The 112,483-nt window shown below is 71.2% G+C and carries 105 protein-coding genes and 1 tRNA gene (2 of these 106 cut by a window edge); 43 read left to right on the plus strand and 63 right to left on the minus strand.

Annotation, left to right across the window (positions count from 1 at the left end; genetic code table 11):
• From OG912_RS17220 to OG912_RS17240, 5 genes are all read right to left on the minus strand, one after another.
• On the minus strand, positions 1-79 hold the start of the coding sequence (locus OG912_RS17220) for a peptidoglycan D,D-transpeptidase FtsI family protein (RefSeq protein ID WP_327710115.1). The gene continues 1,385 nt to the left of window position 1, outside the view; the window shows 79 of its 1,464 coding nt (coding positions 1-79); it begins with the start codon at positions 77-79; the stop codon falls past the left edge of the window.
• On the minus strand, positions 76-1,494 hold the full coding sequence (locus tag OG912_RS17225; protein WP_327710116.1) for an FtsW/RodA/SpoVE family cell cycle protein: 1,419 nt from the start codon (positions 1,492-1,494) through the stop codon (positions 76-78). The genes OG912_RS17220 and OG912_RS17225 overlap by 4 nt, the downstream gene beginning before the upstream one ends.
• A 23-nt stretch (positions 1,495-1,517) precedes the next feature.
• Entirely contained in the window at positions 1,518-3,017 is a 1,500-nt protein-coding gene (locus tag OG912_RS17230) for a Stp1/IreP family PP2C-type Ser/Thr phosphatase (protein ID WP_327710117.1), read from the minus strand.
• A gap of 129 nt (positions 3,018-3,146) precedes the next feature.
• The gene (locus OG912_RS17235; protein WP_148019768.1) at positions 3,147-3,662 is read right to left on the minus strand and encodes an FHA domain-containing protein FhaB/FipA; all 516 of its coding nucleotides are present in this window, start codon (positions 3,660-3,662) and stop codon (positions 3,147-3,149) included.
• A 10-nt stretch (positions 3,663-3,672) separates the two neighbouring features.
• On the minus strand, positions 3,673-4,596 hold the full coding sequence (locus tag OG912_RS17240) for a DUF3662 and FHA domain-containing protein (protein ID WP_327710118.1): 924 nt from the start codon (positions 4,594-4,596) through the stop codon (positions 3,673-3,675).
• Between the two features lie 314 nt (positions 4,597-4,910).
• Here OG912_RS17240 and OG912_RS17245 point away from each other — a divergent pair.
• Positions 4,911-4,993, plus strand: a tRNA-Leu gene (locus OG912_RS17245).
• A gap of 198 nt (positions 4,994-5,191) precedes the next feature.
• On the opposite strand, the gene OG912_RS17250 is transcribed toward OG912_RS17245, so the two are convergent.
• Positions 5,192-5,803, minus strand: coding sequence for an FMN-dependent NADH-azoreductase (locus OG912_RS17250; protein ID WP_326737382.1), 612 nt, complete (start codon positions 5,801-5,803; stop codon positions 5,192-5,194).
• 123 nt (positions 5,804-5,926) lie between these two features.
• Between OG912_RS17250 and OG912_RS17255 the strand changes: the two genes are divergently transcribed.
• The 4 genes from OG912_RS17255 (at position 5,927) to OG912_RS17270 (ending at position 9,306) form a co-directional block, all read left to right on the plus strand.
• On the plus strand, positions 5,927-6,274 hold the full coding sequence (locus tag OG912_RS17255; RefSeq protein ID WP_326737381.1) for a winged helix-turn-helix transcriptional regulator: 348 nt from the start codon (positions 5,927-5,929) through the stop codon (positions 6,272-6,274).
• Between the two features lie 114 nt (positions 6,275-6,388).
• A complete protein-coding gene (locus OG912_RS17260; RefSeq protein ID WP_327710119.1) occupies positions 6,389-7,840 on the plus strand; it encodes a DUF2252 domain-containing protein in 1,452 nt (483 codons plus the stop codon).
• Between the two features lie 115 nt (positions 7,841-7,955).
• A complete protein-coding gene (locus OG912_RS17265) occupies positions 7,956-8,915 on the plus strand; it encodes a J domain-containing protein (RefSeq protein ID WP_327710120.1) in 960 nt (319 codons plus the stop codon).
• Positions 8,916-8,961: 46 nt separating this feature from the next.
• Positions 8,962-9,306, plus strand: coding sequence for a rhodanese-like domain-containing protein (locus OG912_RS17270; RefSeq protein WP_326737378.1), 345 nt, complete (start codon positions 8,962-8,964; stop codon positions 9,304-9,306).
• A 203-nt stretch (positions 9,307-9,509) separates the two neighbouring features.
• On the opposite strand, the gene OG912_RS17275 is transcribed toward OG912_RS17270, so the two are convergent.
• From OG912_RS17275 to paaA, 6 genes are all read right to left on the minus strand, one after another.
• Positions 9,510-10,664, minus strand: coding sequence for an acyl-CoA dehydrogenase family protein (locus OG912_RS17275; RefSeq protein WP_327710121.1), 1,155 nt, complete (start codon positions 10,662-10,664; stop codon positions 9,510-9,512).
• A gap of 127 nt (positions 10,665-10,791) precedes the next feature.
• Positions 10,792-11,850, minus strand: coding sequence for a 2Fe-2S iron-sulfur cluster-binding protein (locus OG912_RS17280; protein ID WP_327710122.1), 1,059 nt, complete (start codon positions 11,848-11,850; stop codon positions 10,792-10,794).
• The gene (gene paaD, locus OG912_RS17285; RefSeq protein ID WP_327710123.1) at positions 11,851-12,357 is read right to left on the minus strand and encodes a 1,2-phenylacetyl-CoA epoxidase subunit PaaD; all 507 of its coding nucleotides are present in this window, start codon (positions 12,355-12,357) and stop codon (positions 11,851-11,853) included.
• Positions 12,351-13,052, minus strand: a complete 702-nt coding sequence (paaC, locus tag OG912_RS17290; protein ID WP_327710124.1) for a 1,2-phenylacetyl-CoA epoxidase subunit PaaC — start codon at positions 13,050-13,052, stop codon at positions 12,351-12,353. Before paaC ends, paaD begins: the two co-directional genes overlap by 7 nt.
• Entirely contained in the window at positions 13,049-13,339 is a 291-nt protein-coding gene (gene paaB, locus OG912_RS17295; protein WP_219572877.1) for a 1,2-phenylacetyl-CoA epoxidase subunit PaaB, read from the minus strand. The genes paaC and paaB overlap by 4 nt, the downstream gene beginning before the upstream one ends.
• Entirely contained in the window at positions 13,336-14,340 is a 1,005-nt protein-coding gene (paaA, locus tag OG912_RS17300) for a 1,2-phenylacetyl-CoA epoxidase subunit PaaA (RefSeq protein ID WP_327710125.1), read from the minus strand. The genes paaB and paaA overlap by 4 nt, the downstream gene beginning before the upstream one ends.
• 114 nt (positions 14,341-14,454) lie before the next feature.
• Here paaA and OG912_RS17305 point away from each other — a divergent pair, with 114 nt between their 5' ends.
• The 3 genes from OG912_RS17305 to OG912_RS17315 are packed head-to-tail and all read left to right on the plus strand — an operon-like array spanning position 14,455 to position 17,353.
• On the plus strand, positions 14,455-15,354 hold the full coding sequence (locus OG912_RS17305) for a DUF5819 family protein (protein ID WP_327710126.1): 900 nt from the start codon (positions 14,455-14,457) through the stop codon (positions 15,352-15,354).
• Positions 15,351-16,610 (plus strand): HTTM domain-containing protein, encoded by a 1,260-nt coding sequence (locus tag OG912_RS17310; RefSeq protein ID WP_327710128.1) that lies wholly within the window; start codon positions 15,351-15,353, stop codon positions 16,608-16,610. Before OG912_RS17305 ends, OG912_RS17310 begins: the two co-directional genes overlap by 4 nt.
• Positions 16,607-17,353 (plus strand): TrmH family RNA methyltransferase, encoded by a 747-nt coding sequence (locus OG912_RS17315; RefSeq protein ID WP_443060986.1) that lies wholly within the window; start codon positions 16,607-16,609, stop codon positions 17,351-17,353. The genes OG912_RS17310 and OG912_RS17315 overlap by 4 nt, the downstream gene beginning before the upstream one ends.
• A 261-nt stretch (positions 17,354-17,614) precedes the next feature.
• Here the strand turns inward: OG912_RS17315 and paaN are convergent, their stop codons facing one another.
• Positions 17,615-19,315, minus strand: coding sequence for a phenylacetic acid degradation protein PaaN (gene paaN / locus OG912_RS17320; protein WP_327710129.1), 1,701 nt, complete (start codon positions 19,313-19,315; stop codon positions 17,615-17,617).
• 152 nt (positions 19,316-19,467) lie between these two features.
• On the opposite strand from paaN, the gene OG912_RS17325 reads away from it, so the two are divergent.
• Positions 19,468-20,061, plus strand: a complete 594-nt coding sequence (locus OG912_RS17325) for a TetR/AcrR family transcriptional regulator (RefSeq protein ID WP_326737367.1) — start codon at positions 19,468-19,470, stop codon at positions 20,059-20,061.
• 30 nt (positions 20,062-20,091) lie between these two features.
• Here the strand turns inward: OG912_RS17325 and OG912_RS17330 are convergent, their stop codons facing one another.
• Entirely contained in the window at positions 20,092-20,598 is a 507-nt protein-coding gene (locus OG912_RS17330) for an Lrp/AsnC family transcriptional regulator (protein ID WP_398965521.1), read from the minus strand.
• A 263-nt stretch (positions 20,599-20,861) separates the two neighbouring features.
• Between OG912_RS17330 and pdhA (OG912_RS17335) the strand changes: the two genes are divergently transcribed.
• The 7 genes from pdhA (OG912_RS17335) (at position 20,862) to OG912_RS17365 (ending at position 29,513) form a co-directional block, all read left to right on the plus strand.
• The gene (gene pdhA, locus OG912_RS17335; protein WP_327710130.1) at positions 20,862-22,034 is read left to right on the plus strand and encodes a pyruvate dehydrogenase (acetyl-transferring) E1 component subunit alpha; all 1,173 of its coding nucleotides are present in this window, start codon (positions 20,862-20,864) and stop codon (positions 22,032-22,034) included.
• Positions 22,031-23,062, plus strand: coding sequence for an alpha-ketoacid dehydrogenase subunit beta (locus tag OG912_RS17340; protein ID WP_327710131.1), 1,032 nt, complete (start codon positions 22,031-22,033; stop codon positions 23,060-23,062). Before pdhA (OG912_RS17335) ends, OG912_RS17340 begins: the two co-directional genes overlap by 4 nt.
• Positions 23,062-24,516, plus strand: a complete 1,455-nt coding sequence (locus tag OG912_RS17345) for a dihydrolipoamide acetyltransferase family protein (protein WP_327710132.1) — start codon at positions 23,062-23,064, stop codon at positions 24,514-24,516. Before OG912_RS17340 ends, OG912_RS17345 begins: the two co-directional genes overlap by 1 nt.
• A 145-nt stretch (positions 24,517-24,661) precedes the next feature.
• Complete coding sequence (locus OG912_RS17350) at positions 24,662-25,510, plus strand: NTP transferase domain-containing protein (protein ID WP_327710133.1); 849 nt, start codon at positions 24,662-24,664, stop codon at positions 25,508-25,510.
• Positions 25,507-27,303 (plus strand): molybdopterin molybdotransferase MoeA, encoded by a 1,797-nt coding sequence (locus OG912_RS17355; RefSeq protein WP_327710134.1) that lies wholly within the window; start codon positions 25,507-25,509, stop codon positions 27,301-27,303. The genes OG912_RS17350 and OG912_RS17355 overlap by 4 nt, the downstream gene beginning before the upstream one ends.
• Positions 27,304-27,323: 20 nt before the next feature.
• On the plus strand, positions 27,324-28,397 hold the full coding sequence (locus OG912_RS17360) for a potassium channel family protein (RefSeq protein ID WP_327713457.1): 1,074 nt from the start codon (positions 27,324-27,326) through the stop codon (positions 28,395-28,397).
• A gap of 126 nt (positions 28,398-28,523) precedes the next feature.
• Entirely contained in the window at positions 28,524-29,513 is a 990-nt protein-coding gene (locus tag OG912_RS17365; RefSeq protein WP_327710135.1) for an NAD(P)H-quinone oxidoreductase, read from the plus strand.
• 89 nt (positions 29,514-29,602) lie between these two features.
• Here the strand turns inward: OG912_RS17365 and OG912_RS17370 are convergent, their stop codons facing one another.
• The 6 genes from OG912_RS17370 to OG912_RS17395 form a co-directional block, all read right to left on the minus strand.
• Positions 29,603-30,151: a bacterial proteasome activator family protein gene (locus OG912_RS17370; protein ID WP_326737359.1), complete on the minus strand. Its 549-nt coding sequence runs from the start codon at positions 30,149-30,151 to the stop codon at positions 29,603-29,605.
• Between the two features lie 131 nt (positions 30,152-30,282).
• Positions 30,283-33,126 (minus strand): ABC transporter permease, encoded by a 2,844-nt coding sequence (locus tag OG912_RS17375; protein ID WP_327710136.1) that lies wholly within the window; start codon positions 33,124-33,126, stop codon positions 30,283-30,285.
• On the minus strand, positions 33,123-33,890 hold the full coding sequence (locus OG912_RS17380) for an ABC transporter ATP-binding protein (RefSeq protein WP_327710138.1): 768 nt from the start codon (positions 33,888-33,890) through the stop codon (positions 33,123-33,125). The genes OG912_RS17375 and OG912_RS17380 overlap by 4 nt, the downstream gene beginning before the upstream one ends.
• A gap of 84 nt (positions 33,891-33,974) precedes the next feature.
• Complete coding sequence (locus OG912_RS17385) at positions 33,975-34,586, minus strand: PadR family transcriptional regulator (protein ID WP_326737356.1); 612 nt, start codon at positions 34,584-34,586, stop codon at positions 33,975-33,977.
• Between the two features lie 85 nt (positions 34,587-34,671).
• Positions 34,672-34,935, minus strand: coding sequence for a hypothetical protein (locus OG912_RS17390; RefSeq protein ID WP_326737355.1), 264 nt, complete (start codon positions 34,933-34,935; stop codon positions 34,672-34,674).
• A 609-nt stretch (positions 34,936-35,544) separates the two neighbouring features.
• A complete protein-coding gene (locus OG912_RS17395; protein WP_327710139.1) occupies positions 35,545-37,197 on the minus strand; it encodes a protein kinase domain-containing protein in 1,653 nt (550 codons plus the stop codon).
• Between the two features lie 295 nt (positions 37,198-37,492).
• Between OG912_RS17395 and OG912_RS17400 the strand changes: the two genes are divergently transcribed.
• Complete coding sequence (locus OG912_RS17400) at positions 37,493-39,097, plus strand: protein kinase domain-containing protein (protein ID WP_327710140.1); 1,605 nt, start codon at positions 37,493-37,495, stop codon at positions 39,095-39,097.
• A gap of 7 nt (positions 39,098-39,104) precedes the next feature.
• Here OG912_RS17400 and OG912_RS17405 read toward each other — a convergent pair whose 3' ends face one another.
• From OG912_RS17405 to OG912_RS17415, 3 genes are all read right to left on the minus strand, one after another.
• On the minus strand, positions 39,105-40,094 hold the full coding sequence (locus OG912_RS17405; protein WP_327713458.1) for a phosphotransferase: 990 nt from the start codon (positions 40,092-40,094) through the stop codon (positions 39,105-39,107).
• A 63-nt stretch (positions 40,095-40,157) separates the two neighbouring features.
• Positions 40,158-40,586: a pyridoxamine 5'-phosphate oxidase family protein gene (locus tag OG912_RS17410; protein WP_327710141.1), complete on the minus strand. Its 429-nt coding sequence runs from the start codon at positions 40,584-40,586 to the stop codon at positions 40,158-40,160.
• Positions 40,587-40,715: 129 nt separating this feature from the next.
• The gene (locus OG912_RS17415; RefSeq protein ID WP_326737351.1) at positions 40,716-41,375 is read right to left on the minus strand and encodes a response regulator transcription factor; all 660 of its coding nucleotides are present in this window, start codon (positions 41,373-41,375) and stop codon (positions 40,716-40,718) included.
• 340 nt (positions 41,376-41,715) lie between these two features.
• Between OG912_RS17415 and pdhA (OG912_RS17420) the strand changes: the two genes are divergently transcribed.
• The 4 genes from pdhA (OG912_RS17420) to OG912_RS17435 all read left to right on the plus strand — a co-directional run bounded on the left by pdhA (OG912_RS17420) (position 41,716) and on the right by OG912_RS17435 (position 46,075).
• On the plus strand, positions 41,716-42,879 hold the full coding sequence (pdhA, locus tag OG912_RS17420; RefSeq protein WP_326737350.1) for a pyruvate dehydrogenase (acetyl-transferring) E1 component subunit alpha: 1,164 nt from the start codon (positions 41,716-41,718) through the stop codon (positions 42,877-42,879).
• Positions 42,880-42,881: 2 nt separating this feature from the next.
• The gene (locus OG912_RS17425) at positions 42,882-43,862 is read left to right on the plus strand and encodes an alpha-ketoacid dehydrogenase subunit beta (protein ID WP_327710142.1); all 981 of its coding nucleotides are present in this window, start codon (positions 42,882-42,884) and stop codon (positions 43,860-43,862) included.
• A gap of 10 nt (positions 43,863-43,872) precedes the next feature.
• Positions 43,873-45,300, plus strand: coding sequence for a dihydrolipoamide acetyltransferase family protein (locus OG912_RS17430; RefSeq protein WP_327710144.1), 1,428 nt, complete (start codon positions 43,873-43,875; stop codon positions 45,298-45,300).
• Between the two features lie 238 nt (positions 45,301-45,538).
• Positions 45,539-46,075 (plus strand): hypothetical protein, encoded by a 537-nt coding sequence (locus tag OG912_RS17435; protein ID WP_327713459.1) that lies wholly within the window; start codon positions 45,539-45,541, stop codon positions 46,073-46,075.
• A gap of 38 nt (positions 46,076-46,113) precedes the next feature.
• Here the strand turns inward: OG912_RS17435 and OG912_RS17440 are convergent, their stop codons facing one another.
• Positions 46,114-46,596: a DUF5959 family protein gene (locus OG912_RS17440; protein WP_327710145.1), complete on the minus strand. Its 483-nt coding sequence runs from the start codon at positions 46,594-46,596 to the stop codon at positions 46,114-46,116.
• A gap of 151 nt (positions 46,597-46,747) precedes the next feature.
• A complete protein-coding gene (locus OG912_RS17445; protein WP_327710146.1) occupies positions 46,748-47,236 on the minus strand; it encodes an ATP-binding protein in 489 nt (162 codons plus the stop codon).
• 208 nt (positions 47,237-47,444) lie between these two features.
• Between OG912_RS17445 and OG912_RS17450 the strand changes: the two genes are divergently transcribed.
• From OG912_RS17450 to OG912_RS17460, 3 genes are read left to right on the plus strand one after another with little or no spacing between them, the layout of a single operon-like run.
• Positions 47,445-48,323 carry a helix-turn-helix domain-containing protein gene (locus OG912_RS17450; RefSeq protein ID WP_327710147.1) on the plus strand — a complete coding sequence of 293 codons (879 nt, stop codon included), beginning with the start codon at positions 47,445-47,447 and terminating at the stop codon, positions 48,321-48,323.
• 2 nt (positions 48,324-48,325) lie between these two features.
• Entirely contained in the window at positions 48,326-48,526 is a 201-nt protein-coding gene (locus OG912_RS17455) for a DUF397 domain-containing protein (protein WP_327710148.1), read from the plus strand.
• Between the two features lie 11 nt (positions 48,527-48,537).
• Complete coding sequence (locus tag OG912_RS17460) at positions 48,538-48,717, plus strand: DUF397 domain-containing protein (protein WP_327710149.1); 180 nt, start codon at positions 48,538-48,540, stop codon at positions 48,715-48,717.
• Between the two features lie 70 nt (positions 48,718-48,787).
• Here the strand turns inward: OG912_RS17460 and OG912_RS17465 are convergent, their stop codons facing one another.
• Both OG912_RS17465 and OG912_RS17470 read right to left on the minus strand, forming a co-directional pair.
• On the minus strand, positions 48,788-49,522 hold the full coding sequence (locus OG912_RS17465; RefSeq protein ID WP_327710150.1) for an SMI1/KNR4 family protein: 735 nt from the start codon (positions 49,520-49,522) through the stop codon (positions 48,788-48,790).
• Between the two features lie 43 nt (positions 49,523-49,565).
• Complete coding sequence (locus tag OG912_RS17470) at positions 49,566-50,528, minus strand: zinc-dependent alcohol dehydrogenase family protein (protein WP_327713460.1); 963 nt, start codon at positions 50,526-50,528, stop codon at positions 49,566-49,568.
• 94 nt (positions 50,529-50,622) lie between these two features.
• Between OG912_RS17470 and OG912_RS17475 the strand changes: the two genes are divergently transcribed.
• The 4 genes from OG912_RS17475 to OG912_RS17490 all read left to right on the plus strand — a co-directional run bounded on the left by OG912_RS17475 (position 50,623) and on the right by OG912_RS17490 (position 55,173).
• Positions 50,623-51,255 carry a TetR/AcrR family transcriptional regulator gene (locus OG912_RS17475; RefSeq protein ID WP_327713461.1) on the plus strand — a complete coding sequence of 211 codons (633 nt, stop codon included), beginning with the start codon at positions 50,623-50,625 and terminating at the stop codon, positions 51,253-51,255.
• Positions 51,256-51,451: 196 nt separating this feature from the next.
• On the plus strand, positions 51,452-52,804 hold the full coding sequence (locus OG912_RS17480; protein WP_327710151.1) for a S41 family peptidase: 1,353 nt from the start codon (positions 51,452-51,454) through the stop codon (positions 52,802-52,804).
• A gap of 299 nt (positions 52,805-53,103) precedes the next feature.
• On the plus strand, positions 53,104-53,787 hold the full coding sequence (locus OG912_RS17485) for a DUF4232 domain-containing protein (RefSeq protein WP_327713462.1): 684 nt from the start codon (positions 53,104-53,106) through the stop codon (positions 53,785-53,787).
• Positions 53,788-53,985: 198 nt separating this feature from the next.
• Positions 53,986-55,173, plus strand: a complete 1,188-nt coding sequence (locus OG912_RS17490) for a serine hydrolase domain-containing protein (protein WP_327710153.1) — start codon at positions 53,986-53,988, stop codon at positions 55,171-55,173.
• A gap of 4 nt (positions 55,174-55,177) precedes the next feature.
• Here OG912_RS17490 and OG912_RS17495 read toward each other — a convergent pair whose 3' ends face one another.
• A complete protein-coding gene (locus OG912_RS17495) occupies positions 55,178-55,753 on the minus strand; it encodes a TetR/AcrR family transcriptional regulator (RefSeq protein ID WP_327710154.1) in 576 nt (191 codons plus the stop codon).
• Positions 55,754-55,823: 70 nt separating this feature from the next.
• Between OG912_RS17495 and OG912_RS17500 the strand changes: the two genes are divergently transcribed.
• The gene (locus OG912_RS17500; RefSeq protein WP_327710155.1) at positions 55,824-56,717 is read left to right on the plus strand and encodes an NADP-dependent oxidoreductase; all 894 of its coding nucleotides are present in this window, start codon (positions 55,824-55,826) and stop codon (positions 56,715-56,717) included.
• Between the two features lie 154 nt (positions 56,718-56,871).
• On the opposite strand, the gene OG912_RS17505 is transcribed toward OG912_RS17500, so the two are convergent.
• Together OG912_RS17505 and OG912_RS17510 are read right to left on the minus strand one after the other, a co-directional pair.
• Positions 56,872-57,810, minus strand: coding sequence for a DMT family transporter (locus tag OG912_RS17505; RefSeq protein WP_327710156.1), 939 nt, complete (start codon positions 57,808-57,810; stop codon positions 56,872-56,874).
• Positions 57,807-58,685, minus strand: a complete 879-nt coding sequence (locus OG912_RS17510) for an SDR family NAD(P)-dependent oxidoreductase (protein ID WP_327710157.1) — start codon at positions 58,683-58,685, stop codon at positions 57,807-57,809. The genes OG912_RS17505 and OG912_RS17510 overlap by 4 nt, the downstream gene beginning before the upstream one ends.
• 150 nt (positions 58,686-58,835) lie before the next feature.
• Between OG912_RS17510 and OG912_RS17515 the strand changes: the two genes are divergently transcribed.
• Positions 58,836-59,417, plus strand: coding sequence for a TetR/AcrR family transcriptional regulator (locus tag OG912_RS17515; protein WP_327710158.1), 582 nt, complete (start codon positions 58,836-58,838; stop codon positions 59,415-59,417).
• Between the two features lie 144 nt (positions 59,418-59,561).
• Here the strand turns inward: OG912_RS17515 and OG912_RS17520 are convergent, their stop codons facing one another.
• Positions 59,562-60,461 carry a D-alanyl-D-alanine carboxypeptidase family protein gene (locus OG912_RS17520; RefSeq protein WP_327710159.1) on the minus strand — a complete coding sequence of 300 codons (900 nt, stop codon included), beginning with the start codon at positions 60,459-60,461 and terminating at the stop codon, positions 59,562-59,564.
• A gap of 220 nt (positions 60,462-60,681) precedes the next feature.
• On the opposite strand from OG912_RS17520, the gene OG912_RS17525 reads away from it, so the two are divergent.
• Both OG912_RS17525 and OG912_RS17530 read left to right on the plus strand, forming a co-directional pair.
• Positions 60,682-61,356, plus strand: coding sequence for a GntR family transcriptional regulator (locus tag OG912_RS17525; RefSeq protein WP_326737332.1), 675 nt, complete (start codon positions 60,682-60,684; stop codon positions 61,354-61,356).
• Positions 61,353-62,660, plus strand: coding sequence for an MFS transporter (locus tag OG912_RS17530; protein WP_327710160.1), 1,308 nt, complete (start codon positions 61,353-61,355; stop codon positions 62,658-62,660). The genes OG912_RS17525 and OG912_RS17530 overlap by 4 nt, the downstream gene beginning before the upstream one ends.
• 80 nt (positions 62,661-62,740) lie before the next feature.
• Here the strand turns inward: OG912_RS17530 and OG912_RS17535 are convergent, their stop codons facing one another.
• Positions 62,741-63,565, minus strand: coding sequence for a maleylpyruvate isomerase family mycothiol-dependent enzyme (locus OG912_RS17535; protein WP_327710161.1), 825 nt, complete (start codon positions 63,563-63,565; stop codon positions 62,741-62,743).
• A gap of 189 nt (positions 63,566-63,754) precedes the next feature.
• Here OG912_RS17535 and OG912_RS17540 point away from each other — a divergent pair, with 189 nt between their 5' ends.
• Positions 63,755-64,555: a carbon-nitrogen family hydrolase gene (locus OG912_RS17540; protein WP_327710162.1), complete on the plus strand. Its 801-nt coding sequence runs from the start codon at positions 63,755-63,757 to the stop codon at positions 64,553-64,555.
• A 65-nt stretch (positions 64,556-64,620) separates the two neighbouring features.
• Here the strand turns inward: OG912_RS17540 and OG912_RS17545 are convergent, their stop codons facing one another.
• Complete coding sequence (locus OG912_RS17545) at positions 64,621-65,112, minus strand: LURP-one-related/scramblase family protein (protein WP_326737328.1); 492 nt, start codon at positions 65,110-65,112, stop codon at positions 64,621-64,623.
• A gap of 64 nt (positions 65,113-65,176) precedes the next feature.
• On the opposite strand from OG912_RS17545, the gene OG912_RS17550 reads away from it, so the two are divergent.
• Positions 65,177-66,988, plus strand: a complete 1,812-nt coding sequence (locus OG912_RS17550; protein ID WP_327710163.1) for an NHL domain-containing thioredoxin family protein — start codon at positions 65,177-65,179, stop codon at positions 66,986-66,988.
• Between the two features lie 50 nt (positions 66,989-67,038).
• Here the strand turns inward: OG912_RS17550 and OG912_RS17555 are convergent, their stop codons facing one another.
• The 3 genes from OG912_RS17555 to OG912_RS17565 form a co-directional block, all read right to left on the minus strand.
• Positions 67,039-69,909 (minus strand): AfsR/SARP family transcriptional regulator, encoded by a 2,871-nt coding sequence (locus OG912_RS17555; protein WP_327710164.1) that lies wholly within the window; start codon positions 69,907-69,909, stop codon positions 67,039-67,041.
• 123 nt (positions 69,910-70,032) lie between these two features.
• Positions 70,033-70,248 carry a DUF6458 family protein gene (locus OG912_RS17560; protein ID WP_326737325.1) on the minus strand — a complete coding sequence of 72 codons (216 nt, stop codon included), beginning with the start codon at positions 70,246-70,248 and terminating at the stop codon, positions 70,033-70,035.
• A 90-nt stretch (positions 70,249-70,338) separates the two neighbouring features.
• Entirely contained in the window at positions 70,339-70,929 is a 591-nt protein-coding gene (locus tag OG912_RS17565; RefSeq protein ID WP_327710165.1) for a cysteine hydrolase family protein, read from the minus strand.
• Positions 70,930-71,086: 157 nt separating this feature from the next.
• Between OG912_RS17565 and OG912_RS17570 the strand changes: the two genes are divergently transcribed.
• Entirely contained in the window at positions 71,087-72,085 is a 999-nt protein-coding gene (locus OG912_RS17570; protein ID WP_327710166.1) for a GlxA family transcriptional regulator, read from the plus strand.
• A gap of 55 nt (positions 72,086-72,140) precedes the next feature.
• On the opposite strand, the gene OG912_RS17575 is transcribed toward OG912_RS17570, so the two are convergent.
• From OG912_RS17575 to OG912_RS17590, 4 genes are all read right to left on the minus strand, one after another.
• Positions 72,141-73,439: a M18 family aminopeptidase gene (locus tag OG912_RS17575; protein WP_327710167.1), complete on the minus strand. Its 1,299-nt coding sequence runs from the start codon at positions 73,437-73,439 to the stop codon at positions 72,141-72,143.
• Positions 73,440-73,501: 62 nt separating this feature from the next.
• Positions 73,502-74,176: a hypothetical protein gene (locus OG912_RS17580; RefSeq protein WP_327710168.1), complete on the minus strand. Its 675-nt coding sequence runs from the start codon at positions 74,174-74,176 to the stop codon at positions 73,502-73,504.
• Between the two features lie 58 nt (positions 74,177-74,234).
• On the minus strand, positions 74,235-74,846 hold the full coding sequence (locus OG912_RS17585) for a Uma2 family endonuclease (protein WP_326737320.1): 612 nt from the start codon (positions 74,844-74,846) through the stop codon (positions 74,235-74,237).
• Between the two features lie 123 nt (positions 74,847-74,969).
• The gene (locus OG912_RS17590) at positions 74,970-76,796 is read right to left on the minus strand and encodes an acyl-CoA dehydrogenase (protein WP_326737319.1); all 1,827 of its coding nucleotides are present in this window, start codon (positions 76,794-76,796) and stop codon (positions 74,970-74,972) included.
• Between the two features lie 148 nt (positions 76,797-76,944).
• Between OG912_RS17590 and OG912_RS17595 the strand changes: the two genes are divergently transcribed.
• Positions 76,945-77,385 carry an SseB family protein gene (locus OG912_RS17595; protein ID WP_136207169.1) on the plus strand — a complete coding sequence of 147 codons (441 nt, stop codon included), beginning with the start codon at positions 76,945-76,947 and terminating at the stop codon, positions 77,383-77,385.
• A gap of 10 nt (positions 77,386-77,395) precedes the next feature.
• Here OG912_RS17595 and OG912_RS17600 read toward each other — a convergent pair whose 3' ends face one another.
• From OG912_RS17600 to OG912_RS17695, 20 genes are all read right to left on the minus strand, one after another.
• The gene (locus OG912_RS17600; protein ID WP_327710169.1) at positions 77,396-78,301 is read right to left on the minus strand and encodes an ABC transporter permease; all 906 of its coding nucleotides are present in this window, start codon (positions 78,299-78,301) and stop codon (positions 77,396-77,398) included.
• A complete protein-coding gene (locus OG912_RS17605) occupies positions 78,288-79,046 on the minus strand; it encodes an ABC transporter ATP-binding protein (protein ID WP_327710170.1) in 759 nt (252 codons plus the stop codon). Before OG912_RS17605 ends, OG912_RS17600 begins: the two co-directional genes overlap by 14 nt.
• Position 79,047: 1 nt before the next feature.
• Positions 79,048-80,421 (minus strand): sulfate adenylyltransferase subunit 1, encoded by a 1,374-nt coding sequence (locus OG912_RS17610; RefSeq protein ID WP_327710171.1) that lies wholly within the window; start codon positions 80,419-80,421, stop codon positions 79,048-79,050.
• A gap of 2 nt (positions 80,422-80,423) precedes the next feature.
• A complete protein-coding gene (gene cysD / locus OG912_RS17615) occupies positions 80,424-81,362 on the minus strand; it encodes a sulfate adenylyltransferase subunit CysD (protein ID WP_327710172.1) in 939 nt (312 codons plus the stop codon).
• On the minus strand, positions 81,359-81,922 hold the full coding sequence (gene cysC, locus OG912_RS17620) for an adenylyl-sulfate kinase (RefSeq protein WP_327710174.1): 564 nt from the start codon (positions 81,920-81,922) through the stop codon (positions 81,359-81,361). Before cysC ends, cysD begins: the two co-directional genes overlap by 4 nt.
• A gap of 3 nt (positions 81,923-81,925) precedes the next feature.
• Complete coding sequence (locus tag OG912_RS17625) at positions 81,926-82,747, minus strand: glycosyltransferase family 2 protein (RefSeq protein ID WP_327710175.1); 822 nt, start codon at positions 82,745-82,747, stop codon at positions 81,926-81,928.
• A gap of 88 nt (positions 82,748-82,835) precedes the next feature.
• The gene (locus OG912_RS17630; protein ID WP_327710176.1) at positions 82,836-84,107 is read right to left on the minus strand and encodes an ATP-grasp domain-containing protein; all 1,272 of its coding nucleotides are present in this window, start codon (positions 84,105-84,107) and stop codon (positions 82,836-82,838) included.
• Between the two features lie 30 nt (positions 84,108-84,137).
• On the minus strand, positions 84,138-84,935 hold the full coding sequence (locus OG912_RS17635) for a sulfotransferase (RefSeq protein ID WP_327710177.1): 798 nt from the start codon (positions 84,933-84,935) through the stop codon (positions 84,138-84,140).
• Positions 84,932-85,831, minus strand: coding sequence for a sugar phosphate isomerase/epimerase family protein (locus OG912_RS17640; RefSeq protein ID WP_327710178.1), 900 nt, complete (start codon positions 85,829-85,831; stop codon positions 84,932-84,934). The genes OG912_RS17635 and OG912_RS17640 overlap by 4 nt, the downstream gene beginning before the upstream one ends.
• Complete coding sequence (locus tag OG912_RS17645; protein ID WP_327710179.1) at positions 85,828-86,580, minus strand: hypothetical protein; 753 nt, start codon at positions 86,578-86,580, stop codon at positions 85,828-85,830. Before OG912_RS17645 ends, OG912_RS17640 begins: the two co-directional genes overlap by 4 nt.
• Positions 86,577-87,521 carry a Gfo/Idh/MocA family protein gene (locus OG912_RS17650; protein WP_327710180.1) on the minus strand — a complete coding sequence of 315 codons (945 nt, stop codon included), beginning with the start codon at positions 87,519-87,521 and terminating at the stop codon, positions 86,577-86,579. The genes OG912_RS17645 and OG912_RS17650 overlap by 4 nt, the downstream gene beginning before the upstream one ends.
• Positions 87,518-89,065: an Ldh family oxidoreductase gene (locus OG912_RS17655; protein ID WP_327710181.1), complete on the minus strand. Its 1,548-nt coding sequence runs from the start codon at positions 89,063-89,065 to the stop codon at positions 87,518-87,520. Before OG912_RS17655 ends, OG912_RS17650 begins: the two co-directional genes overlap by 4 nt.
• A 124-nt stretch (positions 89,066-89,189) precedes the next feature.
• A complete protein-coding gene (locus OG912_RS17660; protein WP_326737306.1) occupies positions 89,190-89,597 on the minus strand; it encodes a glyoxalase in 408 nt (135 codons plus the stop codon).
• An 85-nt stretch (positions 89,598-89,682) separates the two neighbouring features.
• A complete protein-coding gene (locus OG912_RS17665) occupies positions 89,683-90,975 on the minus strand; it encodes an ATP-grasp domain-containing protein (protein WP_327710182.1) in 1,293 nt (430 codons plus the stop codon).
• Positions 90,976-91,032: 57 nt separating this feature from the next.
• Positions 91,033-92,328: an MFS transporter gene (locus OG912_RS17670; protein ID WP_327710183.1), complete on the minus strand. Its 1,296-nt coding sequence runs from the start codon at positions 92,326-92,328 to the stop codon at positions 91,033-91,035.
• A complete protein-coding gene (locus tag OG912_RS17675; protein WP_327710184.1) occupies positions 92,325-93,128 on the minus strand; it encodes a polysaccharide deacetylase family protein in 804 nt (267 codons plus the stop codon). The genes OG912_RS17670 and OG912_RS17675 overlap by 4 nt, the downstream gene beginning before the upstream one ends.
• Positions 93,125-96,232, minus strand: coding sequence for an amino acid adenylation domain-containing protein (locus OG912_RS17680; protein WP_327710185.1), 3,108 nt, complete (start codon positions 96,230-96,232; stop codon positions 93,125-93,127). The genes OG912_RS17675 and OG912_RS17680 overlap by 4 nt, the downstream gene beginning before the upstream one ends.
• Complete coding sequence (locus OG912_RS17685) at positions 96,229-97,560, minus strand: nucleotide sugar dehydrogenase (RefSeq protein ID WP_327710186.1); 1,332 nt, start codon at positions 97,558-97,560, stop codon at positions 96,229-96,231. The genes OG912_RS17680 and OG912_RS17685 overlap by 4 nt, the downstream gene beginning before the upstream one ends.
• Before the next feature lie 56 nt (positions 97,561-97,616).
• Positions 97,617-97,784 carry a hypothetical protein gene (locus OG912_RS17690; protein WP_327710188.1) on the minus strand — a complete coding sequence of 56 codons (168 nt, stop codon included), beginning with the start codon at positions 97,782-97,784 and terminating at the stop codon, positions 97,617-97,619.
• A 286-nt stretch (positions 97,785-98,070) separates the two neighbouring features.
• Positions 98,071-99,060: a helix-turn-helix transcriptional regulator gene (locus tag OG912_RS17695; protein ID WP_327710189.1), complete on the minus strand. Its 990-nt coding sequence runs from the start codon at positions 99,058-99,060 to the stop codon at positions 98,071-98,073.
• Positions 99,061-99,279: 219 nt separating this feature from the next.
• Between OG912_RS17695 and OG912_RS17700 the strand changes: the two genes are divergently transcribed.
• Positions 99,280-100,236, plus strand: a complete 957-nt coding sequence (locus OG912_RS17700) for a pirin family protein (protein WP_327710191.1) — start codon at positions 99,280-99,282, stop codon at positions 100,234-100,236.
• 84 nt (positions 100,237-100,320) lie between these two features.
• Complete coding sequence (locus tag OG912_RS17705; RefSeq protein WP_327710192.1) at positions 100,321-101,406, plus strand: AI-2E family transporter; 1,086 nt, start codon at positions 100,321-100,323, stop codon at positions 101,404-101,406.
• A 17-nt stretch (positions 101,407-101,423) separates the two neighbouring features.
• Here OG912_RS17705 and OG912_RS17710 read toward each other — a convergent pair whose 3' ends face one another.
• Entirely contained in the window at positions 101,424-103,511 is a 2,088-nt protein-coding gene (locus OG912_RS17710) for an ATP-binding SpoIIE family protein phosphatase (protein WP_327710193.1), read from the minus strand.
• A 152-nt stretch (positions 103,512-103,663) separates the two neighbouring features.
• Here OG912_RS17710 and aspS point away from each other — a divergent pair, with 152 nt between their 5' ends.
• The 3 genes from aspS to OG912_RS17725 all read left to right on the plus strand — a co-directional run bounded on the left by aspS (position 103,664) and on the right by OG912_RS17725 (position 107,679).
• A complete protein-coding gene (aspS, locus tag OG912_RS17715; protein ID WP_327710194.1) occupies positions 103,664-105,463 on the plus strand; it encodes an aspartate--tRNA ligase in 1,800 nt (599 codons plus the stop codon).
• A 158-nt stretch (positions 105,464-105,621) separates the two neighbouring features.
• A complete protein-coding gene (locus tag OG912_RS17720) occupies positions 105,622-106,551 on the plus strand; it encodes an intradiol ring-cleavage dioxygenase (protein WP_327710195.1) in 930 nt (309 codons plus the stop codon).
• Between the two features lie 330 nt (positions 106,552-106,881).
• On the plus strand, positions 106,882-107,679 hold the full coding sequence (locus tag OG912_RS17725; RefSeq protein WP_327710196.1) for a L,D-transpeptidase family protein: 798 nt from the start codon (positions 106,882-106,884) through the stop codon (positions 107,677-107,679).
• A 412-nt stretch (positions 107,680-108,091) separates the two neighbouring features.
• Here the strand turns inward: OG912_RS17725 and metG are convergent, their stop codons facing one another.
• Positions 108,092-109,702 (minus strand): methionine--tRNA ligase, encoded by a 1,611-nt coding sequence (gene metG, locus OG912_RS17730; protein WP_327710197.1) that lies wholly within the window; start codon positions 109,700-109,702, stop codon positions 108,092-108,094.
• 148 nt (positions 109,703-109,850) lie between these two features.
• On the opposite strand from metG, the gene OG912_RS17735 reads away from it, so the two are divergent.
• On the plus strand, positions 109,851-110,504 hold the full coding sequence (locus OG912_RS17735) for a response regulator transcription factor (RefSeq protein WP_326740676.1): 654 nt from the start codon (positions 109,851-109,853) through the stop codon (positions 110,502-110,504).
• Positions 110,501-111,697 (plus strand): sensor histidine kinase, encoded by a 1,197-nt coding sequence (locus OG912_RS17740; protein WP_327710198.1) that lies wholly within the window; start codon positions 110,501-110,503, stop codon positions 111,695-111,697. The genes OG912_RS17735 and OG912_RS17740 overlap by 4 nt, the downstream gene beginning before the upstream one ends.
• On the opposite strand, the gene OG912_RS17745 is transcribed toward OG912_RS17740, so the two are convergent.
• Positions 111,646-112,483, minus strand: partial view of a VWA domain-containing protein gene (locus tag OG912_RS17745; RefSeq protein WP_327710199.1) — the 3' portion only. It continues 575 nt past the right edge of the window; the window shows 838 of its 1,413 coding nt (coding positions 576-1,413); its start codon lies beyond the right edge, outside the window — the gene reads right to left on this strand; its stop codon occupies positions 111,646-111,648. The two genes, OG912_RS17740 and OG912_RS17745, sit on opposite strands and share 52 nt — an antisense overlap.

A 112,483-nucleotide genomic window follows, 5' to 3' on the forward strand; every position in this document is an offset into this window, starting at 1 on the left:
GGAGGTAGTTGGTGCGGACGAGCAGGGCGAGGACGAGGATGCCGCAGAAGATCGCGATCCGGCGCAGGGGCTTGTTCACGGGCGGACCACCTGGGTCATCTCGGCATCGGAGGAAGGAGCGGGGGTGGGCGCCGGGCGGCGTGCCGTGTCGCTGATCCGGATCAGGATCCCGATCAGCGCCCAGTTGGCGATCACGGACGAACCACCGGCCGCGAGGAACGGCATCGTCATACCGGTCAGCGGGATGAGGCCCATGACGCCACCGGCGACGACGAAGACCTGGATGGCGAAGGCGCCGGAGAGGCCGATCGCCAGCAGCTTGCCGAAGGGGTCGCGGGCGGCGAGGGCCGTGCGGACACCGCGTTCGACGATGAGGCCGTAGATCAGCAGGACGGCCATCATCCCGGCCAGACCGAGTTCTTCACCGACGGTGGAGAGGATGAAGTCGGCGTTGGCGGCGAAGCCGATCAGGTCGGAGTGGCCCTGGCCCCAGCCGGTGCCCAGGGTGCCGCCGGACCCGAACGACATGATGGCGTTGGAGATCTGCTCGCAGGCGCCGCTCACGTCGGTGGAGTAGCAGGCGAACGGGTCCTGCCAGGCGGTCACTCGTGACTGCACGTGCGGTTCGAAGGTGGCCACACCCACGGCCCCGGCCGCCGACATCAGCAGACCGAAGACGATCCAGCTGGTCCGCTCCGTCGCGACGTACAGCATGATCACGAAGAGGCCGAAGAACAGGAGTGACGTTCCGAGGTCGGTCTCGAAGACCAGGATCAGGATCGACAGCGCCCAGATGACGAGGATAGGCCCCAGGTCGCGGCCGCGGGGCAGATACAGGCCCATGAAGCGACGGCTGGCCAGGGCCAGGGCATCACGTTTCACCATGAGATAGCCGGAGAAGAAGATCGCGATGATGATCTTCGCGAACTCGCCGGGCTGGATGGAGAAGGGGCCGAGACTGACCCAGATCTTGGCGCCGTTCACGGCCGGGAAGAACATCGGCAGGACCAGCAGGACCAGCGCCGCCACCATGGAGATGTAGGTGTACCGCTGCAGGATGCGATGGTCCTTGAGGATTATCAACACCGCGACCAGGAGGGCGACGCCGACTGCGGAGTACATCAGTTGCTTCGGGGCGTCGGGGGTGAATTTGCCCCATGCGCCCTCGGCACGGTCGATCAGCCGCTGCGACTGGTCCAGACGCCAGATCAGCACCAGGCCCAGCCCGTTGAGCAGCGTGGCCAGGGGCAGCAGCAGCGGGTCCGCGTACGGGGCGAACTTGCGCACCACAAGGTGGGCCACGCCGCCGAGCAGGACCAGGCCGAGTCCGTAGCCGAACATGCCGGAGGGCAGCGAGCCGTCGATGGCAAGCCCCACGTTGGCGTAGGCGAACACCGAGATGGCGATGGCGAAGACCATCATCATCAGTTCGGTGTTGCGCCGGCTCGGTGCGTCGATCGCGCCGATCGTGGTCGTGTTGGTGACAACGCTCATGGTGCTGAAGGCCCCCTACGGCTTTACTGCTTACCGCACTGCGGGACCAGCTTCTTCTCTTCCTCCGAGAGGCTGGGACCAGGAGTGGGAGTCGCTGAAGTCTGCTTGGTCTTGGTGGTGGTGCCGGACGTCGAGGACGTCTTGGTGGCGTCCGTGTCCGTGCCGCTGGCCTGGCCCGCGTCGCTGGGGGCGTTCTTCTCGGCTGCGCGGCGCTGTGCGTCCTTCTTGCAGGCGGTGGCCTGGGCTGCGAGCTCGGTGACCTTCTCGCGGGCGTCGGCCAGGTTGCCCTCGGCGATCGTCGCCTCGACCTGCTTGCGCTGGTACGGCGGGAGGTACTTGAGTTCGATCTCGGGGTGGTCCTTCTCGACCTTCGAGAGCGAGACCCACGCGAGGTCCTGGCTGATGCCCCGGTACAGCGCGACGTTGTCGTTCTTCGCGCCGACGAAGTACTGGGTCTGGGTCCAGCGGTAGCCGCCGTAAACACCGCCGCCGATGACCGCCAGGGCGAGCACGATGTACAGGGAGCGCTTGAGCCACTTGCGGCCGCCGGGCTTGACGAAGTCTTCGTCGGAGTAGGACCCGAAGGCCCCGTCCGGCATTCCGTCGTAGCCGACGTCGTCACCGCTGCCGGGAGGGCCGAAGCCGCCCGCGGGCGGCGGGACGGGGCGGCCGAGACCGGCCGCGCGTCCGGCGGGGGTCTCCATGGCGCCGCCGTCGTTCAGCTGGGCGGCCTGGTTCTCCGCGACGGCTCCGACGATGACCGGGGTGTCGTTGAGCTGACCGGCCAGGGTGTCGTTGCTGTCGACGTCGAGGACGTCGGCGACGATGCAGGTGATGTTGTCCGGACCGCCGCCGCGCAGGGCGAGCTGGATGAGGTCCTGGATGGTCTCCTGCGGGCCCTGGTAGCTGGCGAGCGTCTCCTCCATCGTCTGGTGGGAGACGACGCCGGAGAGCCCGTCGGAGCAGATCAGATAGCGGTCGCCGGCCCGGACCTCACGGATGGAGAGATCGGGTTCGACGTGGTCGCCACTGCCCAGCGCGCGCATCAGCAGGGAGCGCTGCGGGTGGGTGGTGGCCTCCTCCTCGGTGATCCGGCCCTCGTCGACCAGCCGCTGGACCCAGGTGTGGTCCTGCGTGATCTGCGTCAGGACGCCGTCCCGCAGCAGATAGGCGCGCGAGTCACCGACGTGTACGAGGCCGAGGCGCTGGCCCGTCCAGAGGAGCGCGGTGAGCGTGGTGCCCATGCCCTCCAGCTGGGGGTCCTCCTCGACCATCATGCGCAACTGGTCGTTGGCCCGCTGGACCGCCGTACCGAGCGACGTGAGGATGTCGGAGCCGGGCACGTCGTCGTCGAGCTGGACGAGCGTGGAGATCACCTCGGAGCTGGCGACCTCACCGGCTGCCTGCCCGCCCATGCCGTCGGCGATGGCGAGCAGGCGCGGTCCGGCATAGCCGGAGTCCTCGTTGCCCTCGCGGATCATGCCCTTGTGCGATCCGGCGGCGAAGCGCAGGGAAAGACTCATGCGCACCTCGCCCGTCGGTTCGGGGTACAACCGGTCTCGAGCCACACTGCCCACCCTCCGGTCGGGAGCCTGGCCGGGTCCGATGCCCGGGCCGCCGCGGCTCGCTCGCTCCGCTCGCTCATTGTCGTACTACTTCCGCAGCTCGATGACGGTCTTGCCGATCCGGATCGGCGCGCCCAGCGGAACAGGCGTCGGGGTGGTGAGACGGGTCCGGTCCAGATACGTGCCGTTGGTGGACCCGAGATCCTCGACGATCCACTGGCCGTCACGGTCGGGGTAGATCCTGGCATGCCTGCTGGACGCGTAGTCGTCGTCCAGCACGATCGTTGAATCATGGGCCCGGCCCAGCGTGATGGTCTGGCCCTGGAGCGCCACCGTGGTGCCGGTGAGCGTCCCCTCGGACACGACCAGTTTGGTCGGTGCTCCCCGGCGCTGGCGGCCGGGCTGCTGGCGTTGCTGCGGCGGTGCCGCAGCGGTCTGGCGTGCCTGTGGAGGCCGCGCGTCGGTAGCAGTGCGGCGTGAGCCGCGCTGCGTGACGCGCGTTCCGAACAGGTCACTTCGAATGACCTGGACGGCCACGATCACGAATAGCCACAGAACAGCCAGGAATCCTAGCCGCATGACCGTAAGGGTCAGCTCTGACATTGCCCCCGCTTCACCCTTCGGCTTGCCGGTAAACGATGGTGGTGCTGCCCACGACGATCCGCGAGCCGTCGCGGAGCGTAGCGCGGGTTGTGTGCTGCCCGTCTACCACGATGCCGTTGGTAGACCCGAGATCCTGGATCGTCGAGGGCGTTCCGGTCCTGATCTCACAGTGCCTGCGGGATACGCCGGGGTCGTCGATTCGCACGTCGGCGTCGGTACTGCGTCCCATCACCAGCGTCGGCCGGGAGATCTGATGGCGTGTGCCATTGATCTCGATCCAGCGTCGCACCTGCGTGTTCGGCAGGGGGCTGGGGGTGGCCGGCGGGCGACGGTCGGGTCCTGGGGCTCCGCCGTGCCTGGCGCCCGGCGGCGGGGCCGCGGGCATGGGCGGGGGGGAGCTGGGCGGGTAGCCGTAGCCGCCGGGGGCCTGGGGACGCCCGTGTCCGGGGCGGGCGGGCGGTGCGGCCTGCTGTCCCGGGTGGTTCTGGTATCCCTGCTGGCCCTGCTGGCCCTGCTGACCGAGTTGGCCGGGCTGGCCGGGCTGTTCCTGCTGTGACGAACTCGACGCCAGGGTGCGGCTGCGAACCCGGTAGAGCCCGGTGTCGAGGTCGTCCGCCTTCTCCAGGTGCACCTTGATGGGCCCCATGAAGGTGTACCGCTGCTGCTTGGCGTAGTCCCTGACCAGCCCGGAGAGCTCGTCGCCCAGCTGGCCGGAGTACGGGCTGAGACGCTCGTAGTCGGGGGCGCTGAGCTCGACGATGAAGTCGTTGGGGACGACGGTCCGCTCGCGGTTCCAGATGGTGGCGTTGTTGTCGCACTCCCGCTGGAGGGCGCCGGCGATCTCGACCGGCTGGACCTCGGACTTGAAGACCTTGGCGAAGGTGCCGTTGACCAGACCTTCGAGACGCTGCTCGAAACGCTTCATGACTCCCATGGGGCACCTCCTCCGGTGTCGTCGTCCCTGTACTGCTTACTGATCGTATCCACGCGTCGGGAAATCGGCTGGTTCCCCTTGTCTGCACTGTGGATGAGTGTCCCCCCTCACACGGATCGTAGAGGCGGCCTCCTGACAGTGTCCCGCACCTTGGGTGCACTCAGGAGGAGTGGGGGGATGCGGCTCCGGGTTCCCGGTTCCCTCCGGGCGTTCTGCGAAACAAACGGATGTGAATCCACCCTGTCCAGCGTGCTAATCTTCCGTTTGTCGCCAGGCGCTCACCGAACAAGTGAGAGTCTGGAAACACCACTCATGCGCGAGTGGCGGAACGGCAGACGCGCTGGCTTCAGGTGCCAGTGTCCTTAGGGACGTGGGGGTTCAAATCCCCCCTCGCGCACAAGCAAGAAGCCCCACAGGCCAATGGCCTGTGGGGCTTCTTCAGTTTGGGGCCGGGTGGGTGCCCGGGTGGTTTGGTTTCACGTGAAACGCCCGATTCGAGCCTATGGGGGGCTTGGGTGGCCTTCGGGGTACTGAAGAGGAAGGGCCGGGGTCTGCGACCCCGGCCCTTCCTCTTCAGGTGATTCTCAGGCGGTTCTCAGGCGGCGAGGCGGGAAGCGAGGGCCTTGGCCTTCTCGGAGGCGTCGGTGAGCGCCTTGGCGCGGGAGGAGTCGGCGAGCGGGATGAGCTCGGCCATCTGCGGGTTGGTGCGGGCCAGGGTGAGCTCCGGGACGATGAAGTCGACCTCGGCGGCGAACATCGAGGTCAGCAGCTTCTCCAGGTAGTTCTGGACGAACTCGGCGTCCTCGCGCGGGGTGCCCGCCGCGTAGGAGCCGCCGCGGCTGGCGACGACGGTGATCGGGGTGCCGGCCACGGGGCTGTCGGGGCCGACGTTGTGGCCGACGATGATCACGTGGTCGAGCCAGGCCTTGAGCGTCGACGGAATCGTGAAGTTGTACATGGGGGCGCCGATCAGAACGGCGTCCGCGGCGGCAAGCTCCGCGGCGAGCTCGCCGCGCAGCGGGTGCTCGGCACCGGCTCCGACGGCCTCGGCATCCAGGTGCGGCAGGGGCTCGGCGGCGAGGTCGCGGTAGACGACCTTCCCGTCGGGGTGCTGCTCGCGCCAGGTCTGTACGAATGCGGCGGTGACCTCGCGCGACGCGGAGCCCTGGGGGAAGACGGCGGAATCAAGGTGCAGGAGGGTGGCCATGAAGGTCTCCACGGTTAGGTGAGGGGCGGGTCGATGCACGGCTCAATATTTCGTACGTACCTAGTAATAACATAGTGACTTACAAATAGTAAGTCCCTCACGCTCACGCAGTACCCTGGGCTCATGGCGGATCACAGCGAGCAGGCGTGCAGGCGGGTGGACGTAGGGATCAGTCGCGTCTTCGAGCTGTTCGGCAAGCGCTGGACGGGGCCGATCGTTTCCGTACTGATGCAGCATCCGGTGCACTTCGCCGACCTGCGCCGTGCCATTCCGGGCATCAGCGAGCGCATGCTCTCGGACCGGCTGACCGAACTGGGGGCTGCGGGCCTGGTGGTCCGCGAGGTCGACGAGGGGCCGCCGCTGCGGGTCTCGTACCGCCTGACGCAGGCCGGTGCCGCGATGGAACCCGCGCTCAAGGAACTGGGGAGCTGGGCCGAAACCCACCTGAAGGACGACCTCGGCGGCTGTTAGCCGGAGTCCGGGCGGGGGATCGGCGGGCAGCGGTACCGTCTCGGCAGTTGTTGCTGGACCGGGACGCCGGACGCCGACGGCGGCGCCGGGTGCGGTCGGGGGAGGCTGCGCGCCATGAGCGAGATCGAAGCGACCGTGCCGGTACAGCGGGCTGTGAAGGACGGCGCGCGTATTCCGGTCGTGCCCGGGTTCGCCCGTCGCGTGGACCCGGAGAACCCGAGCGCACCGCTGTCGCCGAGGGATGCGGGCAAGGCCCTGCGCCGGCACGTGCCCCGCTCCTCCCACAGCTCCCTGGTTCTGCCTGCGGGGCGGCCCGACGCCGTGCGGGCGGTCGAGGAGTCGAATCAGGGCCGGGTGCCGGGCCTCACACCGATACGGGTGGGGCGGATGGCCGCCACGCCGTTCGCCTTTCTGCGGGGTTCGGCGGGTCTGATGGCCCACGACCTGGTGGGGACTCCCGTCACCGGGGTGGCCGCTCAGCTCTGCGGTGACGCGCACGCGGCGAATTTCGGGCTGTACGGCGATGCCCGCGGCAGCCTGGTCATCGACCTGAACGACTTCGACGAGACCGTGGCCGGCCCCTGGGAGTGGGACCTCAAGCGTCTCGCCACCTCGCTGGTGCTCGCGGGCCGCGAGGCCGGTGCGGACGAGGACACCTGCCGCAGGGGTGCGTACGACACGGTGGGCGCGTACCGGCGGACCATGCGGCTGCTGGCACGGCTGCCCGCGCTCGACGCGTGGAACGCCATCGCCGACGAGGAACTGGTCTCGCACACGGACGCGCGGGATCTGCTGGGCACCCTGGAGCGGGTGTCGGAGAAGGCGCGCAACAACACCAGCGCCCGCTTCGCCGCGAAGTCCACGGAGGACTCCGGGGACGGCGGGCGCCGGTTCGTCGACGCGCCGCCGGTGCTGCGCCGGGTGCCGGACGCGGAGGCCGCAGCCGTGGCGGCGGGGCTGGGTGACTACCTGAGCACCGTCTCGGAGGACCGGGTGCCGCTGCTGGCCCGGTACGCGATCCACGATGTGGCGTTCCGGGTGGTCGGCACGGGGAGCGTGGGCACCCGGTCGTACGTGGTGCTGCTGCTGGATCACCGGGGCGAGCCGCTGGTCCTGCAGGTGAAGGAGGCCAGGCAGTCGGTGCTGGCGCCCTATCTGCCGGCCGTGGGCTTCGATGTGCCGGAGGTGGGGCACGAGGGGCGCCGGGTCGTGCTCGGGCAGAAGCGGATGCAGGTTGTCAGCGACATCCTGCTGGGCTGGGCGACCGTGGAGGGCCGGCCCTTCCAGGTGCGTCAGTTCAGGAACCGGAAGGGCAGCGTCGACCCGGCGGCGCTGGCGGCCGACCAGGTCGACGACTACGGCCGGATGACCGGTGCGCTGCTGGCGCGGGCTCATGCGCACAGTGCCGATCCACGGCTCATCGCGGGCTACTGCGGGAAGAACGACGAGCTGGACGAAGCGGTGGCGGCGTTCGCGGTGACGTATGCGGACCGTACCGAGGCGGACCACGCGGAGCTGGTGCAGGCCATCGGCGCAGGACGGATAGCCGCCGAGCAGGGGGTGTGAGGCCTGCTGTGCGGGGGTGCGTTGCCCGCCCCGGGGCCTGCTGTGTCAGGGGTGTGATGCCCGCTGCGCCGACCGCGCGTCCTCGGCAGGCCGGCCGTGGCCATACGCTGGACGGGTGACCCACGAAGCCCCCGGGGTGCCGACCACCCGGAACGACGATGCCCGGCAGGACGACGCCCTGCAGGACGAGCAGCCCGGCTCCCCTGCCGAGACGCCCGCTGACGGCGGCGACGGCGCTGCGGGAGCCGCCGCAGCCGGTGCGGATGCCGGTGCGTCCGCGGCCGGCGAGACCACTGGGCAGGCGCGTCCCGAGGCACGGCTGGCACATGCTGTGCGGGTGGCCGAGCAGGCGCTGATCGAGTTCGAGATCGCGGTCGAGACGTTCCGGGTCGAGGTGGAGAACTTCTCCCGGCTGCACCACCAGCGGCTGGGCCCGATGTACGCACGGCTCGACGAGCTCGACGCGCAGATCGCGGAGGCACGGGCCGCCAGAACGGGCGATCCCGAGGATCTGCGCAAGGCGCAGGACGCGCGCTCGATCGTGATGCCGATGCCGGGGATCGACGAGTTGTTCCACGACTGGATCGACTCCGACGGGCTGTCCCCCGAGGCTGCGGCCATGCTGACCGAGCAGCCGGTCCGGCCGCCCAAGCGGGTCCGGCCGACCGACGAGGCACGCAAGCTCTACCGCGAGCTGGCACGTAAGGCTCACCCGGATCTGGCCCAGGACGAGAAGGAACGGGCCCGCCGGGACGAGTTCATCACCCGCGTCAACGCCGCATACGGGCGCGGGGACGAGGCGCTGCTCAAGGAACTGGCCCAGGAGTGGGCGGCCGGGCCGGTCCTGCCCCAGGCGGAGCTCAGCGAGGCCGACGAGCTCTACGCCCGGCTGAACTGGCTGACCCAGCGCAAGGAACTGCTGACCGTGCTCGCCCAGGAGCTGGAGCAGAGCGCGATCGGCGCCATGCTGCGGATGGCGCCGGATGATCCCGATCACCTGCTGGAAGAGATCGCCGAGCAGTTGCTGGGCGAGGTCTCACAGCGTGAGACCGAGTTGGCGGGCCTGGTGCAGTAGCGTTTCCGGTGACTTCGGTGCGCACTTACGAGAGAAGGCATGACCCATGAATTTCGCCCCGCTTCCCGCGGTCGACGTCACGGCGGTGCCGGCGGACGGCCTCGTGCTGGACGTCCGGGAGGACGACGAATGGGCGGCCGGGCATGTCGACGGCGCCCTGCACATTCCGATGAGTGGCTTCGTGGGCCGCTTCGGTGAGCTGACCGAGGCGGTGGAGGACGGTCGGCGCGTGCACGTGATGTGCCGGGTCGGCGGCCGGTCCGCCCAGGTCACCCAGTATCTGGTGCAGCAGGGCATCGATGCCGTGAACATCGAAGGCGGCATGCTCGCCTGGGATGGTGCGGGACGCCCGATGGTCACCGACAACGGCGCCCCCGCCTTCGTCGTCTGACCTCGCTGGTCCGTCGGCCGACCTCGCTGGTTAACGTTCGGCGTTCACTGTCCGGTGTTCGTTCTTCGCTTTTCGTTCTTTGCTGTCCGGCCGGCCCGGGTCCTCGTTGAGAGGCCCCGGGCTCTGTCGTCGGGCCTCTCAACGAGGACCCGGGCCTGTGGACGTTTCGGACCATGGTCGTCCGTGGCTGGTCCGGTGTGGTGTCAGTCGAGGGGGTGTGCCGCCAGCAGGTCGCCCAGGGCCTCTTCGTGGGCTGCTGCCGGACCGAGCGAGAGCTCGATCTGCTTCGCCCACGCGTGAAAGCGGTGCAAGGGGTAGTCGGTGTCCGCGCCGAAGCCGCCGTGCAGGTGCTGTGCCGTCTGTACGACCCGGCGGACCCCGTCCGACGCCCAGATCTTCGCCACCGCGACATCGCCTGCCGGTGGCAGCGCGCCGGTCCCGCCGACGGCGATCCGCCAGGCCGCCTGCCAGAGGGTCACCTCCATGGCCCGCAGGTCGATGTAGCGGTCCGCCGCTTGCACGGCCACGGCCTGGAAGGTCGCCACGGGGAAGCCGAACTGTTCGCGCTTGCCGGTGTACTGGCTCGTCATGGCCAGTACGGCCTCACCGAGACCCAGCGCGAGCGCGCACGTCCCCGTGGTGAGAACGGAGCGCAGCCACTCCCAGGCACCTGCGGCGCCGATCAGCCTGCGGGCCTCGATCCGAACCGCGTCCAGCCGTACCTCACCGAAGAGTTCGCCGTTGGTGGAGAACTGCTCGGCGATGGTGACACCGTCGTCGCCCTCGCGGACCAGGGCCAGCACGGCCCTGCCGTCCCCGGTGTGGGCGGGCACCGCGATCCAGTCCGCGGCCTGTGCCCACGGCACCCCCGACTGAACTCCGTCGAGTACCCAGCCCGTCCCGGTGGTGCTGCCGTCGGCGCCGTCCGGACGTGCGGTGACGGCGAGTTCGGCCGGGCCGTGGCCGGTGCGGCCGTTGGCGCCGACCGTGAGGACCAGGTCCCCCCGGCCGATGCCCGGCAGCAGTTCGGCGGCCAGGTCCTGGTCGCCGTGACGCTGGAGCGCCATCGCGACCGCGCACGTCTCCAGCAGCGGAACCCGGGCGAGCACTTTCGCGGACTCGCGCAGTACCAGGCAGAATGCGACCAGATCGAGCCCTGCCCCGCCGTGCTCCGGAGCCAGCGTCAGGCTCAGCAGGTCGCCGGTGGCGAGAGCGGCCCACAGCGGCCGGTCGATGTCCTCGGCCACAGCCCCCGGTACGAGCGCGGGGCTGGGCACCGCATCGAGGGCGACGCCCGAGAAGACCGCCCGTGCCGCCTCGACGGCTGCCTGCTGCTCCTCGGTGAAGGTGAAGTCCACTGTCCTGGCCTCCCGCGAACTGCTGTAGCCGTATGAGCCGTATCCGGACCTGACGGAGCGTCAAGATAGAACAGGTTCTACAAGAAGGGAACAGTCCGGGCCGTCGGCTGCGACGGGCCGCCACCGGTCAGCGGTCGAAGTCGAGTTCCACCTCTCCGGTCACCGGATGGGACTGGCACGCCAGCACATACCCCGCGTCCGTCTCCTCCGGCTCCAGCGCGAAGTTGCGGTCCATCCGCACCTCGCCCGAGACCAGAAAGGCCCGGCAGGTCCCGCACACCCCGCCCTTGCAGGCGTACGGCGCGTCGGAACGGCTGCGCAGCACCGTCTCCAGCAGCGACTCGCCCTCCTGCACCGGCCATGTGCCCGAGCGGCCGTCCAGGGTCGCCGTGAGCGTGCTGTGCGCGGAAGCCTCGACCCGTGGCCGGGTGGCGGTGTCGGGGCTGTCCTCCACGTGGAAGATCTCCTGGTGGATGCGGGTCCGGTCGACGCCCAGCCCGTGCAGCGCGCCCTCGGCGGACCGGACCAGGCCGAGCGGACCGCACAGGTACCAGCCCTCGACCTCGGCCACCGGAAGCAGCGCCGGAAGGAGGCCGGTGAGCCTTTCGCGATCGAGACGGCCGGAGGGGAGACCCGCCTGCTGTTCCTCCCGGGAGAGTGCGGTGACGAGCTGGAATCGGTCCGGGTAGCGGTCCTTGAGGTCGGCGACCTCGTCCAGGAACATCGTCGACGCGGCGCTTCGGTCGCTCCGGATCAGGCAGAACGAGGCATCGGACTCCCGGGCCAGCAGGGTCGCCGCGATGGACAGCACCGGGGTGATGCCGCTTCCGCCGACGATCGCCGCGAACTGCCCGGCCCGCGGGGCGAGCACGAAGCGGCCCATCGGAGGCATGGCTTCCACCTGGTCGCCGACCGCGAGCTCCTTGAGCGCGTACGTGGAGAACGCGCCGCCGTCGACGAGCCGGATGCCCACCCGCAGCGCCGGGTCGGCCGGCTGCTCGGTGGCCGGTGCGCAGATTGAGTACGAGCGTCGGATCTCCTCGCCGGCGACGGTGTAACGGACATTGAGATGCTGGCCGGGCTTGTGGCGGAAGGTCTCGCGAAGCTGGGGCGGCACGGCGAAGGTGACGGCCACCGAATCGTCCGTGAGCCGCTCGATCGCGCTGACCCGGAGCGGATGGAACATCTACAACTCCTTGAAGTGGTCGAACGGTTCACGGCACGACACACAGCGGCGCAGCGCCTTGCAGGCGGTCGACGAGAACCGGCTCAGAAGCTCCGTGTCGGTCGAGCCGCAGTGCGGGCAGCGCACCGACAGGGTGAGGGGCACGGGTCCTGCGGCGGGGGCCGTGGCCGTGTGCGGACGCGGGGGCGCGATGCCGAACTCGGCGAGCTTGCGCCGCCCTTCCGCGCTGATGTCGTCCGTGGACCAGGCCGGGGAGAGGACGGTGACCACGGAGACCTCGGTCATGCCGTGGTCGTGCAGCACCCGCTCGATGTCCGTGGACATGGCCTCTATCGCGGGGCAGCCGGTGTAGGTCGGGGTGAGCCGGACCGTGACGCGGCCCGGTGCGAGCACCTCCACGCCCCGGAGCACGCCCAGCTCCGCCAGGGTCAGTACGGGCAGCTCCGGATCGGGGACGGCGCCCGCCAGGCTGCGCAGCTCCTCCTCCAGGGGCGTCCACGTCACCATGACGCCCCCGGGTGGCTGCGGTGCAGATGCTGCATCTCGGCGACCATCCGGCCGAAGGGCTCCGTGTGGATGCCCTGGCGGCCGGCACCGGCCGTCCAGGCGCCGGACTGCGGTCCGGCCGGCACGGTCAGCGTGGCCCGTTCCAGCACGGTGGTGATGGAGTCCAGCCAGCGGCTGTGCAGTGCCTGCCAGTCCACGTCCACGCCCTCGACGGGCTGGAACAGCTCGCCGGTGTAGCGCCACAGGGCGTCCACTCCGCGCTGCATGCGCTCGTGGCTCTCGGCCGTGCCGTCACCCAGGCGCAGGGTCCACTGCTCGGCGTGGTCCCGGTGGTAGGCGACCTCCTTGACGGCCTTGGCCGCCAGTCCGGCGAACTCGCCGTCACCGGCCGCCAACTGCTCGTACAGGCCGTGCTGGTGGACCGAGAAGTACAGCTGCCGGGCGATGGTGTGGGCGAAGTCGCCGTTCGGCTGCTCGACCAGCTGGACGTTGCGGAAGGCGCGCTCCTCGCGCAGATACGCCAGCTCGTCCTCGTCACCGGTCAGGGAGAGCAGGATCCTGGCCTGGCCCAGCAGGTCCAGGGCGATGTTGGCGAGGGCGAGCTCCTCCTCCAGCACGGGGGCATGGCCCGCCCACTCCCCCAGCCGGTGCGACAGCACCAGCGCGTCGTCGCCGAGTGCGAGGGCCGCGGTCACAGGTGCTTCACCCCGTCCGGGATCGCGTAGAAGGTCGGGTGCCGGTAGGGCTTGTCACCCGCCGGTTCGAAGAACGTGTCCTTCTCGTCCGGCGAGGACGCCGTGATCTGGCTGGACGGCACCACCCAGAGGGAGACGCCTTCCGAGCGGCGCGTGTACAGATCGCGTGCGTTGCGCAGGGCCATCTCGGCGTCCGGGGCGTGCAGGCTGCCAGCGTGGGTGTGGGAGAGCCCGCGCCGCGAGCGCACGAACACCTCCCACAGCGGCCAGTCGGTCGAGCTGCTCATGCTGTCGCCTCCCCGTTTCGTACATCCGTGTGCTTCTGTGCGTACGCGGCGGCTGCGTCCCGGACCCAGGCGCCTTCCTCGTGTGCCCGGCGGCGCTGGGTGAGGCGCTGTTCGTTGCACGGCCCGTTGCCCTTCAGGACCTCCTGGAACTCCGTCCAGTCGATCGCCCCGAAATCGTGCTGACCGCGGTCCTCGTTCCACCGGAGGTCCGGGTCGGGGAGGGTGAGGCCCAGGACCTCGGCCTGTGGCACGCAGATGTCCACGAAGCGCTGCCGCAGCTCGTCGTTGGAATGCCGCTTGATCTTCCAGGTCATCGACTGCGCCGAATGCGACGAGGCGTCGTCCGGCGGGCCGAACATCATCAGGGACGGCCACCACCACCGGTTCACGGCGTCCTGGGCCATCTCGTGCTGCGCCGGTGTCCCGTGCCCCAGGGCGAGCAGGAGCTCGTAGCCCTGGCGCTGGTGGAAGGACTCCTCCTTGCAGATGCGGACCATGGCCCGGGCGTAGGGGCCGTAGGAGCAGCGGCAGAGAGGGACCTGGTTGGTGATCGCGGCCCCGTCCACGAGCCAGCCGATGGCGCCGACGTCCGCCCAGGTCAGGGTCGGGTAGTTGAAGATCGATGAATACCGCTGGCGGCCCGCGTGCAGTTTGTCGAGCAGCTCCTCGCGGCTCGTGCCGAGGGTCTCCGCCGCGCTGTACAGATACAGCCCGTGCCCCGCTTCGTCCTGCACCTTGGCCATCAGGATGGCTTTGCGGCGCAGCGAGGGGGCGCGGGTGATCCAGTTGGCCTCCGGCTGCATGCCGATGATCTCGGAGTGGGCGTGCTGGGCCATTTGCCTGACCAGCGAGGCGCGGTAGGCATCGGGCATCCAGTCGCGGGGCTCGATGCGCTCATCGGCCGCCACTGCGGCGTCGAAGGCCGCCTCCAGGGCCCCGTCCGCCCCATCGGTACTGCCTGTTGTCGCCTGCGCTGTCTGGCCCGCAGTCACTGCCGCCATCCCGGACTCCCTACCGACCGATCGTTCGGTTCAATGTCTTCAATGGTGAGTCTGCGGCCCGTAGGGTGTCAACCCTGTGGATAACTGACCGGGATCGACGGGGATCGGGGCGGGATGAATTCGTACGACGACAAGGGCGTCGGCGAGGGCGTCGGTGGGGGTGTCGGCGGGGGCGTCAGCGGTGAGCCTGAGGCCGTGGCCGGTCCTGTGGCCGGGAACGGTCCCGAGGCGCGGACCGTTCCCGAGCCCCGTACCGATCCGGGTCCGCGTACCGATCCGGGCCCTCGTGCCGATCCGGGCCCCCTCGCCGATCCGGGCCCTCGTGTCGATGCCGGCCCTCTCACCCGGGCCGAGCCGCGCGTCGGAATGGCCGGGCTCTCGCTTCCGTACCAGGTCGTCGCCGCTGTGGCGCTGTCGGTGATCGGGCTGATCGCCTGTATCCAGCTCGCCATGGTGTTCCTGCACGTCGCCCCGTCCAACACGCTGACCAAACAGCACGGCGAGGCCGTCGACCAATGGATCTACCCCGAGTTCGAGCAGAACTGGAAGCTCTTCGCCCCCAACCCTCTGCAGCAGAACATCGCCGTACATGTGCGCGCCGAGATATCCGGCCCCGACAAGAGGCGGACCACCCCCTGGATGAGCCTCTCCGGCGAGGACGGCAAGGCGATACGCGGCAATCTGCTGCCCAGCCACGTCCAGCAGAACCAACTCCGCCGGGGCTGGGACTTCTACCTCGGCTCGCACGACAGCCAGAACCGGGCCAACGGCCTGCGCGGCAGGCTTTCCGAGCAGTACATCCGGCGCATCGTGATGCTGCGCCTCAGTGAGCACGACTACGGCGGCGACGTCCTGAGGATCCAGATCCGGTCCGAGGTCCGGTCGGTCGCGGCCCCCGCGTGGAGCGACGAGAAGATCAGCACCAAGCCGTCCTACCGGGTACTGCCCTGGTGGACCGTCACCGCGGCCGACCTGCCCAAGGGCTCGGCCGACTCCGAGGAGGCGGACCAGTGAGTACAGCCGGCTTCGACCGCACGTTCGCCCGCGGTATCCAGCGCATCACGGCCGCGTCCCTGGGGCCGTACCAGAGCGCTGTCATCCGGATCGGCTTCTCTGCCACGTACCTCCTGTTCCTGCTGCGCGAGATTCCGCACCGGCAGGAGATGTACGGTCCCGATGCCCCGTGGCGCTGGGACATGGCGCAGCAGCTCATCTCCGGCAATCAGGCCTTCACCACGCTGATGTGGTCGGACAGCACTGTCTGGTTCGAGATCGTGTACGCGCTGGCGCTGGTCGCCTCCGCGCTGCTGATGGTGGGCTGGCACACCCGGGCCATGTCCGTGCTGTTCATGGTCGGCGTGCTCTCCCTGCAGAACCGCAGCATCTTCATGGGCGACGGCGGCGACAACGTCATCCATCTCATGGCGATCTACCTGGTGCTGACCCGGTGCGGACAGGTCTGGTCCCTGGATGCCCGCCGTGCGCGGCGTACGGAGGATGCGGACCCTCGCGCGGGCGGCGTGGCCGGTCCGCTGCTGTGGGTGGCCTTCGGCGCGGGCCTGTGCGGGGCCACGGTGACGGGGAACCTGGGCGGGACCGCCTGGCTGCCGGTCTTCTTCTGGATTCTGTGGATCGGCCACGGCGTCTGGTGGGCCGTGAACCGGTACGCGCCGCACAGCGAGCCGCGCACTCTGCTCGACGTCGTCGCCAACCTCGCTCACAACGCCACGCTCGTCGTGATCATGGCCGAGGTCTGTCTGATCTACGCGACCGCGGGCTGGTACAAGATCCAGGGTTCGCGCTGGCAGGACGGCACCGCGCTGTACTACCCGCTCAATCTCGACTACTTCACGCCCTGGCCCGGCCTCTCGGAGCTTCTCGCGTCGAACGGTCTGATGGTGATGGTGCTGACGTACGCCACGGTCGCCGTGCAGGTCGCCTTCCCGTTCACCCTGTTCAACCGGCGCGTCAAGAACGTGCTGCTCGTCGCGATGATCTGCGAGCACCTCGGTATCGCCCTGCTGCTGGGGCTTCCCTTCTTCTCGATGGCCATGATTGCCGCGGACGCCGTCTTCCTGCCGACCGTCTTTCTGGTGTGGCTCGGAGGGAAGGCGGTCCTCGGGCGGGATCTGCTGTTCCGGCGGCGCGGCGAGGTGCCGGGGCCGCGGGGCGGTGCGGGTGAGGGCGCCGGTGCCGGGGTCGGTGTCGGCGCCGAGGACCGGGAGGCAGGGCAGCACCGCGAGGGCGGGGGCCATACGCTCGTCGGGTGAGCAGCGAGACAGGCAGTACAGGCAGTACAGGCAGCACCGGTGGTGCGGGCGGGGCGGCCGAACCGTCCGTGGAGTCGGCGACGGGCGAGCCGGCGCAGTACGACGACGGGTTCGGGACGGAGATCGGCGTCGGTCCGCATCCACTGCCCTGGCCCGTGGGCGAGCGGTACGACCCCGAGCTGCTCGCCCACGGCGACCGGCGCAACGTGGGTGATGCGTACCGCTACTGGACCCGGGAGGCGATCGTCGCCGATCTCGATCTGCGGCGGCACGACTTTCATGTGGCGGTCGAGAACTGGGGCCACGACTTCAATATCGGTTCGGTGGTGCGCACCGCGAACGCCTTCCTTGCCAAGGAGATCCACATCGTGGGGCGGCGGCGGTGGAACCGTCGTGGTGCGATGGTCACCGACCGCTACCAGCATGTTCGTCACCACCCGGACACCGCCGATCTGACCGCCTGGGCGGCGGCCGAAGGGCTGCCGATCATCGGCATCGACAATCTGCCGGGCGCGGTGCCGCTGGAGCGGACCGTGCTGCCGCGGCGGTGTGTGCTGCTGTTCGGGCAGGAGGGTCCGGGGCTGACCGAGGAGGCCCGCAAGCACGCCTCGATGGTGTGCTCGATCGCGCAGTTCGGGTCGACGCGGTCGATCAATGCGGGGGCTGCGGCGGCGATTGCGATGCATGCGTGGGTGCAGCGGTACGCGGATATTCCGGGCAGCGGTAGCGGGGCCGGGGCGTAGGCAGGGCGGTGGGGTGGGGTGCGCCTGCGGCGGGCCTGTTCCCCTACCCGCCCCTTCCCGTAACCGGGGCTCCGCCCCGGACCCCGCTCCTCAAACGCCGGAGGGGCTGGAAGGGGTCCGGGTAGGGCTGGAGGCGGCCCGGGTGGGCTGGAGGCGGCCCGGGTGGGCCCGGAAGCGGGCCTGAGGGGCTTGGAGGGGGCCCGGAGGAGCTGGAACAGCGCCCGGTGGGCCGGGAGCCGGCTCACCGGGCGTGAGTGGGGTTCAGCGCTGGCGGCGGACTTCCAGGGTGCGGAAGCGGTTGGACACGAACGCGCCGTCGCACAGCGCCGCGTTTGCCGCGGGGTTTCCTCCCGAGCCGTGGAAATCGGAGAACGCCGCCGTCTGGTTGACGTACACGCCGCCGGTCAGATTCAGGGAGAGCTGGGCCGACTCGTCCAGGCAGACGTCCTCCACCGCGCGCTCCACGTCCGGTGAGGTGGTGTACGCGCCGACCGTCATCGCTCCCTTGTCGCGGATGGTGCGGCGCAGGAGTTCCAGCGCGTCCGCCGTCGAATCGACCGCGACCGCGAACGAGACCGGGCCGAAGCACTCCGACAGGTAGGGCGACTCGTCGTCCGGCTTGCTGCCGTCGAGTTTGACGATCAGCGGTGTACGGACGACTGCTTCGGGGAAGTCCGGGTTGGCCACTTCCCGCGAGGGCAGAGCGACTTCGCCCAGCTGTGCGGCCGCCTCCAGGCGGGCCTTCACCGCTGGGTTGACCAGGGCGCCCAACAGGCCGTTCGCCCGGGCGTCGTCGCCCAGGAGTCCGGTGACGGCGGCGGCGATGTCGGTGACCACGTCGTCGTACGACTTGTCGCCGACGTCTGTGGTGATGCCGTCCCGGGGGATCAGGAGGTTCTGCGGGGTGGTGCACATCTGGCCGCTGTAGAGGGAGAGCGAGAACGCCAGGTTGGACAGCATGCCGCGGTAGTCGTCCGTGGCGTCGAGGACGATCGTGTTGACCCCGGCCTTCTCCGTGTACACCTGCGCCTGACGGGCGTTGGCCTCCAGCCAGTCACCGAATTCGGTGGAGCCGGTGTAGTCGATGATCCTGATCTCCGGGCGGACCGCCAGCGTCTTGGCGATGCCCTCGCCCGGCCGCTCGGCGGCCAGCGCGACCAGGTTGGGGTCGAAGCCCGCGTCGGCGAGCACCTCGCGCGCCAGCTGAACGGTGAGGGCCAGCGGGAGCACCGCCCTGGGGTGCGGCTTGACCAGGACCGGATTGCCGGTGGCGAGGGAGGCGAAGAGGCCCGGGTAGCCGTTCCACGTGGGGAAGGTGTTGCAGCCGATCAGCAGCGAGATGCCGCGTCCGGCCGCGGTGAACGTCTTGTGCAGGTCGAGCGGGTCGCGCTTGCCCTGCGGCTTGGACCAGTCGGCGCTCCGGGGCGCGCGCATCTGCTCCTCGTACGCATACGCCACCGCCTCCAGACCGCGGTCCTGGGCGTGTGGGCCACCGGCCTGGAACGCCATCATGAAGGCCTGCCCGCTGGTGTGCATCACCGCGTGGCCGAACTCATGGGTGCGGGCGCTGATCCGGGCCAGGATCTCCAGGCAGACCAGGGCCCTGGTCTCCGGTCCTGCCTCGCGCCAGGCGGGGATGCCCGCGCGCATCGCGGGGAGCAGCGCGTCGAGGTCGGCGTGCGGATACTCGACGGCCAGCTCCGGGCCGTACGGAGAGACCTCGCCGCCCGTCCACCCGTCGGTCCCGGGCTGGCCCAGGTCGAGACGGGTGTGCAGCACGGCGTCGAAGGCGGCCTTGCCCTCGGCGGCGCCCAGGCTGCCGGGCGCGCCGCCCTCGCCGTACGCCTTCGGGTGCTCGGGATGCGGCGACCAGTAGGCACGCGTACGGATCGCGTCGAGGGCCCGGTCGAGCGTGGGGCGGTGCTTCTCGGACAGCAGGTGCGGGGAGAGCTCGGCGGCCATGACGGACCAACTCCTCATCGAGCTGGGCAGGGACGGGCGGACAGAGTTAGAGTAACCGAACGATCGGTCGGGACAAGAGGGCCTGCGAAACCTGTGGACAAGACCGCCCCCCATTTGCCGGTCGGTCCCACTCGTAGGGGAGGATCGCGGGCATGACCACGGCCAAGCGGGACACGTACACCCCGGAGACTCTGCTCACCGTCGCCGTCCGTGTCTTCAACGAGCGCGGCTACGACGGCACGTCGATGGAGCACCTGTCGAAGGCGGCGGGCATCTCCAAGTCGTCCATCTACCACCATGTCGCCGGCAAGGAAGAGCTGCTGCGGCGTGCGGTCAGCCGGGCGCTGGACGGGCTCTTCGGCATCCTCGACGAGTCCGGCGCGACGCGGGGCCGTGCGGTCGAGCGCGTCGAGTACGTCACGCGTCGCACCGTCGAGGTGCTGATAGCCGAACTGCCCTATGTCACGCTGCTGCTGCGGGTGCGGGGCAACACGAAGACCGAACGCTGGGCCCTGGAGCGGCGGCGCGAGTTCGACCAGCGTGTGGCCGATCTGCTCAAGGCGGCGGTCGCGGACGGTGATCTCCGCTCCGACGTGGACATACGGCTGGCGACGCGGCTGTTGTTCGGGATGGTCAATTCGCTGGTGGAGTGGTTCCGGCCGTTGTCGGACGGCGGCGCGGAGGGGGAGCGGCTCGCCGACACCGTCGTACAGCTGGCTTTCGAAGGCATGAAGTCCAGCCGCTGAGCCGTCGCCCTGTGGGCGGGGTGTCCCGGCTCAGGTGAGTTCCGTGGGCCGGTCGGAGCCCGGGGTCAGGTCCGTCTCCTCGAACACGAGCAGTGTGTGGGTGGAGAGCACCTCCGGAATGGCCTGGATCCTGGTCAGGACCAGCTCGCGCAGCGACCGGTTGTCCGGGGTGTGCACCAGCAGCAGGACGTCGAAATCGCCGCCGACCAGTGCGATGTGCGTGGCTCCGGGCAGGGCCTGGAGCTGTTCCCGCACGGTGCGCCAGGAGTTCTGGACGATCTTGAGCGTGATGTACGCGGAGGCTCCCTGCCCCGCCCGCTCATGGTTCACCCGCGCGGTGAAGCCGCGGATCACGCCGTCGTCGATGAGCCGGTTGATCCGGGCGTACGCGTTGGCCCGCGATACGTGGACGCGGTCGGCCACCGACCGTATCGAGGCGCGGCCGTCCGTCTGGAGCAGTCGGAGGATGGCGTCGTCGATGGCGTCGAGCGGGCGTGCCGGGGGGATCCGGCCGGGCTCCTCGCCCCCGTCGGCCATTTGTTCAGCTGCCATGTTCCCGTGCCTCCCCGTCCTGGACGACCTGTGCCCATCCCAGGCTGTGGAGAACCGTTTGTCCACAGGCTGGCGGTGCCTGTAGCCAAAATGCGCTCGCGACCGAACAATCGGTAGGTGAGGCGCACCACATTCGTGCCTCGCACGGCTTTCGATATTTCGACATATTTCGACACCCCTCGGTATCGGGACACCCCCGATACCGCCAGATGCCGCTCGATACCCCTCGACGCCAGGAGGTGCTTGTCATGACGGTCCAAGAGCTGCCCGGCGCGGCCGCCTACCGGCCCACGCCGCCCCCGGCCTGGAAGCCGCTCACCGATCCCGCGCCCCTGCTCCCGGACCCCGAGCCGTACCGCGTGCTCGGTACGGATGCCGTGGCCGATGCAGACCCCGAGCTGCTGCTGCGGCTCTATTCCGAGCTCGTGCGCGGCCGGCGGTACAACACGCAGGCGACCGCCCTCACCAAGCAGGGCCGGCTCGCTGTCTATCCGTCGAGCACCGGGCAGGAGGCCTGCGAGGTGGCGGCCGCTCTGGTGCTGGAGGAGCGGGACTGGCTCTTTCCCAGTTACCGCGACACGCTCGCGGCCGTGGCTCGGGGGCTGGACCCGGTCGAGGCGCTGACCCTGCTGCGCGGCGACCGGCACACCGGGTACGACCCGCGCGAGCACCGCATCGCACCCCTGTGCACCCCGCTCGCCACCCAGCTGCCGCATGCCGTGGGTCTGGCCCACGCCGCACGGCTCAAGGGGGACGACGTGGTGGCGCTCGCCATGGTCGGTGACGGCGGCACCAGCGAGGGCGATTTCCACGAGGCGCTGAACTTCGCGGCCGTCTGGCGGGCCCCGGTCGTCTTCCTCGTGCAGAACAACGGCTTCGCCATCTCCGTACCCCTGGCCAAGCAGACCGCGGCACCGTCCCTGGCCCACAAGGCCGTGGGGTACGGCATGCCCGGCCGGCTGGTCGACGGCAACGACGCCGCCGCCATGCACCAGGTGCTCTCCGAGGCCGTGGCGCGCGCCAGGAGCGGCGGCGGTCCGACGCTCGTGGAGGCGGTCACCTACCGCATGGACGCGCACACGAACGCCGACGACGCGACGCGCTACCGCGGCGACAGCGAGGTCGAGGCCTGGCGGGCCCACGATCCGGTCCGGATCCTGGAGCGGGAGCTGACCGGGCGCGGGCTGCTCGGCGACGACGGCATCGAGGAGGCACGCGTGGCCGCGGAGCAGATGGCGGCGCAGCTGCGGGAGCGGATGAACGCGGACCCGGTGCTCGACCCGATGGACCTCTTCGCCCATGTCTACGCGGAGCAGACCACGCAGCTGCGCGAGCAGGCGGCCCGACTGCGGGTCGAGCTGGACGCGGAGCAGGACCAGCCAGAACAGCACAGCGCGGACGACAGGGGTACAGGGCGATGACCACCGCAGCGGCCACGGCCCGGGAGCGGACGGCGAAGGCCAAGCCCGCCACCATGGCGCAGGCACTCGGGCGCGCGCTGCGCGACTCGATGGTCGAGGATCCCTCCGTGCACGTCCTCGGTGAGGACGTCGGGACGCTCGGCGGGGTCTTCCGGATCACCGACGGCCTGGCGAAGGAGTTCGGCGACGAGCGCTGCACCGACACCCCGCTGGCCGAGGCCGGCATCCTCGGGGCGGCCGTCGGCATGGCGATGTACGGGCTCCGGCCCGTCGTGGAGATGCAGTTCGACGCCTTCGCCTATCCGGCGTTCGAGCAGCTCATCAGCCATGTCGCCAAGATGCGGAACCGGACCGGGGGCGCGATGCCGCTGCCCATCACGGTCCGGGTCCCCTACGGCGGCGGAATCGGCGGCGTGGAGCACCACAGCGACTCCTCGGAGGCGTACTACATGGCGACCCCGGGTCTCCACGTCGTCACGCCCGCCACGGTCGAGGACGCGTACGGGCTGCTGAGGGCCTCGATCGCGTCCGACGACCCGGTGGTCTTCCTGGAGCCCAAGCGGCTCTACTGGTCCAAGGCGGACTGGTCGCCGCAGGCCCCCGCCGCGGTCGAACCCATCGGACGGGCGGTCGTGCGCCGCCCCGGACGCAGCGCGACGCTGATCACGTACGGGCCGTCGCTGCCGGTCTGCATGGAGGCGGCGCAGGCCGCTGTCGAGGAGGGCTGGGACCTCGAAGTCGTCGACCTGCGGTCGCTGGTGCCGTTCGACGACGAGACCGTCGCCGCATCCGTACGGCGCACCGGGCGCGCGGTCGTCGTCCATGAGTCCACCGGCTTCGGCGGTCCGGGCGGCGAGATCGCGGCCCGGATCACCGAGCGCTGCTTCCACCATCTGGAGGCGCCGGTGCTTCGCGTCGCCGGTTTCGACATCCCGTATCCGCCGCCGATGCAGGAGCGCCACCATCTGCCGGGTGTGGACCGGGTGCTCGACGCCGTCGCACGACTGCAGTGGGAGGCGGACAACTGATGCCTCAGGTACTTGAGTTCAAGCTTCCGGACCTCGGCGAGGGGCTGACCGAGGCGGAGATCGTGCGCTGGCTGGTGGAGGTCGGCGATGTCGTCGCCATCGACCAGCCGGTCGTCGAGGTCGAGACGGCCAAGGCGATGGTGGAGGTGCCGTGCCCGTACGGGGGCGTGGTGACCGCACGATTCGGCGAGGAGGGAGCGGAACTCCCCGTCGGTGCGCCGCTGCTGACGGTCGCGGTGGGGAGCGTGGAACCATCGCTGACCGACGCCGGTTCCGGTGCGGAGGCCGCCGGGGCGGAGCCGTCCGGGTCCGGGAACGTGCTGGTGGGGTACGGGACCGGGGCGCCGCCGGTGCGGCGCCGGCGGGTCCGGCCGGAGGGCCTTTCGGCTCCCGTCGCAGCCGGAGCCGCAGCCGGAGCCGGAGTCGCAGCCGCGGCCGCTGTTGCCTCCGCCGCTGCGGCTCCTGGTGAGGCTGCCGTCGCCGGCCGGGGTGCGGACGGCGTACGGGGGCCGGTCGCTGTCGTCTCCCCGCTGGTGCGCAAGCTTGCGCGGCAGCACGACCTCGATCTGCGACAGCTCGCGGGAACCGGGCCCGACGGGCTGATTCTGCGGGCCGATGTCGAGTCCGCCATCCGGTCGGCGGCCGCGGCTCCGGTCGCCGCACCGGTGGGCACGTCTGCCGCGACGCCTGCGGCACCCCCCGCGGCGGCTGCCGGCCGGACCGCGGCGCCCGGCGGGCCGGCGGCACGTCCTGTCGGTGAACGGATTCCGTTGCGCGGGGTACGGGGCGCGGTCGCCGACAAGCTGGCGCGCAGCCGGCGCGAGATCCCCGACGCCACATGCTGGGTGGACGCCGATGCCACCGAGCTGATGGCGGCCCGGGCAGCGATGAACGGCGCCGGTGGTCCCGGTGCGGGCCCGAAGGTGTCGGTGCTCGCGCTCCTCGCCCGTATCTGCACGGCGGCCCTGGCCCGGTATCCCGAGCTCAACTCCATGGTGGATGTGGAGGCACGTGAGATCGTCCGGCTGCCGGAGGTACACCTCGGGTTCGCGGCCCAGACCGAACGCGGGCTGGTCGTTCCGGTCGTCCGCGACGCGCAGGCGCGCAACCTGGAGTCGATCGGGGCGGAGATCGCCCGGCTGACCGAGGCGGCGAGGACGGGGACGCTGAAGCCGGCGGAGCTGACCGGCGGCACGTTCACGCTCAACAACTACGGCGTGTTCGGGGTCGACGGGTCGACGCCGATCATCAACCACCCGGAGGCGGCGATGCTCGGCGTCGGCCGGATCGTCCCCAAGCCGTGGGTGCACGAGGGCGAGCTGGCCGTGCGACGGGTCGTCCAGCTCTCGCTGACCTTCGACCACCGGGTCTGCGACGGCGGTACGGCGGGAGGCTTCCTGCGCTACGTGGCCGACTGCGTGGAACAGCCGGCGGTGCTGCTGCGGACGCTGTAGGGCGCGCGCGGCGGGGCGGGTCCGGGGCCCGTTCGCGGCGCTCCGGTACGCCCCGTCCCGTTCCGTCCTGGTCCCTCTCTGTGTTGATCCACGGGATCGTGGACGGGGAGGATCCACCGGACGGTGTGGCACGCATACTCGGGGCATGACCGCGTATGACGCCATCGTTCTCGCCGGAGGGGCCGCCAAGCGGCTCGGCGGCGCCGACAAGCCCGGGGTCCGGGTCGGCGGCCGGGCGCTGCTCGACCGGGTGCTCGGCGCCTGCGCCGGTGCCGGGACCACCGTCGTGGTGGGGGGAAGACGTCCCACCACGCGCGCGGTGACCTGGGCGCGCGAAGAGCCGCAGGGCGGCGGCCCGTTGGCCGCGCTCGGTGCGGGAGTACGGCACACGAAGGCGGAGCACGTACTCGTGCTCTCCGCCGATCTGCCGTTCCTGGGAGCGGACACGGTCGGCTCGTTGCTGGAAGCGGCCGACCAGCGGGATGCCGAGGGCGCTGTCTGCACCGACCAGGACGGCCGGGACCAGCCGCTGGTCGCCGTCTACCGGGCGGAGCCGTTGCGCCGCGAACTGGCGCTCATCGCCACCGAGCACGGCGGTCTGGCCGGCCTGCCCCTGCGGTTGCTCACCCACGAACTGACGCTGTCCAGAGTGGCGGCGGACCCGCTCGCCTCGTTCGACTGCGACACCTGGGAGGACATCGCTTCGGCCCGGGCCCGGATCAGGGAGCATGGGACCGTGCTGGACGAATGGATCACCGCAGTCAAGAACGAACTGGGCATCGAACTCGACGTCGACACCGGCGTCCTGCTCGACCTCGCCCGTGACGCCGCCCACGGTGTCGCCCGCCCCGCCGCGCCCCTGACGACCTTCCTGGTCGGCTACGCGGCAGCGAAGGCGAGCGGCGACGGTGGTGGCCCGGAGGCAGTGGCCGAGGCCGCCCGGAAGGCTGCCGCGCTCGCCCTCCGGTGGGCGGACGAGACCGAGACGCCATGACCGGCCACAGCGGCGGCGCCGAACGGAACAGCGCTGCCGAGGCCGAGGCCGACGAGGAACGGGCCGTGGCGCAGGCCCTCGCCCTGGTCGGCAGACAGGCGCCTCCGGGGACAGAACCGAGGGCTGACGCGAGGGCAGACGCGAGGGCGGGCGCGAGGGCAGCCTCTGGGGCTGACCCGGCGGCAGACCCATGGGGAGCCCCCGGGGCCGAGCCCCGGGCCTCGGACCGGTCCCGGGATCACCCTCAGCCCCCAGACCCGGACCCAGACCCGGACCCAGACCCGGACCCGGACCCGGACCCAGACCCGGACCCCGCCCGGACCGATCCAGCCGCCTCCCCGCGTCACGTGGACCCGATCGCCTCCCCGCGCCCCGCTGACCCCCTCGCCTCCCCCCGCCGCGCGGGCTCCGCCGCTTCCGCCCACCGTGCCGGCCCGAACTTCCCCGACCACGTCGAGTCCTCCCCCGTGCCCGACCGGGACCGGCCCGCCTCTCACCACCGGCCGCATACCCGTGCCACACCGTGGGGCGAGGCCCGCGCCATCGCCGCCAGGGCCGGGCGGGCGGTCACTCCGCGTACGGTGCGGCTTCCTCTCGACCAGGCGCTCGGGCAGGTGCTCGCCGAGCCGCTCGCCGCTCTCACCGACCTGCCGTCCTTCGACACCTCCGCCATGGACGGCTGGGCCGTCGCAGGGCCGGGACCGTGGACCATCCGGGACAACGAGGGGATCCTCGCCGGGCACGCCACACTCACCCCGCTCCCCGACGGCGATGCCATCCGCATCGCCACAGGAGCCCGCATCCCGGCGGACGTCACCGCCGTCATCCGCAGCGAACACGCCCACGCCGACGAGGCCAAGGGCCTGCTGCACGCCCAGCGCCAGGTGAACCCCGGGCAGGACATCAGGCCACGTGGACAGGAGTGCCGCTCGGGCGACCAACTCCTCCCGGCCGGAACGCTGGTGACGCCCGCCGTCCTCGGACTGGCCGCAGCCGCCGGTTACGACGAGCTGTCGGCCCGGCCGCGGCCCCGCGTCGAAGTCCTCGTCCTGGGCGACGAACTGCTCACCGCCGGGCTGCCGCACGACGGGCTGATCCGGGACGCTCTCGGCCCGATGATCGGCCCCTGGCTGCGCGCGCTGGGCGCCGAGGTCTCCGCGCCGCGCCGCCTCGGTGACGACGCGGAGGCCCTTCAGCAGGCACTCACCGGATCCGAAGCCGACCTGATCGTCACCACCGGCGGTACCGCGGCCGGACCCGTCGACCATGTACACCCCGTTCTCGCCCGGATCGGTGCCGAGCTGCTCGTCGACGGAGTGGCCGTGCGCCCCGGCCACCCCATGCTGCTGGCCCGGCTCGGAGCCGGCGGCCCGTACCTGGTCGGGCTGCCCGGCAACCCGCTGGCCGCGGTGTCCGGGCTGCTCACCCTGGCCGAGCCGCTGCTCAGCGGGCTGGCAGGCCGGACCCCCGAGGACCCGTACCGGGTGGCCATACGCGATGACGTGCACGGCCACCCGCACGACACCCGTCTGGTCCCCGTGGTCCATCGCACGTCCGGCGCCCCGGGACCGGCCTCCGGTTCCTCAACTCGTCGCGACAGCACCGGAACCGGTGGGGGTACGGATCACGTCGTACCCCTGCATTACAACGGTCCTGCCATGCTGCGCGGCGTCGCCGCCGCGGACGGGCTGGCCGTTGTGGAGCCGGGCGGGGTACGGTCCGGCACCGAGGTGGAGATCCTCGATCTACCGTGGGCCCCGGCGACGCCGTGGACTGAAGGGTGTTTCACGTGAAACTTCCCGGCCATGACGCGATGGCCAGGCACGCCGACGAGCATGTCGTCCCCACCCGGGTGATGCTCCCGCGCAGGGTCGTCGACGGACCGGCTCGCCAGGTCGCCAAGCGGCTGATGATGGCTCTGACGGTGCTTGCCGTCACGGTGCTGATCGTCTGGGTCGACCGCGGCGGCTACCACGACGCCGCCGACGGCAAGGTCGACCTGCTGGACGCGGTGTACTACGCGACGGTCACCCTCTCCACCACGGGATACGGCGACATCACCCCGTACAGCGCCAGCGCCCGGCTCATCAATGTGGTGCTCGTGACACCGCTGCGCGTGCTCTTCCTCATCATCCTGGTCGGCACCACCCTTGAGGTCCTCACGGAACGGACGCGCGAGGACTTCCGGCTGAAGCGTTGGAGAACCAACTTGCGTGACCACACCGTCGTTGTCGGCTTCGGTACGAAGGGCCGTTCGGCGATTCAGACCCTCTGCGCCACCGGGTTGCGGAAGGACCAGATCGTCATCGTCGACCCGGCGTCCAAGGTGATAGAGATCGCCAACGCAGAGGGCTTCACCGGGGTGCTCGGGGATGCCACCCGCAGCGATGTGCTGCTGCGGGCCGAGACCCAGAAGGCGCGTCAGATCATCATCGCCACCCAGCGCGACGACACGGCGGTGCTGGTCGCACTGACCGCACGTCAGCTCAACCGGGGCGCGAAGATCGTGGCCGCGGTGCGCGAGGAGGAGAACGCCCCGCTGCTGAGGCAGTCCGGTGCCGATGCGGTCATCACCAGTGCCAGCGCGGCGGGCCGGCTTCTCGGCCTCTCCGTACTCAGCCCCAGTGCGGGCACGGTGATGGAGGATCTGATCCAGCAGGGCAGCGGACTCGATCTCGTCGAACGGCCGGTGATAAAGGCCGAGGTGGGCAAGAACGTCCGGGAGACCGATGACCTCGTGGTCAGCGTGCTGCGCGGTCACCGGCTCCTCGGGTACGACGATCCGGCGGCCAGCCCGTTGCAGCTGACGGACCGGCTGATCACCATCGTGCGCGCCTCCAACGAACCGCCCCTGAACCACCCGCCGCAGGCCGCTCCGCGCGCCTGAGCCAAGCGATCCGTCGATGGTCCCGCCCTGTCCCACCACTCCGGGACGGGGCGGAACCATCGGCCGTTCCGCGCCGCACCACCGCGCATCGTGGCCGTCCACCCGCCACGGAGTAGCCTCGCGGCCATGCATGCGATCACGATCCCCGAACCCGGTGGCCCCGAGGCGCTCGTGTGGGCCGAGGTGCCCGATCCCGTACCCGGCGAGGGCGAGGTCCTCGTCGACGTCGTGTCCAGCGCGGTCAACCGGGCCGACGTATTCCAGCGGCAGGGCTTCTACAACCCGCCCCCCGGCGCGTCCCCCTACCCGGGCCTGGAGTGCGCGGGCCGCATCTCGGCCATCGGCCCAGGTGTCCTCGGCTGGTCGGTCGGCGACGAGGTGTGCGCGCTCCTTGCGGGCGGCGGTTATGCGGAGAAGGTCGCCGTCCCCGTCGGGCAGCTGCTCCCCGTACCGGACGGGCTGGACCTCACACGCGCGGCCGCGCTGCCCGAGGTGACGGCCACCGTCTGGTCCAACGTGTTCATGGTCGCCCATCTGCGGCCCGCCGAGACGCTGTTGGTGCACGGCGGCTCCAGCGGTATCGGCACGATGGCGATCCAGCTCGCCAAGGCGGTCGGTGCCCGGGTCGCCGTGACCGCCGGTGGTCCGGAGAAACTGGCCCGCTGTGCGGAACTCGGCGCCGACATCCTCATCGACTACCGGGAACAGGACTTCGTCGAGGAGCTCCGCAAGGCGACGGACGGGGCGGGCGCGGACGTCATCCTCGACATCGTCGGTGCGAAGTACCTGGACCGGAACGTACAGGCGCTCGCCGTCAACGGGCGGCTCGCGATCATCGGTCTGCAGGGCGGGGCCAAGGGCGAGCTGAACCTCGGCGCCCTGCTGAGCAAGCGGGCCGCTGTCACGGCGACGTCGCTGCGCGGTCGCCCGCTCGCCGAGAAGGCCGCGATCGTCGCCGCCGTACGCGAACACGTCTGGCCGCTGATCGCCGACGGCGTCGTCCGGCCGGTCGTGGACCGCACCGTGCCGATGCAGGACGCGGCAGAGGCCCACCGGGTGATGGAGTCCAGCACCCACGTCGGCAAGGTCCTCCTGCAGGCACCTGCAGCCGGCTGATCCCGCCCCGCGGAGCGCGAGAACGTCGAAGGCCCGGCACACAAGTGCCGGGCCCTTCACTCGAAACGGCGGATGCGGATCGGGTCGGACTACAGGTACGGGCCGGAGCGGAGTGCCCCGTGCGGGTCCGCGCCGCCGTCCTCCTCCTCGTGACCGCTGCCGGGAGGCAGCGCCCGGCGCATCTGCTCCAGCTGCGCCCTGGCCGCCATCTGCTGGGCGAACAACGCCGTCTGGATGCCGTGGAAAAGGCCCTCCAGCCAGCCCACCAACTGGGCCTGCGCGATCCGGAGTTCCGCCTCGGAGGGCACCGACTCCTCGGTGAACGGCAGGGAGAGCCGCTCCAGCTCCTCCACCAGCTCCGGCGCGAGGCCGTCCTCCAGCTCCTTGACCGAGCTGGCGTGGATCTCCTTCAGGCGCACTCGGCTCGCCTCGTCGAGGGGAGCCGCCCTGACCTCCTCCAGGAGTTGCTTGATCATGCTGCCGATCCGCATGACCTTCGCGGGCTGTTCGACCATCTCCGTCACCGGGACCTCCCGCGACTCGTCGTCAGTGCCACCGCCGCCGATCGCCATTCCGTCCTGCCCCACTACGAGGACTTGGGGGTGCTCCTGCGACCGTTCATTCCTCGGCATCTCCATGCCGCCCATTGTCTCGCACACGCGCCGTACAACATGGTGGTGCCCCCGGAAACGGATGATCCACCGTTTCCGAGGGCACCGAATGTGCGCCGAAGCAGCCGGTCAGAGAGCCGCCGCGGCCTTGTGCCGGTTCACCCGGCGCGCCGGGCCAGCGTCAGCCGGGAGCGGGTGAGCGCCGCCGCCAGCACCCCGGCCAGCAGCGGGACGACCACGGCCAGCAAGCCGATGGTCGCCCAGGGCAGCACGATCGGCGTGAAGGCGGACTCCATGGGCTCCTCCCGCATCGCGGCCATCGAGTTGCGCAGGTCGACCATGCGCAGTGCCACCGCCGGAATCAGCCCCGCCGCGGTGCCCAGCAGCACCCCGGTGAGCGCCACCACCAGGCACTGGAAGCCCGAAAGCGTCCGCCGCACCCGCGGGGGTGCGCCGACCGCGCTCAGTGTGGTGAGGTCGGCCTCCGCGTCGGCCTTGGCGAGGCCGGTGGTGATGGCGGCCGCACCCAGGGTCACCACACCGGCGAACAGGGTGAGGATCAGCAGAATGATGTTCTCCCGGTCGCCGGGGCCGCGTTCGGTCTGGAGCCAGAGCCCGCCGCCGGCCTGGTCGATGGCGGCCGAGACGCGCTGCTCCTCGGCGTCCGACGGCGGGTGCGGGACGGCGTACACACTGCCGGACGGCTCGGTGTGCAGGCCGAGCCGCTCGGCGGTCCGCTGGGGAAGGATCATGCGGATGCCGGGGGTGGCGGCGTACTCGGCAGGCGCGACATACACCTTGATCCGGTCCGTGGACGTGCGGGCCGGACCCGGGTGCAGCTCGCGGTTCTTCTTGTCCTTGGCGTTGTACGTGTGGACGGCCTTGAGCGTGATCTCGCCGTTCTTCGCGTACGCCTGGTTCAGCAGGACGGGGGTGCCGGCCTTCAGCGCTTCGGCCGCCGCGGGGTCGTCGAGCTTCGCGTAGGTACGGAGCAGTTCCGGGCCGCCCACGACGATGTTGTTCGACTCCGAGCTGAAACTGCCCGAGGAGATGTACTCGTCCATGCAGGCGGGGGAGCGCATCATCTGCTGGTGCTCCTCCGCGGAGAGACGCGCGGCGAGCTCCTTGGCGCCCTTCGTGTTGAGCGGGCATGTGTGGCCCTTGCCGGTGGGCTTGACCAGCTCCATGGTCCCGCAGCCGTTCTCCTCGTCGTAGTACACGCCGCAGTCGCTGCCCGCCCAGACCCGGGAGAAGTCGGCGTGACCGCCGGTCACCGCCATGTTCCGCTCGACGGACGCGCGGGCCAGCGGGAGACGCTCGGCCGACTTGGCGTCGTTGGCCGAGAGGACCATCGTCCCCGAGGCCAGCATGGGCGTGTAGTCGTGGTCGGACTCGGCCAGACTGCTGGACATGTACGTCGCGATGGCCACCGAGCCCGCGACGGCCGCCATCACGGCGGCGACAGCGGGAGCGGTGCGGCCTCGGTTGCGGGCGGCGTCGCGCAGCGCCATCCGTGGCGAGAGCGGCAGCCTGCGGCCGAGCCGGCCCAGCAGGCCGACGATCACCGGAATGCAGGCGAGCAGCCCGAGTTCGGCGACGACCGAGCCGCCGGAGACCAGCGTGGAGGAGCCGCTGGTACCGCCGTAGACGGCGACGGCGATGCCGAGCGCCAGCACACAGGCGCCCACGGTGGGCAGCACCCGGGAGCTGCGGCGCACGCCGCGCCGTCCGGTGAGCGATTCCAGTACGGACTGCCGGGCGGCCACGATCGCCGGGGCGAACGCCGCGAGGAGCCCGGTGACCAGGCCGAGTGCGGCGATGACGAGGAGCTCCGCCGGCTTCAGGACCAGGGAGCCGAAGCGCTGCCCGGCCCAGCCCTCGATCATCGGCCGGAAGGCCACCGTGAGCAGCAGCCCGGCGGCGACGCCGGTGACCGCCCCGATCGCGCCGAGCACCAGCCCGCCGGAGAGCACGACGGCGCGTACGTGGCGCCGGTCGCCCCCGCAGGTGCCGACGAGGCCGAGCTGACGGCGTGAGCGGCGCGCGCCGACGGCGAAGGCCGGTCCGGCGAGCAGGACGATCTCCAGGAGCGCCATGGCGACCACGGTGACGACGGCCGCGCTCGCCTCGCCGGAGTCGTTCGAGTAGTAGCTGGTACCCGACTGCGCCATCGGGACCTCGGAGTCCGGCGGCGGGTCCAGGACCACCTGGCGGGACACGACGAGGGCGCCGGCCTTGTTGGCCGCGAGCACGTCGCCCCAGCCGATTCCGGCCCCGCCGGACCCCTTGACCAGCCACTCGGCCGAGCCGGTGTTGGGCGGCAGCACCTTCTTGTCGTGGTCGGCCGCGGCCTGCCACGGGGCGATGACGGAGCCCGGATCGGCGTACAGCCGCTGCGCCTTCAGGTCGTCGGGCTCCTCGACCACACCGGTGATGGTGTACGTGCGGCCGGCGCTTCTCACCGTGGTGCGGGAGCCGATGTGCAGCCCGGCGGAGTCCAGGAACGGCTTGGTCGCCGCCATCTCACCGGTGCCGCCCGGGAACTCGCCCTCGACCAGGTCGACCTTGCCGCGGGCCATCGGGTCCGAGGTCCGGAACTCCACGATGTCGGTGTTGGTGAGTCCGTACGCGGTCGTGACGCTCGCGGGCACGGACCGGATGCTGATCGCCCGCGCGCTCCCGGGGAAGGCGGTGCGCATGTCGATCGGCGGGACGTCGCCCTCGGGCGCCGTGTCACCGGCGATGTCGTACGAGTTCCCGTCGGGCATCTGCTGCAGCGGCCCCATGCCCGGGTCGCTGAACAGTGCGTCGGCCGACCCCATCCGCGCGGTCAGCTGCTCGGCCTCGGTGTTGTCGGCACTGCGGTACGTGACGTCCGCGGCCGTCACCCCGAGCACCGGCAGCGCGATCATCGCGACCACCAGGGCGCTGCGGCCCTTCGCCCGCATGGCGTCGCGGCGGGCAATCCGGAGGGCGGCGCGCCACCCTGTGAAGGGGCTCACTCGGCGCTCCCGGCGGCCAGCAGCGAGTCGCTCCCGACGGTGAGGGTCTCGTCGACGATCGAACCGTCCCGCAGGAAGACCACCCGGTCCGCCCAGGCGGCGTACCGCGGTTCGTGCGTCACCATCACCCCGGCGGCGCCCTGGTCGCAGCGGTTGCGCAGCAGCGCGAGGACGGTCTCGCCGGTCTCGGAGTCGAGGGCACCGGTCGGTTCGTCGGCGAGCACCAGGCGTCGGTCCCCCACCAGCGCGCGGGCGATCGCGACGCGCTGCTGCTGGCCACCGGACATCTCGTCCGGGAAGCGGTCGGCGACTTCGAGGAGGTTCATCTCCTCCAGCGCGGTCCGGGCCTCCTTGCGGGCCTTGCGGACCGAGACACCGTCGAGTTCGCGCGGCAGGGCGACGTTCTCGGCGGCGGTCAGTGCGGGGATCAGGTTGTAGTCCTGGAAGACGTAGCCGACGCTGCGGCGGCGCAGGGCGGCGATGCCCTTGCGGCCGAGCGTGGAGATGTCCTGGCCCTCGATGATGATCTGGCCGCCGGTCGCGGTGTCGAGACCGCCGGCAAGGGTCAGCAGGGTGGACTTGCCCGAGCCGGACGGGCCCATCACGGCGACGAGCTCACCGGGGTGCACCGCAAGGTTGATCCCGCGCAGGGCGTGCACCTCGGCGATTCCGGTGCCGTGGGTGCGGGTGAGATCACGGAGTTCGAGCACCGGAGCATCCACCGGCAGGGGCGGAGCGGCCGGGGACGGGATGTGCGGGGACATGACGGTGGGTTCCCCCTCGGAACGGTTCTGTGGTCGGTGTGCGGCGTGCGGCCGGGCCGTGGCTGAGCGACGTGGGACGCCGGCTCAGCGGCGGGCGCGGGGCCGGGAGGCGGCGCGTGCTCCGCTGCGCGGGGGCGCGGTCGCCTCGGGCTCCGTGGCGGCGGCCTCGGCGAGCCGGACCAGCCGGGACTCGCAGTGGTCCAGCCAGCGGGCCTCGGCCTCGGCCTGGAAGATCAGCTGTTCCAGTACGAGCAGCCAGGCGACCTCGTCGCGGTTGGCGGGCACGTCGGTGAGTGCCTGCGCCTTGAGACGGGTGTAGTCCTGCATGGCCTTCACCGTGTGGTGGCGCTGGGACTGGATGACGGCCCGGATGTCGACCCCGGGGGCGCCGACGGCCATGGCGAGCTTGATGGCCAGTTCGTCGCGGGGCGGGCTGCTCCGGTCGACGGGTGTCTCGAACCAGGTACGCAGCTCGGTCCGTCCGTCGTCGCTGATGGAGTAGAGAGCGTGCCCCTGGTCGTCCTCGCCGTCCTGGACGACCAGGTTGTCGCGCTCCAGCCTGCTCAGCGTCGTGTACACCTGCCCGACGTTGAGCGGCCAGGTGGAGCCGGTGCGCGACTCGAACTCGGTGCGGAGCTGAGAGCCGTACCGAGGGCCTCGCTCCAGGAGGGCCAGCAGCCCGTGGCGGATCGACATACTGAGTATGTATACCGAGTATGTTGATGAATGCAAGTCTCCGCGGACCGCTGCCGGGGCGGTCGCCCCCTCCGCCGCGCGGCGCTCAGCCGGAACGGCGCATACGGAAGGCGAGGAAGCCGATACCCATTCCGACCAGGGCGATTCCGGCACCGAGCGACACCTGCTGGACCTGCTCGACTGCCGGTCCCTCAAGGGCCTGCTGCGACATCCGGCCGGTTCCGGGGGATGTGCTCGTCTCCGGAGTGAAGGCCGGATCGGCGGCGGGCAGTGTCGCCGGCGGGTCCTTCTCGGCCTCGTCCTCGGCCTCGTCCAGGGCATCGGCCCGTGCGAGCTCCTTGGGTGTCATCGTCCTCCCGGGCCGCGGCCGCCCCTCCCCGGCGGGCCACCCGGCCAACGGCGACCCGGCGCTGTCCGGACGCGGTGATCCGGCGCTGGGCGAAGGCGGTGCGGAGCCCGAGGGGGACCCCGGAGGGGAGGCCGTGGGTGCGGGGTGCGCGGGCGCGGCCGAGGGAGTGGCAGACGCGCCGGGGTGCGATGCGGAAGGGGCCACCGACGGCGAAACGTACGGCGGTACGGACGGCACAGGGGACACGAGCGGCACGGACGGAACAACGGACGGCGACCCGGATGCCGAAGGGGACGGCGACCCGGATGCCGGAATGGGGGACGGGAGGAGTGCCCTCGCCCCCACGGACGCGCCGCCCTGCGCAACGGAGGGCCCGGCATGCGCGGCCCCCGCACCCGTCATGGCCCCCAGTACCGCGGCTGCCGTCAGTGCCAGGCAGGCCGCGCACCTTGAGGGCCGTGAGGCGAGGTGTCCTGAAGCCATGACGCCAGCGTCACATGTGACGGTATGTCCGGCATCTCAGGTGATGCGGACGGATGGCGTCCCAGGTGATGCGGACGGATGGCGTCCCAGGCGATGCGGACGGACGTACGGGGCCGAGCCGCACCCCTACGCCGGGTCGCCCGTCGCGATACGCAGCTCGAAGTGGGCGCCCACCTTGGACACGGCGGTTCCGGACGTGGGGAACTGGTCGATGACCTGGTCCTCCGCGTACGCGTTCCCGGGGACCTTGATCTGCTTGATGGTCCAGCCGGCCGCGTCCGCGCAGGCGCGCACCGAGAGGATGTCCTTGTAGAGGAAGCTCGGGGCGTCGACCTTGTTCGGGTCGTCGTCGTCCTCGTACGCGTCCGTGCACTTGTCGGTGTCAATCGTCCGGTTCCGCTCCGGATCCTTGTGGTCAACGGCCGGGGACTCGCTCGACGAGGCGTCGGTGCCGCCCTTGCCCGGGTCGTCGTCCTTCAGCGCGAGCGCCGTGATCAGGCCGCCGATCGCGATCAGGGCGACCACGATCGAGCCGACGATCACCGGCATGTTCCGCTGGGAGCCGCCGCCCGAGGACGGGGCATGCGTCTGCGGCGAGACCGTGTACGGAGTCGGGGCATGCTGCTGCATCGGCGACATCGCCGCCGGCGTCTGGTACGCCGGAGCCGACTGCGGATACCCGTACGACGGTGCCGGGGTGGGCGCCGGCGTCGGCACGCCGTAGGGGCCGGGCTGCTGCTGCGACTGGTAGGGGCCCGGCTGGTACGGCGTCTGGACGTTCGGCGCCGGGGTGGACTGGTCGACCGGCGGGAAGACGGCCGAGCCGACCCCCGAGCCGCTGTTCGACGGTGCGCCCGTGCCGCTGACGATCACGGGGGCGCCCGTCTGCCCGCTCGCGTTCAGCACGCGCGCGATCTCGTCCTGCATCGCGGCGGCGCTCGGGAAGCGCTCGTTGGGGTTCTTCTTCAGGGCGCGGGCGACGAGGGCGTCCATCGCCGGGGTGATCGACCGGTTGATGGTGGAGGGGGCGACCGGCTCCTCCTGCACATGCGCGTACGCGATGGCGAGCGGGGAGTCCGCGTCGAAGGGGATACGGCCGGTCAGCAGCTGGAAGAGCATGATGCCGACGGAATACAGGTCGGAACGGGCGTCCACCCCACGGCCGAGGGCCTGTTCGGGGGAGAGGTACTGCGGGGTGCCGACGACCATGCCGGTCTGCGTCATCGACGTGACACCCGACTGCATGGCGCGGGCGATGCCGAAGTCCATGACCTTCACGATGCCGCGCTTGGTCACCATCACGTTGCCGGGCTTGATGTCGCGGTGGACCAGGCCCATTTCGTGGCTGGTGTCCAGGGCGGCCAGCACGTCGGCCGTCACCTTGAGTGCCTTGTCGGCGGGCATCGCACCGTAGTTGCGGATGTCCGTCTGAAGGACGGAGCCGAGCGGCTGCCCCTCGACGTACTCCATGACGATGTACGGCATCAGCGCGCCGCCGAGCTCGTCCTCGCCGGTGTCGAAGACGGAGACGATGTTGGTGTGCTGGAGCTTGGCGACCGCCTGGGCCTCGCGCCGGAAGCGCTCGCGGAACGACTGCTCGCGGCCGAGCTCCGTGTGGAGCGTCTTGATCGCGACCTGCCGGTCGAGAGCGGAGTCGTAAGCCAGATATACGGAGGCCATCCCGCCTTCGCCCAGCAGATCACGCAGCTGGTAGCGGCCACCGGCGACCGAACCGCCCGCGTAGCGACCCTGGGCACCCTGTGCGCCGTCCTGGCTCATGACTTGCTTCCCCCTAGGGCCGCGCGACCGCGCGAAGATCCGTATTACTGGCCAAGTCTGCCCGAGGGGTACGACACGTCAAGCCAGGTGCCCGTTCCGTGACCCTACGCACAAGAAGCGTCTCGGAAGCGTTACAGGAACCGCATCGAATTTGCGTGTGGGGCACGCCAGCCGGTTGGATGGCCCGTCCCTCTCGGAAACGGTGTGTCCGACGAAGGCTGTAGCGTGACGTGGCAATGCAGCAAGGCACCGTGAGAACCCGCGGACGCGCGGACAGAAACGACGGCGAGGACTGATGGCACCCGAACCCGAAGCAAACGGCGGCGGAGTTCCGGATGGCACCGACGCCTGGGGCATCGGCGGTGTCGTCGGCGACGGACGCTACCGGCTGACCGGCCGCCTGGGCCGGGGCGGCATGGCCGAGGTCTTCGCGGCCGAGGACGTCCGGCTGGGACGTACGGTCGCGGTGAAACTGCTGCGCTCCGATCTTGCCGAGGACCCGGTCTCCAAGGCCCGGTTCACGCGTGAGGCGCAGTCGGTCGCCGGCCTCAACCACCATGCGGTGGTGGCGGTGTACGACTCCGGCGAGGACACCGTGGCCGGTCAGACGGTCCCGTACATCGTCATGGAGCTCGTCGAGGGCCGCACCATCCGTGACCTGCTGCTCAATGCCGAGGCCCCGCCTCCGGAGCAGGCGTTGATCATCGTCTCCGGGGTGCTGGAGGCGTTGGCCTACTCACACCAGCACGGAATCGTGCACCGGGACATCAAGCCGGCCAACGTGATCATCACGCACTCCGGCGCGGTCAAGGTGATGGACTTCGGCATCGCCCGTGCGCTGCACGGCGCCCAGTCGACGATGACCCAGACCGGCATGGTCATGGGGACGCCGCAGTACCTCTCCCCCGAGCAGGCGCTGGGCAAGGCCGTCGACCACCGCTCCGACCTCTACGCCACCGGCTGTCTGCTGTACGAACTCCTCGCACTGCGGCCCCCGTTCACGGGCGAAACGCCACTCTCCGTTGTATATCAGCACGTTCAGGACATTCCGGTCCCGCCATCGGAGGTCTCGCAGGGGGCGGTGCCGCCGGAGCTCGACGGGCTCGTCATGCGCTCGCTCGCGAAGGACCCGGACGACCGGTTCCAGAGCGCCGAGGAGATGCGCGGACTGGTTCAGTACAGCCTGCAGATGCTCCAGGTGCAGGGCGGTCACACCGGTACGTGGAACACGGGCCCCGTCGTGATGAACGACGGCTCGGGCACCCCGCCCCGGGGCATGACCGGCTCCACCCGCGCGATGGGTGGCTACCAGCAGTACGGGGACACCTCGCAGGGCCCGATCCTGCCGCCGATGAACCCGGACGACGGGGGTTACGACGGCGGCAGCACCCGGCAGGGCGGTGGCGGCCGCGGCAAGATGTGGCTGTTCGTCGTGCTCGCCCTGATCGCGATCGGTGTGGGTGTCGCCTTCGCGGTCAACGCGGCGAAGGGCGACGGCGGGAAGCACGAGGCGCCGCCCGCCTCGACGTCCAGCGAGCCCTCTCCGACGAAGACGTCGGCCTCGCCGACCGACGAGGAGACGACGCAGGACACCGAACAGCCGGGGAACTCCACGGGCGATCAGCAGGAGACGCCCGAACAGCCTTCGTACACCCCGTCGTACACCCCGAGCGAGTCGGTCGAGCCGACGCCCAGTGCCACTCCGACCGAGACGGCCACGGAGGGCACGGCGGTGGACGGGGGCACGAACAACGGGGGTACGGGCAACGAGACGCCGCCCCCGACCGACCCGACGACCGATCCGGGCACCGACGCGGGCGCCGACGCGGGCGCGGACGCCGGCGCGGACGCCGGGAACACCGCCGCCGGAGCCACCGAGGGCACCGGCACCACTCCGTAACACGCGCTCACCCCGTGAACGCGTCGCGCACCGCGGCGTATTCACGGGTCCACCAGACCGCCAGGGCCGACACCGCAGGGAACTGCGGGTCGGCCCTTCGGTCGTTCAGGCAGTAGCGCCAGTGCAGTATCCAGAAGTCGTTGAGCCGCTCCCACCACACCCGGTGCACCGCCGCGGCCAGTTCGTCCGCCCCCGCACCGGCCGCCCGCCGGTAGGCGCGTGCGTACGCCCGCACCTTCCCCAGCTCCAGCTCCCCGGCCGGCTGCACGAAGAAGATCGCCGCGGCCCGCACCGCCTCTTCCGCGCGCGGCTGCACCCCCAGCCGGTCCCAGTCCAGGATCGCCACCGGGTCGGCGCCCCGGTAGAGCACGTTCAGCGGGTGGAAGTCACCGTGCACCCAGCCGGTCGCCGGACCGTCCGGGGCGGGCGGGCGGCGGTCCGCGTGCTGTTCCAGCAGGGTGCGCCGCTCCAGGAGCCGGTGCTCGGCCAGTTCGTCGAAGGAGTCCCGGGGCCGGCGGTCGCGCGCCGCGGCCAGCAGCTCGTCGATCAGCGCGAACGTGTCGGCGGGATCGGGGCTCGCATGGCAGGTCCGCCCCCCGGCCCCCGCCCCCGCGTCCATCACCTGCTCAAGACCCGTGTGTACGGCTCCGAGCAGCGCCCCGAGGCGTAACGACTGGGCGACGGTGAGCTGGGCGCCTGCCCGGTGCAGTCCGTCGACCCAGGGGTGCAGGGCGTAACAGCGGCCGCCGATCTCGGTGACGGTGTCCCCGTCGCTGTCCACGACGGGCGGTGCGACGGGCACTCCGAGTGACTGGAGCCGCTGGGTGGCCCGGTGCTGGCGGACGATCGTGGCGCGGTCGCCGGTGGAGTCGTCCAGATGATGTTTGAGGAAGTAGGAACCGCGGGTCGTGGACACCCGGTAACCATGGTTGAGCAGGCCTTGGGCGAGGGGTTTGCAGGTGAGCGGCTCTCCGGCGTCCGGGTAGCGGCTCAGCACCTCGCCGACCGGGGGAACAGGCGGGAAGGTTACATATGAGCGCGGCACTCGCCAGATGTTAGATCACGCTACGTTGTGGATCCGCGGAGTTGCGTGGAAGCCCAGAGTGTGCACTGTGACGAAGTGCGGGTCGAGCCGGATGTAGGCCGGTTCGAAGGGTTCCCCGTTGACCTCGACCGGGGCGGGGCCGAGGAGCTCGCGCTGGGCGCAGGTCGGCTCGATGATCTGCGCGGGCCCGGTGAACTGCACGGACCACAGGTCGCGGCTGCCGGCCGAGGTGGCGGCGTTGTAGTTGTCCGCCCCGTACGCCACGACCGCGCCGTCGCAGGCGTCGTGGTGGCCGAGCCCGCTGTGCACGCGCAGGACGACGCGGCCGTCGGTGACGATGTGCCGGGCCACCGTCAGGATCGGGAGGGCTCGCATACTGGTCGCCAGCCGGCCGTAGGGGACCCGGCCGAGCAGCTGGATTGCGTGGAGTTCCTCGGAGGACATGCCCTCCACTGTCCGTCACCTGTGTGGACGGAATAAGAGGCCGCGGCCCCGGGTGGCACGGGACCAAAGTCCCGAAGATCATCGACGTCCGCGGCCCTTCCGCACATCTGTACGGGTTAGCTGTACGGGTCAGCGCCTCTCGGCCTGGAGCCGTGCCACGTAGGCGGCGGCCTGCGAGCGTCGTTCCATGCCCAGCTTGGACAGCAGGCTGGAGACATAGTTCTTGATCGTCTTCTCGGCGAGATGGAGCCGCTCACCGATCACCCGGTTCGTCAGTCCCTCGCCGATCAGATCCAGGATCTTGCGCTCCTGATCGGTGAGGCCCGCGAGTTTGTCGTCGCCGCGGCCCTTCTTTCCGTCGCGCAGCCGTTCCAGCACCCGCGCGGTGGCCACCGGGTCGAGCAGCGATTTCCCGGCCGCCACGTCCCGTACCGCATTCAGCAGCTCATTGCCGCGGATCGCCTTGAGCACATATCCGGACGCGCCCGCCATGATCGCGTCGAAGAGTGCCTCGTCGTCGGCGTACGAGGTCAGCATCAGGCAGTTGATGGACTCGTCCTGGGAACGGATCTCGCGGCAGACCTCCACTCCGCTGCCGTCCGGCAGCCGTACGTCGAGGACGGCGACATCGGGCCGGGTCGCGGGGATCCGTACCAGCGCGTCCGCTGCCGTACCGGCCTCGCCGACCACTTCGATGTCGTCCTCGGACGAGAGCAGCTCATGGACTCCGCGGCGGACGACTTCATGGTCGTCCAGCAGAAAAACAGTGATTTTTCCTTCTTTGCGCACAAACGCAGTCTCACACACTCCCCTCTTCCCTGCCGCTGTCGGGCGGGATAACGTGCCGTTGTTCCGGCGGCCTGCAAGGCTGTTACCAGTGCTGTGACCAGCGAGAGTTCCCGAATTCCTCGATTTACTTGGATATCCAAGCAAAATCGCAGGTCAGATAGGTTTTCGCAGTTACGCGAGGCACTGGGTAACGTGCCTTTTACAGGGCGCTCGCCGGGGCACCTGTCACGCCTGTTTCCCGGACCGAGCGGCACCCACCCCGTGCACGGGTACGGACACAGGCGAGCCGCACTGGTTTCCCGGCAGACCCCGGGGGCCGGACCGACGGAGGAGCACGCACGTGACCGTGGAGAGCACTGCTGCCGCGCGTAAACCGCGACGCAGCAGCAAGCGGACCAGCGCCGCGAAGACGCCCGCGAAGACATCACAGAGTTCCGGACCCGAGCTCGTACAGCTGCTGACGCCCGAGGGCGAGCGGGTCGAGCACCCGGACTACTCGATCGACCTGACCGAGGACGAGCTGCGCGGGCTGTACCGGGACATGGTCCTGACCCGCCGCTTCGACGCCGAGGCCACCGCACTGCAGCGCCAGGGCGAGCTGGGCCTGTGGGCCTCGCTGCTGGGCCAGGAGGCCGCGCAGATCGGCTCCGGCCGGGCGCTGCGCGACGACGACTACGTCTTCCCGACCTACCGCGAGCACGGCGTCGCCTGGTGCCGCGGCGTCGACCCGACCAACCTGCTCGGGATGTTCCGCGGTGTGAACCACGGCGGCTGGGACCCGAACACCAACAACTTCCACCTCTACACGATCGTCATCGGCTCCCAGACCCTGCACGCCACCGGCTACGCCATGGGCGTCGCCAAGGACGGTGCGGACTCGGCCGTGATCGCGTACTTCGGTGACGGCGCCTCCAGCCAGGGCGATGTCGCCGAGGCGTTCACCTTCTCCGCGGTCTACAACGCCCCCGTGGTGTTCTTCTGCCAGAACAACCAGTGGGCCATCTCCGAGCCGACCGAGAAGCAGACCCGGGTGCCGCTCTACCAGCGCGCCCAGGGCTTCGGCTTCCCCGGCGTCCGGGTCGACGGCAACGACGTACTGGCCTGCCTGGCCGTCACCAAGGCGGCTCTGGAGCGGGCCCGCCAGGGCGAGGGGCCCACCCTCGTCGAGGCGTTCACCTACCGGATGGGCGCGCACACCACCTCCGACGACCCGACGAAGTACCGGGCCGACGAGGAGCGCGCCTCCTGGGAGGCCAAGGACCCGATCCTGCGCCTGCGCACCTACCTGGAGAACGTGGGCGCCGCCGACGAGGCGTTCTTCACCGCTCTCGACGAGGAGAGCGAGACCCTCGGCAAGCGCGTCCGCGACGCCGTACGGTCCATGCCGCAACCCGACCGGATGGCGATCTTCGAGCACGCCTACGCCGACGGGAGCGCGCTCGTCGACGAGGAGCGCGCCCAGTTCGCCGCCTACCAGGCATCGTTCGCCGAGGAGGGCAAGTAGCCATGGCCATGGAAAAGATGTCCATCGCGAAGGCGCTCAACGAGTCGCTGCGCAAGGCCCTCGACACCGACCCCAAGGTCCTCATCATGGGTGAGGACGTCGGCAAGCTGGGCGGGGTCTTCCGGATCACCGACGGGCTCCAGAAGGACTTCGGCGAGGACCGGGTGATCGACACCCCGCTCGCCGAGTCCGGCATCGTCGGCACGGCGATCGGCCTGGCCCTGCGCGGCTACCGGCCCATCGTGGAGATCCAGTTCGACGGCTTCGTCTTCCCCGCGTACGACCAGATCGTCACGCAGCTCGCGAAGATGCACGCCCGCTCGCTCGGCAAGATCAAGCTGCCGGTCGTCGTGCGGATTCCGTACGGCGGCGGCATCGGCGCCGTGGAGCACCACAGCGAGTCGCCCGAGGCACTGTTCGCGCACGTCGCGGGCCTGAAGGTCGTCTCGCCCTCCAACGCGTCGGACGCGTACTGGATGATGCAGCAGGCCGTCCAGAGCGACGACCCGATCATCTTCTTCGAGCCGAAGCGCCGCTACTGGGACAAGGGCGAGCTCGACACCGAGTCCATCCCGGGCCAGCTGCACCGGGCGTCCGTCGCCCGCACCGGCACGGACCTCACGCTCGTCGCCTACGGCCCGATGGTGAAGGTCTGCCTGGAGGCCGCCGCGGCCGCCGAGGAGGAGGGCAAGTCGATCGAGGTCGTGGACCTGCGCTCGATGTCCCCGATCGACTTCGACGCCATCCAGACCTCGGTCGAGAAGACCCGCAGGCTGGTCGTGGTCCACGAGGCACCGGTGTTCTACGGCTCGGGCGCGGAGATCGCCGCTCGCATCACGGAGCGCTGCTTCTACCACCTGGAGGCACCCGTGCTGAGGGTCGGCGGCTACCACGTCCCGTACCCGCCGGCCCGGCTGGAGGACGAGTACCTCCCGGGTCTCGACCGCGTGCTCGACGCCGTCGACCGCTCGCTGGCGTACTGAGGACGGGGACGTGACAACGATGACCGACACTTCCAACGCTGCTCGCTTCCGCGAGTTCAAGATGCCCGACGTGGGCGAGGGACTGACCGAGGCCGAGATCCTCAAGTGGTTCGTCCAGCCCGGCGACACCGTCACCGACGGCCAGGTCGTCTGCGAGGTCGAGACGGCGAAGGCGGCCGTGGAGCTGCCCATCCCGTTCGACGGCGTGGTGCACGAGCTGCGCTTCCCCGAGGGCACGACCGTCGACGTCGGCCAGGTGATCATCGCGGTGGACGTGGCACCGGGTTCCGGCGACGAGGCCCCCGCTCCCGCCGCCGCGCCCGCCGCAGCCGAGCCCGCGCCCGCCGCGGAGCCGGAGGCCGAGGCGCCCAAGGCCCGCCAGCCCGTCCTGGTGGGTTACGGCGTCGCCGAGTCCTCCACCAAGCGGCGCGCCCGCAAGGGCACGGAGGCGGCCCCCGCGGCCGCGGCCACGGCGATCCAGGGCGAGATGAACGGCCACGGCACCGGCCACACCGCGGTCGCCGAGACCCGCCCGCTCGCCAAGCCGCCGGTCCGCAAGCTGGCCAAGGACCTGGGCATCGACCTGGCGACGGTCACCCCGACCGGCGAGGGCGGCGTCGTCACCCGCGAGGACGTGCACGCGGCGGCGACGCCGACGCCCGCCCCCGCACCGGCGCAGCCCGAGGCCCCGGCCCCGGTCGAGGCTCCGGCCCAGGCGGTGGCGCCCTCCGTGACCGCCCGCGAGACGCGTATCCCCGTCAAGGGCGTACGCAAGGCGATCGCGCAGGCGATGGTCGGCAGCGCGTTCACGGCGCCGCACGTCACGGAGTTCGTGACCATCGACGTGACGCGCACGATGAAGCTCGTGGCGGAGCTCAAGGAGGACAAGGACATGGCGGGGGTGCGGGTCAACCCGCTCCTGATCATCGCCAAGGCCCTCCTGGTCGCGATCAAGCGGAACCCCGAGGTCAACGCCGCCTGGGACGAGGCGAACCAGGAGATCGTGCAGAAGCACTACGTCAACCTGGGCATCGCCGCCGCCACCCCGCGCGGACTCATCGTCCCGAACATCAAGGACGCGCACGACCAGACGCTGCCGCAGCTGGCCGCGTCCCTGGGCGAGCTGGTCTCCACGGCCCGCGAGGGCAAGACGTCCCCCGCCGCGATGGCGGGCGGCACGGTGACCATCACCAACGTCGGCGTCTTCGGCGTCGACACGGGCACGCCGATCCTGAACCCGGGCGAGTCCGCGATCCTCGCGGTCGGCGCGATCAAGCTCCAGCCCTGGGTCCACAAGGGCAAGGTGAAGCCCCGTCAGGTGACCACGCTGGCCCTGTCGTTCGACCACCGCCTGGTCGACGGCGAGCTCGGCTCCAAGGTCCTGGCGGACGTCGCCGCGATCCTGGAGCAGCCGAAGCGGCTGATCACCTGGGGGTAGTCGCCCCGGTGGTACGTGTATGAGGTGGGCCCGCGAGACGTTCGCGCGGGCCCACCGGCATGTCCGGGGACCGGGGGCGAGTTCGGCGAAGGGGGCGGTCTCGTCCAGGGCGCGCGGAAGGATACCGGGCCGCCCCGAACCCCGCTGCCGTAGCGGAGACAATCCACGACCGGTCTCGCCGCCCTACTAGTCTGCGGACTCCGCGCGCTGTCCGGCGCAGCTGACCGAGGAGGAAGCTCTGTCAACGAGTTGCGATCCCCAGCACGCTCCCGCCGGTGATGTGGGCGCGGCGCTCATGATGATCGACTCCCGGCTCAAGAGCGTGTACGACGGCACCACCGAGACCGACGCCGAACAGCGGTTGCTGGTCGAGCAGTTCATCGCTTCACTCGGCCCCGGGGAGGCCGAGGACGTACTGGACGGCACGTGCACGCTCATCTACATGTTCATGGTGTGGCTGCGGAAGGCCCATGAGGCCCACGACAAGGACGTCATCGAGTACGTGGTGCCCACCCTCGTGGCCTCGATGCGCATGATGCCCAAGAGTGTCGGCCCCGAGGTCATCCCCACCATGGCCGGCCTGGTCGTCGCCGCGGGCACCGGCCTCAGCCCCAGCCTGTGGCGCAAGCAGTACGGGGACTGGACCGAGGCGGAGATGACCCCCCTGGAGGCCACCGCCTTCCTGCTCGCGGAGCAGATCAACCGCATCACCGACGACCACGACTTCGCCACCCGCATGATCGCCGAAGCCCTGACCCGCGCGGACGAGGGCTGACGGGTCACGCCTTCGCCTGCTCGTCTGCGGCACGTCGGTCAGAGGCGTGCACCACGGTGATGCTGTGCGTCGGTGCCGAGAACAGCTCGGGCCGCCGACAGCCGCTGCCTGGAGTCGGCTATCCAGTCTCCGCGCATGTCGAGCGGCACCGAGACGACGATCTGGGTGCTGGTTCCGTCGTGGACTTCCACCACGTAGGGGTCGTCAGCTATGAACCGGAGGTATGCGGTACGGCCTTCTCGGGGCCAGTCCGCCGTGAAGGCCTCGTCGAGGCCGATCTCCTGCTCGACCTCCTCGATGGCGTCGAGAAGGTTCCCCCAGTCCGAAAGGTCCTCGGAATCGAACCCGAGGTAGACCGTTCCGTTCACGAAGCCGCTGGTGACGACGGCCTCCGCGTCGTAGCGCTGGACGCCCGCGCTCCGGCCGGTGGGTTGGGTCGACCGAAGCCGGACGATGACGCTCTGAGTGGGGTCGACCAGGCGTATCAGCTCGATCGCGTCGGGCTGGGTGTTCGCTTCCATGGCCGGGAAGCTACGGCAGGCGATCGGGAACGCCCGCGCCGGGTGTGCGTTACGCAGCGGTTCCGTTGGAGGAAGCGACGCTGCCCGGAATTGGGAGAGATATAGGCGCTCGCACATGCGCCTGAGGCCGCCCCTGCGGTATGCGTCGCGCCTACTTCTCTTCCATTTCCTCGGGGACTCCTGCTGGTGTCTCCGTCCGTTTCCTCAGGGTCAGTTCGGCGAAGACGGTCTTGCCGACGGTGCGTGGCTCGATGCCCCAGCGGTCGGCGAGCCGGGTGACGATGAGGAGCCCTCGCCCGTAACAGTCGTCGGCGCCCGCCTCGCGGAGTCCGGGGAGTCGCTCGCCGCGGGGATCGCTGACCTCGATACGGAGGGTGGTGGCGGTGAGGATGAGGTGTACCCGGAAGAGCCGGCCCCGCATGCAGCCGTGGAGTAAGGCGTTGGTGGCCAACTCGCTGACGAGGAGGCCGGCTTCGCCCGCGTGGTGGGGGTGCCCCCACTCGGTGACCAGTCGTGCGGCGCGGCGGCGGCAGAGGGTGACGCTGCGGGCGGTGGGCGTGTAGTCGAGGCGGTCCTCTTGGAGCGGGGGTTCCGGGGTGGGGTCGGGCTCGGGAGCGGGGGCTTGTTGGGTTGCGGTCATGGTCGCGTGCCTCCGTTGTGCGGGCGGTGGCGATGTCGCTCCTGCGCTGGGCAGGGCGGTGCACTTCCGCCGGTCTGCTCCGCTGTGTGAGCGGCGTGATGCCGAACGTAGCGAGCCGTCCCGGGCGAGTGCAAGTGAAACGGGGACACTTGTCCCTAACGAGGGATGGTGGTCGACGACCCGCACTGCGGGAGGTGACACTGGTGCCGTGAATCGAGCGACTCCGCAAGGCAATAGGTCGTCAACTGTTCTGGGACGCAGGCTCGGTAGCGAGCTGTTGCGCCTGCGGGACGCATCAGGGAAGACGCAGCAGCAGGCTGCCCAGGTCATCAGCGCGACCAATTCGAAGATCGTGAAGATGGAGCGCGGATGGGTTCCCATGAGGGACCCGGACGTGCGCGCCCTCTGCGAGTTCTACGGTCTTGAGGATGCGAGGCTCGTCGGCCGTCTGCTGGAGGTGGCCCGGCTGGATCGGGAACGCCGCAAGGCGAAGGGCTGGTGGAACCAGTACCCGGAGCTGCGCTCGCTGGTTGAGTACGTTGCGCTCGAAGACATCGCGACGGCGGTCAGGACCTGGCAAGGGGCTTTCGTGCCGGGACTGCTTCAGACGCCGGACTACGCTCGGGCGCTTGCGGTCGGCAATGCGGACTGGGACGACCCGGACGAGATCGAGCGGTTCGTCGAAGCGAAGATTGCCCGGCAGGCGCGCCTCACGGACGGAAGCCCGCTCATGCTGTGGGCGATCGTCTCCGAAGGCGCCCTGCGGCAGTTGGTCGGTGGGCGCGAGGTGATGCGTACGCAGTTGGCGCGGTTGTCGGAGGTGGCCGCCGAGCCAAATGTCACGGTGCAGGTTGTCCCCTTCCTTGCCGGCTCGCACCCAGGCATGACCAGCGCTTTTAGCGTCGTATCGTTTGGCGAACCAGGTGCGATGGACGTGGTCTACATGGACACCACGTCGTCTACGCTGTGGCTGGAGAGCGAGACGGACGCCGCACGCCACAACGTCACGTTCGGTCGCATCGCCAGAAACGGACTCGCTCCCCGCGATTCCATCGCTCTTATCGGGCGTATTCGCAAGGAGTTGTAGCCGTGCCGCACTTCGAGTTCGTCAAGTCCAGCTACAGCAGTGGTAATGGCGAGTGCGTCGAAGTAGCCCGCAATGTCCCTGTCACCGTCGCCATCCGCGACTCCAAGTTGCCTGGTGGGGGCGTACTGGTGGTCGCCCCTGCTGCGTGGGACGCTTTCCGGAACGGGTTGAGTGAACCTTCCGTGGTGGGGTTCGCGTACTGAGGGGCGAACGAATGGCGGAGCGCCGTTTCACGAAGTCCAGCTACAGCGCGACGTCCAGCGAATGCGTCGAGGTCGCCCGCAACATCCCCGGCACCGTCGCCGTCCGCGACTCCAAACGGGCCGCCGGCCCCGTCCTCCTCCTCGCCCCCGCCGCATGGGACGCCTTCCAGGCGGGCCTGCGACGGGCATAGGCGCCGGCCGGCGGGCCCACAGCACGGGACCACCGACCCCGACCCCGACCCCGGAATTCCCGCGTGGCCCTCAGTAGTCCACGGTCTCGGTCCAAGGCCCCGGCAACGCCGCCCGGATGCCGTCCAACGCCTCCCGCGTCAGCGCGCGGACGTACAGCCACCCCAGCTCCGACTCCTCGTCCGAGCGGTCCTCGTGCACCAGGACATCCGCGCCCGCGTACCAGCGGTGCGTGTTGTCCCGGCCGCCGGGGGAAAGCAGCGGCGGTATGAGGGTGAGCGACTGCTTCAGGCGCGCGGCGTCGGGGGCCAGGCACTCGCGGCGCCACCCGCCCCAGTCGCCGCACAGCGAGTTCTCCGACATTACCGTCTCCACGCACGCCGCGGAGAAGCGGTCGGCGAACGGCTCCCAGTCGTCGTACGCCTGCGAAGTCCCGTCGATCAGCACGGGCGGGTCGGTTTCCGCGATCCGGTCGAGCGGCACGGCGACCTGGTACAGCCAGAACTTCTCCGCCTGCCACATCAGAGCGGCATCGTCCGCCTCCAACTCCTCGGGGGGCAGGAGCAGCCTCGACCCGTACAGCAGGTCGTAACGACGTCCGAACCTGCCGTACAACTCCCGCATCGCTTCCGGCAGTCGCAACCCGAGCCGCAGCTCCGCAGCGGCGAGATCGGCCTCCGGGAAGCCGTCGTCCGGCCCGACCGGTGCGCCGAGACGTGCGGCGAACCGTTCGATGAAACGCCAGGCCGCTGCGGGGCCCGTGAGGGCCGCGGGAAGCTCTACTCGGAGATCGAAGGCCTCAGGCATCCGCACACCCTAGGTGATCCATTCCCGGCGTGAATACCTTTGGCTACGGGGTCAGCACGATCCTGCCGAAGACCTCGCCCGCGTCCATTTTCTGGTGCGCCAGCACCGCTGCGTCCAGTGGCAGCACCTCGTGCACCACTGTTTCGATCTCACCCCGGCCCGCTGCGGCGAACTGCTCGCTCCGCACGGCACGCCGTTCGGCTGCGGTGACGGTGGCTGCGCTGAATGCGGCAAAGGATATCGACTTCTGGAACGCCGCCATGATCTTCGTCCCGAAGTCCACGGGTGGCTGGCCTGCGACAGCGCCCACGGCCACCATGCGGCCGTTCGGGTTGAGCCGGTCGAAGAACGACGGCATGTCCTTGCCGGCCACCACGTCGATGACGACGTCATAGCCTGCGGGAGACGGTTCCCCTCCGTTGCCGGAGCGGTCCAGCACGTGGGTCGCGCCGAGACGTCGCAGCTGCTCGCCGCGCTCGGCCGAGGAGGTGGTGACCGCCACTGCGGCGGCGCCGCCGCGAGCGGCGAGTTGCACCGTCATGATCCCGATGCTGCCGGCCGCACCACGCACCAGGACGGTCTCCCCGGGGGCGAAATGGGCGTGGCGGAGCCCGAAGTGGGCCACCACGCCGGAGCTGCCGAGTGTCACCGCATCGACTGCGGACAGGTTCGCGGGCAGGGGAACGATCTCCTCGACCGGCGCGAGGGCCTGTTCGACGTAGCCTCCGCCGGTGCCGGTGAAGGCCCATACCCGCCTGCCGATCCACGACGCGTCGACGCCGTCGCCGACGGCGGTCACGGTGCCCGCCACCTCGCTGCCCGGGATGTGGCCCTCCTTGAAGCCGTAGGCGGCCAGAGCCCCGCTTCTGATCAGGGTGTCGACACCACCGACGCCCACGGCCTCGGTGGCTATCAGTACCTGCCCGGCAGCAGGTGCGGGTACCGGCAGGTCGACAACAGCCAGGCCGTCAGGACCTCCGAACGTCTGGATCGAGATCGCCTTCAATGTGGTCTCCAGGTTCTCGGACAGCTCAGGCATGAGAGCTTCTACGTCTCGGACGGTAATGGACGCCCCCGTCCGTTTAGGTAAAGTGAGAGTGGTGACCGACCGTTTGCCTCATACGTTGCGTTCCGACGCGCTGGACAACCGCGAACGCATCCTCGACGCGGCCCGAGCACTGTTCTCCACCGATGGCCTGGACGTGCCGATGCGGGAGGTCGCGCGGCGTGCCGGGGTGGGGCCTGCCACCTTGTACCGTCGCTTCCCGACCAAGCAGATGCTGGTCGCCGAGGCCTTCGCGGACCAGCTGAACGCATGTCGCGCCATTGTCGACGAGGGGTGCGCCGATCCTGATCCGTGGCGTGGCCTGTGCCTGGTGATCGAGAGGATCTGTGAGCTGCACGCCCGCGATCGGGGCTTCACCGAAGCCTTCCTGTCGACCTACCCGGAGATGAAGGATGTCGCCGCAGGCCGGGAGTACACGGTGAAGGCAGTCGCCGGACTGGCTCAGCGAGCCAAGGAAGCGGGGCGCCTGCGGTCCGACTTCGTCCTGGACGACCTGATTCTCGTACTCATGGCCAACAAGGGGATCCACGCCGCATCGACCGCCGCCCAGGTCAAGGCGTCCCGGCGCTTCGCGGCGTTGGCGATCCAGGCGTTCGAAGCCTGCCCTCAGCACGCCCCACTGCCACCGGCGGCACGGCTGGGATCCGCAGCACCGGACAGCGCCTGACCGTGGGCGAGCGGTAGTCGATTCGCTGTCTCCACGGGCTCATATGTCCGTGAGGACAGGGCCACTTGGCCGATGCGGACCTGGCCGTCCGGGGGATGTCCCCCTGAAGATCCACCAGCCCGCCGGATGTCGCCCCCGCTCGCGTTCCGCGATCGTCGATCTCCTGACGCAGATCGCGTACAGGGAGAGGAACACCTTGCGACACGGGATTTCCAGGGCGGCAACGGCACTCGTGGCACTGGCCCTTGCCGGCGGGGCGATCGTCCCTGCCGCCGCGACGCCACGGCCCGCCGTCGACGGCGTCTGGCGGGTGAACGGTTACGGCACCGTCCTGTCGATCGCGCACGGGCGGCTGCAGCAGTACCAGACCACCGCGTTGGGCTGCCTCAAGGGCGAACCCGCGCAGCAGACCGCACCGGGTGTGTACAGGTCCGGCGACGGGACGCTCCTCACCGTCCGGGCATCCGGTTCGTTGCGGCTGTCCGGATCGGCCGGGTACCGGGAACTGCGGCGGATCGGGCGTCTCCCGGCCGCGTGCGAGGAGCCCGCATCCGATGATGGCCCGCTGGCGACGTTCGATGTCTTCTGGCAGTCCTTCGAGGAGAACTACCCCTTTTTTGCTGCCAAGGGCATCGACTGGCATGCCGTACGTGACACGTACCGGCCGAAGGTGCACGCCGACACGACCAGGGACGAACTCTTCGCCCTCTTCAGCGAGATGGTGACACCGCTGTACGACGCGCACGTGACCGTCTTCGACGGTGAGCGCCGCTTCTCCCAGGTCCGCCCGGGTACGGCCGTGATCGGTGGGGATCTGGACACCAAGGTCAAGGACTACATCGTCCGGAGCGACCTGGGCGGAGAGCCGCTGCGGGAGTTCGGGAACGGCCGGATCAGCTACGCGGATCTGCCCGGTGGGCAGGGATATCTGCGGCTCTCCGGCTTCGCCGGCTACAGCAGTGAGGAAGGGCATGAGTACGCCGCAGAACTGGCCGAGCTCGACAAGGCACTGGACGCGGTCTTCACCGCCGAGCGCACGGCCTCGCTCACCGGTCTCGTCATCGACCTGCGGATCAACGGCGGCGGCGCGGACGCCCTCGGCCTGCACCTGGCCGAGCGCCTGACCGACTCCTCGTACACCGCCTACCGCAAGCGCACCCAGTACACCCGGCCGCAGCCCGTCCCCGTGAAGCCCGCTCGCGGGGTTCCCCGCTACGGCGGACCGGTCGCCGTGCTGACGGCCGCGACGACGTTCAGCGCGGGTGAGACGTTCACCCAGGCCCTCATCGACCGGCCCGGCAGGACCGTCCGCATCGGGGAGAACACGCAGGGCGTCTTCTCGGACACCCTGGACCGCACGCTGCCCAACGGCATGGCGGTCTGGCTCCCGAACGAGGAGTTCCTCACCCGCCGGGGAGGGACCTTCGACGGCGCGGGCATCCCGCCCCACATCCGTACACCGGTCTTCACCGAGGAGGAGTTCGCGACGGACCACGACTCGGCCTTCGACGCGGCGGTCGCGGTGCTCCGGGAGCAGAAGCCGGCGTGAGAAGCCACGCCCTCATCCGGTGTGTTGGGTCACGGGTCTGTCCCGGCGGACGGCGGCCGCGAACGGGAGCGGAACCGTGGCGGGAAGTGCCCTCCCGGCAGGCCTGGCGGCGGGTTCCGGTTCGGCGCGCCCGGTGCGGAGGGGCGCTTCGGCAGCGGGTGCGTGTAACAGGCATGTCTTAGGCGGTGGTTCGGAGGAACGGTGCGGCGGGCCCGCTGCTCTTGTGGATCAGTAACGCTCGCTCGTACCCGACCCGTACGGAGCGGCCGGTCCCGTTCACCGATGCTGAGGAAGAAATGATGCGCGCTCACAGGATCACCTTCGCCGCCCTGGTCGTTGCCGCCGGTCTCTCGCTCACCGCCTGCCAGAACGGCGACGACGGTGCGGCGGCGAGTGACCCGTCGTCCGCGTCGTCGGCCTCCGCCGCGTCCTCCTCGGGGGGCGGTTCGGGCTCGGGCGGCTCGGATCAGGACAGCGGGAAGGACTCCGCCGGCAGCGGCTCCGACGGCAAGGGCACGGCCGCCCCCGCCGACTCCGGCTCCGGCTCCGGTGACAACGGTGCGACCCCCAAGTGCACCACCGACGGGCTGAAGATCACGGCGCAGGACAGCTTCATCGATGGCGACCCCGATGGCTCCGTCACGGTGGGGCTGACGAACGGCAGCGGCGCCGACTGCGTGATCTCAGGGTTCGCGGGCGTCGACCTGAAGACCAACGCGGGGGACATCTCCGCCACGCGCAAGGGCGAGCCCGGTGACCCGTACATCCTCAAGAACGGCAAGGAAGTCGACTTCTACATCAGCTACCCGCTCAATGAGACGGGCGGCTCCGGCGTCCGTATCACGGGGCTGGTGGTGACCCCGCCGAACGAGACGAAGTCGGTCACCCTCGACTGGCCGGGCAACGCCTCTCTGCCCGCCACGGACGGTTCCGGCTCCCCGGTGCTGGTGGGCCCGATCGGCAGCGCCGGCCAGGGCGGCTGACCCGGGCGGTTCGGGCGCGGTCGGGAGGCAAGCCCCAGGTCGTTCCGCAGGGTTAGCCCCCGGGACCGCCCTGACGACAGCGCCTCCCGGCGACGGGGGCAGGCTGGATGGGCCGGCCCCCTCTTCCCTGGTGGGATGGGCGCCACCCTCGAAACCGGCGGCGAAGGGCCGCGGGCGAGGGCAGAAATGGGGTCCCTCATGCAGGTGTTACGAAGGCGCCGGCGACGGCTGTTCGTCCTGACCGGCCTGGCCACGATTCTCCTCGCCGCATCGGGCGGCCCGACAGTCGCCGCGGACGCGCAGCACACCGATCCGCTCCAGCGGCGGGTGGACGCGATCCATGACACCGGGGTGGTCGGGGTGTCCGCCGAGGTGACGTCACCGGGCACACATACACGGGCCGTCGCACGGGCCGGGGTGGCCGAGAGGGGCACCAGGAGGCCGATGCCTCCGGGCGGCAGGTTCCGGATCGGCAGCGCCACCAAGACGTTCACCGCCACGGTCGTGCTGCAACTCGTCGGCGAGGGACGCATGTCGCTGGAGGACACCGTCGAGCGGTGGCTGCCGGGAGTGGTCGCAGGTGACGGCCTCGACGGCAGTTCCGTCACCGTGCGGCAGCTGTTGCAGCACACCAGCGGGATCCCTGAAGTCCTGCCGGAGATCGCCGCGTTGAACAGCGCCGACGGGTACCGGGCCGAGCGGTTCCGCACGTACACGCCGGAAGAGCTGGCGGGGCTGGCGATGCGGCGCTCGGAGGATGTGTCGACCGAGGCCGCGTGGTCGTACTCCAACACCAACTACATCCTCGCCGCGATGATCATCCGCGAGGTGACCGGCCGGAGTTGGGACCGGGAGGTGGAGGACCGGATCATCCGGCCGCTGGGCCTGAGCGGTACCAGCACGCCCGGCACCTCGCCGCTCATCCCCGGACCCCACGCCCGCGCCTACGCCGCCTTCGGCACAGGCGCCGGTAGCGGTAGCGGTAGCAGTAGCAGTATCGATGTGACGGCGCTCAACACGAGCATGGCCGTCGGATCCGGCGCGGTGATCAGCACCACGCACGATCTGAGCCGGTTCTACACCGCGCTGCTCGGCGGCCGCCTCCTGGAACCGGCGGAGCTGGCCGAGATGACGGCCACCGTGTCCGCACCCGGGATGGGCGTCAGTTACGGACTCGGGCTGGGCGAGATCCCGTTGACCTGCGGCGGCACCTACTACGGGCACCCGGGCGAACTGCTCGGCTACCGCACCTGGGCCGGCATCACCCGGGACGGATCCAGGACGGCCGTGGTGTACGCCACGAGTGACGGCGGCCCGGACACGCAGCAGGCGATGAGGACGCTCGTGGACCAGGAACTGTGCGGGGACGCCGCCCCCGGGAAGTGACCCGCTAGCGCGAGGTGACGTCCCAGGCGGCCTCGATCATCTCGAAGATCTCGTCCACCGCGGCGTCCGGATCGGACGCCGTCCGGGCCAGCGCATGGGCGTCGATCGCGAACCTCGCGATCGTCCGGCAGGCCGTCGTGCTCCGTGACAGGCCGGGATCGGCGGCGATGGCTGTCGCCAGCGCCTCCGCGTGGCGCAGCCTCATCGTCTCCTCGTAGTCCCGCAGGGCGGGTGAGGCATCGATCATGCGCCAGATCGGGGTGCCGCCGTTGGCGGTGCAATGGCGCACCAGGGCGCGGATCTCGTGGCGCAGGGCGGGGATGAGCGGCTCGTCCTGCGCCCGGCCGGTGACCGCGTGTGTGAGGCGGTGCTCGAAGTCCTCGTCCTGCTCGAACACCAGGGCCTCTTTGGAGGCGAAGTGGGCGAAGAGCGTGGTGACGGCCACGTCCGCCTCGGCGGCCACGTCACGGATGCCCACTGCGTCGTACCCGCGTTCCAGGAAGAGCCGCAGGGCGGTGTCGGCGATCTTCTGGCGGGTCGCGGCCTTCTTGCGCTCGCGGCGTCCGGACGGGTCGGTCATGACCTCACGCTATCAGCCACAAAAACGTAACCGTCATGAAAGGCTAACCGTTAGTGTTACGTTCGCCGGCATGAAGAGAGTGAGCTTCGCCGAGTTCGGCGGTCCCGATGTTCTGCAACTCCTCGACGCCGAGGAGCCCCACGCGGGCCCCGGCCGCATACGCATCGCCGTGCGGGCGGCGGGGGTGAACCCCGTCGACTGGAGGGTCCGTGAGGGCCAGGTCCTGGGGGCGCATCCGATCGAGCTGCCCGCAGGGGTCGGGCTGGACGCCGCCGGGGTGGTGGACGAGGTCGGCGAGGGGGTCGAAGGGGTGGAGATCGGTGACGCCGTGTTCGGTGAAGGCTCCTGCACCTACGCCGAGTTCGCCGTGCTGTCGGCGTGGGCGGCCATGCCCGAGGGGCTGACGTTCGAGGAGGCCGCCGGATACCCGTCCGTGGTGGAGACCGCGTTGCGCATCATCCGCGAGGTCGGTGTGGAACCCGGGCAGACGCTCCTGGTCAGCGGTGCGTCCGGAGGAGTCGGATCGGCTGTGGTGCAGATCGCCCGCGACCGCGGCATCACGGTGATCGGTACGGGCGGAGCCGCGAACCAGGACTACCTGCGTGGCCTGGGCGCCCTCGCCACGACGTACGGCGAGGGCTGGGCCGAGCGGGTGCGTCGGCTCGGGCCTGTCCATGCGGCGCTCGATGTGGCCGGCTCGGGCGTGATCCGGGAGCTCGTGGAGCTGACCGGGGACCCGCACAAGGTGGTCTCCATCGCCGATCTCGCCGCACCGGAACTCGGCGTCCGGTTCTCCGGGGTGGCCGGGAGCGTGCCGGACGCGCTCGCGGAAGCCGCCGGCCTCATCGCGCGGGGGAGGCTCCACATCCCGGTCGAGAAGGCGTACCCGCTGGCCGACGCGGCGGCGGCCCACGTGGACAGCCGGGCCGGCCACACCCGCGGGCGCAGGGTCCTGGTCGTCTGAGCCGAGTCCGACACCCGTGCAGTGCGCGGGGATCGGCGGACCGGGGCCCGTCGGCACGGGGCGGCGGCCGGCCCCGGGCCCCGGTGCACGTGGTCATCCGCAGGGGTGAGCCCGTGCGGACGGTGGTCGCCTGGTGGCCTCCGCGGATCGCGCATCAGGCGTTCTGCGGTGACCGTGAGGACCCGTCGGCCGCCGTTTCGCCGACCGCACCCCGGGAACGGTGCGGTCCTCGGCGGTCGCGGCCGGGCCGGCGGAGGCCGATGACGACGCCCGCGGTGACGAGAAGTGCCCCGATGACGTCGGCGGGGCCCGCCGAGCCGAGGCCGAGTGCGACGGTGGTGAGCAGGGCGCCCACGGGTACGAGGCCGGCGAAGAGGCCCGCGCGGTCGGCGCCGAGGCGGCGCAGCGCGTCGTACCAGAGGAAGAACGCGGCGGCGGTGACGATCGCGCCGAGGTAGAGGAAGGCGGCGGCCTCACCGGGCGCGGGCAGCCGCAGGGCGTCCGTACCTTCCAGGGCGAGGCTCGCGGCCAGCAGCAGGGGCACGGACAGGGCGGCGGGGTAGGCGGCGACCCGCAGGGGGCCGATCTTGGGCAGCAGCGGGATGGCGAGCAGGGAGAAGGCCACCTCGCAGACGAGCGCGCCGAGCGACAGCAGGAGGCCCTCCAGGCTGCCCGAGCCGAGTCCGGCGGCGACGGCTGCGCCGAGTGCGACCACGAGCGCGGCGCCGACGGTGTGCGGGGCCGGGCGGCGGCGCTCCATCAACGGCCCGAGGAGGGCGAGGACGAGGGGGACGGCTCCGACCACGGTGCCGATCATCGCGGGTCCGGCGTGCCGGGTGGCCGCGACGAGGAAGAGATTGAAGCCGGCCAGGCCGGTGGCGGACAGTGCCGCCAGGAGTACGAGGTCACGTGCCGTCAGGCTGACGCGGGGCAGGCGCTGGTGGCGTACGACGACGAGCAGGATCGCTGCGGCGAGCGCATAGCGCAGGGCCTGTCCTGCTAAGACCGGATAGTCGGCGATGGTGGCGGACACGGCTGTCGAGGTGCCGACGAGCAGCATGGCCGATGCGGCGCCGATGGAGGCGGACTTCATGCTGCGTGCTCCTGCTGCGTCGAGGCGGCGGCCGACGGGGTGGCCGACGGGGTGGCGGCCAACGAGACGGCGGCCGACGGGGTGGCGGCCGACGGGGCGGTGAGGACCTTGCGGGTGACGCGCTCGGCGATGGCGGCGACCAGGGTGCGGGGGCGGCGGGGTGTCAGGTGGGCGCCGAGGGCGTTGCCGAAGCCGGGGGCGACATAGCCGCGGTCGCGGTCAAGGGCGCGCAGGGCGGCGCGTACGACGGGTTCCGGGGTGGTCATGGAGCCGGTGACGGCCGCCTTGCGGGTGCCGATGGTCTCGAAGAAGGCGGTCTCGACCGGGCCGGGGCACAAGGTGAGCACGCGGATGCCGCGCCGGCGGTACTCCTGACGCAGGGCGAGGCCGAAGTTGAGCACGAAGGCTTTGGACGCGCTGTAGACGGCGAAGTACGGGGACGGCTGGAAGGCGGCGTTGGACGCGACGTTGACGACCGCGCCGCTGCCGCGCTCCAGCATGCCGGGCAGCAGCAGATGGGTGAGGTCGACGAGGGCGACGACGTTGACCATGAGCTGGTCGTGGTCGCGGGCCCAGGAGATTTCCTCGAACCGGCCGCAGGTGCCGAAGCCGGCGTTGTTGACCAGCAGGTCGACGTTCAGGCCGCGTTCTGCCAGCTCGTCGGCGATGCGGCGGGCCGCGTCCGGCTCGGCGAGGTCCTGGACCAGTACATGGGCGCGGACGCCGTGGTGGGCGATCAGTCGCGCGGCGAGCGCGGCGAGCCGGTCGCCGGACCGCGCCACCAGGATCACGTCGTGCCCCTGGGCGGCGAGCTGCTCGGCGAACTCCGCGCCGAGCCCGGACGATGCTCCGGTGACGAGGGCGGTGCTGTGCATGAGTTCCTCCTGCGATCGGTGGCAACTAGGACGTGACAGTACTAGTAACTGGAGAAAATGCAACGGCTCTGATGCAGATATGGCTGGGATCGCATCTTGGTTGTACTGTGTTTCAGGACAAGTGGTCGAGTGGGAGGCGTAATGGGCGAGATGGCGGCACGACCGCTGCGGGCGGACGCGGAGCGCAGCGTGCGCGCGGTCCTGGAGGCGGCCGAGCGGGTGCTCGCCGAGGACCCCGGCGCATCCATGGAGCAGATCGCCGCGGCTGCGGGAGTGGCCCGGACGACGATCCACCGGCGGTTCGCCAATCGGCAGTCGCTGATCGAGGCGCTGGCTTTGTCGGCGGCCCGCCAGCTCGCCCAGGCGGTGGACGACGGCCGGCCGGACACCGCGCCGCCGCTGGTGGCGATGCACCGGATCACGGCCAACGTGCTTCAGGTCAAGGGCGCTTGGGCCTTCGCCCTGGGGCTGCCGGCGGATCCGGACAGCGAGGCAGCCGTCCTCCAGCAGGACATCGACCGCCGCTGCGTCGCCGTGCTGCAGCGGGCCCAGGCGGAAAAGGTCATCGACTCGGCGGCCGATCTGGAGTGGGTGCGCCGGGTCTACTACGCGCTCATCGGGGAGTCCCTGCGCGGCAACGCGGACGGTTCCGACCCGGACGGCGCCGACCCGGACGCGCTCGCCGCCCGCATCATCGACACCCTGCTGCACGGTGCGGGGCCGCGCGCCTGAATCGGGAGCGGCCGGGCGTCCTCACGGGACGGGTCGGCGGTGGGTGAACGCGAAGGTGCCCGGCGCATGCGAGACCGCACGCGCCGGGCACCTTCGTACCGCTGCGGTACTTCCGTGGCGCAGGGCCACTTCCGTACCGCTGGGCTACTTCTTGAAGCCGTAGTCCATGAGCTTCTTCGCGTCCGCCGTGCGGGTCGCCTCCGAGGTGGAGGTCAGGACCGTGCCGATGACGGTCTTCCCGTTGCGGGTCGCCGCGAAGACCAGGCAGTACTTGGCCACCGCGCCGGAGCCCGTCTTCACGCCGATCGCGCCGCTGTAGGTCCCCAGCAGCTTGTTCGTGTTGGTCCACGACATGTAGCGGTAGCCGCCGCTCTTCGTCGTGACCTTCTGCTTCGTCGACTTCGTCTTCACGACCGTGCGGAACGTGGAGTACTTCATCGCGCTGCTTGCGATCTTCGTCAGGTCCTTCGGGGTCGAGTAGTTGGACCCGTTCCCTATGCCGTCGAAGGAGTCGAAGTGCGTGTTCTTCAGGCCGAGGGTCTTGGCCGTGCTGTTCATCTTGCCGATGAACGACTTCACCCGGGCCGCGCGCGTGGTGCCCGAGCCGAACTTGTCGGCCAGGGCGTACGCGGCGTCGCAGCCGGACGGCAGCATCAGGCCGTACAGCAGCTGACGGACCGTGACCTTGTCACCCACGATGAGGCGGGCCGAGGACGCGCCCTTGGAGACGATGTAGTCGCTGTACGCCTTCTGGATCGTGACCTTGGAGTCCAGGTTGAGGCCCTTCGTGGCCAGCACCACCCGGGCGGTCATGATCTTCGTCGTGGAGCCGGTGGAGCGACGGGTGTCCGCGGCCTTGCTGAACAGGGACTTCCCGGTGCCGTTGTTCATCACGTAGCCGCCCTTGGCGACAAGCGTGGGAGTCGGCGGCGTGGCGGCCTGTGCCGTGGAGGCGAACGCGCCGCCCGCGATGACGGCACCTGCGGTGAGGGCCACCGTGGCGGTGGCGGATGCGCGCCTTATGCGCTGAATGCCGAGTTTCAAGTTGAATGCTCCAAATGCCCCTGGAATGCGGCCACATAAGGGTGCCGCGCGCTGATGAGACCTATGGGGCCGATAAATGGTTGTGGCATGTGGGGGGTGATTTCTTACGACATCCGGGGGCTCGGATTCCGGACCGCGCCCAGGGGGAGACAGGTGTCCGTGTCGTCCGCATCGTGGAACGGGTCCCTCGTTGCGTGCATGTTGTATCTATGCTGTGTGCATGCCTGCCCCCGCCTCCTCGCCCGTCCGCCCGCCCGTGAAGCAGCCACCCGCCGCCGAACGCGTCTACACCCACATCAAGGACGCGGTCCTGGACCGCCGCTACGAGGGCGGGACGCTCCTGACCGAGGGGGATCTCGCCGAGGCCGTGGGGGTCTCCCGTACGCCTGTGCGCGAGGCGCTGCTGCGGCTGGAGGTCGAGGGGCTGATCAAGCTCTACCCGAAGAAGGGCGCCCTGGTGCTCGCCGTCTCCGCCCAGGAGATCGCGGACGTCGTGGAGACCCGGCTGCTGGTCGAGGAGTTCGCCGTGCGCCGGGCCGTGCCCGCGTCGGCGAAGCTGATCGCCCGGCTGGAGGAGCTTCTTGAGGAGCAGCGGCAGATGTCCGAGGCCGGCGATCTGGCCGCCGTCTCCGTGAAGGACCGCTGCTTCCACGCCGAGATCGTCCGCCACGCGGGCAACGAGATCCTGTCCCGCCTCTACGACCAGCTGCGCGACCGCCAGCTGCGGATGGGCGTCGCCGTCATGGAGGCCCACCCGGGCAGGATCGCCGCCAACATCGCCGAGCACGGTGAGCTGCTGGAGGCGATCAGGGCCGGTGACGCGGACGGTGCCGCGCAGGTCGTGCGCCGCCATGTCAGCCGGGTCAAGGTGCTGGTCCGGGGTGAGGACCGGTGAGTTCCGCCGCCCCCACCCTGTCCCTGCCCGGTGACCCGCCCGGCGGCCGGCGTGCCGCCCGGGTCTGGGGCATCGGCGTCGCCGTCTACTTCGTCGCCATCATCTTCCGCACCAGCCTGGGTGTCGCCGGACTCGACGCGGCCGACCGCTTCGACGTCAACGCCTCGGCGCTCTCCACCTTCTCCATCCTCCAACTCCTCGTCTACGCGGGCATGCAGATACCCGTCGGCCTGATGGTCGACCGGCTCGGCACCAAGAAGGTCCTGGCCATCGGGGCCGTCCTGTTCACCCTCGGACAGCTCGGCTTCGCGCTCTCCCCCTCGTACGGCACCGCGCTGGCCTCCCGCGCCCTGCTGGGCTGCGGCGACGCGATGACGTTCATCAGCGTGCTGCGGCTGGGGGCCCGCTGGTTCCCGGCCCGCCGCGGCCCGCTGATCGGGCAGGTCGCCGCCCTCTTCGGGATGGCGGGCAACCTCGTCTCGACGCTGGTCATCGCCCGCTCCCTGCACGGCCTCGGCTGGACCACCACCTTCGTCGGCAGTTCGCTGGCCGGGGTCGTGGTGCTGGTGCTGCTCCTGCTCTTCCTGAAGGACCACCCCGAGGGGTTCGAGCCGCCGCCCGCCGAGCACGCCGGAGCGACGTACGTACGCAAGCAGATCGCCGCCGCCTGGCGGGAGCCCGGCACCCGGCTCGGGATGTGGGTGCACTTCACGACGCAGTTCCCGGCCATGGTGTTCCTGCTGCTGTGGGGCATGCCGTTCCTGGTGGAGGACCAGGGGCTGAGCCGGGGGACGGCGGGGGAGCTGCTCACCCTGGTGGTGCTCTCCAACATGGCCGTCGGCCTCGTCTACGGGCAGGTCATCGCCCGCCACCACGCGGCCCGGATCCCGCTCGCGCTGGGGACGGTCGGCATGACGGCCCTGCTGTGGGCGTCGGCCATCCTCCACCCCGGGGACCACGCCCCCATGTGGCTGCTGGTCACCCTGTGCGTGGTACTCGGCGCCTGCGGGCCCGCCTCGATGATCGGCTTCGACTTCGCCCGCCCGGCCAACCCGCCGGAGCGCCAGGGCACCGCGTCGGGCATCGTCAACATGGGCGGCTTCGTCGCCTCCATGACCACGCTGTTCGCCGTCGGTGTGCTGCTGGACGCGACCGGCGACAACTACCGCATCGCGTTCGCCTCGGTCTTCGTCCTGGAGGCGCTCGGCGTCGTGCAGATCCTGCGACTGCGGCTGAAGGCCGCGCACCGGGAGCGGGAGCACCATGTGATCAGCCGCGTGGAGGCCGTGCACGTGCCCGTGTGACCGCCCGACCCCAGTAACGGCGGTGCGCCCGTCCCCCCTGCGGGGCGGGCGCACCGGTTGCCGTGGCTACGGGGTGACGACTACGGGGTGACCGCGAAGTTCTGCAGGATGGCGGCGGCCAGGTCCTGATCGCCCTCGGCCTTGATCCGGTCCGCCACCGCGCTCGCGCGCACCCGGCCGCAGGCGAGGCGTACGTACGTCTCCCAGTCCATCGCCAGCGTCACCGCGGGTCCCAGCGACGGCGCACCGTCCACCGAACCGCGGCCCTCCGCGTCGACCCTGACCGTGCGCAGGAACTCCACCGGACCGTGCACATCCAGCACGACCGCCGAGTTGGGCGGTGCGCCCGCGTCCTTGGCCACGACCTTCGGCAGCGCCAGGAGCAGCGTGTCCCGGACGATCGTGGCGCCGGGGGATTCCAGGTTGCCGGGCTTGCCCAGCGCCGTACGCAGGTCCTGCTCATGCACCCAGACGTCGAAGGCGCGCATCCGCAGCGCCAGTTCGAGGGTCTGCTCGGTGCCGAGCGGCGCCCGCGTCATGGTCTCCGGGTCACGCGTCTCGTTGCGCAGCTGACGGGACCGGCGGATGATCGTGTACTCCAGCTCGGAGGTCATCTCCGGTGCGGTGTGGTGGCGCCGCACGTCGACCTGCATCTCCATGTAGCGGGCGAAGTCGTTCTGCACATGGAAGAGATCGCGCGGAAGTGTGTGGATGGGGCGCGGGTCGCCGAGCTGTTCGCACTCCATGCCGATGATGTGCGAGACGATGTCGCGCACCGACCAGTTGGGGCATGGCGTACGGCCGTTCCACTCCCCCTCGGTGAGCGGGCTCACCAGCTCGGCTATCGACTCGATGGAGTGGGTCCAGGCGTCGGCGTAGGTCTGGAGGCTGGGATGGACGGTCACGGGACCCCTCGTGCGGTTCTGCGGTGCATGGGCTGGAGAACTGGGCTCGGACGGCGGACTGCGGGGGCTGCCGGGCAGTGAGGTTCGGTCGGTCGGTCCAAGCTACGCTGCGAGCAGGCACCCCGGCAGTGCTTTCGTGTGACGATCGTAGGCCCGTGTTGACGGCTCGAATGCCAGGACGGTGGTAGTGTGCGCGCCTCCCTCATCCAGATCGCAGTAGACCCGGACGAATCCGTCAATTCCCGCAGGGGACGCGCGGCTTCGCTCGTCGCGGCCCAGCGGGGCGCGGACCTGGTGGTCCTGCCCGAACTCTGGCCGGTCGGAGCCTTCGCCTACACGGCGTTCGAGGACGAGGCCGAACCGCTGCACGGCCCCACGCACGAGGTGATGGCCAAGGCCGCCGCCGACGCCGGGGTCTGGCTGCACGCGGGCTCCTTCGTCGAACGGGCCGACGACGGCACGCTCTACAACACCACGCTCGTCTTCACGCCCGAGGGCGAGCGGGCCGCCGTCTACCGCAAGATCCACCGCTTCGGCTTCGACAAGGGCGAGGCGGTCATGATGGGCGCCGGCGACGAGCTGGTGACGCTCGCCCTGCCGCAGACCACGCTCGGCCTGGCCACCTGCTACGACCTGCGCTTCCCCGAGATGTTCCGGGGACTGGTCGACGCCGGCGCCGAAACCCTCGTCGTCGCGGCCGGCTGGCCCGAGCGCCGCCGCGCCCACTGGACGCTGCTGGCCCAGGCGCGGGCCGTCGAGAACCAGGCCTACGTCCTGGCCGTCGGCTGTGCCGGCACCCACGCCGGGGTCCCGCAGGCGGGGCACAGCATCGTCGTCGACCCCTGGGGCGAGGTGCTCGCCGAGGCGGGCGCGGGCGAGGAGGTGCTGACCGTGGAGTTCGACCCGGCCGGGGTCGCCACCACCCGGGAGCAGTTCCCCGCGCTCAAGGACCGCCGGCTGGGGCTCGCCGCGCCGACGGGCCTGGTCTGAGGGAGCACGGGCCCGGCCTCGGGGAGAGCGGTGCCTGTTTCACGTGAAACAGGCACCACCCGGGTTCACCCCTCGTGCTCCTTCTCCGCGAGCACGATCACGCACACCGCCACCGCGATCAGCAGTCCCGCGTCGGCGTCCTCGCGCACGACATCGATCCCGTACGTGTCCCGGACGGTCAGCCAGCGGCGTGAGATCTGGGCCAGCAGCTCCCCGTCGTAGTCCACCGCGAACTCACGGTCCAGGATCTTGCCGCTGACATCGAGCTCGGTCCCGTCCACCAGCGTCACCCGGTAGTGGTTGCGCAGCAGCGACAGCCGCTTCCGCTTGACCTTGGCGAGCTGCTCGCCGTCGCGCTCGATGAGCATCGTGTCGCGCAGACTGAGCAGCTTCTGCTTGATCTCGACGACGATCCGGCCCTGTGCGTCCTTCAGCTCGAAGGTGTCGCGCACCCGCATGGCCTTGCCGTCGACGAGGAAGACCTTGCGGCCGTCCGCGTCCTCGATCCAGTAGTCGTCGCCGATGCCGAACAGCCGCTCACGTACGAGAAGTCTCATGGCTCACAGGTTCCCCGAGCCCCCTGCGGAATGCGTGGACGCCACGTTGGGGTTGACTGTTCCTATGGCAACACGTGCGCGCGTCAGAGCCCCCGAACTGATCGGCAAGGGCGGCTGGCTCAATACAGGCGACCGGCAGTACACCCTCGCTGACCTGCGAGGGCGCATTGTGATCTTGGATTTTTGGACGTTCTGCTGTGTGAACTGTCTGCATGTCCTCGATGAGCTGCGCGAGCTGGAGGAGAAGCACCGCGACACCGTGGTGATCATCGGCGTGCACTCGCCGAAGTTCGTCCACGAGGCGGAACACCAGGCCGTCGTCGACGCCGTCGAGCGGTACGAGGTCCACCACCCGGTGCTCGACGACCCCGAGCTCGCCACCTGGAAGCAGTACGCCGTACGCGCCTGGCCGACGCTCGTCGTCGTGGACCCCGAGGGCTATGTCGTCGCCCAGCACGCCGGCGAGGGCCATGCCCACGCCATCGAGAAACTGGTGGAGGAGCTGGAGGCCGAGCACGCGGCGAAGGGCACCCTGCGCCGCGGCGACGGGCCCTATGTGGCGCCCGAGCCGGTGGCCACACATCTGCGGTTCCCCGGCAAGGCCCTGCTGCTCGCCGACGGGGGATTCCTGGTCTCCGACACCACCCGCCACCGGCTGGTCGAGCTGCACGCGGACGCCGAGACCGTCCGCCGCCACTTCGGGACCGGCGAGCGGGGGCTCGTGGACGGCGGCCCCGACGACGTCAGGTTCAGCGAGCCGCAGGGGCTGGCGCTGCTGCCCGACGGGCGGATCGCCGTCGCCGACACGGTCAACCACGCGATCCGCGCGCTCGACCTCACGACCGGCACCACGACCACCCTCGCCGGCACCGGCCGCCAGTGGTGGCAGGGGGCGCCCACCAGTGGCGCGGCACACGAGGTCGACCTCTCCTCGCCGTGGGACGTCGCCTGGTTCGACGGCCGGCTGTGGATCGCCATGGCGGGCGTGCACCAGCTGTGGACGTACGACCCCGAGGGCGGCACCGTACGGGTCGCGGCCGGCACGACGAACGAAGGGCTGGTCGACGGTCCTGGGGCGGAGGCCTGGTTCGCCCAGCCGTCCGGGCTCGCGGCGACCGAGGACCGGCTGTGGGTCGCCGACTCGGAGACGTCCTCGCTGCGCTACGTCGACCGGGAGGGCGCCGTGCACACCGCCGTCGGCACCGGGCTCTTCGACTTCGGCCACCGCGACGGGGCCGCCGCGCAGGCGCTGCTCCAGCACCCGCTGGGCGTCACCGCCCTGCCGGACGGGTCCGTCGCCGTCTGCGACACGTACAACCACGCGCTGCGCCGCTACGACCCGGCGAGCGACGAGGTCACCACGCTGGCCACGGATCTGCGCGAGCCCAGCGACGCCGTGCTGGTCGACGGGGATCTCGTGGTCGTCGAGTCCGCCCGGCACCGGCTGACCCGGCTGCGGCTGCCCGAGGAGGCGGTACGGGTCGCGGACCAGGCGCACCGGACCCAGCGCGCGGCGACCGGGATCGCCCCGGGCACGCTCCGGCTCGACGTCGTCTTCCAGGCGCCGGCCGGTCAGAAGCTGGACACCCGCTACGGGCCGTCGACCCGGCTGCTGGTCTCCTCGACCCCGCCGGAGCTGCTGGCCGGGGGCGAAGGGGCGGGCACCGATCTCTTCCGCGACCTGGTCCTCGCCGACGGCGTCACCGAGGGGGTCCTGCACGTCTCGGCGATGGCCGCGTCCTGCGACGACGACCCGGCGAACGAGTACCCGGCGTGCCATGTGCACCAGCAGGACTGGGGCGTCCCCGTCAGCGTGACCGCCGAGGGGATCTCGCGGCTGCCGCTGGTGCTGGCCGGCATGGACGAGCGGGGCTGAGAAGGAGAAGCCGGGCGGGAAGCGTCACAGCTGTCCGACGCCCGCCCGGCTCACCCCTCGTCGGCGAGCCGCCGGGCCGCTTCCTCGTACCGCCGCACGTACTCCGGTGCCGCGGCCACCCGCAGCAGCGCCTCCAGGGCCCGCACCGCGCCCATGTCGTAGCCGGCCCGTTCGGCCTCCGTGGCCGCCAGGTCCAGCAGCAGGATCCCCTCGTCCTCCGCGCCCAGGGCGAGCTGCGCCTCGCCGCTGACGGTCGTCAGCAGCACCCGGCGGGCCGCCTCCTCGTGCTCGGGGCCCAGCTCGAAGGCGGTGCGGGCGGAGTCCAGGGCGTCCTGCGGGCGTCCCGCGGTCAACTGCATCCGGGCGAGGTGCTGGAGGGCGAGCATCTCGGTGTGCGCGTCGGGTTCCTTCCTGGCCAGCTCCAGCGCCTGGCCGCAGCCCTCCATGGCCATGTCGAGACCGCCCTGTTCGGCCTGGACGATCGCCAGGTTGATCAGTGCCGTCGCCTCGCCGAGCCGGTCCCCGGCCTGCCGGGCCAGTCCCGGCGAAGGCTCCAGCACCGCCACGGCGTCGGCGGTCCTGCCCTCCTCCGACAGCACCCAGCCCAGCAGATTGCGCACCCGGGACTCGGCGTACGGATCACTGCGCGCGACCGCCGCGGCCAGGGCCAGTTCCAGCATCGGGACCCAGCCGTCCCGCGACCGCCACACCACGTGCGGCCACTGGAGCAGGATGATCCGCCAGGCCCGGTCCTCCAGTCCTGCGGAACGGGCGGCGGCAGCGGCCAGGGCGAGGTCCTCGCGCTCGGCCGCGAGCCAGTCCATCGCCGCCGCCCGGTCGGTGAAGTCGCGCACGGCGGCGGGCCGGTGGAAGCCGTCCGGCAGCACGAAGCAGGGCTCACCACCGGGTTCGGCCGTGTCCGCCGCGGCGAGCGCGGTGGCGATGTAGTGGTCGAGCACGCCGGTCAGCGCACCGGCCCCGGCCTCGGGAGCGAGTCCGCGGGCGTAGAGCCGCACCAGGTCGTGCAGTATCCAGCGCCCGGGTCCGGCCTCGGTGACCAGATGGGCGGCGGCGAGCCGCTCCAGCGAGGCCGCGGCGACGACCGGATCGCTGCCGGCGAGGGCGGCGGCCGTGTACGGATCGAAGTGGCTGCCCGGGTGGTGGCCGAGCCGGGTGAAGTGGTGGACGGCGTCCGGCGGCAGCTGCTGCACGGTCAGCCGCAGTGCGGCGGAGACCCCGGTGTCCTCCACGGCCAGATAGGTCAGCCGGCTGCGCTCGTCGGCCAGTTCGTCGGCCATGCCGGCGAGCGTCCACTGCGGGCGGCCCGCCAGCCGGGCCGCGGTGACCCGCAGGGCGAGGGGCAGCCCGCCGCAGAGCTCGGCGAGGCGGCGGGCCGCCATCGGTTCGGCGGCTACCCGCTCCTCGCCCAGCACCCCGGCCAGGAGCGCCGTGCCGTCCGGCGGCTCCAGCACGTCCAGCGGCACCGGGACGGCGGCGTCCGAGGCGATGAGCCCCTCCAGCCGGTGCCTGCTGGTGATCAGCGTGACGCAGTCGGTGCCGCCCGGCAGCAGCTGCCCGACCTGGGCGGAGTCGCGGACGTTGTCGAGGACGACGAGCAGGCTGAGCCGGTCGGTCAGCGAGCGGAACAGTGCCGCGGCGCCGGTGACGGACTCCGGGATCCGGCGGGGTGCGACGCCGAGGGCGAGCAGGAACTCGCGCAGGACTTCGAGGGGTGTCGGCTCACCGGTGTCGCTGAACCCGCGCAGGTCGGCGTAGAGCCGCCCGTCCGGGAAGGCCGCGGGGGACCGGCGCGCCCAGTGCAGTGCGAGCGCGGTCTTGCCCACCCCGGCGGGCCCGGTGACCAGGCAGACGGGCGCCTCGCCCGCCGCGGCCCTGGAGATGGCGGTGAGTTCGGCGCCGCGCCCGTGGAAACCCCGGGGCGCACGGGGCAGCAGATCGATGGGGTGCGGGTGCGGCGGGGTGCCGGGGTGCGGCTGGGCCGGGATGCGCGGGAAACGGGGCGGCGCGGCGGGGGCGGCCACGTCGGCCGGTGCCGGAGCGGTCCGGAAACCGTCGGGCGCCCCGGGATCACGGTGGGCCGCGGGCGCCTGCCCCGGGTCACTCGGGGGACGGTCGCTCGCCGGGGACGGGCCCCCCGGGGAACGGTCGCCCGCCGGGTCCGGGTCGCCGCGCAGGATCTGCGCGTACGCGTCGGCCAGCTCGCGCCCCGGGTCGATGCCCAGCTCGTCGGCGAGCAGCCGTCGGGTGCGGTGGAACCAGTCCAGCGCCTCGGACTGGCGCCCCGACCGGTACAGCGCCGTCATCAGGGCCGCGGCGAGGGTCTCCCGCATCGGATGGGCGACGGCCTCGGCCCGCAGGACCGCCGCCGCCCGGTGGTGCTCCCCCAGCACGGCGTAGGCACGCGCCAGTTGCTCGACCGTCGCCAGCCGGGACTCCTCCAGCGCGTGCGCGGCCGCCTGGAGCGGTGCGCTGGCGTACGTACCGGTGAGTGCGGGCCCCTGCCACAGTGACAGGGCCTCCTTCAGCATGAGCACGGAGTCGGCAGGGCTGCGCTGTTCCCTGGCCAGCATCAGCAGTTCCTCGAACCGCTGGGAGTCCAGCAGGGTCTCCGGCGCCCGCAGCACATACGCGTCCCCGAGCGTGGCCAGCTCGACCCCGTACGCCTGCGCGTCGGCACCCATCAGCAGGGCGCGCAGCCGGGAGACATGGCCCTGGATGACGGTGCGGGCGTGCAGCGGCGGGGCGTCGTCCCACAGGCAGTCCGTCAACCACGCCATCGATACGGGTGTGTTGGCGCGCAACAGCAGCGCGGCGAGCAGGCTGCGGCGCTTGGCGGGGCCGAGTGGCAGCGGCCCGGTCAGCGTGTCGACGCAGACCGTGCCGAGCAGCCGGAACTCCACGAGCGGCTTCCCTTCCGGGGGTGACGCGCCCGGTGCCGGGTCACGGACAAGTGCCCAGAATATCGGGAATGGTGAGGCGCCGGCGAAGGGGTGCGCCCGCTCGGCGGGGCGCACCCTGCCTGGTCACAGGCGGCGTTCGTCCTCGGACATCACAGTGGTGGGCGGCACGACCATGCGGCGCCGGCGCATCACGCTCGCGTAGACGAAGACGCCGATGACGCCGACGACCATCATGATCCAGCCGACCATGTCGACGTTGACGGTGTCGAGTTCCCAGTCGGTCGCGAAGGCGAGTATCGCCCCCGCACCGATGAGGATGATGCATCCTCCGAGTCCCATGAGCTCTGCCTCCTCGACGGCCGGAAGATCCGGGCCGTGTACGCAGCGGGTACCCGGTCCGGTGGCGGCCATGCTCCGGGGCGACAGCTCTCAGCCCAGGAACTCCTGCGTCGGGACGACGACCCCGTACAGGTCGGTGACGGTGGCGAGGGCGCTGAGGTGCACCTGGCGGGCGTCGAGCTCGGTGCCGGCGACCGGCAGGGAGCGGGTGGCGCAGGCGTCGGCCACGACGGTGGGCCGGTTGCCGCGCAGGAAGGCGCCCTGAGCGGTGAACTGGACGCACATGTGGGTCATGAACCCGGCGATGACGAGGTCGGTGCTGCCCGCGGCGTCGACGTGCTCGCCCAGGTCGGTGCCGAAGAAGGAGTCCGGTGCCTGCTTGACGACGACGGTCTCGCCGTCGGCGGGCGCGACGGCCGGGTGGATCCGGCCGATCTCGGCCCGGATGTCGTACGCGGAGCCTTCCCCGCCGTCGTTGATGACGTGGATGACCTTCGTGCCCGCCTCGCGGGCCCGTGCCAGGAGCCGGGCGCCGGCGTCGAGCGCGGCCTGCCAGCCGTCCAGCTCCATCACGCCGGTCGTGTAGGTGTTCTGGTAGTCGATGAGGACCAGGGTCGAGTCGGCCAGCTTCGCGGGGGTGTCGTCGAGGCCGTTGAGTCGGCGCAGTGTCGTTCGGGGCATGGCTGTCGCACCTCGGGTGTCGGGTCGGGGAGGTCGGCGCCCACCGTTCGGTGGGCCGTACCTGCGACGCTACGACCCACCCGCGGTGTCGGCAATGTCGTCTAACATGCAGAAAGCGACATCACGACCGCGTGCAAGGAAAGAGGCCCGGGAGCCTGTGAGTGCGAACACCGTCGACCGACTGGTCGTCATCGTCCTCTTCGACGGCGTCGACCTGCTCGACGTCACCGGACCGCCCGAGGTGTTCTCCCTGGCGCGCCGCGAGACGGACGAAGCGGCGGGTTACGAGGTGGTCCTCGCCGCCGAGACGACGGACCCGGTCACCACCGCCGCCGGGGTCCGGATCCTCCCCGACCGCACCTTCGACGACCTGGCGGCGAGGAGTATCGACACCCTTCTCGTGCCCGGAGCGGTGGAGGTGGAGGGCAGGGGCCGCGTGCACCCGCTCACCGACCCGGCCGTGGTGCGCCGGGTGGCGCAGTTGGCCGGGCGCACGCGCAGGGTCACGTCCGTCTGCGTCGGCGCGCACCTTCTCGCCGCCGCCGGACTCCTGGACGGCAAGCGGGCCACCACGCACTGGTCGACCGCACAGCGCCTCGCCGCCGACCACCCGCTGGTCGAGGTCGACCCCGATCCGATCTTCATCCGCGAGGGGGACGTGTGGACCGGTGCGGGGATCAGCGCCTGCCTCGATCTGTCGCTCGCGCTCATCGCCGACGACCTGGGTGAGGCCGTCGCGCTGCGGGTGGCCAGGCAGCTCGTGATGTACCTGAAGCGGCCGGGCGGGCAGAGCCAGTTCAGCGTGCCGCTGGAACAGGTCTCCACGACCCGGCGCATCGAGGATCTGCGGCACTACGTCATGCGCAACATCGGCGAACCGCTCACCGTCGCGGACCTCGCCGCGTACGGACATATCGGCGACCGGCAGCTCACCCGGATCTTCAAGTCGGAACTCGGCACGACGCCCCACGCCTACATCGAGTCGGTCCGCGTCGAGAGGGCGCGCAACCGGCTCGAAACCACCGACGCCACCCTGGAGCGGATCGCGTCCGCCTGCGGGTTCGGCACCGTCGACACCCTGGTCAGGGCGTTCCGCCGCAGGCTCGACACGACACCGACCGAGTACCGGCGCCGGTTCCGGACCGGCCCGGAATGACAGAGGTTCCCCTGTCCGTCACGCGTCGACAGGGGAACCACCGGGGTGTGTGCCGTCAGCCGGCGAGGAACGACACCAGGGCGTTCGCCAGGTGGTACGGGTCGTCGGCACCGCACAGCTCACGGGCGCTGTGCATGGACAGGATGGCCACGCCGATGTCGACCGTCTGAATGCCGTGCCGGGCGGCGGTGATCGGGCCGATCGTCGTGCCGCACGGCATCGCGTTGTTCGAGACGAACGTCTGCCACGGCACGCCCGCCTTCTCGCACGCCTCGGCGAACACGGCCCGGCCGCTGCCGTCGGTGGCGTAGCGCATGTTGACGTTGACCTTGAGGATCGGTCCGCCGTTGACGACCGGGTGGTGCGTCGGGTCGTGGCGCTCCGCGTAGTTGGGGTGGATCGCGTGGCCGGTGTCCGAGGAGAGGCAGACGGTGCCGGCGAAGGCGCGCGCCCGGTCCTCGTACGTACCGCCGCGGGCGAACACCGAGCGCTCCAGGACCGTGCCGAGCAGCGGTCCGTCCGCGCCGGTGTCGGACTGCGAGCCGTTCTCCTCGTGGTCGAAGGCGGCCAGCACCGGGATGTACGGGATCTCGGAGTCGGGCTGCCCGGCGACGGCGGCGAGCGCCGCGGTCGCCGCGTGCACGGAGAGCAGGTTGTCCATGCGCGGACCGGCCACCAGCTCGCGGTCACGGCCCAGGTAGGACGGTGCCTCGACGGGGTGCGGCATCAGGTCCCAGCCGGTGATGTCCTCGGCGTCGACGCCCGCCTCCTCGGCGACGAAGCGGATGAGGTCGCCCTCCTCGACGTCGCCGAGTCCCCAGATGGGCTGCATGTGCTTCTGGCGGTCGAGCTTGAGTCCGTCGGTGTTGGCCGACCGGTCCAGGTGCACGGCCAGCTGCGGGACGCGCAGCAGCGGCCGGTCGATGTCGACCAGCCGGTGCGTGCCGTCGCGCAGCGAGATCCGCCCGGCGAGACCGAGGTCGCGGTCCAGCCAGGTGTTGAGGAGCGTGCCGCCGTAGATCTCCACGGCGATCTGCCGCCAGCCGTACGCGCCGGTGTCGGGAAGCGGCTTCACCCGCAGGTTCGGCGAGTCGGTGTGCGCGCCCGCGATCCGGAACGGAGTGTGCGCCCCGGCGCCCTCCGGCACGTACCAGGCCACGATCGCGCCGCCGCGCAGGACGTACTTCCCGCCGGTGGTGCCGTCCCAGGCCGCAGTCTCCTCGACCTGCCGGAAACCGGCCTTCTCCAGCCTTGCCGCGGCGCTCGCCACGGCGTGGTACGGGGAGGGGGCGGACATCAGGAAGGCCATCAGATCGTCGGTGTGGCCGCGGTCGAACCGGGGGGAGGAACTCATGTTCTTCACTCTAACCAGACCGGACCGGGAGGATTCACCGTCGCCCCCCGGTGTCCACGCAGCTATTGCCCGGTCAGCGCCGAGGACGGCTTCTCGCCGTCCTGCGCCTGCTGGGCCCGCTCGGCGAACATGGCGGCGAAGTCCTTCACCTCCTGGTCGGAGACCGTCTTCTTGCCCTGGGTGCCGGTGCTGATGCCGAGTACGGTCGTGCCGACCCGGAGCTGGGTGATGGTGGCCGGGCCGCCCATCGTGCCCATCTCGGCGCGGTTGGCCACGTGTTCGCTGCCCGGATCGCCGATGTCGACCGGCACCGCGCCCACGCCGACCCGGTCCCCGCCGTAGTACTCGGCCAGTGCGTCATAGGCGGCGTCGGCGGACTTCTCGTCCTTGTAGGCCAGCGTCCAGAAGTTGAGCGAGGTGCCGTCGGGCTTGTGTGCGTAGGCCGAGGCGCCCCAGTAGGTGATGTGGTCGCAGGCCGTCGCGCGCTTCTTCTTGTTGACCGACAGGCATACCGACGGCGGGAACTCCGGGTTCGGCTCCTGGGCGTCCGGCGTCAACACGCTCCGCCAGCCCGGTACCGCCTTCGCGTCCGGCAGGACCGAGGAGACCTCCGCCTTGCCGAGCGCCTTCGCGGCGTCGTCGTCGCCGCCGCCCCCACTGCCGCAGCCCGCGAGCAGCAGCGCCGCCGCCGCGGCCGCAGCGCCCCGTATGTACCACCGCTTGCCCACACGACTCATGCGCCGGCCTCCCCCTCGGAATCGGGTTCGATCATAGGGAAGGCGCGGGCGGCTCCTGCTAGAGCCTGTCGATCGCCGTCAGATCGATATCGATGTCGTACGGAACGGAGAGCTTGAGCCGGTCGTGGTGAACACCGGTGGAGGTGTAGGTCTTGCACATCGCGTCGTACTCGTACGTCCACACTGCGGGCCGGTCGTGTTCCCCGCTCATCTCGACCCTCCAGAAGTGCGGGATGCCCGCTGCCGCGTACTTGGGCGGTTTGGCATCGCGGTCGCGGTCCTCGGAGTCGGGCGAGACGACTTCGACGGCGAGCAGGACGTCAGCGGCCTGGTAGCGGGTTTGCCGAAGGCCTCGATCGGCGTCCGCCTTCACGACTACGAGATCCGGCTCCGGAACATTCCGCCTGCCCAGCACGACGGCCATTTCCCGGCGCACCCGCAAGGCATCGGGAACGTGCAGGCGCAGCCCCTGCTCCAGCAGGTACATCGCCAGCGTGTGGAAATTCCGCTGCGGACTCACGAATACCAGGCTCCCGTCGATCAGCTCGGTGTGCGGCGGGAGGTCAAGCGTGAAGAATTCGTCCACGGTGTAGCCGTCCGTCGGCGGGACCGGCCACCTGGAGCCGTCCGGCTGGCGGTGCGGCGAGTCGGGCAGTGCCTCGGCAGTCATGGTTCCTCCCATGGACGGGATTCTCGGACCTGCACTCAGCGTACCCAGCCCATACGACAGCACCGCCACCCGAAAGCGTGTCCGGGTGACGGTGCGTGTTGACGATCTTGGCAGCGTAAGAGGCTAGAACGCGGCCTCGTCCAGCTCCATCAGGGAGTTGTCCACGGCCTCGGCCAGCGCGCGCTCGGCGCCGACGCCCGGCAGGATGTTCGCGGCGAAGAACTTCGCGGCGGCGATCTTGCCCTGGTAGAAGGCGACGTCCTTCGGGGAGGCGGTCGGCAGCTTCTCGGCGGCCACGGCCGCGCCCTTGAGCAGCAGGTAGCCGACGACGACATCGCCGGAAGCCAGCAGCAGGCGGGTCGAGTTGAGACCGACCTTGTAGATGTTCTTGACGTCCTCGCCGGTCGCGGTGAGGTCGGTGATCATCGTGCCGACGATCGCCTCCAGGTCCACGGCCGCCTTCGCGAGGTGGTCCAGTGCGCCGGACAGCTCCTCGTTGCCCTGGGCGCCCGCGAGGAACTTCTTGATCTCCTCGGAGAGCGTGTTGAGCGAGGCACCCTGGTCGCGGACGATCTTCCGGAAGAAGAAGTCCTGGCCCTGGATGGCCGTCGTGCCCTCGTACAGCGTGTCGATCTTGGCGTCACGGATGTACTGCTCGATCGGGTACTCCTGGAGGTACCCGGAGCCGCCGAACGTCTGGAGCGACTGCGCCAGCTGCTCGTACGACTTCTCGGAGCCGTAGCCCTTCACGATCGGGAGCAGCAGGTCGTTGAGACCGTGCAGCGCCTTCGCGTCCTCGCCCGCGGCCTCCTTCTCCTGGATCGCGTCCTGGACGGAGGCGGTGTACAGGACGAGGGAGCGCATGCCTTCGGCGTACGCCTTCTGCGTCATGAGCGAGCGGCGCACGTCGGGGTGGTGCGTGATGGTGACCTTGGGGGCCGTCTTGTCCATGAACTGCGACAGGTCGGTGCCCTGGACGCGCTCCTTGGCGTACTCCAGCGCGTTGAGGTAGCCCGTGGAGAGCGTCGCGATGGCCTTCGTGCCGACCATCATGCGGGCGAACTCGATGATGCGGAACATCTGGCGGATGCCGTCGTGCTTGTCACCGATCAGCCAGCCCTTGGCGGGGTGCTGGTCGCCGAACGTCATCTCGCAGGTGTTGGACGCCTTGAGGCCCATCTTGTGCTCGACGTTCGTCGCGTACACGCCGTTGCGCTCGGCCAGTTCGCCGGTGGTCCAGTCGAAGTGGAACTTCGGGACCATGAAGAGCGAAAGGCCCTTGGTGCCGGGTCCCGCACCCTCGGGGCGGGCCAGCACGTAGTGAATGATGTTCTCGGACATGTCGTGCTCGCCCGAGGTGATGAAGCGCTTCACGCCCTCGATGTGCCAGGAGCCGTCCTCCTGCTCGACGGCCTTCGTCCGGCCCGCGCCGACGTCGGAGCCGGCGTCCGGCTCGGTCAGCACCATCGTCGAGCCCCACTGCTTCTCGACGGCGATCTCGGCGATCTTCTTCTGCGCCTCGTTGCCCTCGTCGAAGAGGATGCCGGCGAACGCCGGGCCGGAGGAGTACATCCACACGGCCGGGTTGGCGCCCAGCAGCAGCTCCGCGTAACCCCAGATCAGGGAGCGCGGCGAGGTGGTGCCGCCGATCTCCTCGGGGAGGCCCAGGCGCCAGTACTCGGAGTCCATGAAGGCCTGGTACGACTTCTTGAAGGAGTCCGGGACCGGTGCGGTGTTGGTCTCCGGGTCGAAGACCGGCGGGTTGCGGTCGGCGTCGGCGTAGGAGTCGGCGAGCTCGTTCTCCGCGAGGCGGGCGACCTCGTCGAGGATGCTCTTCGCGGTCTCGACGTCCATCTCCGCGAACGGTCCGGTGCCGTACAGCTTGTCGCGCCCGAGGACCTCGAAGAGGTTGAACTCGATGTCGCGGAGATTCGACTTGTAGTGCCCCATGGGAAGGCTCCGTAATCAATAGCAGTGGCGCGCAGCGCCCCGTGGAGGGGTGGCCCGGACGTATCACCTGACCCCTACGATGATGCTACCCGTCGGTAATAAGACGCAACCCCTCAAGGGCCGGATGTGTCCGATTACTCTTTGCTCCATGTACGGCTACGACCAGAACCAGGGCGCACAGCAGCCGATGGGTGGCGGCTACGGCGAGCAGCCGCTGTATCCCGAACCCTCGCCGCCCTCGCTGGGCGACGCGGTACGGGCCTTCACGACCGGCTCGCTGTCCGCCGAGGACTTCCAGCAGATCTTCGCGACGTCGAAGGTCTACTGCCCGCGCGGCGACAATCCGGGCTTTCTCGCGCTGCACAACACCCAGCAGCCCGTGATCCCGATGTTCACCACGCTCAAGGAGCTGAGGCTGTACGCGGGCAAGGAGTCCAAGTACTTCGTGATCACCGGCGCCGAGGTGATCGACCTGCTGCCCACCGGCTACGGCTTCGTCCTGGACATGGAGGGCGAGCACCGCATGGTCTTCGACGCCAAGGCCGTGGAGCAGATGGTCGACTTCGCGATGCGCCGCATGTACGGCTGAGCGCTCGGGCTCACCGTTCCCGTGCGGCGGGCAGCCCGCGGGCGCGCAGTACCCGGCGCTGCACCGGTTCGAAGACGCCGGCCTCGACCACCACACCGACGGCCAGGATCACCACGGCGGCGGCCAGCACCGGGCTGAGGCGGCCGCTGCGCCGGCCGGCGTCGAGCAGCTGACCGAGGCCGGGCAGGGGGGTGGACGCCATCAGTTCCGCCGTCATCAGGGCCCGCCAGCCGAACGCCCAGCCCTGCCGGAGTGCGGCCACCACACCGGGGAGGGCGGCCGGAAGCAGGACGTGGCGTACCCCGGCGGCCCCCGTCGCCCCCATCGTGCGGCCCGCCCGCACCAGGAGCGGTGGCACCTGGTCCAGCGCGGTGAGGACCCCGGTCGCCACGGAGGGCACGGCACCGAGCAGCACCACCAGGTACACCGCACCGGACGAGGTGCCGAGGCAGATCACGGCGATCGGCACCAGGACCGCCGCGGGCAGTGACTGGAAGGCACTCAGCAAAGGGGCGAGGGGCGCCCGCACCAGCCCGGACCGGTGCAGCAGCAGACCCAGCGGAACCCCCACCGCCGCGGACGCCGCGAACCCCGCGAGGCAGCGGCCCAGGCTGTGCAGCAGTCCGGAGCCGAGCGTCCCCGCGGACCAGGCGTCGGACAGATCGCGCAGGACCGTCACCGGGGCGGGCAGCACCGGTGACAGGCCGAGCAGATGAACCAGCTGCCAGAGACCCACCACCAGCAGGACCGCCGAGCAGCCCGGCCCGACGCGCTCGGCGACGCGCATCGCCGCCGCCCGGGCGCGGCCCCGGCGCACGGCCCCGTCGGGCGGCTCGCCCGGACGGCCCCCGCCGGACCGTCCGGCTCCGGCGGGCAGCGCGTCCGCCGGAGGGGCGGCGCTGTCAACAGCGGGCACAGCGGTCGGCCTCCTCGCCGAGTCGGGCCGTGATCTCGTCGACGAGACGGGCCGCGTCCGGGGCGTCGGTGCCGCACGCCGACCGGTGCCCGACGGACCACTCGGCCACCACACGGCCCGGCCCCGACGACATCAGCACCACCCGGTTCCCCAGCGCCACGGCCTCCCTGACGTCATGGGTCACGAAGAGCACCGCCGTCCCCCGTTCCGCGCAGACCCGGACGAGCTCGCGGTGCAGTGTCGCCCGGGTCACCGCGTCGAGCGCCGCGAACGGCTCGTCCATCAGCAGCACGTCCGCGCCCTGCGCCAGGGCGCGGGCCAGGGCGACCCGCTGGCGCATGCCGCCGGACAGCTCGTGCACCCGCTGCCCGTAGGCCTCGGGGAGCCCCGCCAGGGAGAGGAGGCTCCTGGCCCGTTCGCGCCGGGGGCCCGCGGAGACGCCCGCGAGGCGGAGCGCCAGTTCGACGTTCCGGCCCGCCGTGAGCCACGGGAACAGGGCGTGGTCCTGGAACATCACGGCCGGACGTCTGCCCGTGACGGCGATGCTCCCCGCGCACGCCGTGTCCAGCCCGGCGACCAGATGGAGCAGGGTCGACTTGCCCGAACCGGACGCGCCGACGACGCACACGAACTCGCCCCTGGTGAGCCGCAGCCGGACGTCGTCCAGCACGACACGACGGTCCGCGCCCGTGCCGTACCCCTTCGTGACGCCGCGGACCTCGACGACCGTGGTGTCTCCCGTCATCTCAGAAGTCCCAGCCCTCGTCGCCGGGTCCGGGGACGCCGGTGGCGCCTTCGGTGAAGGCGTCGCCCGCCATGCCGGCGGCGAGCGTGGTCCCGTCGGCGGGGTCGATCAGCAGGAACGAGCCGGTCGGCCGGGAGCGGGCATAGGGGTCGAGCGCGAGCGGTTCGGCGGTGCGCACCACGACCCGGCCGATGTCGTTGGCGACCAGCTGCCCCGGGGCGGGGTGCTGGGAGAGGCCGTCGAGGGTGAGCCGCGAGGGGATGTCCTTGACGATCGCCTTGACGGTCCGGGTGGTGTGCTTGAGGAGCACCCGCAGGCCGACGGTGAGGGGAATGTCGGCGAGGTGACAGACGGTGGCCTCGACGTCCTGCGTGGTGGCGGGCGCGTCGTCGCTCGGCACGATGAGGTCGCCGCGCGAGACGTCGATGTCGTCCGCCAGCAGAAGGGTGACCGACTGCGGGGCCCGGGCCGTGTCCACGGTCCGGCCGAGCAGGTCGATCCCGGAGATCCGCGAGGTGCGGCCGGAGGGAAGCACGGTGACGGCGTCGCCCACCCGGAAGGCCCCGGTCTCGATCCGGCCGGCATAGCCCCGGTAGTCGGGGTGCTCGGCCGTCTGCGGCCGGATCACGCACTGCACCGGGAAGCGGGCGGGCTCCGCACGGCCCGCGACCGCACCCGGGCCGTCCCCGGGCAGCGGGGACACGGGCACGGTCTCCAGGTGTTCCAGGACGCTCGGTCCGTCGTACCAGGGGGTGCGCGCGGAGCGTTCCACCACGTTGTCACCGGTGAGCGCGGAGATCGGGATCGCGGTGACCTCGGGGATGCCGAGCCCGGTCGCGTACTGCGAGAACTCCTCGGCGATCGCCCCGAACACCGGCTGCGCGAAGCCGACCAGGTCCATCTTGTTGACCGCGAGGACCACGTGCGGGACCCGCAGCAGCGCGGTCAGCGCCGCGTGCCGGCGGGTCTGCTCGACCACGCCGTGGCGGGCGTCGACCAGGATCACGGTCAGTTCGGCCGTCGACGCGCCCGTCACCATGTTGCGGGTGTACTGCACATGCCCCGGGGTGTCGGCGAGGATGAACCGGCGCCGCGCCGTGGCGAAGTACCGGTAGGCCACGTCGATGGTGATGCCCTGTTCCCGCTCGGCCCGCAGCCCGTCGGTCAGCAGCGCCAGGTCCGGCACCTCCTGGCCCCGGCCCCGGGAGACCGCCGCCACGGCCTCCAGCTGGTCGGTGAGGACCGACTTGGAGTCGTGCAGCAGCCGGCCGACCAGCGTCGACTTGCCGTCGTCCACGGAGCCCGCGGTGGCGAAACGCAACAGGGTCACCGCCGCCGGCGGCCGGACGCCCGTCCGCTGAATCGTGTCGGTCATCTCTAGAAGTACCCTTCGCGCTTGCGGTCTTCCATCGCGGCCTCGGACAGCCGGTCGTCGGCCCGGGTGGCGCCCCGTTCGGTGAGCCGGGACGCGGCGATCTCCGTGATCACCGCGTCCAGCGTGGCCGCGGCCGAGTCCACCGCACCGGTACAGGACATGTCGCCGACCGTGCGGTAGCGGATCAGCCGCCGCTCCACCGGCTCCGCGCGCTTCGGACCGCCCCAGCCGCCCGCGGTCAGCCACATCCCCGACCGCCGGAACACCTCCCGCTCGTGCGCGAAGTAGATCCCGGGCAGCTCGATGCCCTCACGCCGGATGTACTGCCAGACGTCGAGCTCGGTCCAGTTCGACAGCGGGAAGACCCGCACATGCTCGCCGGGCGCGTGACGGCCGTTGTACAGCTGCCACAGCTCGGGACGCTGACGGCGCGGATCCCACTGCGAGAACGCGTCGCGCAGCGAGAACACGCGTTCCTTCGCCCGCGCCTTCTCCTCGTCCCGCCGCCCGCCGCCGAACACCGCGTCGAACCGGTGCTCCTGGATCGCCTCCGTCAGCGGCACCGTCTGCAGCGGATTGCGCGTGCCGTCCGGGCGCTCCCGCAGCACACCCCGGTCGATGTAGTCCTGCACCGAGGCGACCCGCAGCCGCAGTCCGTGCCGGGACACCACCCGGTCGCGGAAGTCGAGCACCTCGGGGAAGTTGTGCCCGGTGTCCACATGGAGCAGCGTGAACGGCACCGCGGCCGGTGCGAACGCCTTCAGTGCCAGATGCAGCATGACGATCGAGTCCTTGCCGCCGGAGAAGAGGATCACCGCCCGCTCGAACTCCCCGGCCACCTCCCGGAATATGTGCACCGCCTCGGACTCCAGCACGTCCAGATGGGAGAGCGCGCGGGGGCCGCCCGCGGTGTCGCGGGGCGGCCCGGCGGTCGTGGTCACAGCAGACCCCTCTCGGTGAGCAGCGCGTGTACGGCCGCGACGCACTCGGGCACCGTCCGGTCCTGCGTCCCGATCCGCAGATCCGGCGCCACCGGCGCCTCGTAGGGGTCGTCGACCCCGGTCAGCCCGCTGATGGCGCCCGCCGCCTGCCGTGCGTACAGGCCCTTCACATCACGCGCCGAGCACACCTCCACGGGCGTGGCGACATGCACCTCGACATACGCGGTGCCCTCCAGCCGGTGCCGTGCGCGTACGGCCTCGCGGCTGTCCGCGTACGGCGCGATCACCGGCACCAGCGTCAGTACGCCGTGGGACGCCAGCAACTGTGCGACGAAGCCGATGCGTTGCACGTTGATGTCCCGGTCCTTCCGGCTGAATCCCAGACCCGCCGAGAGGAACGTGCGGATCTCGTCGCCGTCCAGGAGTTCGGCCCGCCGGCCCTCCGCGCGCAGACGTCCGGCCAGCGCGCGGGCGATCGTGGTCTTGCCGGCGCTCGGCAGCCCGGTGAGCCAGACCGTGGCTCCCGGGTCCGCGCGGCGCACCGCCCCCGTACCCGCCATCGCTCAGGCCGCCGGAAGGGCGGTGGCCAGCGAATTCGCCGCCTGGAGCCCCAGGTTGAGGCCGGCGGCGGCCGGGTCGTCCGACCAGGGCTGGGACCTGGCGCTGGCAGCGATCCGGCGCAGCGCGGCCGCCGGTGCGCTGCGCGGGGCCAGCCGGCCCGCGCGCCAGGCCTCGCGCAGGGCGATGCCCGCACCCTTGCTGTTGCGGTGGGCTATGCGGAGCCCGGGGACGAAGTACACCCGGCCACCCGAGTCGGCGAGCCGCTCGACGAGGCCGTTGTCGCTCGCGGTGACCACGTCGGGGAACCCCTCGGCGTCCCGGAACGCGTCCGTCCACACCGCCGAGTTGCCGCCCGCGAAGAACGTGACCTCGCTGCCGGGGACGTGCTGGGCGTAGCGGACCTCGTAGCGGTATTGGCGGGCGCGCGCCACCACGCTGCTGTCGAACGGCAGCACCCTGCCGGTGATCGCCGCGCGCTCGGGGGTCAGGGCCTCGTCGAGGACGTCGAACCAGTCGGGCAGTGGCCGGGCGTCGTCGTCGAGGAACGCCAGGACGTCACCGGTCGCCTCCTGGCCGGCGAGATTACGGCCGGCCGCGGCGCCGCGGCGCCGTTCGTGGCGCAGCAGGCGTACGGGGAAGGGATGGGCCGATTCGTCGACGCGCAGCGGGGTGTCCGAGGCGTCGTCGACGAGGATCACCTCGTGGACGACGTCCGTGGCGCACGCCGCGATCGAGGCCAGCAGCAGGTCGATGTCGGTGGGACGGTTCCGGGTGGCGACCACCACGGAGACCCGCTTGCCGCCTTCTGGGGGTGTCGTGCTCATCGCAGTACTACTCCTTGCGGACGTTCGTCGGCGCCCGCGTACAGGGGGCCGGCCGGGTATCTGAGGGGGTGCGGCAGGACGCGGCCGGTCATCGGGACGGGGCGGCGAACGGGTCGAGGACCTCGTCCACCTCGTCGAGGAGCGTGCCGAGCGTGGCGGCCGGAGCGTCGGCGGCGGCCGGCTCGGTGGTGATCACGATCCGGGCCGCGGCCTCGGCGGCGAGCCGCACGGCCGCCTCCCGGTCGGCCGCGCGGACCACGACATAGCCGCAGCGGTCCTCCGACCAGCGCAGTTCGTGCACCGTGTCCCCGGGCTCCACCTGGACGTCGACCTGGACCACGCCGTCCATGGCCTCGGCCCGTTCCGCGCCCGTCACCGAGGTGACGGTCCCCGGGGCGGCGACGAGGAAGCGGATGGCGGCCGCGCCCGCCGGCTCCCCCTGCTGCCGCAGCGGGTCGCCGTCCAGGGCGAGCCGGTAGGCGGCCTCCTCCAGGTCGATGCCGTGGACCAGGCGCACCAGGTCGTTGATGCGGTCCCCGCCGCGACGGCTGTGCGACTCGATGACGCGGGGACCGGCGGCGGTGAGGATCAGTTCGGTGTGCGCGGGACCGTCGACGAGGCCCACGGCGTCCAGCAGGGCCTCGACCGTCGACGTGACGGCCGACCCTTCGCTCTCGTCCAGCTGCGCGGGCACCACATGACCGAGTTCGACCACACCCTGTCCGGTCTCCTTGCCGGTGACGGCGACGACGGTGTGCGCGCCGTCCCGGGAGAAGGTCTCGACACTGAGTTCCTCGCCGACCAGCCACTCCTCGGCCATGAAGTCGTCGAGGCCGAAGGCCTCGCGCCACGCCCACGCCTCGTCGACCTCGTCGACGGACGCGATCCGGCGGACCCCCAGGCTGCCGGAGCCCATGGTCGGCTTGAGCACGGCCGACCCGGTGGCCTTCACGAAGTCGCGCAGCTCGTCGGCGGTCGGCCGGGTCAGTGTCCGCACCGGTCCGATGCCCCGCTCGTTCAGCAGGGCGCGCAGGGCCGGCTTGTCGTGCAGCAGCCGGGTGGTCCGCTCGGAGTTGCCGGGCAGCCCGAGCACGTCGGTGAGATGGCCCGCCACCACCTGGGCCGCCTCGGTCTGGGTGAAGACCCGGGCGAACGGGCGCTGTCGGTGCAGGACCTGCACCAGGGCGGTGACGGTGGGAACGTCCTGGTAGTCGACGAGCAGCAGCTGGGAGCAGTGCTCCACCACGTCCGGATCGAACGCGGAGGGCTTCTGGATGTGCACCACGTCGAGGCCGAGCGCTGCGGCCTTGCGGACGATGCCGGCCTTTCCGCCGACGACGAGAACGCGGGTTGCGGCCAAGGGAATCACCTTCGTTGGGAGTGCGGCGGATCAGATCGGGGCGGGTGCGGGAAGCGCGGACAGGCGCAGCGCCTCCCACACCGAGGCGGTGTCCGCCGGCAGAGCGGACGTGTCCGCGGCCGGGGACCGGGGCTTCAGCCCGGAGAGGTACGGCGCGAGGTCGAGTCCGGTGAACCGTGACAGGCGCTCGGTCTCCTCGCCCCGGCACAGTGCGTGGTACTCGACGACCAGGGCGTTCCCGTCCGGCACCGAGGGTGCGAAGTCGAGCCAGTGCCCGTTCCAGGCCGTCCACTTGGCGAGGGCCGCCTCCTCGGTGAGCGGCACATAGGGCCGGTCGCCCTTCCAGCGCAGCATCGAGCGGGCCGCCTCCACCGGGTGGCGCACCAGCATCACGTAACGGGCGTCCGGCAGCACCTCGCCGAACCACGGCAGATGCAGCAGGTACTCGTTGTACTTGTCCCCGCAGTAAGGCAGTTCGCCCTGGGTGTCGGCCAGGATCCGCCGGGCCAGTTCCACCGGATCGTCTCCGCAGGAGCCCTCGGCGACGTCCCTGGCGGCGGCCCGCAGGCTCTGTTCCACCCGGGCGCGCCAGCGCTCGACGCCCGAGCCGTCCGGCGGCCGGCGGTCCAGGGCGTACAGGATCTCGTCCGTGCGCAGGTGGCGGTCCGTCAGGTCCTGCCGGTTCAGCCAGCGGTGCAGCAGATAGGGGAGCTTGCCGTTGACGGTGAAGTGGCCGCCAGCGTCGTGGAAGGCCAGGTTCATCGCGTAGGCGAGGGCGGTGGTGCCGCAGCGCTGGCCCCCGAGCAGGATCACCGGTGAGCCGCTCATGCGCCGGCCTCCACCGTGTGCGTGTCCGGGGCGGCGGGGACGGCGTCCTCGCCCTGGGTCCGCGCCATCTCGCGGAGCAGCCGCATACAGGTGCTGCTGGCCTCGAAGCCGCCGGAGGTGAACTCCTCTCCCCATGGCTCGTCCCGCTGGGCCTGGGTCAGTTCCCGGCCGACGCGCCAGTGCGTCTCCAGCGAGATCCAGTCCCGGTACCCGTCCTCGGCCAGCCGGGCGAGGATCGCGGGCCAGGGCAGGTCCCCGTCACCGAGGCGGACGTAGGCCCGCTGCCCGTCCGGATCCTTCACATGGACGTGCCGGATGCGCTCGCGGCCGAGCGCGTAGTCCTGCGGGAACGGGGCCGGGTCCCAGCCGCTGAAGACGCTGTTGCCCGGATCCCACAGGATGCCGAGCCGGTCGTCGCCCAGCGCGTCCAGGAACTCCAGCGTGTGCCGCATGGTCGGGCTGTTGGTCCGCATGCCCGTCTCGACGAGAAGGGGGACGCGTCCGAAGGGGACGCCGTCCAGGACCTCGCGGGCCGCGGCGGCGGCCCTGCGCGGGTCGGGGTCGCCCTGCCGGTAGAAGGTGAAGATGCGGACGAACGGTGCTCCGAGCAGCTCGGCCCGGCGCACGGAGTCCGTGACCAGGTCGCGGACGGAGTCCGCCTCCGCCGCCGTGCGGGGCAGTTCGCACTTCAGCGCCGGCGGGTCGAAGCCGGCCACCCGCAGTCCGTGCCGGGCCACGGTCTCCCGTATCCCGGCAAGGGCGGCGTCGTCCATGCGATGCGGCGCCACACCACCGCTGGAGCGGATCTCCAGTCCGTCGAAGCCGAGACGGGACGTGGTGGCCGCCGCCTGCTCGATGTCCTGGGACAGTTCGTCGTTGATGACGGCGAATCTCACGAAGGGGTCTCCTCGCTGAGTGCCTGGGAAGGGGACGGGTCCGGTGGGTACCACTCGAGCAGCAGGGCGATGTCCTCGGCGAGGGACGGTGCCTTCGACTCGACGGTGACCGCCCGCAGTTCACCGGCCGCGTCGAGGACCTTCCGGGTCAGCTCGGGCCGCGCGGAGGCCAGCGGACGGTGCCGCGAGGTGCCGGGCTGTTCCCAGTCGAAACCCTTGACCTGGGCGTACGGGATCCAGGAGGCGAGCCGGGCCGCCGCCGCGACGGGGTCGCCGTCGATTCGGGCGAGGCCCATGGTGTCGAGCAGGACCGAGGTGCCCGCGCGGTGGCACAGCTCCTCCAGCTCGGGGACGTCGGCGTATCCGTGGTGGGTCTCCACCAGCACCAGCGAGCTGTCACCGACCCTGGCGGCCAGCGCCCCGACCTGCGCGAGCGTCAGAGCGAGGCGGTCGGGGGCGGTGCAGCCGGCGGCCGCGAAGACCTTCACCGGCAGGCCCCGCTCGGGCATGCGAAGGGCGTCGATCGAGCCGGGCGGGTGCTCGGGAGCGCCCAGCACGGTGGAGACGCCCACGAAGCACACCTCGGCCCCGGCGGCGCGCAGGGCGTCGAGCCCTCCGGCCTCCCAGGCGTGGCCCTTGCCCTCCCGGACGTCGACGGCCGTGCCGCCGGACGAGAGGACGAGGCCGGCCAGGGCCGCGGCGTCGAGGGCCGGCGCCGAGCCGGAGGAGACGCCGATCAGCGGCCTCACGCGGCCACCGCCTCGGCGGCGGTGGCGACCGACGAGAGGATCTCGGTCACCGCACGGGCACCGTCGAGATGGCAGCGGGCCGGGGGACGGCCCGTCGCCACGGCCTCGGCCATCTCGCGGTAGACCTCGGTCCGCAGTTCCGAGGTCGGCACCGTGGGCCAGGTCTGCTCGGTGCCGCCGATCTGGGTCATCACGGTGCCGTCGGTGATGTTGAACCCTCCGTCGGGCCCCAGGACCTGGAGCCGTTCGGTACGGACCATCGACTCGGCGGTCACGGTGAACGCGAGGGTGGCCCCGGACCGGAAGGTGACCATGCCCGTGACACGGGTGTCGATGCCGGCGGCGACCTCCCTGGTCGGCGTCAGGCGCACCGACTCCGGCCGCCCGAGCAGCTGACAGGCCAGGTCGAGGTAGTGGACTCCCAGATGGGCGGAGATCCCGCCCAGGGCCGCGGCGGGATCGCTGCGCCACCCGGCACGCCGGTAGTGGGCCGGCGGCCGGAACCGCGACACCTCCAGGACCGCGGTGACGGAGGGCGCCGACCAGGCGGCGTCGAGCGCCGCCGCGGGCAGCCGCATCCGGTGCTGGAGCATGACACCGACCGGCAGTCCGGTCCGCCGGGCGGCGGCCGCCACGCTGTCGATCTCGTCCACGGACACGGCGGGCGGCTTCTCCAGCAGGACGGCCTTGCCCGCCTCCAGCGCCTCGACCGCCAGCCGTGCCCGCCCGCCGGGCGGGACGCACAGGGCCACCAGGTTCACATCGGGGTCGTCGAGGAGCTCGCCCCAGGAACCGGCCCGGCGGTGATCGCCGGTGTCGACCGTGGGGTCCCGCTCCAGGACGGAGACGATCCCCGCGTCCGGCAGCCGCTCCAGAGCGGCGGCGTGCTGCTGGGCGGCGATGCCGAATCCGACGACGCCCACACCGAGTCGTGTGTTCATGCTGCACCTCCTGTCGTGGCCGGGGCGGCCTGCGGAGCGGCCCAGCCGAGCTGTTCGACGACCGACGCCGGTACGGGAACGCCGTGTTCGGCTGCTGCGGCCTCGGCCAGCCGCTCCTGCTGCTCCGGCAGATGGATCTCCGGGGGCCCCTGGGGGTAGCCGGCGGCCACCGCGCCCGACAGGACGTCGAGCAGCTTCTCCACCGGCGGGTTGCCGAACGCGTCCGGAGACAGGGCGAGAAACAGCTGGGAGCAGTCCATCGCCCGCTCGGGCTCGGCGCGCTGCTTGTGGACGAGCGGGCTCACCGTGCCGCCGGCCAGAATGCCGGCCAGTACCTCGGTGATCACCGCGACGCCGAGGCCCTTGTGACCGCCGAAGACCGGCACGGCACCGCCGCGGTCCAGCTCCTCCGGATCGGTGGTGGGACGGCCCTCGCGGTCCACCAGCCAGGTCGCGGGCACCCGTTCGCCGCGGTGTGCGGCATGCCGGATCTTGCCGCTGGCGACCGTCCCGGTGGCGAAGTCCACCACGAGCGGGGACGTGCCCTCACGGGGGACGACCATGCACACCGCGTCGTTCCCGAGCGTCGGGCGCCCCGCGCCGGGGGCGGCGACGCTCGCGCCCGAGACGTTCAGGACGAGGCCGACGACACCGTGGCGGACGAAGTGGTCGCGGTAGGCGGCGAGCATGCCGATGTGGTTGTTGCCCCGGACCGCGACGGCGGCCAGCCCGGTGCGGGCCGCCCGCTCGGCGCACCGGCGGGCCGCGAGGTCGGCGGCGACCTGCCCGAACCCGCCGCGTGCGTCCACGCGTACGACGGAGCCGTCCTCCTGGCCCCACTCCGGTTCGGCGGCGGGGTCGATGCCGCCCTGCCGCAGCCGGTCGAGGTACATCGGCAACAGGCCGACGCCGTGCGAGAAGTGGCCCCGCACATCGGCGTCCACCAGCACCCGGGCGACCAGGGCGGCGCGCTCGGCGCCGACCCCGGCGGCGGTCAGCGATCCGGCCGCCGCCTCCAGGAGCGCCTCGGTGCTGAAGCGGACCTCCGCCTTCGGACGGGGTGCGGGACGGGGCGCCCGGTTGAGGTGCACGGTCCGGTCGGCGGTGGCCGCCGTACCGGCGTCGGTGGTGACCAGGAGCACCGCGCTGCCCCGCCGGGCCGCGGTGCGCGCCGGTTCGGCGCCGTACTCCTCGGACCGCGGTCCGCCGACGGCGTCGACGACCACGACGGGAGCCGGACCGTCCGGGCAACGGCCCTCGGCGGCCACCACGCTCACACCCGCCGGCGTGACCGGGGTGACCCGCCGGGACCGGCCGGCGTCGCCGACGACTATGGCCCCGTACTGGGCCCGCCGTCGTCCGGCGAGCACCTGGGTCAGCGCGGCCGCGGACCCGGTGTCGTCCGCGAGCACCGCGACGATCTCGCCGGCGGCCACGGTGACGGTCAGCCCCGCGATCAGGATGCGCTCCGCGCCCTCGGGGCCCTCGGCCACGATCAGGTCCGCGATGCGGAATGCGGGCGGCCTGCCCGCTGCTTCGGTCATTGCTGGCTCCTCGAAATGCCGTGGGACGGGTCGGAACGCCATCAGGGCGCCCAGGGGGGGCCGGTACGGAGTCGTCCCGCGGTGTCACGGGACGACTCCGTACCGGCCCTCGGGCCGATGTCCCCTAGGACGCGGCCTGCGGCTCCAGGAACTCCAGCCGGTTGCCGAACTTGTCGAACGCGTAGAAGCGGTCGTGGCCCGGGAAGTTGTCGTCCCACGTCACCTCGTGGCCGCCCTCCTCCAGGCGCTTGGCCAGGCCGCGCAGCGACTCGACGAGGATGCCGGGGTGCGCCTTGCGCGCGGGCGAGAAGTCCTGCTCGACGCCGAGGTGGACCTCCAGGCCACCGCCGCGGAACCAGCACCCGCCCCGCGCGGCCAGGACCGGGGGCTTCTCCAGCTCCGTCATCCCGAGCACCTCGCCCCAGAACGCGCGGCACTGGTCCTCGCCGCCCGGCGGAATGGCGAGCTGGACGTGGTGCAGGCCACCGAACGCGTAGTCGGCGGTGTCCGGTTCGTTGTTCTGATCGGTCATGTCTCTTCTCTCTTCTCTCTGTTGTGCGGGCACCCGCCCGGCGCCGGGGACGCCGGGGATGCCGTCCGGATCGGCCGACGCGGTGTCAGCCGGTGGAGGCGAGCGCCTCGTGGCGCGCGGCCATGCCGTCACTGCGTACGGTGAACGACAGTTTGCGTACGCCCTCCTGGGCGCGCCGCAAGGCCTCGTCCTGTGACGTGCCCACTGCACAGACATGTGCACCCCGGGCGAAGGATCCGGTGACTCCCTTGAGCCGCTTGCCCGGTTCGCGCAGCACCTCGACGTCGACGACGCCCTCCAGCGCACGGGCCTCCTCCTCGCCCGTCACCTCCACGATCTCGCCCACCGCGTCCGGGCAGGCGTACCAGATGGCCGCCGCGACCGGACCTTCGGACGGGGCCGCGAGGGCGGCGCGCAGGCTGTCGAGGACCTTGATGCCCACGGCCTGGCGGGCGACGACGTCGATCAGGTCGACGCCGCTGACCCGGGCCCACAGCTCGGGGATCTCGTCGCCCGCCGGACGCAGGTGGGTCTCCACGATGTGGACGGCGTCCGCGGCCACGATGACCTCGGTGTGCGTGACACCCTGCCGGACGCCGAGGGCCGTCAGCATGCCGGTCACGGCGGTACGGATCCGGGTCGCGTCGGCGTCCGGAAGGGGGGCGGGGACGACATGGCCGACCTCGACGAAGTGGTCGTGCTCGGAGATCTTGAGGGTGATGCCCACGGCCAGGTGCTCGCCGTCCTCGCTGACGCACTCCACGCTGTACTCGTCGCCGGTCAGGAACTCCTCGACGAGCAGGTCCGGCGCGTCCAGATCGCCGGCTCCCTCGGCGCCCCAGGCCAGGGCGCGCGGGATGTCGGCCGGCCCGTCGATGCGGGTGACGCCCTTGCTGGCGACTCCGCGCACGGGCTTGCAGATCAGCGGGTAGCCGGTCCGCTCGGCGACCTTGAGCACGCCCTCGACGTCATGGACGGTCTCGGCGACGACCCGGCCGATGCCGGCCTCGGCCAGCACCCGGCGCATCGCGTACTTGTCGGCCACGGCCCGGACCGTGTCGGCGCTGTGCCAGGCGAGACCGAGGTCGAGCCCGATGGCCGCGGTCTTCTCGGTGTCCTTCTCGGTGAAGTTGGTCAGCCGGTCTACCGGGTCGATCGCGTGCACGAACCGCGCGGCGGCCACCCACTCCTCGACCGGTGCGTCCTCGCGGAGCACGATCAGGCGCTGGATCTTCTCCCGGCTGCGCAGCCGGGGCACCACCTCCGGCCGGCAGATGACGGTCGTGCGCAGACCGGGCCAGGCGTCGCGGGCGCGGTCGGGCAGATCGCGGCCGCCGCTGACGATCAGGAGATGCTGGGGCGGGGGTGTGTCGGACATGCTTTCCTCCGTCAGTGCGCATGCCACCGAGGGGTGGGAACGCGTCGGTGCGTTTGGTCAGGAGCCGTCGGTCGCGGGCACCGGCTCTTCGTGCGGCGCGGGCCCGGTGGTGACGGGCTTCGGCCTCTCACGGGTGCCGAGCCAGCTCAGGGCCGCGGAGAGCGGGAAGCAGACCGCGATGATCAGCCAGCCGCCCGGTCCGGTCCCGGCCAGGAGCCACAGCACGACGGCCGGCCCGGCGATCTCCGCCGCCGAGAAGCCCACGTTGAAGAAGGCGAAGTAGCGGCCCTGCGCCTCCTCGGGCGACATCGCGAAGGAGATCTCCCAGGACGACGCCGAGTGCAGCAGTTCACCGAAGGTCAGCAGGAGCAGCGCCGTCACGAGGGTCACGATCGCCCAGCCGGAGGTGTCCGCCCAGCCGCTCGCCGCGAACGCGATACAGGCGAACAGCAACAGCACCGACGACATGGTGGTGGCCCGGGTCGCGGTGGCCAGGTCGGTGATGTGCCGGGTCACCCTGACCTGGGCCAGCACCGTGAGCACCGTGTTGGTGGTGACCAGGACGGTGATCATCCAGATCGGTGAGGCGGTGTGCTCGGCCACCCAGAGCGGCAGCACGGTGATCAGGATCGCGTCGTGCAGGAACATCACGCCGTTGGCCGCCGTGGCCGCCACGAACCGCAGGTCGCGGATCGGCGGGACCACCTTCTTCGGGGTCGCTCCCTTCTTGGCGTCCTTGGCGACCGCCGGGCCGACCCGGGGCAGGATCCAGACGAGGGAGAACACCACCAGGAAACTGAGCGCGTTGCCGATGAACAGCCAGTGGAACGCGGTCTTCGACCCGGTGGTCAGGGCGATGCCGGCGAGCGAGAACCCGATGGTGAAGCCGAGGTTGCGCAGGGACCGGATGAACCCCATCGTGCGGTTGCGTTCCGTTCCGGTGATCAGGCGGCCCACCAGGGCCTGATTCAGCGGCTGTCCCGCCCGGTCCATGATGTACAGCAGGCTGGCCGTCACCACGAACTGGTTGAATCCGTCGACCCTCAGATAGGCGAGGTAGCCGATGGCCCGCCACAGACAGACCACGAGGATGATGTTCCTCGGGCCGTAGCGGTCGGCGAGCATGCCCATCGGGACGGTGGTGGCGAGCCCGACGACTCCCGCGATCGCCAGCCCCACGCCGAGCTGGGTCTCGCTGAGTCCGGCGAAGCGCGTGAAGTAGAGGGCGGAGCCCGCCAGGAACATGCCGGTTCCCATGGAGCCGATCAACGCGTTCACCGCGATGATCCGGGACTCCCTGGTGGCGGGCAGGGCCCCGGTCAGCCGGGTGCGCCACGTCTTCTGTTCGGTCATCTCTCTTCCCTCTCGGAAGCGGTCAGGAAGGGGCCGGCGCCGGACGGGCCCGACGGCGCGTCCCACCCGGCGCGCCAGTGGCGCACCAGTCCGTCCCAGGTGTCGGCCGCCCCGGAGGGCAGATAGGTTCTCCGGATCCGCTGCGGGCTCGCGGTCCACGGCGTGGCGGGCGAGCGGACCGTTCCGAAGCCCAGGACACCGTCGGGCAGTTGAGGTTCGGTGGGCACCCCGCCGTAGGGGTAGGCGAACAGCCGGGCCGGTCCCGCCCCGTACCGCTCCCGGATGTCGGCGAGCGAATCCAGGGTCTGGGCGCGGCCCTCGGCCGCGGGGATCCGGTCGAGGTGCGGGTGGGTACGGGTGTGGGCGCCGATCAGGTGCCCCTCCCGGGCCAGTTGGTCGCACTCCTCGTACGTCAGGTGGTCCTCGCGCGGACGGGGACTGCGCCGGCCCAGCAGTCCGGTGCAGACGAAGAACACCGCGCGGACGCCGAGACGGTCCAGGATGTCCCGTGCGTGGGTCGTGTTGTCGCGGTAGCCGTCGTCGAAGGTGACGAGCACCGTGGGACGGCCGGGCCGGCGGGGGCCGCCGTCGGCGAGCAGGTCCGCGGGGTCGTACGGGTCGAAGTGTTCGAGCACCTGCTCCAGCCCGCGCTCGAACGCGTCCGGGGACAGCGCGGTGTAGTGCTGGACGTCCGGGTGCACGTGGTGGAAGTACAGCACCAGCGGCCAGTGCGGCGCACTGCCCTGAGCGGGCTGGTGCTCGGCCGGGACGCCGGGGACCACCGGCGGGAGCGGTGTCATCGGGCACCGCCGTTCACCGGGAGGGCGGTGTCCGCGGTCCGGGGCCCGCCGGGGGAGTCCAGGGTCTGCCGCATCACGCGGTCGATGTGGCGGGCCAGTTCCTCGATCCGTTCCGCGCTCCAGTGGACCGTGGAGTACTTCAGGCTCATCTCCAGCTCCCCGTCGACGATGTCGCCCTCGGCCATCAGCAGATAGCGCTCCTGCTGGAGCGGTGAGCGGTGCGCGCCGAAGCTCTCGTCCGCGGGCCGCAGCACCGCACCCGGCGCGCGCTGTTCCAGCCGCAGCAGATGGCCGCGGAAGTTGAGCCGGACCCGGGGGCGGGGGCAGGCCGCCAGGGCCGCGCGTTCCGCCGGATCGGGCGAGAGGAAGCGCAACGCGTCGAAGCCGTAACGCCGTTCGGGCAGTGCGGCCGGACCGGCGAGCGCGGCGGTCAGGGCGCGGACGCCCTCGCCCTCCCACCGCAGGACGGCCGGGTACGTGCTCTGTACGTAGCCGACCGTGCGGGAAAGGTCGAGGTCACCGGGGGACACGTCACGGCTGTGCGCGTAGACATCCACGCCGTGCACGGGCTCCCCGGTCCAGGCCGCCAGGCCGCCGACGAGACAGCCGAGCGCGAAGTCGTGCGGGGCGATGCCGGTGGCGGGGAGGTGCTGGAGCACCTGCGTGGTGAGGTCCCGGGGCAGCCGGAAGCGGTGGGTGCGCAGCGTGGGCAGCAGGGCGGTGCCGTCCGTGTCGGGCCGGAGCGCGGTGAACTCCTGGGTGCGGGCGGCCCATTGGGCGGCGTCCTGCCGGGCCTGCGCGCCGGTGACCCAGTCCCGCAGCGCGGTGCCGACGGCCCGGGGGCCCACGGCTGCGGCTTCCGGCCGGCCGTCGCCCAGCAGCAGTTCGAGGTCGTCGACGAGCAGGCCCATCGACACCCCGTCGAGGACGAAGTGGTGCACGGTCAGGAGCAGTCGGGCGCCGGCGTCCGCGCCGTCGATGTACAGCAGCTGGAGGACCCGGCCCCCGGCGAGCGACATCGACGTCTGCGCCGCGGCCAGCGCGTCCTCCAGCCGGGCGGCGCGCTCCCGCGCCGGGACCGGGGCGAGGTCGATGATGCGGACGGCGTCCGCGGGGCCGGTCTCCCGCAGCTCGGCCGTGCCGTCCGCGCACAGCGCCGTACGCAGCGCGGGGTGGCGTCGCCGCAGGGCCGCGGCCACCCGGCCGAGGCGGTCGGCGGACAGGCCGGAGTCGGTGGTGAACAGTGCGTTCAGGCAGAAGTGGTCGCGGTCCGGCAGGTCGCCGTCGTGCAGCCAGCGGTGCTGGGCGGGCAGCAGCCCGAGCGGGCCCGCCGCCTCCTCCTCGACTGCGTCCGGCGCGCGGCGGCCCTCCGCCCTGGTGACGGCGGCGCGGGCGGTGCGCCCGACGAGCAGGTCGCCGGGGTTCATGGAGATGCCCCGGGCCCGCATCCGCCCGCAGACGCGCAGGGCCATGAGGGAGTCGCCGCCCTGGGCGAGGAAGTCGTCGTCGGGGCCGAGTCCCGGCGCGAGCAGCAGGCCGCGGAGCAGGGTGAGCACCAGGTCCAGCGGTGACCGCGGGTCCTCGTCGGGAGCGGGCGTCGCCCCGGCGGCGAGGGCGGCGGCCGCGGCCTCGGCCGCGGCGCGGCGGTCGGTCTTGCCGGAGGTGGTGAGGGGCAGCCGGTCGAGTACGGCGATGCGGCCCGGGACCAGGTAGGCGGGGACCCGCTCGCGCAGGTACTCCCGGACCGACCGGGGGTCGGGGCCGGTTCCGGTGCCGGCCACCGCGGCCGCCAGCACGTTGCCACCGGCGCCGTCGTCCATGGTGAACGCGGTCGCCGCGGTGATCCCGGGGGCTTCGAGCAGGTGGCGGTCGACCTCGTCGAGCTCGATGCGGTGGCCGCGCACCTTCACCTGGTTGTCGACGCGCCCCAGGAACTCGATGCCGCCGTCCTCCCGCCGCACCACCATGTCGCCGGTGCGGTACATCCGGGCCCCGGGGGCCGCCGCGTACGGGTCGGGCAGGAAGCGTTCCCGGGTCCGCGCCGCGTCGTTCAGATAGCCCAGGGCCAGCGGCTCGCCGCCGATCCACAGTTCGCCCGGCGAGCCGTCGGCGACGGGACGCCCGTCCTCGTCGAGGACCCGTGCCACCCGGTCGCCGACCGGGTGGCCGATGGGCAGCCCGGCCGTGTCCGGCACGGCGTCGCCGGGGGCGAGCACCAGGGCGGTCGCGGTGACCACGGTTTCCGTGGGGCCGTAGCCGTTGACCAGCACGGTGTGCGCGAGCGGGGTGCGGCGGTGGGCGCGGGCGTCCGCGGTGGTGGCGTTCTCGCCGCCGATGACCACCGTGCGGACCCCGGCGAAGGACGGGGATCCGTCGCCGTCGAGCTCCGCACAGAGCATCCGCCAGTAAGCGGTGGGGAGTTGGAGGACGGTCACCTTCATCTCCTCGGCGACCGAGGCGAGGCGGGCGGTGTCGGGGACGCTGCCCGTGCCGTGGAAGGCGAGGGTCCCGCCCGCGGCGAGGGTCGGCCAGATCTCCTCCTGGGCGACATCGAATCCGAGACTCGCGAACTGCAGCACGGTGCTGTGCCGTCCGAGCGCGAACAGGGCGACGGAGGCGGTGACATGACGGGCCAGTGCCCGATGTCCCACCAGGACGCCCTTGGGTGCCCCGGTGGACCCCGAGGTGTAGATGACGTACGCGCCGTGATCGTCGTCCGGGGTGTGCGGGCCGGCGGGCTCCGCCGGGTCCCCGGCGGACGGCAGGAGCGGTGTGCTGTCGTCGAGGACCACGGTGGCGCCGCTGTCGCCGCGTACGTGGGCGAGGCGTTCCGCGGGGGTCGCCGTGTCGACGGGGACGAACGCGGCGCCGGCGAGCCAGGTCCCGAGCATGGCGACGACCGCCTCCGGACCGGAGGGCAGGCGGACCAGGACGGTGTCGCCGGGCCGTACGCCGCGGCCCGCGAGGGCCTGCGCGGCCTGCTCGGCGCGGTCCCACAGCTGGGCGTAGCTCACGGTGCCGGCCGGGCTCCGCAGGGCGGTGTCCGCGGGGCGGCCGTCCGCGTGGGCGCGGATCAGGTCCATGACCGAGGGGTTCCGGGTCATGCGTACACGCCCTCCTGCGTCGTCGTGCCGGGACCGCAGGGGTCGAGGACGAGCCGTGCGTGGGCGAGCAGTTCGCCGTCGTACATCCGGTGCCGCTGCACGACGATCGTCAGGTCGGCGGCGGCGAGGTCGGCCACCAGGTCCCGCCCGGCGGGGACGGCGCGGCCGCGCGCGGAGAACGTGGTCACATACGGGTCGTGGAACATCACGTCGGCTCCCGCGCCGAGCAGTTCGACGGCGAGCGGCTCGGCCGGCGAGTGGCGGATGTCCGCGACGTCCGGCTTGTAGGTGACGCCCAGCAGGAGCACCTTGGCCCCGCGCACGGTGACCTGGTGCGCCGCGAGCAGTTCCTGTGCGCGGGAGGCGACCCAGACGGGGATCGAGTCGTTGATCCGCTGGGCCTGCTCGGCCATCCGGAACGGCACCCCGGCCTGCGTCGCGCGGTGCACGAGGTAGAGCGGGTCGACCGGAATGCAATGGCCCCCGACCCCCGCGCCGGGACGGAACGGTGTGAAGCCGAAGGGCTTGGTGGCGGCGGCGTCGATGGTCTCCCAGACGTCGACGCCCAGCCGGTGGCAGATCTGCGCGAACTCGTTGACCAGCGCGAGGTTCACCTGGCGGTAGGTGTTCTCCAGGATCTTGGCGGCCTCGGCCTCACGGCTGGAGCGGGTGACGTGCACCTGTTCGGTCAGCCCCGCGTAGAACGCGGCGGCGCGGGCGCCACAGGCCGGGGTCAGTCCGCCGACCACCTTGGGCGTGTTGTGGAAGCCGTACCGGGTGTTGCCCGGGTCCACCCGCTCCGGCGAGAACGCCAGGTGGAAGTCGACGCCCGCGGTCAGGCCGGACTCCTCCAGGATGTCGCGGATGACGCCGTCGGTGGTTCCGGGATAGGTGGTGGACTCGATGATCACCAGCTGTCCGGGCATCAGGTGCTGGCGGACCGTGCGCACCGCGGACAGCAGGGGCTCCAGGTCCGGCACGCCGTGGGTGTCCACCGGCGTGGGGACGCACAGCGCGACGACGGAGCACTCGCTCAGGAACGCGGGGTCCGTGGTGGCGTCGAGCAGCGGTGCCACGGAGTCCAGTTCGGCGCGGGTGACCGTGTCGACGGGCGGGCGGCCGATGTTGACCTGGGCCACGAGGAAGTCGCTCAGGTCGAGTCCGCGGGTGCGGTGGCCGCCCGCCGCCGCGGCCACGGCGAGCGGAAGGCCCGCGTAGCCGATGCCCATGACGGCGACGTCGACGGTGCGGTCGTGGGGCGCGGCCGGGGCGGCGCCGTCCGTGAGGACCTGCTCGGGCGGACCGGGTGGTGCGGCGATGACGTCCATCGGGCTCTCCTGACGCGCGGACTGGGCAAGGGGGCGGGCGGGGGCGCGTGGGCGCACTACCACCAGCCGTTGTCGCCGCAGGGCCAGTCCACGACGGTCGTCCCCGTACCGGGAACCGATGCGAGGGTCCGGCTGCCCGCCTCCGGCCCGGCCGTCGCCCAGTGGACCGCTGCCGCCGCGGTGAGGAGGGAGATACAGAGGAAGGCGCGGAGTCGTGCAGACATGGTGGTCCCCCGGAGCGTCTGGCGAGTGCGGAATCCGGCGGAGAGAAGGGCGGTTGCTACCACCCGTCGCCGGCGGGACCCATGCTGCTGCCCCGCCGGTCCGGGGAGCAACACATTGCGTGCGGCGGCCAATAGTCATGGCGGCAGGGCGCCACACCCCGTACCTGTCTCAGAATGTGAGACGATCCGGAAGTGGGTTCTCCCCTTCCGGAACGAGGGCGTACGAAGCCCCCGCGACCGGCCTTCGGACCTGTGACTCCGCGGCCGGTCGCCCCAGCAGCCGGGCTCAGTCCAGGAGTTGGAGCTCCGCCACACGCAGGGCCGCCTGGAAACGCGTGTGCACGCCCAGCCGGTCCATCAGGCAGGTCATGTACCGGCTCAGTGTCCGTGGGGAGATGCCGAGGTGACGGGCGATCGTCTCGTCCTTGACGCCGTCGGCGAGCATGCGCACCACGACGAGGTCGTGCGAGTCGAGTTCCGTCCCGAGGGTGCCCCCGGGGGCCGCGGGGCGGACGGGGGCCGAGGTGTGCCAGCAGTAGTCGTACAGCGCGTGCAGGGATCTCACCAGCGCCTGCCCGTGGATGGCGGACGCCCCCTCGCTGCTGTCCTGCGGGTTGATGGGCAGCACCGCGAGGTCGTCGTCGAAGAGGATCATCCGCAGGGGCAGGTAGTCCGCCGTGCGCGCCGTGCGCCCGATCCGCTCGGCATCGGTCAGGTAGGCCGCCATGTAGGGGACCTCGGCCGTCCGTCGCGAGTAGAGCGTCTCCACCTGGATGCCGCGGCCCTCCATCTCCTTGTCCCGCAGCAGCATGTCGTCCATGAGCTCCTCCGGCGGCGGCCCGCCGGGGTGCATCGACCGCATGCGCACATTGCAGGTGCTGCCCGCGTCCTCCAGGAAGGCGTTCACCAGCGCCGGCGTCGGCAGGGTCTCGATCTCGACGGACTCGCGCCGCTCGTCGTGCAGGCGCGGGTAGTCGCCGATCAGCGAGGCGACGGCGCCACGGATCCTGGCCAGGTGCTGCAGGTGCGCCGTGGTGTGGCGCTCCTCGGCGGAGAACAGCCGGGTCAGCGCGGCCTTCGGGGTGACCGTCACGTAGCCGCAGGGCGCGGACGACGCGGGGACCAGCAGGCCGGCCGCGCAGAGCTGGTCGCACGCCCGGTCCGCCTCGGCGAGGGAGCACTGGGCCTCGGCCGCCATCTGTTCGAGCGACCAGCCGGGATTCCGGTGGATCAGTCCGTAGAACCGCTGGCGCACTCGTTCGGTCGGCTCGTTCACTCGTCCCCCTCGGTGTCGGCTCGGCTCCCTCTCCGCCGCGGGGGCGGGACGTCACTCCATCCCCACGAGACCCAGAGGGCACAGCTGTCTCATAGGTACCACCAGACCCTTCGGGGGTCGATCCTCAGTACGAGGGAGGTGCGGGAATGGATGGCACCTTGCAGGATGTTCACCATTCAACTAAATTGGTTCCAGAACAGTCCCCCGGAGGTGGCTCCCATGCCCGCAGTGACCGTCGAAAACCCGCTGACCCTGCCCAAGGTCGCCGCCGCCGGCGACGCCGTGGCCCGTCCCGTGCTCGCCGTGACCACGGCGCCGAGCGGGTTCGAGGGCGAGGGCTTCCCGGTCCGCCGCGCCTTCGCGGGGATCAACTACAAGTACCTCGACCCGTTCATCATGATGGACCAGATGGGCGAGGTGGAGTACGCCGCAGGGGAGCCGAAGGGCACCCCCTGGCACCCGCACCGCGGCTTCGAGACCGTGACGTACCTGATCGACGGCACCTTCGTCCACCAGGACTCCAACGGTGGCGGCGGCACCATCCAGAACGGCGACACCCAGTGGATGACAGCCGGATCGGGGCTGCTCCACATCGAGGCGCCGCCGGAGTCGCTCGTCATGTCGGGCGGTCTCTTCCACGGGCTCCAGCTCTGGGTGAACCTGCCCAAGGCCGACAAGATGATGGCCCCGCGCTACCAGGACATCCGCGGCGGCCAGGTCCAGCTGCTCGCCTCCCCGGACGGCGGCGCGCTGCTCCGGGTGATCGCGGGCGAGCTCGACGGCCACGAGGGTCCGGGCGTCACCCACACCCCCATCACGATGATCCACGCCACCGTGCGCCCCGGCGCCGAGGTGACGCTGCCGTGGCGCGAGGACTTCAACGGCCTCGCGTACGTGCTCGCCGGCCGCGGCACCGTCGGTGAGGAGCGCCGTCCCGTCCACGTGGGCCAGACCGCGGTCTTCGGCACCGGCTCCTCGCTGACCGTCCGCGCGGACGAGCAGCAGGACGGCAACACCCCGGACCTGGAGGTCGTGCTGCTCGGCGGGCGTCCCATCCGGGAGCCGATGGCGCACTACGGGCCGTTCGTGATGAACAGCCAGGCCGAACTGAAGCAGGCCTTCGAGGACTTCCAGGCCGGCCGCCTCGGCTCCGTGCCCGCCGTCCACGGAATGTGAGTTCCGCCGCCGCCGTATGACGGTCCATCACTCGTACGGCGGCACGGGCGGGACACCGCTCCCATGGCGTGATCGGGTGAGGGGGTGCAGACCAATAAGCCTCTCCTGCCCGATGCCGCCCGGCGTACGGCCGCGTGGTGCGGTGTCGTCCTGCTGGTCGCGGGTGTCGCCGCCGTCGCCGTCTTCCTCTGCATCGTCCTCAAGGCCGCCGTCACCCCGGTCCTCCTCGCGCTGCTCGGTACGGCGCTGCTCGGGCCGGTCCACCGCCGGATGACCGCCCACGGGGTGAACCGCTCGGTGGCGGCCGGGCTCACCTGCGTCCTGCTCGTCGCGGTGGTCGGCGGTGCGGGCTACATCGTCGTCGCGGCGCTCATCGAGACGGGTTCCCAGATCGTGGACTCGCTGAAGGACGCCGGGCAGTGGGTGGTCGACCACTTCGGGGTCGCCGACGGCGTGAACGTCGCCGATCTCGCGGCCAGTGCCAGGAACCTCGTCGAGAAGTTCGGCGCGAGTGCCGCGGGCGGGCTCCTCAGCGGGCTCACCCTGATCGGCTCGCTCATCGCCACCAGTGTCCTCGCCCTGCTGCTGACCTTCTTCTTCCTGCGCGACTCCGACCGGGCCGTGAAACTCGCGCACACCATCGCCCCGCGCGGCACCGGAGACCTCGTCGAGGCGATGGGCCGGCGGGCCTTCGAGGCCGTCGAGGGCTTCATGCGCGGGACGACGCTCATCGCCCTGATCGACGCGGTGTGCATCACGGTCGGCCTGCTGATCCTGCGCGTGCCCGGCGCGGTGGGGCTCGGTGCGCTGGTCCTGGTCGGGGCCTACATCCCGTACCTCGGTGCGTTCATCTCCGGGGCCGTCGCGGTCCTGGTGGCGCTCGCGGACCGGGGGGTGGTGATCGCGCTCTGGGCGCTCGGGATCGTCCTCGCGGTGCAGCTGCTGGAGGGGCATGTCCTGCAGCCGATGATCCAGAGCCGGACCGTACAGATGCACCCAGCGATGATCATGATCGCGCTGACGGCGGGGGCGAGCGTGGCGGGCCTGCTGGGGATGCTGCTCGCCGTCCCGGTGTGTGCCGCGGTCTTCGGCATCATCGGCGAACTGCGCAACGGCGGCTCCGACGCCCCGGAGGCATCCGCCGGACCGTCCGGGGCGCCGTCGTCGTAGCCGCCGTCCGGCCGCCTCTACGGCTCCGCCGACTCGTACAGCTCGAACCAGATCGACTTCCCCGTGCCCCGCGGATCGACCCCCCAGGCATCGGCGAGCATCTCCATCAGCACCAGACCCCGGCCGCTGGACGCCATCTCGCCCGGCCGCCGCCGGTGCGGCAGCTCGTCGCTGCCGTCGGACACCTCGACCCGCAGCCGCCGCCCGCCGTGCTCCCCGCTCGCCTGCGCGACCATCAGCGCGTCGCCGTCGGTGTGGACCAGCACGTTCGTGGCCATCTCGGAGACCATCAGCACGGCCGAGTCGACCTGCTCGGGGTCCGCCCAGTCGTGCAGCAGCTCGCGCAGCAGTGACCGGGCCGCGGCGATCCGCTCCGGCTCGGCCTGCGCGATGGTCAGTGCGATCCGCCGGGGCGCGGCCGGGTGCGCCGTGGAGACCTCGCGGCGCAGCAGCAGGACCGCTATGTCGTCCTCGCGCCGGTCGGCGAGCGGTCCCGTCGTGTAGTGCGAGGCCGGTCCGTGCACGGCTTGCACCAGCTCGTCCGCGAGCTTCTCCAGATCGCCGTTGTGCCGCTCCAGGATCGGCCGGAGCCGGACCCAGCCGGTGGCCAGGTCGTGCCCGCCGGTCTCGATCAGCCCGTCCGTGCAGAGCATGATCGTTTCTCCGGCCTCCAGCGTGATCCGGGTCATCGGGTAGTCCGCATCGGCCTCGATGCCGAGCGGCAGTCCGCCCTCGGTCTGCCGGATGACGGCCGTCCCGTCGCCGGTCATGACCACGGGGTCGGGGTGGCCGGCCCGCGCGATGTCGAGGGTGCCGGTGTCCGGGTCCGCCTCCGCGTACAGGCAGGTCGCGAAGCGTGCCCCCGTCTCCCCGCCCTCCTCGTACGCGTCGGTGAGCCCGGACAGGAAGCGTGAGGCGCGCGCGAGCACCGCGTCCGGGCGGTGCCCCTCGGAGGCGTACGCGCGCAGGGCGATCCGCAGCTGGCCCATCAGCCCGGCGGCGCGCACGTCATGCCCCTGGACGTCGCCGATGACGAGGGCGATGCGGCCGTTGGGGAGCGGGATCATGTCGTACCAGTCGCCGCCGACCTGGAGGCCGCCCCCGGTCGGGACGTAGCGGGCCGCCACCGTCATCCCCGGGATGTCGGGCCCCAGGGACGGCATCATCGAGCGCTGGAGCCCCAGCGAGAGCTCCCGCTCCGTCTCGGCGACCCCGGCCCTGGCGAGCGCCTGGGCGAGCATCCGGGCCACGGTTGTCAGCACCGACCGCTCGTCCGGCGAGAAGGACACCGGATGCCGGAACCCGGCCATCCAGGTCCCCATCGTGCGCCCCGCCACGATCAGTGGCAGAAAGGCCCAGGAACGGCGTCCGAACCGCCGGGCAAGCGGCCACGTGGCCGGGTAACGGTCGCGGTAGTCGGCGGGCGTGGCCAGATAGACCGCCCGCCCGGTCCGGACGACCTCGGCGGCCGGATAGTCCGTCTCCAGCGGCATCTCGCTGAACGGGCCCTCGTCACCCATGTCGTGCCCGTGGTGCCCGACGATCGTCAGCCGTTCGCCCTCGACCCCGAAGACCGCCAGCCCGTCCGGTGAGAAGCCGGGCATGGAGAGCGAGTAGGCCACCCGCAGCACTTCCGCCGTCGACCGGGCCTCGGCCAGCGCCCGTCCCGCGTCGAGCAGGAACGCCTCGCGCGAACGCCGCCAGTCGCCGGTGATCGGGGTGTGCAGCCCGGTGGTGCCGGGCTGCGGTTCGGCGACCTCCTGAAGCGTGCCGACCAGTACGTAGTCCGCCTCGTCGCCCTCCTCGGGCGGGAGCGGTTTGGAGCGGCTGCGTACGGTACGCAGCACCCGGCCGTGCTCGTCCACGATCCGCACCCGGGCCTCGGCGAGCGTGCCCTCGGCGACGGCGAGGTTCACCACCCCGTAGATCTCGTTCCAGTCGACGGGATGGAAGCGGGAGCGTACTTCCGACTCACGGAATTCACCGGCCTCGGCAGGCAGCTCGAGCATCCGGGCCGCTTCCGCGTCCAGCGTGACCGTCCCGGCCCGGTTGTCCCAGCGCCACAGACCGGTCGCGGTCGCGGCCAGGACTTCCTCGGTGCGCATTGCCCCACTTTAAACCGGCCTGCGCCTGCGGGGCAGCGCCGAGTACCCGTCGGCGATCTTGATACGGACAATGACAATGAAACGGTCCGGTCGCGGGCGGTAGCCTGGGGTGGCTGAATCCGCCCCCAACCGCGAAGACTGGATGAACGACGATGCATCGGTACAGGTCCCACACCTGCGGCGAGCTCCGCGCCTCTGACGTCGGCACCGACGTCCGGCTGAGCGGCTGGCTGCACAATCGCCGAGACCTGGGTGGCATCCTCTTCATCGATCTGCGCGACCACTACGGTCTGGTGCAGCTCGTCGCCCGCCCCGGCACCCCCGGCAACGACGCCCTGGCGAAGCTGACCAAGGAGACCGTCGTACGGATCGACGGCAAGGTCTCCGCCCGCGGCGCCGACAACGTCAACCCGGAGCTCTCGACCGGCGAGATCGAGATCGAGGTCACCGAGGTCGAGGTGCTGGGCGAGGCCGCCCCGCTGCCCTTCACGATCAACGCCGAGGACGGGGTCAACGAGGAGCGGCGCCTGGAGTACCGCTTCCTCGACCTGCGCCGCGAGCGCATGCACCGCAACATCATGCTGCGCTCGTCCGTCATCGCCTCCATCCGCTCCAAGATGGTGGCCCTCGGCTTCAACGAGATGGCGACCCCGATCCTCGCCGCGACGTCCCCCGAGGGCGCCCGTGACTTCGTGGTCCCGTCCCGCCTGAACCCGGGCAAGTTCTACGCCCTTCCGCAGGCGCCGCAGCAGTTCAAGCAGCTGCTGATGATCTCCGGCTTCGACCGCTACTTCCAGATCGCGCCGTGCTTCCGCGACGAGGACGCCCGCGCCGACCGTTCGCCCGGCGAGTTCTACCAGCTCGACGTCGAGATGTCGTTCGTCGAGCAGGAGGACGTCTTCCAGCCGATCGAGAAGCTCATGACCGAGCTCTTCGAGGAGTACGGCAACGGCCGCCACGTGACCTCGCCGTTCCCGCGCATCCCGTTCCGCGAGTCGATGCTGAAGTACGGCAACGACAAGCCGGACCTGCGGGCCAAGCTGGAGCTCGTCGACATCTCCGACATCTTCGCGGACTCGGAGTTCAAGGCCTTCGCCGGCAAGCACGTCCGCGCCCTTCCGGTGCCGGACACCGCGGGCCAGTCCCGGAAGTTCTTCGACGGCCTCGGTGCGTACGCGGTCGAGCACGGCGCCAAGGGCCTCGCCTGGGTCCGCGTCGGCGAGGACGGCACGCTGGCGGGCCCGATCGCCAAGTTCCTCACCGAGACGGACATCAAGACCCTCACCGAGCGGCTGTCCCTCGTCCCCGGCCACGCCGTCTTCTTCGGCGCGGGCGAGTTCGACGAGGTCTCCAAGATCATGTCCGTCGTCCGCGTCGAGGCCGCCAAGCGCGCCGGCCACTTCGAGGAGGGCGTCTTCCGCTTCTGCTGGATCGTCGACTTCCCGATGTACGAGAAGGACGAGGACACCGGCAAGATCGACTTCTCGCACAACCCGTTCTCCATGCCCCAGGGCGGCATGAAGGACCTGGAGGAGAAGGACCCGCTCGACATCCTGGCGTGGCAGTACGACATCGTCTGCAACGGCATCGAGCTGTCCTCCGGCGCCATCCGTAACCACGAGCCCGAGGTCATGCTGAAGGCCTTCGAGATCGCCGGTTACGAGGCGGAGACCGTCGAGCGGGAGTTCGCGGGCATGCTGCGCGCGTTCCGCCTCGGCGCCCCGCCGCACGGTGGCATCGCCCCGGGCGTCGACCGCATCGTGATGCTGCTGGCCGACGAGCCCAACATCCGCGAGACGATCGCCTTCCCGCTCAACGGCAACGCCCAGGACCTGATGATGGGCGCCCCGAGCGAGCTGGACGAGACCCGGCTGCGCGAGCTGAACATCCAGCTCCGCAAGCCGGTCGCGTCCGCGAAGGGTGCCGCCGAGAAGGACGCCACCGAGAAGTAGCCCGCCGCGCTCACGGGCGCATCCACCGGGTTTCACGTGAAACAGCCCCTGGCACACCCGCCGGGGGCTGTTTCGCGTCCGGGGGCTCTCCGGGATCACACAGGAACGCACAGCCCGCGCTCACGCCCCTGCCAGCTGGGCTGCCTAGCCTCCCCCACATGACAGAGACTCAAGGACCCGCACACAAGAAGGACTTGACCCGGCGCCGGATGATGATCGCCGGTGGCGCGGTCGTCGTCGCGGCCGGGATAGGGGCCGGGGCTGTCGCGAACGCCTCTCCAGGGGAGAGCAGCGGTGGCAAGGGGAACAAGGGCGACGCCGAGCAGGGCGAGGCGTGTTACCGCCTCACCTCGGAGACCACCGAGGGCCCGTACTACATCGATGCCGACAAGATCCGAAAGGACATCACCGAGGACAGGGAGGGCATCCCGATGACCCTCCGGCTCAAGGTGATCGACACCGACACCTGCAAGCCCGTCAAGCTGGCGGCCGTCGACATCTGGCACTGCGACGCCCTGGGTGTCTACTCCGGCTACGAGAGCATGAGCCAGGGCGGCCCCGGCGGCGGTGGCACCCCGCCGAGCGGCGCCCCCACGGACGCCCCGACCGGTACGCCCCCGACCGGCACACCCCCGTCCGGCGGCCCCGGCGGTGGCGGCGGCGGACACAGCGAACCGACCGACGACGAGCGCTATCTGCGCGGCACCCGGCTCACGGACAAGCACGGCTACGTGGAGTTCAAGACGATCTTCCCGGGCTGGTACCAGGGCCGCGCCGTGCACATCCACACCAAGGTGCACGTCGGCGGCAAGATGACCGACGCCGGGTACGAGGGTGGCCACACCTGCCACACCGGCCAGTTCTTCTTCGCGGAGTCCGCGGTCCTCGACTCGGCGAAGGTCGCGCCCTACTCCACCAGCACCACGACCCGTACGACCCTGACCGAGGACACCATCTACGACCAGAGCGGTGTCACGGGCGGGCTGCTGAAGCTCTCGTACCGGAAGAACCACATGGCGCGCGGCGTCGTCGGCTCGATCACCATGGGCGTGGACCCGGACGAGACGCACGACGGCACGGGGATGTGACCACCCCGCACTGATCCCCCCGCGCACTGATCACCCCGCACTGATCACCCCGCACCACCCCAGCCTCCTCAGGCCTCCGTTCCCCCGCGGAGACGAAGGGCCCCGAACCGGAGCACCCGGTTCAGGGCCCTTCGTGCTGCCCGGCGACACATGGCTGCGCGCATACAAGTACACGGATCACCCGAACGGTTAGACCCGGATGGCCCCGGCTCCGGATTGGCGGGCTTCCGCTGCGGCAAAGACTGCCTGGGCCGACCCCGGCAGAGCGGATGGCGAGGACCGCGTCCGCAGAGCCCCGTGGTCGCCCCGCCGACCGCTGAGGAGCCCTCCGTGCCCGAGCCCCGTGTTCCGCTGCGCCTGCCGTTCGTCGTCTGCGCCGCTCTCCTGCTGCTGCTGGCCGGGTGCGGGTCGGGCACCCTCGCCGGCATGGACGGCAGCGGTGCCACCACGAAGGCCGCGGGCGCCACCGGCGTACCGGGGCCGCCCGGGGCCGCCGCCGTACCGCCCACGCCGTCACCGCCGCCGGCCCCGCCACGGGAGATCCCCGGGCTCGGGCCGCAGACCCGGGCGCAGATCCCGGCCGGGGCCCGTCAGGCGTTCGTCGTCACCGGCGAGTCCCCGGACTCCAACCGCTCCACGGCCGTGCTCTACACCCGGGACGACCCCGCGGTGGGCTGGCGGGCCGCGCTGGCTCCCTGGCCCGCCCACAACGCGCTGAACGGTTGGACGGCCGAGCACTGGGAGGGCGATCTCCGCTCGCCCGTCGGCGTCTTCACCCTGACCGCGGCGGGTGGTCGCCTCGACCCCCCGGCGACGGCCTTCCCGTACGACCTCAGCCCGGACTTCAAGGTGGAGGGCGAGGGCTTCCACGGGGAACCGCTGGAGGGGTCGTTCGACTACGTGATCGCCATCGACTACAACCGCGTCCCCGGCACCTCACCCCTGGACCACACCCGCCCCCTGGGCGACGAACGCGGCGGCGGCATCTGGATCCACGTCGACCACGGAGGCCCCACCCAGGGCTGCGTCTCGGTCACCGAGGACCGGATGAAGGAGCTGCTGGGCGTCCTCGACCCGGCGAAGGAGCCGGTCATCGTGATGGGGGACGCGGCGTCGTTGAGCCGTTGAGGCCCCTGTGGGGCCGGGTCCTTGTTGTGGGGTGCCCCCGGTCCGGGGTGCGGGGTTCCGTCCTCAAGCGCCGGACGGGCTGGTTTTGTGCGGGTGCTCCGCGGGGCGGCGCCGTTACCCGGTGGATGGGGGCGGGGCCCCTCCGGGGCGTCTCCTCAGAAACTGGCGTGGCAACGCACTCCGTTGCGGGGGCCGGGTAGTACGCCATTTTCCTGCGGGGACGCCCCTGCACGGCCCCACCCGACGCCGTCGTGCGCCCGCACCCCCGGTGGCACCACGGGTGGAAGAACCGGGGCGCGGGCGCACCTCACGGGGCGCGGGTCTTTGTCCTCAAGCCCGTCCGGCGCTTGAGGACAAAGACCCGCGCCCCGGTCCGGGGCAAGCAACAACCGAGGACCCGGCCCCGAAGGGCCTACGGCTTCTCCTCCAGGCGCGGGAACAGCACCGCGCCCTTCGTCACCGTCGCACCCGGCCGCAGCAGACCCCACGTGCCCGCGTCCTGCACGTGCTGGTCGGACAGCGCGCCCAGGGACTCCTCGGCGCCCAGCGACTCCCACAGCTTCTGCGAGGTGTCCGGCATGACGGGGTTCAGCAGGACCGCCACACCGCGCAGTGCCTCGGAGGCCGTGTACAGGATGGTCGCGAGGCGGGCCCTGCCCTCCGGCGACTCGTCCTTGGCGACCTTCCACGGCTCCTGCTCCGTGATGTAGCCGTTGACCTGCTTCACGAAGTCGAAGACCGCCAGGATGCCGCCCTGGAAGTCCAGCTCCTCGCCGATCTTCAGGTCGGCCGTGGTGACGGCCTTGGCCAGGCCCTCCTGGACCGCCTGCTCGGCCTCGCCCGCGGCCGTGGCCTCGGGGAGCGTGCCGCCGTAGTACTTGCCGACCATGGCCGCGAGGCGCGAGGCCAGGTTGCCGTAGTCGTTGGCGAGCTCGGAGGTGTAGCGGGCGGTGAAGTCCTCCCAGGAGAACGAGCCGTCGCTGCCGTACGCGATGGCCCGCAGGAAGTACCAGCGGTAGGCGTCCACGCCGAAGTGCGAGGTCAGGTCCTGCGGCTTGATGCCCGTCAGGTTCGACTTCGACATCTTCTCGCCGCCGACCATCAGCCAGCCGTTGGCGACGACCTTGCCGGGCAGGGGCAGACCCTGCGCCATCAGCATCGCCGGCCAGATGACCGAGTGGAAGCGCAGGATGTCCTTGCCGATCAGGTGCACGTTCGCCGGGAACGTACCGTCGAACTTCTCCTGATTGGCGCCGTAGCCGACCGCCGTCGCGTAGTTGAGCAGCGCGTCGATCCAGACGTAGATGACGTGCTTCTCGTCCCACGGGACCGGGACGCCCCAGTCGAACGTGGAGCGGGAGATCGACAGGTCCTGCAGGCCCTGCTTGACGAAGTTCACGATCTCGTTGCGCGCGGACTCCGGCTGGATGAAGCCGGGGTTGGCCGCGTAGAACTCCATCAGCTTCGGGCCGTACTCGCTGAGCTTGAAGAAGTAGTTCTCCTCCTTGAGGAGCTCCACCGGCTTCTTGTGGATCGGGCACAGCTTCGTGCCGTCCTCGGCCTCGATCAGGTCGCCCGGGAGCTTGTACTCCTCGCAGCCGACGCAGTACGGGCCTTCGTACCCGCCCTTGTAGATCTGGTCCTTGTCGTACAGGTCCTGCACGAACTCCTGCACACGGTCGGTGTGCCGCTTCTCCGTCGTACGGATGAAGTCGTCGTTCGCGATGTTGAGGTGCTCCCAGAGGGGCTTCCAGGCCTCCTCGACGAGCTTGTCGCACCACGCCTGGGGCGTGACGTTGTTTGCCTCGGCCGTGCGCATGATCTTCTGACCGTGCTCGTCCGTGCCGGTGAGGTACCACACCTTCTCGCCGCGCTGACGGTGCCAGCGGGTGAGCACGTCGCCTGCGACGGTCGTGTAGGCGTGGCCCAGGTGAGGAGCGTCGTTGACGTAGTAAATGGGGGTCGACACGTAGAAACTCTTCACGTCGTCGCCCCCCTGCTTCTCTGATCCAGTGGCCGCCATGGTCGAAATCCTAACGGTCCGGGGGAGATCCACTCACACCGATAAACCCGGGAGCGGATGCGGAGAGCTTTGCGAAACATCCCGTCCGGTAGCAAAGACGCATCCTGGGAGGGAGTGGACACGCGTGCACGAGGCAGGGGACATCACGATGCGGGTACTGGTCGCCGAGGACGAGGAGATCCTGGCGGAGCTGGTCGCCACCGGGCTGCGGCGGGCCGGGTTCGCCGTCGACACGGTGTACAGCGGTGATGCCGCCCAGGCCTACCTGGGGCTGCACGACTACGACGTCGTCGTCCTGGACCGCGATCTGCCCCGGGTGCACGGCGACGACGTGGCCCGCGGACTGGTCGCCTCCGGCTCCCGGACCAGGATCCTGATGCTGACGGCCGCCGGGTCCATGGAGGACCGCGTCTCCGGGCTCGACCTGGGGGCCGACGACTACCTGGGCAAGCCGTTCGAGTTCCCCGAGCTGGTGTCGCGGGTTCGTGCCCTGCGGCGGCGCAGCGCCCGCCCCGTACCGCCGCAGCTGGTGCGGTACGGCATCCGGCTCGACACCGTGCGCCGCACCGCGAGCCGGGACGGCCGGGAGCTGGACCTGTCGCCGAAGGAGTTCGCCGTGCTCCAGCTGCTGCTGGAGGCCGACGGGGGGACCGTCAGCGCGGAGGAGCTGCTGGAGCGGGCCTGGGACGCCAACGCCGACCCCTTCACCGGTGCCGTGCGCGTCTGCATGAGCAAGCTGCGCGGAAAGCTCGGCGAGCCCGCCGTCATCCGCACCGTGCAGGGCGTGGGGTACGCCCTGTGAAGCGTCGGACGGGGGCGCCGCACGCCACGATCAGGACCCGGATCGCGCTCGTGTACGGGGGAGTGTTCCTGGTCCTCGCCACCGGTCTGCTCGTCACGGTCAACCTGGCCTTCCGGGCCGGCACGGACTCGCAGGCCCGCGACATCGCCCAGACGGCCGTGGTCGTCCAGCCGGGCTACGCGGTCAACGGCCCGCCCGTCTCCCGGGCCGAAGTCGGGCCGCTGACCGTCTACGACCTCACCGACGACGTCAGCACCGCGGCCGGGCATCAGCTGCTCATCTGGTCCGCGGCAGCCGTGTTCGTGATGACGGCGTGTGCGGTGGGCGTCGGGTGGTGGACGGCCGGGCGGGTCCTGCGGCCCGTGCACGCGATGACCGCCAAGGCGCGCCGGCTCTCCGAGCACACGCTGCACGAGCGGATCGCCTCCAGCGGACCCGACGACGAGCTCAAGGAGCTGGGCGACACCCTGGACGCGCTGCTGGCCCGGCTGGAGAAGGCCTTCGACAGCCAGCGCCGGTTCATCGCCAACGCCTCGCACGAGCTGCGCACCCCGCTGGCCACGCAGCGGGCGGCGATCCAGGTGGGTCTGGACGACCCGACGCCGGACGATCTCGTACGGACGCGGCAGACGCTGCTGGACAACAACCGGCGCAGCGAGCGGCTCATCGAGGGGCTGCTGGTGCTGGCGCGCAGCGAGCGGGGGCTGGCGAGGAGCGAGCGGGAGTCCGTGGACCTGGACGTGGTGGTGGCCGAGGAGTCGGGCCGGTATCCGGGGGTGCTGCTCGACGCCGAGCGCTGTGCGGTGCGCGGGAACCGGCTCCTGCTGGCTCAGCTGGTGGCCAATCTGCTGGCCAACGCGGTGACGTACAACGTCCCCGGCGGGAGCGTGGCGGTGTCCTTGGTCCGGGCGGGCAGCGGGGCGCTGCTGGAGGTGCGCAACACCGGTCCGGTGGTGGACGCGGCGGACATTCCCGGCCTGTTCGAGCCGTTCCGGCGCGGCGAGGGCAAGGACCGGATGGGGCCGGGCTCGGGGCTCGGTCTCTCGATCGTGCGCTCCATAGCGGTGGCGCACGGCGGTACGGTCACGGCGGTGCCGGGCCCGGAGGGCGGGCTCGCCGTGACCGTACGCCTGCCGGTTGATCAGGCGTTGGCGGCGACCCAGGCGGGCAGCGCGGCCAGCGCCTCGCGGTAGAACGCGGCGTCCGTGACCTCGCGGGGGGCGGGGCCCGCGTGGAAGAAGCCGGCGTTCGGGGCGTCCAGCTTCCGCAGGAAGTCGAAGCCCTTCGCGTCCTCGTCGCCGAACGCGACGAACTGGAAGAACAGCGGCAGCCGTGCCGCCTCGTTGAGCGCCTGGCGGGCGGCCTGCTTGACGTCCGGCGGGCCGTCCGTCTGGAAGATCACCAGCGCCGGGCCGGTGGCCTCGGACTTCTCGTAGTGTGCGACGACCTCTTCGACGGCGCGGTGGTAGTTCGTCCGGCCGAGCCGGCCGAGGCCCGCGTTCAGCTCGTCGATCCGGCCCTCGTGACCGTCCAGCTCCACCGTGCCGGTGCCGTCGATGTCGGTCGAGAAGAAGACGACCTGGACGGTGGCGCTCTCGTCGAGGTGTGCGGCGAGGGCGAGCGTGCGGTCGCCCAGGTGCTGGGCGCTGCCGTCCTTGTAGAACGGCCGCATGGAGCCGGAGCGGTCCAGGACCAGGTACACGGTGGCGCGCAGGCCGGTGAGCCCGTGCGCCTTCAGCCCGGCCTGGGCGGCCTTGTACGGGGCGACGAGCTCGGGCGCGCGGGCCTTGACCTTGGCGAGGGTGAGCGCGGGCTTGCCGGCGGGGGCCTCGGCGGCGACCGGTTCGGGGGCGGCGAGCGGTTCGGCGACTACCGGCTCGGGCTCGGGGAGGGTTTCGGCGACCACGGGTTCGGGCTCGGGGGCGACCTCGGCCGCGACCGGCTCGGGCTCGGGGAGCGGCTCCGGTTCGGGCTCCGGG

It is taken from the genome of Streptomyces sp. NBC_00464, from assembly GCF_036013915.1.
Classification (GTDB): Bacteria; Actinomycetota; Actinomycetes; order Streptomycetales; family Streptomycetaceae; genus Streptomyces.

Excerpts from the sequence above, each read along its gene's own strand:
- OG912_RS17605 (WP_327710170.1), bottom strand. The coding sequence starts at position 79,046 with ATGACGGGAGACACCACGGTCGTCGAGGTCCGCGGCGTCACGAAGGGG.
- OG912_RS17690 (WP_327710188.1), bottom strand. The coding sequence starts at position 97,784 with ATGTCTGCACGACTCCGCGCCTTCCTCTGTATCTCCCTCCTCACCGCG.
- OG912_RS17665 (WP_327710182.1), bottom strand. The coding sequence starts at position 90,975 with ATGTCCGACACACCCCCGCCCCAGCATCTCCTGATCGTCAGCGGCGGC.
- paaD (WP_327710123.1), bottom strand. The coding sequence starts at position 12,357 with ATGGTGACGTGGACGCCCCTGGAGGAGGAGCTGCGCAGCCTGGCGGGC.
- OG912_RS17385 (WP_326737356.1), bottom strand. The coding sequence starts at position 34,586 with ATGTCGATCCGCCACGGGCTGCTGGCCCTCCTGGAGCGAGGCCCTCGG.
- OG912_RS17355 (WP_327710134.1), top strand. The coding sequence starts at position 25,507 with ATGACCGGCCACAGCGGCGGCGCCGAACGGAACAGCGCTGCCGAGGCC.
- OG912_RS17580 (WP_327710168.1), bottom strand. The coding sequence starts at position 74,176 with ATGAGTCGTGTGGGCAAGCGGTGGTACATACGGGGCGCTGCGGCCGCG.
- metG (WP_327710197.1), bottom strand. The coding sequence starts at position 109,702 with ATGGCGGCCACTGGATCAGAGAAGCAGGGGGGCGACGACGTGAAGAGT.
- OG912_RS17365 (WP_327710135.1), top strand. The coding sequence starts at position 28,524 with ATGCATGCGATCACGATCCCCGAACCCGGTGGCCCCGAGGCGCTCGTG.
- OG912_RS17720 (WP_327710195.1), top strand. The coding sequence starts at position 105,622 with ATGACAGAGACTCAAGGACCCGCACACAAGAAGGACTTGACCCGGCGC.
- paaB (WP_219572877.1), bottom strand. The coding sequence starts at position 13,339 with ATGAGCAGCTCGACCGACTGGCCGCTGTGGGAGGTGTTCGTGCGCTCG.
- OG912_RS17675 (WP_327710184.1), bottom strand. The coding sequence starts at position 93,128 with ATGACACCGCTCCCGCCGGTGGTCCCCGGCGTCCCGGCCGAGCACCAG.
- OG912_RS17685 (WP_327710186.1), bottom strand. The coding sequence starts at position 97,560 with ATGGACGTCATCGCCGCACCACCCGGTCCGCCCGAGCAGGTCCTCACG.
- OG912_RS17505 (WP_327710156.1), bottom strand. The coding sequence starts at position 57,810 with ATGAAGTCCGCCTCCATCGGCGCCGCATCGGCCATGCTGCTCGTCGGC.
- OG912_RS17515 (WP_327710158.1), top strand. The coding sequence starts at position 58,836 with ATGGCGGCACGACCGCTGCGGGCGGACGCGGAGCGCAGCGTGCGCGCG.
- OG912_RS17250 (WP_326737382.1), bottom strand. The coding sequence starts at position 5,803 with ATGGCCACCCTCCTGCACCTTGATTCCGCCGTCTTCCCCCAGGGCTCC.
- OG912_RS17485 (WP_327713462.1), top strand. The coding sequence starts at position 53,104 with ATGCGCGCTCACAGGATCACCTTCGCCGCCCTGGTCGTTGCCGCCGGT.
- OG912_RS17410 (WP_327710141.1), bottom strand. The coding sequence starts at position 40,586 with ATGTCCTCCGAGGAACTCCACGCAATCCAGCTGCTCGGCCGGGTCCCC.
- OG912_RS17270 (WP_326737378.1), top strand. The coding sequence starts at position 8,962 with ATGAATTTCGCCCCGCTTCCCGCGGTCGACGTCACGGCGGTGCCGGCG.
- OG912_RS17305 (WP_327710126.1), top strand. The coding sequence starts at position 14,455 with ATGAATTCGTACGACGACAAGGGCGTCGGCGAGGGCGTCGGTGGGGGT.
- paaA (WP_327710125.1), bottom strand. The coding sequence starts at position 14,340 with ATGGCGGCAGTGACTGCGGGCCAGACAGCGCAGGCGACAACAGGCAGT.
- pdhA (WP_327710130.1), top strand. The coding sequence starts at position 20,862 with ATGACGGTCCAAGAGCTGCCCGGCGCGGCCGCCTACCGGCCCACGCCG.
- OG912_RS17660 (WP_326737306.1), bottom strand. The coding sequence starts at position 89,597 with ATGACCGATCAGAACAACGAACCGGACACCGCCGACTACGCGTTCGGT.
- OG912_RS17500 (WP_327710155.1), top strand. The coding sequence starts at position 55,824 with ATGAAGAGAGTGAGCTTCGCCGAGTTCGGCGGTCCCGATGTTCTGCAA.
- OG912_RS17400 (WP_327710140.1), top strand. The coding sequence starts at position 37,493 with ATGGCACCCGAACCCGAAGCAAACGGCGGCGGAGTTCCGGATGGCACC.
- OG912_RS17495 (WP_327710154.1), bottom strand. The coding sequence starts at position 55,753 with ATGACCGACCCGTCCGGACGCCGCGAGCGCAAGAAGGCCGCGACCCGC.
- OG912_RS17360 (WP_327713457.1), top strand. The coding sequence starts at position 27,324 with ATGGCCAGGCACGCCGACGAGCATGTCGTCCCCACCCGGGTGATGCTC.
- OG912_RS17650 (WP_327710180.1), bottom strand. The coding sequence starts at position 87,521 with ATGAACACACGACTCGGTGTGGGCGTCGTCGGATTCGGCATCGCCGCC.
- OG912_RS17345 (WP_327710132.1), top strand. The coding sequence starts at position 23,062 with ATGCCTCAGGTACTTGAGTTCAAGCTTCCGGACCTCGGCGAGGGGCTG.
- OG912_RS17590 (WP_326737319.1), bottom strand. The coding sequence starts at position 76,796 with ATGGGGCACTACAAGTCGAATCTCCGCGACATCGAGTTCAACCTCTTC.
- OG912_RS17490 (WP_327710153.1), top strand. The coding sequence starts at position 53,986 with ATGCAGGTGTTACGAAGGCGCCGGCGACGGCTGTTCGTCCTGACCGGC.
- OG912_RS17585 (WP_326737320.1), bottom strand. The coding sequence starts at position 74,846 with ATGACTGCCGAGGCACTGCCCGACTCGCCGCACCGCCAGCCGGACGGC.
- OG912_RS17575 (WP_327710167.1), bottom strand. The coding sequence starts at position 73,439 with ATGAGTTCCTCCCCCCGGTTCGACCGCGGCCACACCGACGATCTGATG.
- OG912_RS17545 (WP_326737328.1), bottom strand. The coding sequence starts at position 65,112 with ATGAGACTTCTCGTACGTGAGCGGCTGTTCGGCATCGGCGACGACTAC.
- OG912_RS17330 (WP_398965521.1), bottom strand. The coding sequence starts at position 20,598 with ATGGCCGACGGGGGCGAGGAGCCCGGCCGGATCCCCCCGGCACGCCCG.
- OG912_RS17680 (WP_327710185.1), bottom strand. The coding sequence starts at position 96,232 with ATGACCCGGAACCCCTCGGTCATGGACCTGATCCGCGCCCACGCGGAC.
- OG912_RS17550 (WP_327710163.1), top strand. The coding sequence starts at position 65,177 with ATGGCAACACGTGCGCGCGTCAGAGCCCCCGAACTGATCGGCAAGGGC.
- OG912_RS17240 (WP_327710118.1), bottom strand. The coding sequence starts at position 4,596 with ATGGGAGTCATGAAGCGTTTCGAGCAGCGTCTCGAAGGTCTGGTCAAC.
- OG912_RS17380 (WP_327710138.1), bottom strand. The coding sequence starts at position 33,890 with ATGTCCCCGCACATCCCGTCCCCGGCCGCTCCGCCCCTGCCGGTGGAT.
- OG912_RS17230 (WP_327710117.1), bottom strand. The coding sequence starts at position 3,017 with ATGAGTCTTTCCCTGCGCTTCGCCGCCGGATCGCACAAGGGCATGATC.
- OG912_RS17235 (WP_148019768.1), bottom strand. The coding sequence starts at position 3,662 with ATGTCAGAGCTGACCCTTACGGTCATGCGGCTAGGATTCCTGGCTGTT.
- OG912_RS17510 (WP_327710157.1), bottom strand. The coding sequence starts at position 58,685 with ATGCACAGCACCGCCCTCGTCACCGGAGCATCGTCCGGGCTCGGCGCG.
- OG912_RS17635 (WP_327710177.1), bottom strand. The coding sequence starts at position 84,935 with ATGAGCGGCTCACCGGTGATCCTGCTCGGGGGCCAGCGCTGCGGCACC.
- OG912_RS17460 (WP_327710149.1), top strand. The coding sequence starts at position 48,538 with ATGGCGGAGCGCCGTTTCACGAAGTCCAGCTACAGCGCGACGTCCAGC.
- OG912_RS17440 (WP_327710145.1), bottom strand. The coding sequence starts at position 46,596 with ATGGAAGCGAACACCCAGCCCGACGCGATCGAGCTGATACGCCTGGTC.
- OG912_RS17280 (WP_327710122.1), bottom strand. The coding sequence starts at position 11,850 with ATGTTCCATCCGCTCCGGGTCAGCGCGATCGAGCGGCTCACGGACGAT.
- OG912_RS17395 (WP_327710139.1), bottom strand. The coding sequence starts at position 37,197 with ATGAGCCAGGACGGCGCACAGGGTGCCCAGGGTCGCTACGCGGGCGGT.
- OG912_RS17625 (WP_327710175.1), bottom strand. The coding sequence starts at position 82,747 with ATGAGCACGACACCCCCAGAAGGCGGCAAGCGGGTCTCCGTGGTGGTC.
- OG912_RS17350 (WP_327710133.1), top strand. The coding sequence starts at position 24,662 with ATGACCGCGTATGACGCCATCGTTCTCGCCGGAGGGGCCGCCAAGCGG.
- OG912_RS17340 (WP_327710131.1), top strand. The coding sequence starts at position 22,031 with ATGACCACCGCAGCGGCCACGGCCCGGGAGCGGACGGCGAAGGCCAAG.
- OG912_RS17465 (WP_327710150.1), bottom strand. The coding sequence starts at position 49,522 with ATGCCTGAGGCCTTCGATCTCCGAGTAGAGCTTCCCGCGGCCCTCACG.
- OG912_RS17565 (WP_327710165.1), bottom strand. The coding sequence starts at position 70,929 with ATGCCCCGAACGACACTGCGCCGACTCAACGGCCTCGACGACACCCCC.
- OG912_RS17560 (WP_326737325.1), bottom strand. The coding sequence starts at position 70,248 with ATGGGACTCGGAGGATGCATCATCCTCATCGGTGCGGGGGCGATACTC.
- OG912_RS17610 (WP_327710171.1), bottom strand. The coding sequence starts at position 80,421 with ATGACCGACACGATTCAGCGGACGGGCGTCCGGCCGCCGGCGGCGGTG.
- OG912_RS17670 (WP_327710183.1), bottom strand. The coding sequence starts at position 92,328 with ATGACCGAACAGAAGACGTGGCGCACCCGGCTGACCGGGGCCCTGCCC.
- OG912_RS17595 (WP_136207169.1), top strand. The coding sequence starts at position 76,945 with ATGTACGGCTACGACCAGAACCAGGGCGCACAGCAGCCGATGGGTGGC.
- OG912_RS17735 (WP_326740676.1), top strand. The coding sequence starts at position 109,851 with ATGCGGGTACTGGTCGCCGAGGACGAGGAGATCCTGGCGGAGCTGGTC.
- OG912_RS17390 (WP_326737355.1), bottom strand. The coding sequence starts at position 34,935 with ATGACACCCAAGGAGCTCGCACGGGCCGATGCCCTGGACGAGGCCGAG.
- OG912_RS17710 (WP_327710193.1), bottom strand. The coding sequence starts at position 103,511 with ATGCGCACCGAGGAAGTCCTGGCCGCGACCGCGACCGGTCTGTGGCGC.
- aspS (WP_327710194.1), top strand. The coding sequence starts at position 103,664 with ATGCATCGGTACAGGTCCCACACCTGCGGCGAGCTCCGCGCCTCTGAC.
- OG912_RS17700 (WP_327710191.1), top strand. The coding sequence starts at position 99,280 with ATGCCCGCAGTGACCGTCGAAAACCCGCTGACCCTGCCCAAGGTCGCC.
- OG912_RS17325 (WP_326737367.1), top strand. The coding sequence starts at position 19,468 with ATGACCACGGCCAAGCGGGACACGTACACCCCGGAGACTCTGCTCACC.
- cysC (WP_327710174.1), bottom strand. The coding sequence starts at position 81,922 with ATGGCGGGTACGGGGGCGGTGCGCCGCGCGGACCCGGGAGCCACGGTC.
- OG912_RS17525 (WP_326737332.1), top strand. The coding sequence starts at position 60,682 with ATGCCTGCCCCCGCCTCCTCGCCCGTCCGCCCGCCCGTGAAGCAGCCA.
- OG912_RS17445 (WP_327710146.1), bottom strand. The coding sequence starts at position 47,236 with ATGACCGCAACCCAACAAGCCCCCGCTCCCGAGCCCGACCCCACCCCG.
- paaN (WP_327710129.1), bottom strand. The coding sequence starts at position 19,315 with ATGGCCGCCGAGCTCTCCCCGCACCTGCTGTCCGAGAAGCACCGCCCC.
- OG912_RS17225 (WP_327710116.1), bottom strand. The coding sequence starts at position 1,494 with ATGAGCGTTGTCACCAACACGACCACGATCGGCGCGATCGACGCACCG.
- OG912_RS17370 (WP_326737359.1), bottom strand. The coding sequence starts at position 30,151 with ATGGAGATGCCGAGGAATGAACGGTCGCAGGAGCACCCCCAAGTCCTC.
- OG912_RS17655 (WP_327710181.1), bottom strand. The coding sequence starts at position 89,065 with ATGACCGAAGCAGCGGGCAGGCCGCCCGCATTCCGCATCGCGGACCTG.
- OG912_RS17260 (WP_327710119.1), top strand. The coding sequence starts at position 6,389 with ATGAGCGAGATCGAAGCGACCGTGCCGGTACAGCGGGCTGTGAAGGAC.
- OG912_RS17255 (WP_326737381.1), top strand. The coding sequence starts at position 5,927 with ATGGCGGATCACAGCGAGCAGGCGTGCAGGCGGGTGGACGTAGGGATC.
- OG912_RS17425 (WP_327710142.1), top strand. The coding sequence starts at position 42,882 with ATGGCCATGGAAAAGATGTCCATCGCGAAGGCGCTCAACGAGTCGCTG.